Source organism: Serratia bockelmannii (assembly GCF_008011855.1).
Taxonomy (GTDB): Bacteria; Pseudomonadota; Gammaproteobacteria; order Enterobacterales; family Enterobacteriaceae; genus Serratia; species Serratia bockelmannii.
Genome location: NZ_VOUX01000033.1, coordinates 1,705,720 through 1,815,415, shown reverse-complemented (window position 1 = coordinate 1,815,415; position 109,696 = coordinate 1,705,720). Strand labels below are relative to the sequence as shown.

Annotated in this window: 121 protein-coding genes, 1 other RNA gene and 6 pseudogenes (2 of these 128 running past the window's edge); 71 read left to right on the top strand and 57 right to left on the bottom strand. The window is 53.5% G+C overall.

Features of this window, described 5'->3' with window-relative positions; genetic code table 11:
- From nrdE to FOT55_RS25200, 4 genes are all read right to left on the bottom strand, one after another.
- A protein-coding gene (gene nrdE / locus FOT55_RS25215; protein ID WP_147824211.1) for a class 1b ribonucleoside-diphosphate reductase subunit alpha crosses the window boundary here: on the bottom strand, positions 1–246 show its beginning. Its footprint begins 1,899 nt before the window's first position; 246 of the gene's 2,145 nt are visible here — the first part of the coding sequence; it begins with the start codon at positions 244–246; its stop codon lies beyond the left edge, outside the window.
- A complete protein-coding gene (gene nrdI, locus FOT55_RS25210; protein ID WP_004928930.1) occupies positions 228–632 on the bottom strand; it encodes a class Ib ribonucleoside-diphosphate reductase assembly flavoprotein NrdI in 405 nt (134 codons plus the stop codon). Before nrdI ends, nrdE begins: the two co-directional genes overlap by 19 nt.
- Positions 633–641: 9 nt before the next feature.
- Positions 642–872, bottom strand: coding sequence for a glutaredoxin-like protein NrdH (gene nrdH, locus FOT55_RS25205; RefSeq protein ID WP_004928934.1), 231 nt, complete (start codon positions 870–872; stop codon positions 642–644).
- Between the two features lie 272 nt (positions 873–1,144).
- Positions 1,145–1,576, bottom strand: a complete 432-nt coding sequence (locus tag FOT55_RS25200; protein WP_025303985.1) for a carboxymuconolactone decarboxylase family protein — start codon at positions 1,574–1,576, stop codon at positions 1,145–1,147.
- Between the two features lie 95 nt (positions 1,577–1,671).
- On the opposite strand from FOT55_RS25200, the gene pdxR reads away from it, so the two are divergent.
- A complete protein-coding gene (gene pdxR / locus FOT55_RS25195) occupies positions 1,672–3,105 on the top strand; it encodes a MocR-like pyridoxine biosynthesis transcription factor PdxR (RefSeq protein WP_147824210.1) in 1,434 nt (477 codons plus the stop codon).
- A 61-nt stretch (positions 3,106–3,166) separates the two neighbouring features.
- Here the strand turns inward: pdxR and FOT55_RS25190 are convergent, their stop codons facing one another.
- Entirely contained in the window at positions 3,167–3,475 is a 309-nt protein-coding gene (locus tag FOT55_RS25190) for an ElaB/YgaM/YqjD family protein (RefSeq protein WP_004928950.1), read from the bottom strand.
- A 229-nt stretch (positions 3,476–3,704) separates the two neighbouring features.
- Between FOT55_RS25190 and asr the strand changes: the two genes are divergently transcribed.
- Positions 3,705–4,055: an acid resistance repetitive basic protein Asr gene (gene asr / locus FOT55_RS25185; protein ID WP_004928953.1), complete on the top strand. Its 351-nt coding sequence runs from the start codon at positions 3,705–3,707 to the stop codon at positions 4,053–4,055.
- Between the two features lie 195 nt (positions 4,056–4,250).
- Here asr and FOT55_RS25180 read toward each other — a convergent pair whose 3' ends face one another.
- Positions 4,251–4,631, bottom strand: coding sequence for a DUF4440 domain-containing protein (locus tag FOT55_RS25180; RefSeq protein ID WP_043138374.1), 381 nt, complete (start codon positions 4,629–4,631; stop codon positions 4,251–4,253).
- A complete protein-coding gene (locus tag FOT55_RS25175) occupies positions 4,628–6,010 on the bottom strand; it encodes an MFS transporter (RefSeq protein WP_025303982.1) in 1,383 nt (460 codons plus the stop codon). The genes FOT55_RS25180 and FOT55_RS25175 overlap by 4 nt, the downstream gene beginning before the upstream one ends.
- Before the next feature lie 105 nt (positions 6,011–6,115).
- On the opposite strand from FOT55_RS25175, the gene FOT55_RS25170 reads away from it, so the two are divergent.
- The 3 genes from FOT55_RS25170 to FOT55_RS25160 all read left to right on the top strand — a co-directional run bounded on the left by FOT55_RS25170 (position 6,116) and on the right by FOT55_RS25160 (position 8,725).
- The gene (locus tag FOT55_RS25170) at positions 6,116–7,021 is read left to right on the top strand and encodes a LysR family transcriptional regulator (RefSeq protein ID WP_147824209.1); all 906 of its coding nucleotides are present in this window, start codon (positions 6,116–6,118) and stop codon (positions 7,019–7,021) included.
- A gap of 90 nt (positions 7,022–7,111) precedes the next feature.
- Positions 7,112–8,284 (top strand): MFS transporter, encoded by a 1,173-nt coding sequence (locus FOT55_RS25165; protein ID WP_089196196.1) that lies wholly within the window; start codon positions 7,112–7,114, stop codon positions 8,282–8,284.
- Between the two features lie 102 nt (positions 8,285–8,386).
- Entirely contained in the window at positions 8,387–8,725 is a 339-nt protein-coding gene (locus FOT55_RS25160; protein ID WP_025303979.1) for a DUF2002 family protein, read from the top strand.
- A 26-nt stretch (positions 8,726–8,751) separates the two neighbouring features.
- On the opposite strand, the gene FOT55_RS25155 is transcribed toward FOT55_RS25160, so the two are convergent.
- The gene (locus FOT55_RS25155) at positions 8,752–9,198 is read right to left on the bottom strand and encodes a DUF1198 family protein (protein WP_147824208.1); all 447 of its coding nucleotides are present in this window, start codon (positions 9,196–9,198) and stop codon (positions 8,752–8,754) included.
- A gap of 67 nt (positions 9,199–9,265) precedes the next feature.
- Entirely contained in the window at positions 9,266–9,601 is a 336-nt protein-coding gene (locus FOT55_RS25150; RefSeq protein ID WP_004928976.1) for an MbeD/MobD family mobilization/exclusion protein, read from the bottom strand.
- Between the two features lie 184 nt (positions 9,602–9,785).
- Between FOT55_RS25150 and smrA the strand changes: the two genes are divergently transcribed.
- The gene (gene smrA / locus FOT55_RS25145; protein ID WP_025303977.1) at positions 9,786–10,358 is read left to right on the top strand and encodes a DNA endonuclease SmrA; all 573 of its coding nucleotides are present in this window, start codon (positions 9,786–9,788) and stop codon (positions 10,356–10,358) included.
- 50 nt (positions 10,359–10,408) lie between these two features.
- Here smrA and FOT55_RS25140 read toward each other — a convergent pair whose 3' ends face one another.
- Positions 10,409–10,822, bottom strand: coding sequence for a DoxX family protein (locus tag FOT55_RS25140; protein ID WP_016929826.1), 414 nt, complete (start codon positions 10,820–10,822; stop codon positions 10,409–10,411).
- 192 nt (positions 10,823–11,014) lie between these two features.
- Between FOT55_RS25140 and FOT55_RS25135 the strand changes: the two genes are divergently transcribed.
- Both FOT55_RS25135 and FOT55_RS25130 read left to right on the top strand, forming a co-directional pair.
- Positions 11,015–11,245 carry a (4Fe-4S)-binding protein gene (locus tag FOT55_RS25135; RefSeq protein ID WP_025303975.1) on the top strand — a complete coding sequence of 77 codons (231 nt, stop codon included), beginning with the start codon at positions 11,015–11,017 and terminating at the stop codon, positions 11,243–11,245.
- A gap of 1 nt (position 11,246) precedes the next feature.
- Positions 11,247–11,525: a GNAT family N-acetyltransferase gene (locus tag FOT55_RS25130; protein ID WP_147824207.1), complete on the top strand. Its 279-nt coding sequence runs from the start codon at positions 11,247–11,249 to the stop codon at positions 11,523–11,525.
- A gap of 32 nt (positions 11,526–11,557) precedes the next feature.
- On the opposite strand, the gene FOT55_RS25125 is transcribed toward FOT55_RS25130, so the two are convergent.
- Positions 11,558–11,740 carry a YodC family protein gene (locus tag FOT55_RS25125; protein WP_025303973.1) on the bottom strand — a complete coding sequence of 61 codons (183 nt, stop codon included), beginning with the start codon at positions 11,738–11,740 and terminating at the stop codon, positions 11,558–11,560.
- 120 nt (positions 11,741–11,860) lie between these two features.
- Between FOT55_RS25125 and FOT55_RS25120 the strand changes: the two genes are divergently transcribed.
- Positions 11,861–12,376 (top strand): DUF1543 domain-containing protein, encoded by a 516-nt coding sequence (locus tag FOT55_RS25120; protein WP_147824206.1) that lies wholly within the window; start codon positions 11,861–11,863, stop codon positions 12,374–12,376.
- Here the strand turns inward: FOT55_RS25120 and FOT55_RS25115 are convergent.
- Positions 12,371–13,297: a LysR substrate-binding domain-containing protein gene (locus FOT55_RS25115; protein ID WP_147824205.1), complete on the bottom strand. Its 927-nt coding sequence runs from the start codon at positions 13,295–13,297 to the stop codon at positions 12,371–12,373. The two genes, FOT55_RS25120 and FOT55_RS25115, sit on opposite strands and share 6 nt — an antisense overlap.
- A gap of 85 nt (positions 13,298–13,382) precedes the next feature.
- Between FOT55_RS25115 and FOT55_RS25110 the strand changes: the two genes are divergently transcribed.
- Positions 13,383–13,883: a GNAT family N-acetyltransferase gene (locus FOT55_RS25110; RefSeq protein ID WP_025303970.1), complete on the top strand. Its 501-nt coding sequence runs from the start codon at positions 13,383–13,385 to the stop codon at positions 13,881–13,883.
- Positions 13,884–13,942: 59 nt separating this feature from the next.
- Here the strand turns inward: FOT55_RS25110 and FOT55_RS25105 are convergent, their stop codons facing one another.
- Positions 13,943–14,677, bottom strand: a complete 735-nt coding sequence (locus FOT55_RS25105; protein ID WP_147824204.1) for a class I SAM-dependent methyltransferase — start codon at positions 14,675–14,677, stop codon at positions 13,943–13,945.
- A gap of 98 nt (positions 14,678–14,775) precedes the next feature.
- Here FOT55_RS25105 and FOT55_RS25100 point away from each other — a divergent pair, with 98 nt between their 5' ends.
- From FOT55_RS25100 to FOT55_RS25085, 4 genes are all read left to right on the top strand, one after another.
- Complete coding sequence (locus FOT55_RS25100) at positions 14,776–15,228, top strand: GNAT family N-acetyltransferase (protein ID WP_147824203.1); 453 nt, start codon at positions 14,776–14,778, stop codon at positions 15,226–15,228.
- 112 nt (positions 15,229–15,340) lie between these two features.
- Positions 15,341–15,757 carry a DUF2946 domain-containing protein gene (locus FOT55_RS25095; protein WP_238476136.1) on the top strand — a complete coding sequence of 139 codons (417 nt, stop codon included), beginning with the start codon at positions 15,341–15,343 and terminating at the stop codon, positions 15,755–15,757.
- A gap of 71 nt (positions 15,758–15,828) precedes the next feature.
- Positions 15,829–17,490: a DUF2534 family protein gene (locus tag FOT55_RS25090; RefSeq protein WP_187181969.1), complete on the top strand. Its 1,662-nt coding sequence runs from the start codon at positions 15,829–15,831 to the stop codon at positions 17,488–17,490.
- 103 nt (positions 17,491–17,593) lie between these two features.
- On the top strand, positions 17,594–17,941 hold the full coding sequence (locus tag FOT55_RS25085) for a DUF6404 family protein (RefSeq protein ID WP_147824201.1): 348 nt from the start codon (positions 17,594–17,596) through the stop codon (positions 17,939–17,941).
- A gap of 217 nt (positions 17,942–18,158) precedes the next feature.
- Here the strand turns inward: FOT55_RS25085 and FOT55_RS25520 are convergent, their stop codons facing one another.
- Complete coding sequence (locus FOT55_RS25520) at positions 18,159–18,302, bottom strand: hypothetical protein (protein WP_187181968.1); 144 nt, start codon at positions 18,300–18,302, stop codon at positions 18,159–18,161.
- A 78-nt stretch (positions 18,303–18,380) separates the two neighbouring features.
- On the opposite strand from FOT55_RS25520, the pseudogene FOT55_RS25080 reads away from it, so the two are divergent.
- A pseudogene (locus FOT55_RS25080) lies at positions 18,381–19,311 on the top strand (integrase core domain-containing protein).
- Positions 19,312–20,146: 835 nt separating this feature from the next.
- Here the strand turns inward: FOT55_RS25080 and FOT55_RS25075 are convergent.
- Positions 20,147–20,501 (bottom strand): annotated as a pseudogene (locus tag FOT55_RS25075) (transposase); the annotation flags it as partial.
- Here FOT55_RS25075 and FOT55_RS25515 point away from each other — a divergent pair.
- Positions 20,454–20,699: a hypothetical protein gene (locus FOT55_RS25515; protein ID WP_187181977.1), complete on the top strand. Its 246-nt coding sequence runs from the start codon at positions 20,454–20,456 to the stop codon at positions 20,697–20,699. The pseudogene FOT55_RS25075 and the gene FOT55_RS25515 overlap by 48 nt on opposite strands.
- A gap of 37 nt (positions 20,700–20,736) precedes the next feature.
- Here FOT55_RS25515 and FOT55_RS25070 read toward each other — a convergent pair whose 3' ends face one another.
- From FOT55_RS25070 to FOT55_RS25035, 8 genes are all read right to left on the bottom strand, one after another.
- Entirely contained in the window at positions 20,737–21,909 is a 1,173-nt protein-coding gene (locus FOT55_RS25070) for an alpha/beta hydrolase (RefSeq protein WP_147824200.1), read from the bottom strand.
- Positions 21,903–22,349: a response regulator gene (locus FOT55_RS25065; RefSeq protein ID WP_065772069.1), complete on the bottom strand. Its 447-nt coding sequence runs from the start codon at positions 22,347–22,349 to the stop codon at positions 21,903–21,905. The genes FOT55_RS25070 and FOT55_RS25065 overlap by 7 nt, the downstream gene beginning before the upstream one ends.
- Positions 22,309–25,614 carry a hypothetical protein gene (locus FOT55_RS25060; protein ID WP_147824199.1) on the bottom strand — a complete coding sequence of 1,102 codons (3,306 nt, stop codon included), beginning with the start codon at positions 25,612–25,614 and terminating at the stop codon, positions 22,309–22,311. Before FOT55_RS25060 ends, FOT55_RS25065 begins: the two co-directional genes overlap by 41 nt.
- A 451-nt stretch (positions 25,615–26,065) precedes the next feature.
- Positions 26,066–28,063 (bottom strand): heparinase II/III domain-containing protein, encoded by a 1,998-nt coding sequence (locus tag FOT55_RS25055; RefSeq protein ID WP_147824198.1) that lies wholly within the window; start codon positions 28,061–28,063, stop codon positions 26,066–26,068.
- A gap of 20 nt (positions 28,064–28,083) precedes the next feature.
- On the bottom strand, positions 28,084–29,358 hold the full coding sequence (locus FOT55_RS25050; RefSeq protein ID WP_147824197.1) for an MFS transporter: 1,275 nt from the start codon (positions 29,356–29,358) through the stop codon (positions 28,084–28,086).
- Positions 29,359–29,693: 335 nt separating this feature from the next.
- A complete protein-coding gene (locus FOT55_RS25045; protein WP_147824196.1) occupies positions 29,694–30,677 on the bottom strand; it encodes a PTS glucitol/sorbitol transporter subunit IIB in 984 nt (327 codons plus the stop codon).
- Positions 30,668–30,889, bottom strand: coding sequence for a hypothetical protein (locus FOT55_RS25040; RefSeq protein WP_147824195.1), 222 nt, complete (start codon positions 30,887–30,889; stop codon positions 30,668–30,670). The genes FOT55_RS25045 and FOT55_RS25040 overlap by 10 nt, the downstream gene beginning before the upstream one ends.
- Positions 30,889–31,407 (bottom strand): PTS glucitol/sorbitol transporter subunit IIC, encoded by a 519-nt coding sequence (locus FOT55_RS25035; RefSeq protein WP_147824194.1) that lies wholly within the window; start codon positions 31,405–31,407, stop codon positions 30,889–30,891. The genes FOT55_RS25040 and FOT55_RS25035 overlap by 1 nt, the downstream gene beginning before the upstream one ends.
- A 326-nt stretch (positions 31,408–31,733) precedes the next feature.
- On the opposite strand from FOT55_RS25035, the gene FOT55_RS25030 reads away from it, so the two are divergent.
- Positions 31,734–32,138, top strand: coding sequence for a helix-turn-helix domain-containing protein (locus tag FOT55_RS25030; RefSeq protein WP_047734841.1), 405 nt, complete (start codon positions 31,734–31,736; stop codon positions 32,136–32,138).
- Between the two features lie 777 nt (positions 32,139–32,915).
- Here FOT55_RS25030 and FOT55_RS25020 read toward each other — a convergent pair.
- From FOT55_RS25020 to FOT55_RS25010, 3 genes and pseudogenes are all read right to left on the bottom strand, one after another.
- Positions 32,916–33,289: pseudogene (locus FOT55_RS25020) on the bottom strand (tyrosine-type recombinase/integrase); the annotation flags it as partial.
- 97 nt (positions 33,290–33,386) lie between these two features.
- A pseudogene (locus FOT55_RS25015) lies at positions 33,387–34,627 on the bottom strand (integrase domain-containing protein).
- A gap of 329 nt (positions 34,628–34,956) precedes the next feature.
- A complete protein-coding gene (locus FOT55_RS25010) occupies positions 34,957–35,652 on the bottom strand; it encodes a hypothetical protein (protein WP_238476135.1) in 696 nt (231 codons plus the stop codon).
- Between the two features lie 660 nt (positions 35,653–36,312).
- Between FOT55_RS25010 and FOT55_RS25660 the strand changes: the two are divergent.
- Positions 36,313–36,690: pseudogene (locus FOT55_RS25660) on the top strand (PIN domain-containing protein); the annotation flags it as partial.
- On the opposite strand, the gene FOT55_RS25000 reads toward FOT55_RS25660, so the two are convergent.
- Positions 36,667–40,485 (bottom strand): YobI family P-loop NTPase, encoded by a 3,819-nt coding sequence (locus FOT55_RS25000; RefSeq protein WP_147824193.1) that lies wholly within the window; start codon positions 40,483–40,485, stop codon positions 36,667–36,669. The pseudogene FOT55_RS25660 and the gene FOT55_RS25000 sit on opposite strands and share 24 nt — an antisense overlap.
- Positions 40,486–40,740: 255 nt before the next feature.
- Between FOT55_RS25000 and FOT55_RS24995 the strand changes: the two genes are divergently transcribed.
- A complete protein-coding gene (locus tag FOT55_RS24995) occupies positions 40,741–41,865 on the top strand; it encodes a conjugal transfer protein TraE (protein WP_238476134.1) in 1,125 nt (374 codons plus the stop codon).
- A gap of 347 nt (positions 41,866–42,212) precedes the next feature.
- Here FOT55_RS24995 and FOT55_RS24990 read toward each other — a convergent pair whose 3' ends face one another.
- On the bottom strand, positions 42,213–42,467 hold the full coding sequence (locus FOT55_RS24990; protein ID WP_204275850.1) for a hypothetical protein: 255 nt from the start codon (positions 42,465–42,467) through the stop codon (positions 42,213–42,215).
- Positions 42,468–42,495: 28 nt separating this feature from the next.
- Positions 42,496–42,909: an MchS3 family protein gene (gene mchS3, locus FOT55_RS24985; protein ID WP_147824192.1), complete on the bottom strand. Its 414-nt coding sequence runs from the start codon at positions 42,907–42,909 to the stop codon at positions 42,496–42,498.
- Between the two features lie 388 nt (positions 42,910–43,297).
- Between mchS3 and FOT55_RS24980 the strand changes: the two genes are divergently transcribed.
- The 3 genes from FOT55_RS24980 to FOT55_RS24970 are packed head-to-tail and all read left to right on the top strand — an operon-like array spanning position 43,298 to position 47,326.
- Positions 43,298–44,572 (top strand): HlyD family secretion protein, encoded by a 1,275-nt coding sequence (locus tag FOT55_RS24980; protein WP_084827850.1) that lies wholly within the window; start codon positions 43,298–43,300, stop codon positions 44,570–44,572.
- The gene (locus FOT55_RS24975) at positions 44,565–46,679 is read left to right on the top strand and encodes a peptidase domain-containing ABC transporter (protein WP_087763247.1); all 2,115 of its coding nucleotides are present in this window, start codon (positions 44,565–44,567) and stop codon (positions 46,677–46,679) included. The genes FOT55_RS24980 and FOT55_RS24975 overlap by 8 nt, the downstream gene beginning before the upstream one ends.
- Positions 46,676–47,326, top strand: a complete 651-nt coding sequence (locus FOT55_RS24970; protein ID WP_084827849.1) for a CPBP family intramembrane glutamic endopeptidase — start codon at positions 46,676–46,678, stop codon at positions 47,324–47,326. Before FOT55_RS24975 ends, FOT55_RS24970 begins: the two co-directional genes overlap by 4 nt.
- 30 nt (positions 47,327–47,356) lie before the next feature.
- Here the strand turns inward: FOT55_RS24970 and FOT55_RS24965 are convergent, their stop codons facing one another.
- Positions 47,357–47,929, bottom strand: a complete 573-nt coding sequence (locus FOT55_RS24965) for a hypothetical protein (RefSeq protein WP_147824191.1) — start codon at positions 47,927–47,929, stop codon at positions 47,357–47,359.
- A gap of 1,060 nt (positions 47,930–48,989) precedes the next feature.
- On the opposite strand from FOT55_RS24965, the gene FOT55_RS24960 reads away from it, so the two are divergent.
- Complete coding sequence (locus FOT55_RS24960; protein WP_147824190.1) at positions 48,990–50,396, top strand: RES family NAD+ phosphorylase; 1,407 nt, start codon at positions 48,990–48,992, stop codon at positions 50,394–50,396.
- 113 nt (positions 50,397–50,509) lie between these two features.
- On the opposite strand, the pseudogene tnpA reads toward FOT55_RS24960, so the two are convergent.
- The 7 genes and pseudogenes from tnpA to FOT55_RS24925 all read right to left on the bottom strand — a co-directional run.
- Positions 50,510–50,837, bottom strand: a pseudogene (tnpA, locus tag FOT55_RS24955) (IS200/IS605 family transposase); the annotation flags it as partial.
- Positions 50,838–51,187: 350 nt separating this feature from the next.
- Positions 51,188–53,521 carry a primase-helicase zinc-binding domain-containing protein gene (locus FOT55_RS24950; protein ID WP_147824189.1) on the bottom strand — a complete coding sequence of 778 codons (2,334 nt, stop codon included), beginning with the start codon at positions 53,519–53,521 and terminating at the stop codon, positions 51,188–51,190.
- A 10-nt stretch (positions 53,522–53,531) separates the two neighbouring features.
- Positions 53,532–53,867: a DUF5375 family protein gene (locus FOT55_RS24945; protein WP_033631431.1), complete on the bottom strand. Its 336-nt coding sequence runs from the start codon at positions 53,865–53,867 to the stop codon at positions 53,532–53,534.
- Positions 53,864–54,127, bottom strand: coding sequence for a hypothetical protein (locus FOT55_RS24940; RefSeq protein WP_117287185.1), 264 nt, complete (start codon positions 54,125–54,127; stop codon positions 53,864–53,866). Before FOT55_RS24940 ends, FOT55_RS24945 begins: the two co-directional genes overlap by 4 nt.
- Entirely contained in the window at positions 54,124–54,669 is a 546-nt protein-coding gene (locus FOT55_RS24935; RefSeq protein ID WP_147824188.1) for a host cell division inhibitor Icd-like protein, read from the bottom strand. The genes FOT55_RS24940 and FOT55_RS24935 overlap by 4 nt, the downstream gene beginning before the upstream one ends.
- A gap of 5 nt (positions 54,670–54,674) precedes the next feature.
- A complete protein-coding gene (locus FOT55_RS24930) occupies positions 54,675–54,920 on the bottom strand; it encodes a hypothetical protein (protein WP_147824187.1) in 246 nt (81 codons plus the stop codon).
- Positions 54,917–55,180: a helix-turn-helix transcriptional regulator gene (locus tag FOT55_RS24925; protein WP_147824186.1), complete on the bottom strand. Its 264-nt coding sequence runs from the start codon at positions 55,178–55,180 to the stop codon at positions 54,917–54,919. The genes FOT55_RS24930 and FOT55_RS24925 overlap by 4 nt, the downstream gene beginning before the upstream one ends.
- A 480-nt stretch (positions 55,181–55,660) precedes the next feature.
- Here FOT55_RS24925 and FOT55_RS24920 point away from each other — a divergent pair, with 480 nt between their 5' ends.
- The 3 genes from FOT55_RS24920 (at position 55,661) to FOT55_RS24910 (ending at position 57,868) form a co-directional block, all read left to right on the top strand.
- Entirely contained in the window at positions 55,661–56,449 is a 789-nt protein-coding gene (locus FOT55_RS24920) for an NAD-dependent aldehyde dehydrogenase (RefSeq protein ID WP_238476133.1), read from the top strand.
- On the top strand, positions 56,446–56,730 hold the full coding sequence (locus FOT55_RS25655) for an ogr/Delta-like zinc finger family protein (RefSeq protein WP_238476132.1): 285 nt from the start codon (positions 56,446–56,448) through the stop codon (positions 56,728–56,730). The genes FOT55_RS24920 and FOT55_RS25655 overlap by 4 nt, the downstream gene beginning before the upstream one ends.
- 274 nt (positions 56,731–57,004) lie before the next feature.
- Positions 57,005–57,868, top strand: a complete 864-nt coding sequence (locus FOT55_RS24910; protein WP_147824185.1) for a DUF3800 domain-containing protein — start codon at positions 57,005–57,007, stop codon at positions 57,866–57,868.
- 530 nt (positions 57,869–58,398) lie between these two features.
- Here FOT55_RS24910 and FOT55_RS24905 read toward each other — a convergent pair.
- The 3 genes from FOT55_RS24905 to smpB all read right to left on the bottom strand — a co-directional run bounded on the left by FOT55_RS24905 (position 58,399) and on the right by smpB (position 60,680).
- Complete coding sequence (locus FOT55_RS24905; RefSeq protein WP_147824184.1) at positions 58,399–59,592, bottom strand: integrase domain-containing protein; 1,194 nt, start codon at positions 59,590–59,592, stop codon at positions 58,399–58,401.
- Between the two features lie 192 nt (positions 59,593–59,784).
- Positions 59,785–60,148, bottom strand: a transfer-messenger RNA (tmRNA) gene (ssrA, locus tag FOT55_RS24900).
- 49 nt (positions 60,149–60,197) lie between these two features.
- A complete protein-coding gene (gene smpB, locus FOT55_RS24895) occupies positions 60,198–60,680 on the bottom strand; it encodes an SsrA-binding protein SmpB (protein ID WP_016929804.1) in 483 nt (160 codons plus the stop codon).
- 161 nt (positions 60,681–60,841) lie between these two features.
- Between smpB and FOT55_RS24890 the strand changes: the two genes are divergently transcribed.
- Together FOT55_RS24890 and FOT55_RS24885 are read left to right on the top strand one after the other, a co-directional pair.
- Positions 60,842–61,276, top strand: coding sequence for a type II toxin-antitoxin system RatA family toxin (locus FOT55_RS24890; protein ID WP_033648948.1), 435 nt, complete (start codon positions 60,842–60,844; stop codon positions 61,274–61,276).
- A complete protein-coding gene (locus FOT55_RS24885) occupies positions 61,269–61,553 on the top strand; it encodes an RnfH family protein (RefSeq protein ID WP_049204931.1) in 285 nt (94 codons plus the stop codon). Before FOT55_RS24890 ends, FOT55_RS24885 begins: the two co-directional genes overlap by 8 nt.
- A gap of 118 nt (positions 61,554–61,671) precedes the next feature.
- Here FOT55_RS24885 and bamE read toward each other — a convergent pair whose 3' ends face one another.
- The 3 genes from bamE to nadK form a co-directional block, all read right to left on the bottom strand.
- Positions 61,672–62,010 carry an outer membrane protein assembly factor BamE gene (gene bamE / locus FOT55_RS24880; protein ID WP_004929101.1) on the bottom strand — a complete coding sequence of 113 codons (339 nt, stop codon included), beginning with the start codon at positions 62,008–62,010 and terminating at the stop codon, positions 61,672–61,674.
- 240 nt (positions 62,011–62,250) lie between these two features.
- Positions 62,251–63,912: a DNA repair protein RecN gene (recN, locus tag FOT55_RS24875; protein WP_147824183.1), complete on the bottom strand. Its 1,662-nt coding sequence runs from the start codon at positions 63,910–63,912 to the stop codon at positions 62,251–62,253.
- An 86-nt stretch (positions 63,913–63,998) separates the two neighbouring features.
- Complete coding sequence (nadK, locus tag FOT55_RS24870; RefSeq protein WP_049209576.1) at positions 63,999–64,877, bottom strand: NAD(+) kinase; 879 nt, start codon at positions 64,875–64,877, stop codon at positions 63,999–64,001.
- A gap of 125 nt (positions 64,878–65,002) precedes the next feature.
- Between nadK and grpE the strand changes: the two genes are divergently transcribed.
- Positions 65,003–65,587 carry a nucleotide exchange factor GrpE gene (gene grpE / locus FOT55_RS24865; protein WP_025303955.1) on the top strand — a complete coding sequence of 195 codons (585 nt, stop codon included), beginning with the start codon at positions 65,003–65,005 and terminating at the stop codon, positions 65,585–65,587.
- A gap of 56 nt (positions 65,588–65,643) precedes the next feature.
- On the opposite strand, the gene ung is transcribed toward grpE, so the two are convergent.
- Positions 65,644–66,327 (bottom strand): uracil-DNA glycosylase, encoded by a 684-nt coding sequence (gene ung / locus FOT55_RS24860; protein WP_004929112.1) that lies wholly within the window; start codon positions 66,325–66,327, stop codon positions 65,644–65,646.
- A 346-nt stretch (positions 66,328–66,673) separates the two neighbouring features.
- Between ung and grcA the strand changes: the two genes are divergently transcribed.
- The 3 genes from grcA to FOT55_RS24845 all read left to right on the top strand — a co-directional run bounded on the left by grcA (position 66,674) and on the right by FOT55_RS24845 (position 68,951).
- On the top strand, positions 66,674–67,057 hold the full coding sequence (gene grcA / locus FOT55_RS24855) for an autonomous glycyl radical cofactor GrcA (RefSeq protein ID WP_004929114.1): 384 nt from the start codon (positions 66,674–66,676) through the stop codon (positions 67,055–67,057).
- Positions 67,058–67,240: 183 nt separating this feature from the next.
- Positions 67,241–68,203 (top strand): DUF2974 domain-containing protein, encoded by a 963-nt coding sequence (locus FOT55_RS24850; protein WP_147824182.1) that lies wholly within the window; start codon positions 67,241–67,243, stop codon positions 68,201–68,203.
- Positions 68,196–68,951, top strand: a complete 756-nt coding sequence (locus FOT55_RS24845; protein ID WP_147824181.1) for an ankyrin repeat domain-containing protein — start codon at positions 68,196–68,198, stop codon at positions 68,949–68,951. The genes FOT55_RS24850 and FOT55_RS24845 overlap by 8 nt, the downstream gene beginning before the upstream one ends.
- 52 nt (positions 68,952–69,003) lie before the next feature.
- Here the strand turns inward: FOT55_RS24845 and srmB are convergent, their stop codons facing one another.
- Positions 69,004–70,326 (bottom strand): ATP-dependent RNA helicase SrmB, encoded by a 1,323-nt coding sequence (gene srmB / locus FOT55_RS24840; RefSeq protein WP_025303951.1) that lies wholly within the window; start codon positions 70,324–70,326, stop codon positions 69,004–69,006.
- A gap of 99 nt (positions 70,327–70,425) precedes the next feature.
- Here srmB and trmN point away from each other — a divergent pair, with 99 nt between their 5' ends.
- Positions 70,426–71,205, top strand: coding sequence for a tRNA(1)(Val) (adenine(37)-N(6))-methyltransferase TrmN (gene trmN, locus FOT55_RS24835; RefSeq protein ID WP_025303950.1), 780 nt, complete (start codon positions 70,426–70,428; stop codon positions 71,203–71,205).
- Between the two features lie 38 nt (positions 71,206–71,243).
- Here the strand turns inward: trmN and nadB are convergent, their stop codons facing one another.
- Entirely contained in the window at positions 71,244–72,845 is a 1,602-nt protein-coding gene (gene nadB, locus FOT55_RS24830) for an L-aspartate oxidase (protein ID WP_025303949.1), read from the bottom strand.
- Between the two features lie 214 nt (positions 72,846–73,059).
- On the opposite strand from nadB, the gene rpoE reads away from it, so the two are divergent.
- From rpoE to rseC, 4 genes are read left to right on the top strand one after another with little or no spacing between them, the layout of a single operon-like run.
- Positions 73,060–73,635: an RNA polymerase sigma factor RpoE gene (gene rpoE, locus FOT55_RS24825; RefSeq protein ID WP_004929136.1), complete on the top strand. Its 576-nt coding sequence runs from the start codon at positions 73,060–73,062 to the stop codon at positions 73,633–73,635.
- 30 nt (positions 73,636–73,665) lie between these two features.
- Positions 73,666–74,319 (top strand): anti-sigma-E factor RseA, encoded by a 654-nt coding sequence (gene rseA / locus FOT55_RS24820; protein ID WP_016929795.1) that lies wholly within the window; start codon positions 73,666–73,668, stop codon positions 74,317–74,319.
- A complete protein-coding gene (gene rseB / locus FOT55_RS24815) occupies positions 74,319–75,275 on the top strand; it encodes a sigma-E factor regulatory protein RseB (RefSeq protein ID WP_141967088.1) in 957 nt (318 codons plus the stop codon). Before rseA ends, rseB begins: the two co-directional genes overlap by 1 nt.
- Positions 75,275–75,751, top strand: coding sequence for a SoxR-reducing system protein RseC (rseC, locus tag FOT55_RS24810; protein WP_025303947.1), 477 nt, complete (start codon positions 75,275–75,277; stop codon positions 75,749–75,751). The genes rseB and rseC overlap by 1 nt, the downstream gene beginning before the upstream one ends.
- Here rseC and FOT55_RS24805 read toward each other — a convergent pair.
- Positions 75,748–76,584, bottom strand: a complete 837-nt coding sequence (locus FOT55_RS24805) for a hypothetical protein (RefSeq protein WP_147824180.1) — start codon at positions 76,582–76,584, stop codon at positions 75,748–75,750. The genes rseC and FOT55_RS24805 overlap by 4 nt on opposite strands.
- Before the next feature lie 519 nt (positions 76,585–77,103).
- On the opposite strand from FOT55_RS24805, the gene lepA reads away from it, so the two are divergent.
- From lepA to acpS, 7 genes are all read left to right on the top strand, one after another.
- Positions 77,104–78,903, top strand: coding sequence for a translation elongation factor 4 (gene lepA / locus FOT55_RS24800; protein ID WP_025303945.1), 1,800 nt, complete (start codon positions 77,104–77,106; stop codon positions 78,901–78,903).
- Positions 78,904–78,935: 32 nt separating this feature from the next.
- Positions 78,936–79,913: a signal peptidase I gene (gene lepB / locus FOT55_RS24795; RefSeq protein ID WP_015378805.1), complete on the top strand. Its 978-nt coding sequence runs from the start codon at positions 78,936–78,938 to the stop codon at positions 79,911–79,913.
- A gap of 235 nt (positions 79,914–80,148) precedes the next feature.
- Entirely contained in the window at positions 80,149–80,829 is a 681-nt protein-coding gene (gene rnc / locus FOT55_RS24790) for a ribonuclease III (RefSeq protein WP_004929158.1), read from the top strand.
- Entirely contained in the window at positions 80,826–81,734 is a 909-nt protein-coding gene (era, locus tag FOT55_RS24785) for a GTPase Era (RefSeq protein ID WP_025303944.1), read from the top strand. The genes rnc and era overlap by 4 nt, the downstream gene beginning before the upstream one ends.
- A gap of 6 nt (positions 81,735–81,740) precedes the next feature.
- Positions 81,741–82,472 carry a DNA repair protein RecO gene (gene recO / locus FOT55_RS24780; protein WP_004929165.1) on the top strand — a complete coding sequence of 244 codons (732 nt, stop codon included), beginning with the start codon at positions 81,741–81,743 and terminating at the stop codon, positions 82,470–82,472.
- A gap of 71 nt (positions 82,473–82,543) precedes the next feature.
- A complete protein-coding gene (pdxJ, locus tag FOT55_RS24775) occupies positions 82,544–83,275 on the top strand; it encodes a pyridoxine 5'-phosphate synthase (RefSeq protein ID WP_025303943.1) in 732 nt (243 codons plus the stop codon).
- Entirely contained in the window at positions 83,275–83,655 is a 381-nt protein-coding gene (gene acpS / locus FOT55_RS24770) for a holo-ACP synthase (protein WP_004929169.1), read from the top strand. The genes pdxJ and acpS overlap by 1 nt, the downstream gene beginning before the upstream one ends.
- 44 nt (positions 83,656–83,699) lie before the next feature.
- Here acpS and FOT55_RS24765 read toward each other — a convergent pair whose 3' ends face one another.
- Positions 83,700–83,960 carry a YfhL family 4Fe-4S dicluster ferredoxin gene (locus tag FOT55_RS24765; RefSeq protein WP_043138299.1) on the bottom strand — a complete coding sequence of 87 codons (261 nt, stop codon included), beginning with the start codon at positions 83,958–83,960 and terminating at the stop codon, positions 83,700–83,702.
- Positions 83,961–84,175: 215 nt separating this feature from the next.
- Between FOT55_RS24765 and FOT55_RS24760 the strand changes: the two genes are divergently transcribed.
- Both FOT55_RS24760 and FOT55_RS24755 read left to right on the top strand, forming a co-directional pair.
- Positions 84,176–85,582 carry a tyrosine-type recombinase/integrase gene (locus FOT55_RS24760; RefSeq protein WP_147824179.1) on the top strand — a complete coding sequence of 469 codons (1,407 nt, stop codon included), beginning with the start codon at positions 84,176–84,178 and terminating at the stop codon, positions 85,580–85,582.
- Between the two features lies 1 nt (position 85,583).
- Complete coding sequence (locus FOT55_RS24755; protein WP_147824178.1) at positions 85,584–86,297, top strand: hypothetical protein; 714 nt, start codon at positions 85,584–85,586, stop codon at positions 86,295–86,297.
- A 4-nt stretch (positions 86,298–86,301) separates the two neighbouring features.
- Here FOT55_RS24755 and FOT55_RS24750 read toward each other — a convergent pair whose 3' ends face one another.
- The 6 genes from FOT55_RS24750 to FOT55_RS24720 all read right to left on the bottom strand — a co-directional run bounded on the left by FOT55_RS24750 (position 86,302) and on the right by FOT55_RS24720 (position 88,965).
- Positions 86,302–86,520, bottom strand: coding sequence for a helix-turn-helix domain-containing protein (locus tag FOT55_RS24750; RefSeq protein WP_147824177.1), 219 nt, complete (start codon positions 86,518–86,520; stop codon positions 86,302–86,304).
- Positions 86,521–86,536: 16 nt separating this feature from the next.
- On the bottom strand, positions 86,537–87,106 hold the full coding sequence (locus FOT55_RS24745; protein ID WP_147824176.1) for a 3'-5' exonuclease: 570 nt from the start codon (positions 87,104–87,106) through the stop codon (positions 86,537–86,539).
- A 60-nt stretch (positions 87,107–87,166) separates the two neighbouring features.
- Complete coding sequence (locus FOT55_RS24740; RefSeq protein ID WP_147824175.1) at positions 87,167–87,355, bottom strand: hypothetical protein; 189 nt, start codon at positions 87,353–87,355, stop codon at positions 87,167–87,169.
- A gap of 342 nt (positions 87,356–87,697) precedes the next feature.
- Complete coding sequence (locus FOT55_RS25745) at positions 87,698–87,907, bottom strand: Lar family restriction alleviation protein (protein ID WP_072270177.1); 210 nt, start codon at positions 87,905–87,907, stop codon at positions 87,698–87,700.
- A gap of 9 nt (positions 87,908–87,916) precedes the next feature.
- A complete protein-coding gene (locus FOT55_RS24725; RefSeq protein WP_147824174.1) occupies positions 87,917–88,135 on the bottom strand; it encodes a ParE family toxin-like protein in 219 nt (72 codons plus the stop codon).
- Entirely contained in the window at positions 88,132–88,965 is an 834-nt protein-coding gene (locus FOT55_RS24720; RefSeq protein WP_147824173.1) for a ParB/RepB/Spo0J family partition protein, read from the bottom strand. Before FOT55_RS24720 ends, FOT55_RS24725 begins: the two co-directional genes overlap by 4 nt.
- Positions 88,966–89,426: 461 nt before the next feature.
- Between FOT55_RS24720 and FOT55_RS24715 the strand changes: the two genes are divergently transcribed.
- Positions 89,427–89,876 (top strand): ECs1072 family phage-associated protein, encoded by a 450-nt coding sequence (locus tag FOT55_RS24715; protein ID WP_187181967.1) that lies wholly within the window; start codon positions 89,427–89,429, stop codon positions 89,874–89,876.
- A gap of 610 nt (positions 89,877–90,486) precedes the next feature.
- Here the strand turns inward: FOT55_RS24715 and FOT55_RS24710 are convergent.
- Both FOT55_RS24710 and FOT55_RS24705 read right to left on the bottom strand, forming a co-directional pair.
- Positions 90,487–91,257 (bottom strand): hypothetical protein, encoded by a 771-nt coding sequence (locus FOT55_RS24710; protein ID WP_147824171.1) that lies wholly within the window; start codon positions 91,255–91,257, stop codon positions 90,487–90,489.
- Positions 91,258–91,451: 194 nt separating this feature from the next.
- Entirely contained in the window at positions 91,452–92,162 is a 711-nt protein-coding gene (locus FOT55_RS24705; protein ID WP_147824240.1) for a LexA family protein, read from the bottom strand.
- 108 nt (positions 92,163–92,270) lie between these two features.
- Here FOT55_RS24705 and FOT55_RS24700 point away from each other — a divergent pair, with 108 nt between their 5' ends.
- The 16 genes from FOT55_RS24700 to FOT55_RS24620 all read left to right on the top strand — a co-directional run bounded on the left by FOT55_RS24700 (position 92,271) and on the right by FOT55_RS24620 (position 102,564).
- Positions 92,271–92,465 (top strand): Cro/CI family transcriptional regulator, encoded by a 195-nt coding sequence (locus FOT55_RS24700; protein WP_147824170.1) that lies wholly within the window; start codon positions 92,271–92,273, stop codon positions 92,463–92,465.
- Between the two features lie 76 nt (positions 92,466–92,541).
- Entirely contained in the window at positions 92,542–93,075 is a 534-nt protein-coding gene (locus FOT55_RS24695; RefSeq protein WP_147824169.1) for a YmfL family putative regulatory protein, read from the top strand.
- A 34-nt stretch (positions 93,076–93,109) separates the two neighbouring features.
- Positions 93,110–93,409 (top strand): hypothetical protein, encoded by a 300-nt coding sequence (locus FOT55_RS24690; protein ID WP_147824168.1) that lies wholly within the window; start codon positions 93,110–93,112, stop codon positions 93,407–93,409.
- Between the two features lie 186 nt (positions 93,410–93,595).
- Positions 93,596–95,125 carry a DEAD/DEAH box helicase gene (locus tag FOT55_RS24685; RefSeq protein ID WP_147824167.1) on the top strand — a complete coding sequence of 510 codons (1,530 nt, stop codon included), beginning with the start codon at positions 93,596–93,598 and terminating at the stop codon, positions 95,123–95,125.
- On the top strand, positions 95,122–96,084 hold the full coding sequence (locus FOT55_RS24680) for a toprim domain-containing protein (protein ID WP_147824166.1): 963 nt from the start codon (positions 95,122–95,124) through the stop codon (positions 96,082–96,084). Before FOT55_RS24685 ends, FOT55_RS24680 begins: the two co-directional genes overlap by 4 nt.
- 7 nt (positions 96,085–96,091) lie before the next feature.
- Positions 96,092–96,706: a recombination protein NinG gene (locus FOT55_RS24675; protein WP_147824165.1), complete on the top strand. Its 615-nt coding sequence runs from the start codon at positions 96,092–96,094 to the stop codon at positions 96,704–96,706.
- Positions 96,703–97,374, top strand: a complete 672-nt coding sequence (locus tag FOT55_RS24670) for a hypothetical protein (protein WP_147824164.1) — start codon at positions 96,703–96,705, stop codon at positions 97,372–97,374. The genes FOT55_RS24675 and FOT55_RS24670 overlap by 4 nt, the downstream gene beginning before the upstream one ends.
- 366 nt (positions 97,375–97,740) lie before the next feature.
- Positions 97,741–98,289: a Panacea domain-containing protein gene (locus FOT55_RS24665; protein ID WP_238476131.1), complete on the top strand. Its 549-nt coding sequence runs from the start codon at positions 97,741–97,743 to the stop codon at positions 98,287–98,289.
- A gap of 665 nt (positions 98,290–98,954) precedes the next feature.
- Complete coding sequence (locus tag FOT55_RS24655; protein WP_147824161.1) at positions 98,955–99,983, top strand: DNA-methyltransferase; 1,029 nt, start codon at positions 98,955–98,957, stop codon at positions 99,981–99,983.
- Positions 99,984–100,056: 73 nt separating this feature from the next.
- Positions 100,057–100,443: a putative holin gene (locus tag FOT55_RS24650; RefSeq protein ID WP_033655082.1), complete on the top strand. Its 387-nt coding sequence runs from the start codon at positions 100,057–100,059 to the stop codon at positions 100,441–100,443.
- The gene (locus tag FOT55_RS24645; protein ID WP_033655083.1) at positions 100,433–100,711 is read left to right on the top strand and encodes a phage holin family protein; all 279 of its coding nucleotides are present in this window, start codon (positions 100,433–100,435) and stop codon (positions 100,709–100,711) included. Before FOT55_RS24650 ends, FOT55_RS24645 begins: the two co-directional genes overlap by 11 nt.
- Before the next feature lie 4 nt (positions 100,712–100,715).
- Positions 100,716–101,342, top strand: a complete 627-nt coding sequence (locus FOT55_RS24640) for a glycoside hydrolase family 19 protein (protein WP_147824160.1) — start codon at positions 100,716–100,718, stop codon at positions 101,340–101,342.
- Complete coding sequence (locus FOT55_RS24635) at positions 101,339–101,758, top strand: DUF2570 domain-containing protein (RefSeq protein WP_147824159.1); 420 nt, start codon at positions 101,339–101,341, stop codon at positions 101,756–101,758. The genes FOT55_RS24640 and FOT55_RS24635 overlap by 4 nt, the downstream gene beginning before the upstream one ends.
- Positions 101,712–101,891, top strand: coding sequence for an Rz1-like lysis system protein LysC (gene lysC / locus FOT55_RS25770; RefSeq protein WP_074181246.1), 180 nt, complete (start codon positions 101,712–101,714; stop codon positions 101,889–101,891). Before FOT55_RS24635 ends, lysC begins: the two co-directional genes overlap by 47 nt.
- A gap of 62 nt (positions 101,892–101,953) precedes the next feature.
- On the top strand, positions 101,954–102,157 hold the full coding sequence (locus tag FOT55_RS24625; protein WP_147824239.1) for a hypothetical protein: 204 nt from the start codon (positions 101,954–101,956) through the stop codon (positions 102,155–102,157).
- A gap of 122 nt (positions 102,158–102,279) precedes the next feature.
- Complete coding sequence (locus FOT55_RS24620) at positions 102,280–102,564, top strand: Acb2/Tad1 domain-containing protein (RefSeq protein WP_147824158.1); 285 nt, start codon at positions 102,280–102,282, stop codon at positions 102,562–102,564.
- An 83-nt stretch (positions 102,565–102,647) separates the two neighbouring features.
- Here the strand turns inward: FOT55_RS24620 and FOT55_RS24615 are convergent, their stop codons facing one another.
- Positions 102,648–103,196 carry a YfbU family protein gene (locus FOT55_RS24615; protein WP_147824157.1) on the bottom strand — a complete coding sequence of 183 codons (549 nt, stop codon included), beginning with the start codon at positions 103,194–103,196 and terminating at the stop codon, positions 102,648–102,650.
- A gap of 189 nt (positions 103,197–103,385) precedes the next feature.
- Between FOT55_RS24615 and FOT55_RS24610 the strand changes: the two genes are divergently transcribed.
- From FOT55_RS24610 to FOT55_RS24575, 8 genes are all read left to right on the top strand, one after another.
- Positions 103,386–103,721, top strand: a complete 336-nt coding sequence (locus FOT55_RS24610) for an HNH endonuclease (RefSeq protein WP_147824238.1) — start codon at positions 103,386–103,388, stop codon at positions 103,719–103,721.
- A gap of 125 nt (positions 103,722–103,846) precedes the next feature.
- Positions 103,847–104,314, top strand: coding sequence for a phage terminase small subunit P27 family (locus FOT55_RS24605; protein ID WP_047574388.1), 468 nt, complete (start codon positions 103,847–103,849; stop codon positions 104,312–104,314).
- A complete protein-coding gene (locus FOT55_RS24600) occupies positions 104,265–106,010 on the top strand; it encodes a terminase large subunit (RefSeq protein ID WP_047574391.1) in 1,746 nt (581 codons plus the stop codon). Before FOT55_RS24605 ends, FOT55_RS24600 begins: the two co-directional genes overlap by 50 nt.
- Positions 106,010–107,314 (top strand): phage portal protein, encoded by a 1,305-nt coding sequence (locus FOT55_RS24595; protein WP_147824156.1) that lies wholly within the window; start codon positions 106,010–106,012, stop codon positions 107,312–107,314. Before FOT55_RS24600 ends, FOT55_RS24595 begins: the two co-directional genes overlap by 1 nt.
- A gap of 12 nt (positions 107,315–107,326) precedes the next feature.
- Positions 107,327–108,178, top strand: coding sequence for a head maturation protease, ClpP-related (locus FOT55_RS24590; RefSeq protein WP_033655091.1), 852 nt, complete (start codon positions 107,327–107,329; stop codon positions 108,176–108,178).
- A gap of 15 nt (positions 108,179–108,193) precedes the next feature.
- Positions 108,194–109,414 carry a phage major capsid protein gene (locus tag FOT55_RS24585; RefSeq protein ID WP_106046318.1) on the top strand — a complete coding sequence of 407 codons (1,221 nt, stop codon included), beginning with the start codon at positions 108,194–108,196 and terminating at the stop codon, positions 109,412–109,414.
- 48 nt (positions 109,415–109,462) lie between these two features.
- Entirely contained in the window at positions 109,463–109,684 is a 222-nt protein-coding gene (locus FOT55_RS24580; RefSeq protein WP_147824155.1) for a DUF7210 family protein, read from the top strand.
- Between the two features lie 8 nt (positions 109,685–109,692).
- Positions 109,693–109,696, top strand: partial view of a head-tail connector protein gene (locus tag FOT55_RS24575; protein ID WP_147824154.1) — the start only. Its footprint extends 323 nt past the window's final position; 4 of the gene's 327 nt are visible here — the first part of the coding sequence; the start codon lies at positions 109,693–109,695; its stop codon lies off the right edge, out of view.

Genomic DNA, 109,696 nt, shown 5'->3' with positions numbered 1-109,696 from the left:
GAATTCATACTGCGCCAGCACCTGCGGCTCGTAGTAGCCTTCCTCCACCAGATAGCGCAGCTTTTCCTCCAGGTTATGGAAGAACACGGTGTTTTGGTTGACGTGCTGCAGGAAGTAGTGCCGCGCCGCCAGCCGATCTTTATCGAACTGGATCCGGCCTTCCGCATCGTAAAGATTGAGCATCGCGTTGAGCGAATGGTAATCCAGCGCGCCCGTCTCGGGCCTGGTCAGTTCTGTCGTTGCCAAAATGCGGTTACTCCCTGTCTAACGTTTTCAACGTCTTGCGTCGTGCCGAGCAGCTCGAAGCGGTACAAAAAAGGCACCTGGCATTTTTTGGCGATGATGTCGCCGGCGATGCCGTACGCTGCGCCGAAGTTGGTGTTCCCAGCGGCGATGACGCCGCGCAGGTATGAACGGTTTTGCGGAACGTTGAGAAAGCGGATCACCTGGATCGGCACCGCGCCGACGGCGCTGCCGCCGCCATAGCTGGGTACGATCAAGATATAGGGTTGTTCCATCAGCAATTTGCTGCGGGCGCCGGCGATCGGAATGCGGATCGCCGGCAGGCCCAGTTTCTCAACGAACCGATGGGTGTTCTCCGAACTGCTGGAGAAATAGACCAGCGGATTCATCGTCGAGCCTCAGCAGGTGAGCGCCAGCGCGCCGATTTTGTCCGGCCGGAAACCGGACCAGTGGTCGTCACCGGCGATAATGACCGGAACTTGCTGATAACCTAAGGATTTAACGTGGTTCAGCGCCTGCTGATCCTGGGTGAGGTCGATCACCTGATAATCAATCCCCTGTTTATCAAATGCGCGATAAGTGGCGTTGCACTGGACACAGTCCGGTTTACTGTAAATAATAATGCTCATGATTCGCATTTACCTTTAGGCTGAAGGAAAGGCGGGCAAGTCAGATAACGGAGCATCGTTCCTGGCGTTTCTGACGGCGTTATCAACCGAACGACATTCCCTGCGGTTGACTCATAAAATACTATATGTAGATATTTGTTTTATCAACCACGCTATATATGGTGTTTTGTGGGATTGAGTGCGCAGGCCGCGCTGGGGCTGGAAAAGGCGAGGGAAAAATTTTTTGCGGGTGAGAAATTCCCCCTCTCAGCGAAGAGGGGGAGTCGAGCGCATTACTGACGCATGCTGACGGCCAGACGATTAAAGGCGTTCATGATGCTGATGGCGAAAGTCAGATCGGCGATCTCGGTATCGCTGAAGTGCGCTTTCAGCGCCTCGAAAGCGCTGTCCGGCGCGCCGGTGGCGGCGATCAGCGTCACTGACTCGGCCCATTCCAGCGCGACGCGCTCGCGCTCGCTGAATTCATGGCTGACGCGCCAGCCCGCCAGCGTATCCAGCTTGGCATGGCTGAAGCCGCTTTCACGTAGCGCTTTGCCGTGCATGTCCAGGCAGTAGGCGCAGCCGTTGATCTGCGAAACGCGCATAAACATCAACTCGATGGTCGCCTTGTCCAGGGCGCCTTTCTCCAGCGCCATCAGCGCGCCCACCATATTTTTGTACGGGGCGGGCGCCAGCTCGGCATAGTTCAAACGTTGCTTAATCATGGTCAACCTCAATCGGTAGTAACGAAATCATGGCGCTACTTTAGCGGCCTTATGGTCTATGCTATAGGGCCATAAAATGATTATTTAACCGGGCCATGATGCCAACTTTCCTGACCTCGCTGCGGCTGGACAGCCGGCTCGCCGAGCCGCTGTACCGGCAGATTTACCAGCGGATTAAAGACGCCATTACCCAGGGCAGCCTGGCGGCAGGCAGCCGGTTGCCCTCAGTGCGCGGGTTGGCGAGCGATCTGGGCGTGGCGCGCGCTACGGTGGAAAGCGCCTACGCGCAACTTATTGCCGAAGGTTTCTTGCAGAGCCGCGGGCAGGCGGGCACCTATGTCTCGCCACAGCTGCCACACATGCCGCCGGGCGCGGTCCCCGCTGCGCCACCGCTGGCGGCAATGGCGCCCGATCCGCTGCAGCCGCAAGGCATGCTGCAGCCTTTCCAGCTGGGGGTACCGGCGCTGGACGCGTTTCCACGGGCGCTGTGGCAGCGCATTGTCGCCCGCCAGCTGCGCGGTTCCACGGTGGCTTCTCTGGCACTGCCGCCGGCCGGCGGCCTGCCTGAACTGCGTGAGGCGATCGCCCATTACCTGCATTTGTCGCGCGGCATCAGCTGTCGGCCGGAGCAAATTTTCCTCTGTGCCGGTTATCCGGCGTTGTTGGACTGGGTGACGGAGACGCTGTTACATGCCGGCGACGCGGTATGGATCGAAGATCCCGGCTATCCGGTCACGCGTCCGCTGCTGCTGGCCGCCGGCGTCAGGCCGGTCGCCGTGCCGGTGGATGAACAGGGCATGGACGTGGCCGCGGGTATGCTGACGGCGCCTGAGGCGCGGCTGGCGGTGGTGACGCCGACCCATCAAAGCCCGCTCGGCGTCTCGCTCAGCCTGGCGCGGCGCATGGCGCTGCTCGACTGGGCGCAGCAGCGCGGGGCCTGGATCCTCGAGGATGACTACGACAGCGAGTTTCGCTATCACGGGCGGCCGCTGCCGCCGCTGAAAAGCCTCGATGTTCAGGGTCGGGTGCTGTACGCCGGCACCTTCAGCAAAACGCTGTTCCCGGCGCTGCGCATGGCTTATCTGGTGGTGCCCGTCGGTCTGACGGAAACATTCGCGCGCAGCAGCCGGCTGCGTGGCTGCGGTTGCCCGCCGCTGCTGCAGGCCGGCGTGGCGGATTTTATCCGGCAAGGGCATTTCTATCGCCACCTGAAACGCATGCGGCCGTTGTACCGCCAGCGGCGCGAGTGGCTGACGCAGGCGTTGGAGCGGCAGCTGGGGGCGTGGCTGACGACGGTGCCGCAACAGGGCGGCATTCAGCTGTTGGCCCGGCTGCGCGACGGCTTGGCGGATGCGCCGTTGGCGGCGCAAGCCTGGCAGCAGGGGCTGGCGGTGCAGGCGTTGTCTGACTGGCGAATCGACCATCCGGTGGGGCAAGGGTTACTGCTGGGGTTCGCCAATTTCAGCCGGCGAGAGGAGGCGGAGCGGGCGGTACAGGGGCTGGCACAGCTGTTTAAACACGCAAATTAAACGGCCCGCGATTTCCGCGGGCCAGACGCACATCTGTTTTATCTTTATGACTGCAGGGGTGTTAACGCCGGGCCAGCAGCACGCCGAGCACGATGCCGACGGCGGCACCGATCCCTACGCCCTGCCAAGGTTTGTCACGCACATAGCTGTCGGCTTGATCGACGGCGTCGCGCGCATGCTGTGTCAGACTGGTGGAGCCATTGAACCGCGCCCGAGCGTCGCGCAGCACGCCTTTCGCCTTGCTGTGCAGCTCTTTCAGTTCCTCTTTGGTCTTGTCACCGGACTCGCGCAACACTTCATCCAGCGTATCGGCCAACAGAGTGACGTCCTGATCGATATCGCGTTCTGTTCTTTCCGCTTTCTTAAACATTCAGCTCTCCATTTCGACACATGTCTTTTAAGTGTAGACCATGCCGAGATTTGTGTGGCCGATCACGGAAAAAAACCGCCGTCACGCAGGTGTTTGCCGGCGCGTGGGCTTTGTACATTTGGTTACTCGGCGAAACCAATCACTCACGGAAGCGGCGGTTTGATTCCACTAGTATCTGTTTCAACGGCTCCACCGGGGCTTACCGAAACAACACTCTGAGGATTTAAAGATGAAAAAAGTATTAGCGCTGATCGTTGCTGCCACTATGGGTCTGTCTTCTGTTGCTTTCGCTGCTGATACCGCAGCTACTGCTCCGGCTACCACCACCGCGCCAGCTGCGACCACCACTACCGCTGCGCCAGCGGCTGCTGCTGAAAAAGCGCCAGCTAAAGCAACGCATCACAAGAAAGCCAAGCACCACAAAAAAGCGCCAGCCCAGAAAGCTCAGGCCGCTAAAAAGCACCACAAAAAAGCGCCAGCTCAGAAAGCCCAGGCTGCTAAAAAACACCACAAAAAAGCGCCAGTGCAGAAAGCTCAGGCCGCTAAAAAACACCACAAAAAAGCCGGTAAAAAAGCTTAATTAAGTGATGGTTGCGGAACCGGAAGGTTCCGCACTCTCCAGCCCGTATTCCAGACACCCGGTTCTTCCGGGTGTCTTCTTTTGAGGCGACGCACGATGATCCATCGCTATCTGTTTGAAGTCATTTTCAGCGCGGTAACCCTGTGTGGGGTGATCGTCGGTTGGGAATTGTTTTTGGCCGGCAGCTTCCTGTGATCATTGCGCTGCGGCAGTTTCGTGCAAATGCCGCCAGCCGAGCGCGTCGGGCAGGCGTTCAAACACCACCGTGGAGTAGCGCAGCGTGGCGCTTTGTCCCGGCAGACTCTGTTTTTCCCGGTAGCTGACTACCGCGCCCGTCGGCCATTCGGCCACCAGCTTCATCTCTTCTATCTCGATTTCCAATCCCGGTTTGGCGGCGCGATGCGCGCGGAAAAAAGCGCACAGCGCGGTGAAATCCAGCGGCGCGCCGTTCAGCGCGATCATGCTGAATTCCGGCGTAAAGCGCGCCAGCAGCGCTTGCTCTTCTCCGGCGCCTTTGCCCAGCCAGCGTTCAATGGCGATGTGGGCGTCGATCACTTCGGTAAAATACGGGTTCATAAAGCATCCTGTTGAGCGTTGAGTTGGCGCACGATGGCGCGGTTGGCGAGGCGCAGGCACAGCAACAGCGGGATAAATACGCTGGCGCCCGCCAGAATGAAGCAGGTTCGGTAGGCCGCCGCGGGCGGCAACACGGTCAGCAGCAGATTCAGCAGCAGGCTGAGCAGCGCCACGCCGAGGCAAAAACTGAGCTGGCGGTTGATGTTCCACAGCGCGCTGGCGTCCGCCAATTGGCCGTCGGGGATCTGCAGGAACGCGCTGCTCTGTGCGGTGCTGCTGCACAGGCTGCCGCCAAACCCCATCAGGGCGAAGGCGGCAATCTGCAACGCGTGCTGCCCGGCCAGGTCGATCTGCGCCAGCGTCAGCATGCCGGCGCCTTGCAACAGACAGCCGGCGATCAGCAGCGGCCGCGGGCCGAGGCGGTTAAAGCTTTTGCCGGTCAGCGTGATGGCCAGGAACGACGCCAGCGCCCAGGGCAGCATCAGGCCGCCGACCTGTGCGGCGGGCATCCCCAGCTGGTTTTGCAAATACAGCATCGCCACCAGGCTGACGCCGATGAACAGGCCGGGAATGCACAAATAAACCGCCATGGCGTTGCGCAGCAGCGGATCGGCGACCAGCCGCAGGTTCAGCAGCGGCTGCGGGGTACGCAGGCTATGGCGCAGATAATAGGCCAGCACCAGCAGACCGGTGGCCAGCAGCGCCGCGCCGGAAGCTTGATGGCCGGCTTCGCTCAGCCGGGTCAGGCCGAGCAGCAGCAGCGTCAGCGCCGCGCAGGCGCTCAGTAATCCTGTCGCGTCGAGCGGTTTGCGCGCCGCCGTCGGCGTTTCCGCACGCAGCCACAGCGCCGCCAGCGCCAGTGCCAGGGCCGCCAGCGGCAGGTTGGCGAAAAACACCCAGCGCCAGTCCAACCGATCGACGAGCCAGCCGCCCAGCGCCGGTGACAGCGCCGGTGCCAGCAGCCCCACCAACATGATGGCGGCCGACAGCCCGGCGCGTTCATGGCTGCGGTACAGCTGATAGGTCAGCGTTTGGCCGATGGGGATCAGCAAGCCGCCGCCCATGCCCTGCAGGGTGCGCCAGCCGATCAGCGCGCCGATGCTGTCGGCGTTGCCCGCGCCGAGGGTGGCCAGCATGAACAACGCCAGCGACAGCAGAAACACCCGCCGTCCGCCGATGCGCTGCGCCAGCCAGGCGCTGAGCGGGATCACCAGCGTCAGGCCGAGAATATAGCCGTTGCTGACCCACGCCAGTTGGCTGACCGACGCCCGCATCACCTGGCCGATGGCGGGGTAGGCGACGTTGGCGATAAACATATTGATCAGATCGACGAAAAAGCCGAGCAGATAGACGATTGCCACTTTGCTGCGATAAGACATGGTGCCTCCGGTTGAAGGCGAGCAGTGTATCGGGGGGAAAAGTGCGGATAAATCGGCGGCGGGCAATTACACTGTCAAAATGATTTTGACAATAAGGGCGACGAAATGCTGAATTTGCAGCGTCTGGCGATCTTTGCGGCAGTGGTGGAAGCGGGCAGCTTTACCGCGGCGGCGGCGGCGCTGGGACAAACCAAGGCGGTGGTGAGCTTTAACGTCAAGCAGCTGGAGAACGAGCTGGGGGTGTCACTGCTGGCGCGCAGCACCCGGCGGCTGTCGCTGACCGATGCCGGCGAACGCTTCTACCAGCGCAGCCTGCAGCTGCTGCAGGAGGCGGAAAATGTGCTGGACGACGTGCGTCGCGATCATCACGGGCTGAGCGGCGTGCTGCGTATCACCAGCACGCCGGAGTACGGCGCCCAGGTGGTGGTGCCGGCGCTGGCGGCATTTTCGCGACAGCATCTGCGGCTGCGCATCCAGCATGTCTCTTCTTCTTATCATGCCGATCTGATCTCTGAGCGCTTCGACGTGGCGATCCGTCTGGGCCAACTGGCGGATTCCAGCCACCGCGCGGTGCTGATCGACAGCTTTGCCATTTTTCCGGTGGCGTCGCCGGGTTATCTGGCCGACCGGCCGATTCATTCGCTGACGGATCTGGCGCAGGCGCAGTGGATCGCCCACAGCCGGCTCAGTTCGCCGCTCAGCTGGCAGGTGGTCACGCCGCAGCGCGACGCGGTGCTGTTCAAGGTTGCGGACGCCGCCACGCTTACCGGCGACAGCGCTGCGGCATTGTTGGCGTTCGCCCTGCATGGCGCCGGGGTGGCGCTGCTGCCGGCGTGGCTGGCGCAGCCCGACATCGATGCCGGCAGGCTGCAGCGGTTACTGCCGGATCACCGTTTCCCTGAGCAGAGCATCTATGCGCTCTACCCGAATACCCGTCACGTGCCGGAGAAGGTGCGGGCGTTTATCGATTTTCTGCGCGCGCGGGTGGCGGCAAAATCGTTAGCGAAATAATAATTCGTTATAACTCTCTCATTTATCATCAAATCTCATCGGGGTATGCTGGAGGGCTTCGTCTACCCCGTCCGATGCGAGCCACCTTCGATGACCGCAGAAAATAACCTCCAGCTGAACCGACGTATTTTGTCCGTGGTGATGTTCACCTTCGTCTGCTACCTGACCATCGGCCTGCCGCTGGCGGTGTTGCCGGGATTTGTGCATGACCACCTGGGCTACAACTCGGTGTTGGCGGGCCTTATCATCAGCGCGCAATACTTCGCCACGCTGTTCAGCCGCCCGCACGCCGGGCGTTACGCCGATCAGCTGGGGCCGAAGAAGGTGGTGCTGTTCGGCCTGGCCTGCTGCGGTGCCAGCGGCCTGTTTTACGCGCTGGCGTTCGGCGTTGACGGTTACCCGTGGCTCAGCCTGCTGTTGCTGTGCGTGGGGCGGGTGTTTCTCGGCGTCGGCGAAAGCTTCGCCAGCACCGGTTCCACGCTATGGGGCATCGGCCGGGTCGGGGCGATGCACACCGCGCGGGTGATTTCCTGGAACGGCGTTGCCACCTACGGGGCGATGGCGGCCGGGGCGCCGCTTGGCGTGTACCTGAATCAGCAGTGGGGATTGGCCGGGGTGGCGGCGCTGATCGTGCTGGCGGTTGCGGTGGCGCTGCTGTTGGCGAGCGGCAAGCCGGACGTCTCGATCGCCGCCGGGCAGCGCATCGCCTTTAGCGCGGTGTTCGGCCGCATCTGGGCCTATGGTCTCGGTCTGGCGATGGGCACCGTCGGTTTCGGCGTGATCGCCACGTTCATCACACTTTACTATGCCGACAAAGGCTGGAGCGGCGCGGCGTTTTCGCTGACGCTGTTCAGCTGCGCCTTCGTCGGCATTCGCCTGATCTTCAGCAACGTCATTAACCGCCACGGCGGGTTGAAGGTGACGCTGGCGTCGTTTCTGGTCGAGATCGTCGGGCTGCTGTTGATCTGGCAGGCTGGTGAGCCCTGGATGGTGCAAACCGGCGCGTTGCTGGCCGGCGCCGGTTTCTCGCTGGTGTTCCCGGCGCTGGGCGTCGAGGCGGTGAAACAGGTGCCGCCGCAGAACCAGGGCACGGCGCTCGGCACCTATTCGGCGTTCCTCGACCTGGCGCTGGGCATCACCGGCCCGCTGGCCGGGCTATTGATCGGGCAGACGGGCGTGCCGTCGATCTATCTGGCGGCGGCGCTGCTGGTGGCGCTCGGGGTGTTGCTCACCCTGCGCCTGCTGCAACGCAGCCGGGCCTGATTCAGGAATAGTCCGAAACCCGGATTCCTTCCCAGAAAATCATTGTTTCGGTGAATGATTACGGTAAGGTCGCTCAGCGGTCCAGAATGAGAGGAGGAATCGATGTATTTACGGCCGGATGAAGTGGCTAAAGTGTTGGAGAATACCGGCTTTGAGCGTGATTATGTCACCGATCAGGCCTATGGTTACCGCAAGGGCGCACACTACGTGTATGTGAATCGCGAAGCGCGGATGGGCAGAACCGCGTTGGTGATCCACCCGGCGCTGAAAGAGAGAAGCGTGCATTTCGCCACGCCGACCTCCCCGGTGCGCTTCAGCGAGCAGTATCTGGAGTTTCCCCTGGATTTAAGCAGCGACACCCCGAACCAGCGCTACGGCATCGCACACGGCTTCAGCTCGCGCGAAGCGCTTTCGCGCTACCTTTACAGCATGTTCCTGTAATCGGTCCCCCGACCCGGGGGACGCTATCAGCCGTGGGCCAACGCTTCGCGGTTGAAACGCTCGTTGTAGGCGCGGCGGAATTGCGCCAGTTCAAACGCATCAATATCCAGATCGGCGAAGTAAAACAGCGCCGCTTCGGTGTGCTCGGCGTGTAGCTCCGGTGACAGCCCGGCGCGCAGCAGCACGTCACGCCACAGGGCAATCTGCTCGTCGTCCGCCTGTTTGATAAACGTCAGGTAGATGAACAGCAGATAAGCCGCCTGGTGCATCTCTTCGGTGTAGCCGTTGTTCAGCATGCGGATAAAGGTCTGGCTTTGGCGGCCGCCCATTTCCTGGATCATCGATTCGATCAGCATCGGCTTGACCCTCAGCAGATGGGCCAGCGAATCGATGGCTTTGCGGGTGTCGGACGTCAAGATGCGGTAACCGATAATGAATACGACGATCAGGGCGGCGAGGATGATCCAGGTCATTTAGGCTTTATTACACTCTCAATACGCCAGAAGAGGGGCGGGAGGCGCTGTGCGACAGCGCCCGCTATCAATGCTGTTCGCCGCTGAAATTACCGACCGCGCTCTGTTGGCGCAGGTGGTGATTGAAGGTGGCCGCGTCTTTGGCCAGCGCGTCCAGATGGGCGCCGAGCATTTTGATCTGCTTGACTAGCGCATGCTGTTCCGGCACCGAACTGGCGGTGCTCAGTTTGCGCGCCAGTTGTTCATTCTGCGCCCGCAGCGCGGCTTCGCGCTGTTTGGCTTCTTCCAGCAGTTGCTGCAGCGCCTGGTAGCTCTGCTGCCATTCGCGGTGTTGCCGTTCGAAGCTGCTCTGCAACTCATTCATCGCATTTTGAAACTGGATTTCCAGCTCGCGCATTGTCATGGGCTCGATCCTTTGCGGCACTCAATGATGGCTTAGCAGTATAGCGAAAACTGTTCGCAAGCTCACCCGTTGACGACAAATGAGACAAATGCCGCTGACAATTCCCGGCTTGCAACCGCGCCAAGGCGTCTTACAATCGACCCCATTCCCAGCCGTAAAGGCTGCCGTTCAAGAGAGGTGGAACATGAGCGAGCAGGAAAAAGACTTTTTTGAACAGGCGATGGCGGACGTGGTGCCGCTGGAGAGCGGACGGCAGACGCTGTACCTCAAGCCGCAGGCGGCGGTGGACAAAAGCGCGCGGCGCGAAGCGCAGCGGCTGCGGCAGGAAAACTTCCTCAGCACCGATTTTCTCGAGGTGATCCCCTGTGAACAGCCGCTGGAGTTCAAAGGGGAAGGCATTCAGCAGGGCGTGCTGGACAAACTGCGCAACGGGCGTTACCCGCCGCAGGCGTCGCTGAACCTGCTGCGTCAGCCGGTTGAAGCCAGCCGGCAGGCGCTGTTCCGTTTCATTATGCAGGCGGAGGCGCAAAATCTGCGTTCGCTGCTGATCGTGCACGGCCGCGGGCGGCAGAACGAAAGCCATCCGAATATCGTGCGCAGTTACGTCGCCAAATGGCTGGCGCAGTTTGAGCAGGTGCAGGCGTTTTGCCGCGCCTTACCGCGCGACGGCGGCGAGGGCGCTTGTTATGTCACGTTGCGTAAATCGGCGCAGGCCAAGGCAGAAAACTTTGAGCGCCACGCCAAGCGCAGTCGTTGAAAGGATAGCCGAAATAAAATGGCCGGCGAATATCGCCGGCCATCGATGAATTATTTATTAAATATTTTATAGTCCAGCGAATAACGGCCGGCGCCGGTTACCGCCAGCAACAGCAAACCACCAATGATGCTGATGTTTTTAAAGAAGTTAATTTCGTTGCCCATCATTTCCATGCCGGTCATTTTCCAGAACGGATGGCCGATAAACGCGGTGCCCAAAACATACAGGGCGAAAATGACCGCGATAGGCCGAGTAAACAGGCCGAGAATAAGCGCGATGCCGAAAATAAACTCCACCACCACGGCAACGATCGCCGCCAAATAAGGCATCGGCGTGCCGTAGCCTTCCATCGCCGTGACGGTTGCACCGAAGTTGACCAGTTTCATCCAGCCGAAAATGATAAACAGAACCATCAGTAGAATACGGGACAGCAGAATTACGCCGTCTTTTGAGCTATCACCCATTTCGAACTCCTTAGCCACTGTCGGAATTATGTTGTCTTACTGAATAAAGATTAGAACAATTTACGTTTTTTTCTAGCGGCGACGGGCGGTTGCGCCACTTTTTTCGTTGGGTGAGACGCGTGGTGAAGCCAACGGCATTGCCTATACTTGAGCCTGGAGCAAAAACAATAAAACAGGCAATGTGAGGCCAAGATGGATGAGGAATTGACCGCCGCCGGTTACCGTCGTTATTCCGGCGACAAGATTGACGTTTATTTTAACAGCGCGATATGCCGCCATTCCGCCAACTGCGTGCGAGGCAACGCGGCTATATTCACCTTGAACCGCCGGCCGTGGATTATGCCGGACAATGCCGAGCCGGCCGAGGTGAAACGCGTTATCGACACCTGCCCCAGCGGCGCACTGAAATATAGGGAGAAATAATATGGATCATAAAATACTGGCAGACGAGAAGCGTTTTTATATCAATGATGAGCAGGGCAAGCTGATCGCCGAGATCTCTTTCGTGCCGAGCGGCGACAAGCTGACCATAATCGATCACACCTGGGTGGATGAGTCATTGAAGGGGCTGGGCGTCGGCAAAAAGCTGGTGGCGTTGGTGGTGGAGAAAATGCGCGCGGAGCAGCGTAAAATCATTCCGCTATGCCCGTTCGCCAAGCATGAGTTCGATACCACCCCAGCCTATCAGGACATTCGCGCCTGAGGCGATAACGGGGCGCGGCGCGCCCCGGTCATTCAGCAGACGCCGAAATCGCCGTCTTCGTGGTACAGCGCCACGTCGCTGGCCTGCACTTCCGTGCGCTGCTCTTTACCCAGTTCATTCCAGCTGCAAACCAGGGTTTCGCCGTCGATCGCTACCACGGTCATCTTTGGGCCGCCGGTGGTGCGTTGTACAAAATCACCGATATTGAATGCCATGCGTTCCTCCACAACAGATTAAACCTCATCTATTGATAACACAGAATGGCGCCGCCGTTGGCAGGTGTTTCGTTATGTATTAAATTATACAGCGATTATCACCAGGGAGAGCAGACTAACATGCCGGGATTATTGATGTTTTATGTGGGCGGTACGGCGCCGGGCGCCAATATTGAGTTGCACGACGTGCAGTTTGCGGCGGCGGATGGGCCGGAAGAGGCGTATCCGCTGCTGCGTGAAAAATGGTTCGGCGATAAGCGCAAGGTGCATGTCGACGGCTATGCGCGCATCGACTGGGCGGACGGTTACGACGTGAGTCTGGAGCCCGCGCCGTTCACCGGTGAAGAGAAGCTGTTTTTCGTCAACGTGGGCGGCTACCGCAGCGATGAGCTGGCGGAATTGCACCAGTTCGGCCTGTTTGTGGCGCGCTCCGCCGACGAGGCGAAGGAGAAAGCCAAACGGGTACTGCTGACGGACAGCGCGCAGCAGCACAAGGATGACCTGGCCGACGTGGACGACTGCCTGCTGCTGCAGTCGCTGCAGGGCTACCACGTTCATTTGCGCGCCAACCCGCACGGCAAACCGGCCCGGCCGCTGTGGCAGGGGTATCTGCCAATCGGCGAACCCGCGTTATAACGCCGCCAGCGCCTGCAGCTGTTGCCGCAACCAGCGGCAGGCCTCCGGCCGGCCGTTCTTGCGGTGCAGGTAGATTTTGATCTGATACGGCGGCACCGGAAACGGCAGGGGATGGATATCCAGCGCCGCCGCCTGCCGCAATTTTTGCGCGGCGTAACGCGGCATGCTCATCACCAGTTCGCTGTCGGCGACGATGAACGGCGCGCCCAGCAGCGAAGGCGTGCGGATGGCGATATCGCGTTGCAGCCCCAGTTTGTCGAGCTGGTAGTCAATGACGCCACGCTGTTCGTTCCACGGTGTCACCACCAGATGACGCGCCTGCAGGTAGTTTTCCAGCGTCAGCTCGCCGTATTTTGCGCTGAGGGCGGGTGAACAAATCGCCACATACTCATCCTCCAGCCAGTTCACCTCGTCGATCTCCGGGTAGCTTTCGCCGTCGGTTTCGGTAAAGCCCAGCGCGAAGTCGATGCGCCCCGCCAGTAGATCGTTCAGCGCCACCTTGCGCTCGGAATAGCGCAGCTGAAACGACAGCCCAGGCGCCAGGCGCTGCATCTGCGCCATCAGTGCGGGAAACACCGCGAAAGCGGTGTAATCGGTAATGGCGAAGGTGAAGCTCTCCCGGCTTTCGGCGGGGACGAAGCGCGGGCGCGGATGCAGCCCTTTGGCCAGCAGCGCCAGACTTTCGCTGACGGTCGGGGCCAGGCTGTCGGCATACACCGTCGGGTGCATGTCGTTGCCGACCCGGTAGAACAGCTCGTCTGCCAGCGCCTTGCGCAGCCGGATCAGCGCGTGGCTCAACGCCGACGCACTGAGGGCCAGCTCTGCTGCGGCGCGCGTCACCGATCGCAGCCGATACACTGCTTCGAACACCAGTAGCAGGTTGAGATCGAGACGCTTCAAATCCAGATGCATGATATTCATTACCTGTTGATAAAAATGCAGTTCATACAGTATTTGAGGCGCGATATGCTGGCAAGCACAGTCATCAACACACTCAGGATTTGCCATGACCATTGAGATTTATCCGGCGCAAAAAAGCGACGCCAAACTGATTCTGGATATGATTATCGAGCTGGCAGTGTACGAAAAGGCGCGCGAACAGGTGCTGGCCAGCGTGGAAGACATCGAACGCAGCCTGTTTGGGCCGGGCGCCTGTTCCGAAGCGCTGATTTGTACGGTGAACGGCGAGCCGGCGGGTTATGCGGTGTTCTTTATGAGTTACTCCACCTGGCTGGGTAAAAATGGCATCTATCTGGAAGACCTGTACGTGGCGCCGAAGCATCGCGGCGCGGGCGCCGGTAAAAAGCTGCTGCGACACATCGCCCAGCTGGCGTGCGAACGGCAGTGCGGTCGCCTGGAATGGAGCGTGCTGGACTGGAACCAACCGGCCATCGATTTCTACCTCAGCATCGGCGCGCAGCCGCAGGGCGAGTGGGTGCGCTATCGTATGGAAGGCGAGGCGCTGACGCACTTCGCGGCGCACGGGGCGGCGTTGCCGGCACAATAGCCGTTGGGGGGAGGCGGCCTCCCCAACTGTGGTGATGTGAACGGTTTACTGCGGATCAATCAGGCGGGTTTGCGGGCGGCGAGAATGAAGATCATCGGGCGCTCCTGCTCTTCGCCCAGCGCCGAATTAGCGGCGATTTGCTGCGCGCTGGGGCTCCATTCGTTCAAATGCTGGATGATAAACCCTTGCTGCGCCAGCGGGTTGATATAGCCGCCAAGCGTGCGGTGCTGCTTGATGACGCCTTCCGCCAGCCAGTTGGAAACGCGCTGGCCTTCTCGCTGGTAACCGTTGACCGGCCAGGATTTCTGCCCGTTGCCGTCGGTCAGCCAGCCCTGCTGCGCCGGGGCGGTGTAGATCGGGTGTTCGGCGGTGAAGATGAACTGCCCGCCGGGTTTCAGTGCGGCGTACACCGTGGCGAACAGCGCGGGCAAATCCTCGAGGTAGTGCAGCGTCAGCGAGCTGTAGACCAGATCGTAACTTTCCGGCGGCAGCTGCAGCTGCGCCAAATCCTGCCGACGGTACTCGATGCCCGCGTCGGCGGTCATCTCCCGCGCCTTGGCCAGCATTTTTTCCGAGACGTCCAGTCCCAGCACGTCGGCGGCGCCCTGTTCGCGCGCGCTGCGGCAAAACCAGCCGTAGCCGCAGCCGAGATCGACCACGCTTTTGCCCTGCAAATCCGGCAGGATGCGGCGGATGGCGGGCCATTCCGGCGCGCCGTCCAGGCCGTGCTGCGAGCGGCTGAGCTGCGCATAGCCGTCGAAGAAGGCCTGATTGTCATAGATGTTTTGCGTCATGATGACTCCTTAGTGAATGACGGCGGCGGAATGCCGCTGCCATACCGTGCATATTGCTGCATAATTCTACGCTGACAACATGAATAACGGGAATGACGATGGACATGATTTCGGTGCGGCAAGCGCCCGAGCTGGCGCCGCGCGCCATTGCGTATTTTCAGCGGCACTGGGCCACGGCAGAGACGCTGATGATGTATGAAGACGCCATCAACCGCAGCCTCGGCGCCGCCAACCCGCTGCCGCAGTGGTACCTGCTGATGGAAAATGACCAGATCCTCGGCTGCGCGGGGCTCATCACCAACGACTTTATCAGCCGTGGCGAGCTGTATCCCTGGCTGTGCGCGCTCTATGTAGAGGAAGCGCAGCGCGGCCGGGGCTACGGCGCCAAACTGATTGAGCATGTGGCGGCGGAAACCCGCCGGCTGGGCTTCCCGCAGCTGCACCTGTGCACCGATCTGGAGGGGTACTACGAGCGCAGCGGCTTCGTTTACAACGGGCTCGGGTATCACCCCTGGGGCGAAGCCTCACGGGTCTATTCACGGGTGCTGTGATCGCCGCCGCCGGGGGCGAGCAAGACAAATCTGACTTTTCTTTCACCTCATCGCGCAACGCGGGTTACACTGGCCGCTTGTTCACCACCGACCGGGTTAATTCGCCGCTGCGATGAGAGTGCCACGTCAGCTACAGCAACGCTTTACCGCCTGTATCGCCATTATGGCGGTGCTGTTGCTGTTTGTTGCGCCGGTGGTGTCGAAATCGCTGATGCACCATCAGATGATGGGCGGCATGGCACAGCCGGCAGCCGCCATGCCGCATGACATGCACGGGATGGCGATGCCCGCCGCCGAGCATGCCGGCCACCATGGCATGGATCCGGCGGAGATGATTTTCTGCGGCTATTGTGAGCTGCTGATCCACGTGCCGCTGCTGCTGTGGGCATTCGTCCCGCTGCTGTGGCTGATGACGCGCATCGCGCGCCTGCCTTGCGCGCCGCGCATCGTTTCTCCGCCCATTCGGCGCCTTACTCTGCGGCCGAGCCCGCGCGGGCCACCCGGCCAACCGTTTTTCCCTATTGCTTGATCATGGGTAACGCCGTCCGTATCGCTGCGGATGGTTTGCCTGCGCGCACAGTTTGAAAAACGAGAAAGGCCATGTCTTCAATAACCAAAACTCCACCTGCAGCATCGCCGCGTGGCGCGATGCTGAACCTGATCAGACGGCTGCATTTTTATATCGGCCTGCTGGTCGCTCCTTTTATTCTGGTCGCTGCACTGACCGGCACGCTGTATGTGCTGACGCCGCAGCTTGAAGAGGCGCTGTATCGCGATGCGCTTTTCACCGAACCGCACGGGCAGGCGAGATCGCTGGCTGACCAGATCGCCGCCGCCCGCCGTGCGGCGGGTGACGAGGCGCGCATTTACGCCGTGCGTCCGGCTCCCGGCGCAATGGACACCACCCGCGTGCAGTTCGCGAGTGCCGATCTGGGCGCCTCCGAGTCGCGCGCGCTGTTTATCGATCCTTACACCCTGGCGATCAAGGGCGACATGACGGTGTACGGCACCTCTGGCGTGCTGCCGCTGCGCACCTGGCTGGACAAGCTGCACAGCAGCCTGCTGCTCGGCGACCTGGGCCGCAACTACAGCGAGCTGGCGGCCTCCTGGCTGTGGGTGGCCGCGCTGGGCGGCGTGGCGCTGTGGCTGGCGACGCGGCCGAAGCGCAAGCTGAAAAGGGCAAAAGGGGGCTTCGCCGCCAGCCGCCATTGGCATATCACGCTGGGCGTGGCGCTGCTGGCCGGGCTGTTGTTCTTCTCGGCTACCGGGCTGACCTGGTCGCAGTGGGCCGGCGGCAACATTGACGCGCTGCGGGCCAACCTGGGCTGGCTGACGCCGCAGGTCAACACCAGCCTGCAGGCCGATGCGCCGCAGACGCCGGCCGATCCGCACGCTGAGCACCGCGGGATGATGCCGGGCATGAAGATGGGCCCTGCCGCGCAGGCCAATGCGTTGAACGGTGATTGGGATCGGGCGCTGCACGCTGCGCGCGCCGCCGGGATCGACGCCGCCAAGGTCGAGCTGCGCCAGCCGAAAGGCGAGGGCAAAGCCTGGACGGTAACCGAAGTGGATCGCAGCTGGCCGACGCAGGTGGACGCGGTTGCCATCGCGCCGCAAAGCTTCGCCGTCATCGATCAGGTGCGGTTCGACACCTTCCCGCTCATCGCCAAGCTGACCCGCTGGGGCATCGACGCCCACATGGGCATTCTGTTCGGCTTGCCGAATCAGCTGCTGCTGGCGGCGTTCGGCCTCGGGCTGTGCCTGATGATTGCGCTGGGTTACCGCATGTGGTGGAGTCGCCGCCCGGCGGCGGGTGCGCAGCATCCGGTGCATACGCTGGTTGCCGCCTGGCTGGCGCTTTCCCTGCCGGCACGCGCCGTCACGCTGCTGGTAGCAGCGGCGCTGGGTTATTGCCTGCCGGTAATGGGCGTGAGCCTCGCGGCGTTGCTGCTGGTGGACGTATGGCGCTGGCGCGGGCAGCTGCAAGGCCTTCGGGACGAAACGCCGGAAGCGGCCGCCAGACGCGCCGAGGTGCGCAAGTTCCGCGCGGCGGTGGCGACAGTGGCGGTGGCGGTCGGTTGCGTGATGGGCCGGGCGATCCTCGGCGGCACCGTCGAACAGTTTCAACTGCCGATCGGTGACTGGAGCGCACAGATGGTGATCATGCAGAGCCTGATGGTGCTGCTGTATACGCTGGTGTTCACCCTGCTGCTTTCCATTCCGCTGTGGTATTTCTTCCTGGGGGAGAAAGAGGGGCGGTGAGGTAGCGTCCGGCATGCCTGCGGGCATGCCGGATATTTGGGAATAGGGCTTAAGCGCGTATCATCTCACCAGATAGGCAATTTCCACTGAAAGGAAGCGAACGATGACGTTTGAACAACGAAGGGACAAGGCGATAGCGCTGATGGAGGAAAAGAAGATGTGGCGGAGCAACTATGCGCCGCCAATCTTGCGCCTGCTGTGGCGAATGGATGTGAATATGCCACCGCCGCCGTTTGCGCCTTTCTGGCTGAATATGCTGTTCTTCGGCATTTGGTTTGGCCCGCTGTGGGGCGTGCTGATGTGGTTCATGGTATGGAAAAATCAGGGATATACCGGTGAAGAGGCCCTGACATTAAGCCTCGCCGCCGGCCTGTTGTTTGGCTTTTTTATGGCGCTTTTCCACTACAGGCGGAAAAAGGCGAACAGGCTGCCGGACTGGAACGATCTTTGACACGTTGGTGACGAACAGACACAAAAAAGCCCGCAACCGAAGTTGCGGGCTTTTTCGCTATTATCGCCGGGTCTATCTGGGCTGGCGGGAGTTGAATTTATTATTTATCACTTTGATTATTTATCATATTAATAATTTTATTTTTTCTTCGTGGGCCTAAATACGGGCCTAAAAATGTTGGCAATACTGGGTGAGTTAGGCATTAATATTCGATTTTTTAAGACAGCTCTTTGATTTTTAAAAAATATTGCATAATTTTTGCGTGGTGGGCTACCACCAAACGAATCAGAAAACCGATTCTGGAAAATTTTAAAGCGGTGGCAAGTTCAGGTGTAAGCACACCTGTTTTAGTTCCATTCACTTTTAGAGATCTTCCGACATACTGATTATATCCCCTGAGGAGATCGCTATGCGTAAGATCTGATTCACTGAACACCAGATCCTCGCCGTTCTGAAGTTCGTCGAAGCCGGACGTACCGTCAAGGATGTGTGCCGTGAGGCCGCTATTACAACTGGAAGGTAAAGTATGGCGGGATGGAAGCGGCCGATATTAAAAAAATCAAAGACCTTGAGGATGAGAATCGACGTTTGAAACAAATGTTTGCCGACCTGAGTCTGGATAATCGTGCGTTAAAAGACGTCATCGAAAAAAAGCTTTAAAACCAGCGATAAAGCGTGAACTTGTCAGCTATCTGACGGCACAATTTGCCATGAGTTTACGCCAGGCCTGCAGGACGTTATCGCTGAGCAGGACGGTGTATTTTTATCAGCCTGATACCCGGCGTGATGAACCTGTGATCCATGCGCTGACAGAATGCTATCCGCGCTACGGTTTCAAGAAGCAGTTTCAGCTGCTGCGCAGGCAGGGAAATACCCGGAACCATAAACGCGTTCATCGGATTTATTGCCTGCTGAAACTGAATTTTCGTCGCAAGGGAAAACAGCGGCTGCCAGTGCGTAATCCAGCACCACTGGCGATAGAAATCGACCTGAATATTCCGGCTCAGCGAGTCGTCCGGGGGCTGGACAGGATCGTGGTAAACCGCGGATACCCGCTGAAGATGCGGATGGACAACGGGCCAGAACTGGTCTCGCTGGCGCTGGCACAATGGGCCGAAGAACATGGCGTGCAGCACGAATTTATCAAGCCGGGCAAACCTACACAAAATGCTTTTATCGAACGGTTCAACCGGACAGAAATTCTGGATTTTTACCTGTTCAGAACACTGAATGAAGCACGGGAAATTACCGGGCGCTGGCTGATGGAATATAACAACGAGCGGCCTCATGAATCCCTGAATAACCTGACGCCGGAAGAGTACCGGCTGATGGCTGAAAACCCGGAACTCTCAAAACGTGCGTGGAACTAAAGCTAGGATGCTTACAGCACCAGACCGGAATGGCTGCTTACCGGGCATATTAACGCTGTCATTAGCATCACTTACTGGTGTCTTGGCAGTGGCTGGGGAAAGTTGGTTGAGGAAGTGCTTATAACCGATTTTATTGAGAACCGTGAGCAAGGCCGGGAATCCTTTCCGGGATTGTGAGGGGTTGAGCAAGCCTACCGGCGCGGTAGTGTTTTGCACACCTCAGAAGCGATGCTTCTTGGCTTCTCCTGGCCGGACAAAGACCGGATGCTGCCTTGGTGTGATCAATTCACCAGCAGGTATACCGGCTGGAAATAGTGTTTATTGGCAGCATGAAGATCAGCAGGGGTTGGCACAGTGACCGGAAGGGTAGGGCGTCGCTAAAGATAGATGCTCAGGTGGGAATCCAGAGGTAAAGCAGCGACATTAGCAGTCAAAACGACCAGAAATCTCCCAGAACCCCAGAGAGCAAAAAAACGCCATAGGCGGTTTTTTCTAAATAGTGGTGCCGGATTCGGAATCATATCTACGATTAACACAATGTTTCTTATCGTTTTTGTTGGTATTTATCGCAAGAGGAGCCCCCACAAAAGCCCCCGTAAAGGATCGCTTTGGTTTTGTGATGGTTATCACGTTAAAGCGTGGTTAAGGAGTAGGGGCATTATGTGTCTAAGTTCGTGTATAACGCTGGAATGGATTGGTTTAAATTTCTACCAAAAATTACTATCTGAATGGTCAGATAGTAATTTTAAACCAGTCTACACTTAGCCCTGAAAGCAGACCCTGCTAACCACCGTACTAGAGGTGATAATGTCTCAAATCTGTGAATTTCCCCCTATCTTTTTTCTTTCCACTCACCTTCACCGAAGATTTTCAGCCCGGTGGAATTAATCACCAGATGCGCTATTTCACCCTGGGTGGGCGTTTTAAAGCGGACATTAACCGGCTTCGCCCACTTGATGACACTGGTGTAATCCGGACAGCGCAACGGAACGTCCATCAGGGCAAAAATGGAATCAATAAAACCCTGTGCAGCCCCGCAGGGTTAGCTGGAAAATGTGCTTAACAACTAGGACGGTGGTGATGGTAAGGTCAGAATAACTCGATGTCTTCCCCGGGATGAGGGGGGCTGAGTCGTACCAGGCATGAATGCCCTCATCGTAGAGCCAGAAAGTGATGGCACCATGGTTAATGAAGGCTTTGTTGTAGGTTTACCTGTTAGTGATTTTGAACTTCTGCTTTGCCACGGTACTGCCTGCGCTATCAGGATGAGACGTGATCTGAACCTGCCATGGGCAAAAGTCCAATTTATTCAACAAAACTACGATAACGGTCAGATCTTAGCGTATTATCACTTTATGTTTGGTATTAATAACGCTTTAACAAGCTAACGGTGTTATTAGTTTAATTTTAGCTTTTGATTTTCTGTTAATACAAAAAATATAGCAAAAGCAAAAAACTAGCAATGTAAGTAAAGGGCTTTATATGATAAGCAAATTTAGATAGGATATGTAGTAGGTCTTCCCCTATGTAATTCTTACGCTCATCGACCATTATAGGTGGTGCGGATGAAATAATAAGAGGAAGCCAGTATTTTGATGAGAATGAAACTTCATTTGGTTTTTCTTTAGTGTAGAGGTCATGGCCGCCATTGAAATATCTATTTAAAAATTTTGCTGAGTTATCATAGTAAAACCCACTTTTACCTGCATCTCCTAAACCTAGAACTAAGCACTTTGATGCTACTAAGATATAGTCTTTTGTGCCGCATTCATTCACTGTTAGTTTTGCTGATGATATAAAATGCTCTATGTTAAATGATGAAGTAAGTGGGCTTCCACAAAGTATTATATTCTCAATTTTACAATCATGTTCTAGTTCTTTTAGAGCATCAGATAAAATAATTGTACCATAGCTGTGCGCAATGATAGTGATATCTTTGTCTTTATTGGTGATGATATTTTTCTTTAATCGTTTTGCGATCTGCTTAGTTTTTCTGTTTCTTAGTGGTGGGAAAATAAATGATACCAAATCGAAAAAACCATATTTTATTTCTATGAAATCGAACGATTTTGAATAGGATTTTATTTCATTTGCTAAGTTTCCCTGCCATTTACCAAACGTTCTTATTCCATGTATTGTAATTAATACTTTATCATGAGTTAATTGAGATGCCTTTTTCTTAGATTCTAAAGCTGTTCTTATTTGCTTAATAATGGCATTCAACCAATCATGGTTGCTAAGGCTCCCATCAAGGACTATAGATGCATTTTCATAAAAGGTATTTCTATAGTTCCCAAGTTCAGCCGTGTCCGCTGTCAATCCAATAATTAAGTTTGGCCTAATGTATTTTTTTTGTGAATTTGATATGTCAGTTAACAAGTTAAAGCTGTGAACCGCCTGAGGGATGCCTTTTAACTTCTTAGGTATAAGAACATCGAGTATTAAAATATCGGAAACCTCAAGCAGGCACTGCCTAGCTTTATCTGCAGTTTCTACATAACTTAAATCGAGTTGAGTAAAGAATTCACATCCAGAAAGAGTCTTTTTGATGAGATCGACTCTTTTTTCTGAGTCATCGACTACAATTATCTTTAGCAACTTAAATTCCCTATGATTTCTTTAAGATTTTCCTGCCATAAAGTTTCTGATGAATTGAACAGAATACATCCTTTATAGTTATCACCAAAGGTGGAAAGTAAGTCATGTATTTGTTCAAGGCTTAGATTTTCTGTGTTAACGCTAAAGTCTTTATAGCCAGTAAGAACAACAAAAGATGGCAATTGTCCAAGTTTATTCAATTTTGTAGCAATTTCTTTTCCAGCAATAGAACGAAATCTACCTCCTTGCGTAGTTTCACTTCTGTCAAAAGTGGGCATGCTCATGTCTAAAATTAAAAAATCGAATGTTGAATCACGCGCTGCCGAAAGGCCACTATTGTACGATGCTGCTTCAACTATATTAGCCGTATAGAATTCATTTAGGAAGTTAACGATTTTTTCACGCTTTAATAGATTGTCTTCTATGATTAAAATATTCATTTTTCAACCTAAATAGTGATATGAAATAATTGTCGCTTGTTTCAATATCGAAACAGTAACCATCTGAAGAGTTTTTTAACGTGCTATATATTTTATATAATCCACTCCCACCTTCTTTTGTGCTTAGGCTAGAATATTTTTCATTCCATTTGCTTTTCTCTCTGACTATGAGTTGTTGGGCTTCATCCTGGGATATTATATTTAGATTGTTAATAATTTTTATAGTATTGACTCCTCCACTGTTATCGTGAGACACATAGACTTTAGTATTGGGATGAGCATATTTACAGGCATTTTCTAGTGCGGTAAAAAGAGATATAAATAAAGAACGTGATTCTCTGTAATTTAAGGTTAAGTCGTTCTTGACGAATTCATATATGGGGGACTGATATTTATGCCCATAAATTTCTTCAAATGAAGACATTGTTGCTTCAAGAACAACTGAAAGTTTTTCATAATTATTTATATCATCAGATCCTACAAAGCGGAACCAGTTTAACACTAATTCTATTTCTTTTTTGAACAAAGTTCTTGCATTTTTTATTTCCTGCGTAAGTTCAATAATAGCTGCGTCTCTTTTAACTGAGTTAATACCTTCTTCAAGCAGGTCTAGAGCAATTAATATTTCAGGTGCAAGGTAATCATTGAGTTTATCTTGTGCTGAGCGAGCGTTCTCAGCAGTTATTTCCCACATATAATCAATAAGATCACTAAAGAATTCTTCATAATCCGAGGCGTTAGTTATTATTTCTGAAACTCTTACCAACCGATGATGATATGCTATATAGTTAAAAACATGTTTAGATTTCAGATCGGATATTTCTACACGGAAATTCTCGTTAACCTCATGTAATAAGTTATCAATTTTTTCTGAGAAATGGCCGAGTAATTCATCAAATTTGCTGACAATATGATTGTTTACATAGGAATATTTATCAGTCCAATAGACATTGGATAAATATTCCCCTTCCTTTTTTATCGTGACAAGATGGGTTTTCTCGAAACATGATCTAATTTGTGTCGTAAATACAATATGTCTAATTTCAGCACTTAAATACTTATCTAAACCATAATTCTCATCAAGTGCAAAATCGGCGACTATGTTTCTAAAAATTGTAAAGAGCATTTCCATTTTTTTACTTGAAGCAACTGCATTTCCCTCAGCAATCTCGAATAAATCTTCGGAGTTAATTCCTTTGGACTCATCGAGTGGAGAAAGCAAAATTCCCCCTTTGGTTTCGATAGCCTGCTCGAATAAATTCTGATAAATATGCTTTCTTTTATTTACTAAGGAGTGGACATCAACATATAATTTCCCTGACTCAATTTTTGCTCTAAGTTTCTCAGAGAAAAGATTTTCAAGTACACTATCTTTCTCCTTTTTTATCTGTTCCTCATTAATACTTTTTGCATTTATTAGTAAATCTAATATTGCAATCCTCTCATGCACTACATCATCATTTGAAACATAATCTGTAAAGTTATCTAATTGTGATGGAATGCATATATATTTTAAAAAGTATTCTTCTTTGGCACTGAATTGATTAGTTTCGAATATTTTGGAAGGTCTATGGGTTTTATTGAAATCCATAAATTCTTCGAATAAATCTGTTTTAGTATCTTCATAGTTATTATTTATTACTCTAGCCATAATATCGTAGATGACTAATGAGCTGATAAATATATCATTATCATTTTTATCGATACCAGTTACCAATCTACATAATGTTGCTATTGGCAGGTAGAGCGATGTAAAAGTATTAGATAAATATTTATCAATACAAAAGTCTATAGCTTCTGTAAATTTATTGTTTTCTATAAAATAGCGGCATTGAGTCTTTATAAAATCAGATTTTATTGGAATGATAGAGCTATCTACCAGAACCTCGCTGGTGTCATTTTTTCCATATTTTAAAGCACGATATTCTGGCAGTTGTCCACCCACTGAAAAACTTGGTTTAGGGGAGAAGTTTTTTATCCTTGCTTTTGAAGTGTTTAATTCTCCAAGAATACGAGTTTGTTTTCTTGCTGATTCTACATCATCTAAGTCAACAATCTCCTCTAGTGTTGATAGCAGATGAAATGTAAGGGATTTGGCCCAACTTTCTAATTTGAATTTAAAACAAATGCTCTTTAAAAAATCTAAACTGTCTAAAGTATTCTTGTCACATTGTAAGATTCGTGAGAAATTGGTGGTTATTTTATTAAGTAGGGTATCTTCTGAAGATGTTTCATTCAAGTATATTTTTGTTCTTGTTAATATTTCAATAAGTCCATAGTATTCATCGTTAGTATTTGTTATTAGACTGTCAATGTTTTTCTTCGCATCTTCATAGCAGCCCATTGTGTACAAATCTGTTATTTCTTGAATATTTTCCTTTGTCGTGCTGTCATCATTTACAAGTATTCTTAATTCATTATCTTCAACTAATTCCGATAATTCTAATAGGAGTGATTTTAAATCAATAGATATTGAATCAAGAACTTTATCTTCCAAAATTATTTCTTTTAGAAAGATATATTGATCAATCAATGATTCATAGTTTTCGAGTTTTATTAAATCTAAAGATAATGTTCTCTTGCTATCCATATAGGGAGGGAGATATTTTAACGACTCTACTGCACCTGCATCAATAGCTGATTGAACGCATGAGCTTCTATACTCATCCATTCGTAATAAGAATTCTCTTGTAAATATCTCATATGAACTACTTTCTGAGATCAATAGTAATTCACTTATTTTATTTTTGATGTTAGCCCTAGGAAACATTGTGGGCAATTTTTCAAGGTAATCTCGTGTGTCTCCCAAGTTAAATTCTTTGAGAATATGAAGCTTGAACTGTACAGCCCACCAGCTTTTACATCTAATATTTAAATCGTCAATTAATGTTAATGCTTTTTCAGGAGTACCGTTTAAAATACTGCTATTTATCTTTTTTCTTGTATTGTTGAATGTTTTTAACAAATCGGCATTGCCGAAAAAAAGGCCAATTATCCAATATATATAGTTTTTTGTGGTGAGTAACCCACTTGCATTACTAACATCATAGTGCTCTGTATTGGAGTCATAAATTGGTATGAAAAGTTTGGGTAGTAAATTGCTTGAAGCTAATTGGAATATTGGTATGGTTGCATTATAGACATTGAATTTCTTTATTTCTTCAATGATTCTATTATTCAGCTCTGTTGTTGAGGTCCATCTGTTTACATTAAAAATTTTTGGATCATAAAATAATTTGCTTGATCGTATTGTGTTTCTGCGCACATGTTCACCTTTGCTGCGATTATTTTTTATAACAAATATGAACGCTACCGCCCTCAGTTGTAACACTGATATGGCTTACTCCATATGTTTTAACCTTATGTTACAGCATGCTAATTGTATCTGGAAGTTTTACGCATATACAAATTTTGATGATTTTAATAAAAATACATAATTATCAATGAAATACATGTTTTTTTGTGAATGGTTTTCCCTATGGCTTTTAACTAGAAGCATACTCGATTTGTTGTAGATTGGGTTGTTTCCAAATTGCAGCCCCTTTTATTGTAAGTATCCAGGCAAAACGAGCCATTCACTTTTAAAAATCTACCGGAGTCTCAGAAAACCAAAAAAAGCCCTAAGGCTGGTTCTCCTGAAGTCAGGCCGTTCGGTGTCCGAACGGCCTGACTGTGGGTGCTAGAGTGTCGTCTGGTACAATAACCATTATAAGACTTCAGATAGGGGGGGTGATAATCTCCCGCTGTAAATCCGAGGCGATATTGACGGTGTTTTGCCGCAGCGAGATAACCCCGTTACGCATCAGGTCCTCTTCCGCGTGCAAGTCGATCACGTGAACGCTGATGAACACCGGTGCCCGTGAGCGGGTTTTCAGGTAGCTCAGTGACGTCAGGGGTGGGTTTGCCGGGCCCAGCAACTGGTGAAGCTCTGCCTTCGGGTCACTGCAGGCGCAGTGGATCTGGAATTTTTTTCCCATCAGGGTGCGGAACGGCACCGCGAATGTCCGCCCCATCGGACTGACGAAGCATTCGCTGAAGTAGAACATCGGGTCGCTTTTATCATAGTCACACAGGGGCAGGTAGCTTCCGGTGGTCGCCAGCCGTTCGCCGTCAATGTGCAGGATGTTATCCACTTGACGGCGGTTGGGGTTGGTCACGCGGGTGATATCCACCACTATGTGTTCATACACAATCACCTTGCGACGATAAACAATGTCCCGGTAGGCGTGGGTGTTCCACTCTATATGGGTCAGGCTGGGCACATCGGGTGGGGGCTCACGCCAGTCTACCTCGACCGTCACCTCGGCGTACTTTTCCGTCTCTGTAAAGCTCAGTGTCTGCGGACTGGCGGGCGGCTGGTTGGACTCTTCTGCACACAGGACGTTATGGGTAAGCGTGTTCTTGTAGTAGCTGTAGTGCATCGGAGCCCCGTAACCAGTGGTGCCCATATCAGGAAGAATAGCCACGTTCTGGTCGTAAATAATGAGCCCGGGCTTATCGTAGTGATCGTGCTCGCCCCCGTAGGGGGTGTGCTTGACGACCACCGCCCGACCCTGATCGGGATTGCGGAAGATAGTGATACCGTTATCCGGGTCGTGATAATTGCCCGTCTCCCGGACCGGCTCCGTGATGCGCAGCCGCGGATCACCGTACAGGAAGGCACCGAGGCTGGTCCGGGGCTCCTTGTCATAGATGATGGAGAGCATGCGCGCATAGTTGTCTTCCCCGTAGCAGGCGTAGGCAAACTCATAAAGGTCAGGGTAGGTCACCGTGTCTTTCATCGGGATGCAGTCATTGAATGCGGGCTCGGTGCCATCCGGCATCAGCAGCTTAATGGGCAGGTCGAGCATTTGCCTGTAGTACGGCTGCGCCATCAGGCTGTAGTCCTGATGGGCGTAGCGGACCATGCGCTCAAATTCGAAGAAGCCCTGCAGGGCATAATGGTGATAGTGCAGGGACCCTTCAAACCACAGGCCGCCTTTGAGGACCCCACACCTGAGCTGGTCGTGCAGACCCCAGACGGCATTGACGCCGGTCTGCAGATAGCAGGGATCATCCAGCACCGCACCGGTCATGGCCAGCGCACTGTTGATCCGTACTTCATGGTTATGCAGCTGCTTCCAGCGTTTGCTGATGAGAAATTCGGCGCAGGCCCGGAGTAAATCACGCTCGATGGTGGTTCGTTCTGCCGGGGCCAGTGCGTCATAAATGAGATCGTAGCCCTTCACAAACCCGGACAGACACAGGGCTTCACAGAGCGTCTGGGCATTCATTTTTCCGGGGCCGTTATAGGGGATCCCCCCGTGTTCGGCATAGCCGGGGTAGTAGCGCGCGTACGCCATGAGAATATCCCGCACCCGCGTGAAATAGACCTGCTTTCCGGTGAGCATCCAGGCGATACCCAGTTCATAACAGGCCCGGGCGTTCAGGTCGTTGAGTTTTCGCCACCAGGCTCCCCGGTACGGTTCCCCGGTCAGAACTTCGTTATCGACCGGGCAATGGTAGGCTTCCGGCGAAAGCCGGTCCCAGATAAGCGGGACGCCATGTTTCGGGCAGTAGTAGAAGAGCTCCCAACTGGCACATCCTGTTTCGGGGACCAGAACGGGGTGGTTAAGCACGACCTCATTGTCCTCGCGTATTTTTTTAAGGATGCGTGGATCGTCGTGGCTGGCCTGTCTCAGGCGCTGGATATCGGACGGACTGAACTGTTTCATGATGATTTCTCCCGGTGGGGTCAGAGACCCGGGTTAAGGACAGTGTCGCGGACGGGATCGGCGCGGGGAATGCTGAGTAGCGTCCAGAGCAGGGCAGCCCCGATAAGATCGAGGAAGCCCAGCACGTCGAAGACCAGGCTATAGCCGATACTGGCCACGGCGGCCCCGATCAGCAGCGTCCCGAGAAATCCCCCCACACCGCCGACCAGCCCGGCAAAGCCGGTGACGGTGCCGACCTCATCCTCGTTAAAGAATTCAGCCGACATGCTGATCACCGTGATGGAGGCACACTGGTGGGCGAACCCGGCGACGCAGAAGAGAGTGATGGCCATCCCGGTGGTGGTGACAAAGTTAAGCAGCGGGATAAGCATCATCAGGCAGGCCGCCAGGGTGAAGGTGATGCGTTTGGCATTAATGAGGGCGATCCCGCGACGGTTAAGCCACTGGGCAAACAGGCCTGCAAAGAGACAGCCTGCGTCGGCGGTGAGGAACGGCAGCCAGGCGAAGAGGGCTATTTGTTTCAGATCCAGATGGCGGACGGTCACCAGATAGAGGGGCATCCAGAAGCCCAGCGCGGCCCAGGTGGGGTCCGCAAACAAACGGGGCAGGGAGATAGCCCAGAGGTTACGCCGGGGCAACAGTGATTTCAGCGAGACACGGCGTGTGGCCCTGATATGCGTCGCTTCGCGGCCAATCAGAGCGAGCTCTTCTTCTGTCATAAGGGCATGCTTTTCCGGGGCGCGGTAGGCAATCAGCCAGAGCACGGACCAGACAATCCCGAAGACGCTCGCCACGACGAAGGCGATGCGCCAGTTGTAATGGATGATGGACCAGGCGACCACGGGTGGCGCGAGCATGGCCCCGGCTGAAGTGCCGATGCTGTAGATCCCACAGGCCAGGCCGCGCTCCCGGGGCGGAAACCACTGGGCGGAGACTTTCATTCCGGCAGGATTGAAGGTGGACTCGGTGAGGCCAATGCCCGTCCGGAGTATCATCATGGGGATCCAGGAGCTGAAGAAACCGGTCAGCGCGTTAAAGACGGACCAGAGGATGGCCATCATGGCGAAGACCCAGCGTACGCCGAACCGGTCCATGATATAGCCGGCACAGACCCCGCCCACCGGGTAAGCAAGGTTAAAGGCGGCGGTGATCCAGGCGTACTGCTGTTCGGTGAAGCCGATGTCCTTCAGCATGGTCGGAGCAGCGATACCGAGAGTATTGCGGGACAGGTAGTTAGTGATGGTGCCCATCATAACCAGGACAATAATGTACCATCGTAGATTCTTAATTTTCATTTCCAGGGCATCCTTTTCTATCCGTTAATGCGTTAGCTTTGGCGTCCTGCCTGAATAACGCGTGAGCGAAGCCGTTGCCCGTATGCGAAATAAAGGCCAGAGACGAAATCAGGTAGTACTGTCAGTCAGGTTATGTGTGGGTTCAGATACCTCCCCGTGCATGGGTATTGGTCAGTTTCAGGCAACAGTTATCCCCACCCGGTAAGGGTGTGATGAACCGTTTACTGTTATCCTTTCGGCCCGATACGGTGAACCCGTCAGCCGTCAGCGCCCTCCTGGGGGCGTTATCCCCTGTGGTCGGCTATCCGCATATCGCCCTCCTCATCAGCCGTGCGTCAGGTAAACAGTCCGGTGGCACAGAGCCAGCCGATGATGACGGCCAGCGGTCCCGTCAACTGGCGGGAGAGTAAAAAAGCAGGTACCCCGGCGGCGATAGTGGCCCGGCGGGCTCCCTGAATAGCGAGCCCCACGGGAATGAAATCGCATCCGACCTGCACGTTGATGGCGAACAGGGCGGGCAGAGCCAGGGCGGGAGGCAGAGTCCCGGCCCCAATCTGCGTTCCGATAATCACGCCAGCCACCTGTGTGAAGGCCGCCCCCGGCCCGAGCAGCGGGGAAAGGAACGGGAAGCTGCAGATGACCGAGAGCAGCAGGAGTCCCCATACCGAGCCTACTAGTGGGGTCAGCAGGTGTTCCATGGCGGCCCCCAGGGTTGAGTTTTCAGCGAGTGCCATCAGCAGGGCGATCAGGGCCATAAAGGGCAGGATGTCGCGCAGTGATACCTGAATAGCCTCCCGTGCTGCATCGCGTAACAGGGGAAGCACTTCCCCCGCCCACAGGGCCAGACGAACCTCCCCGGCGGCAAGGCACTTAATCCCGCGTGGCGCGGGGGGCGAGTGGCGAATCACTGGCCCGGACTCCCGTATGGGCGATGAGACTGGATCGGGCACGGTGTGTATGTCCGCCCGGGCAACTTCGGAGAGGGTCACCCCGGAGACATAGGTGGCATCGGTGATGAAGTTTGCGAGATGGCCGTTGTAGCGACCCGGCCGGACGTTGATCACCGGAATGTGCTTCTGAGAGTAAAGGCCGCAGAGCAGGGAGCTCGTGTCATCGAGCACCACGCAGAGCAGCCGTTCGTCGGGGGGCAGGGTGGAATAGCCGTTGACCAGCTCGGACTCGGTCAGGGCCGCCAATTCGATGGCGACGGGATGAAAATCCCCGCCTGTAAGGCACAGGATAACCCGGCCGCTGCGCAATGGAAGCCAGAAGCCAGTGCCGCTGCCCCCGGGGCCGGGGGTGATGTGAATCAACTCCATGGATAACCCTCCTCGATGATGAACGCGCTACACCGATCGGCAAGCTCTGACATCGGATCGCCCGGATGCTCGACCCCGTCGTGGAGAGGCACATGTGCATGGTCGAAGAACATGACCAGGATGCCGTTCCCGGACAGAGACCCCCGCGCCCGTGAGCGGCCGTTTTTCACATGGGTTCCCGGCTTGCAGATGAGGGTGTGGTAGCGTTGCATCAGCGTTTCCCTCGTGAGGTGATCCGCAGAAAGATCCACTCTGTGACTATGCCCCGGATAAGGCTGATCAGCACGGCAGTCAGGAGATAGCGCCAAGCCAACTGGATCACGGGCAGACCATGGATCCGAAGTCCGGCTGTAATGCTTAACCAGGCGACCAGTTCAGGGGTCACCACCACCGGGAAGGCAGTGGACAGAGGATGGGCAAGGGTGGTGAGCGCATCCTCGAAGCCGGGCTTACTTTTCTCCGGCAACACGAACCCGAGGGCCAGTGCCCCTGGAGCCCGGAGCAGCAACCAGCCAATGACTGGCAGGAGCCCGTAGGTGAGCACCCGGGAACGGCCACAAAGCCGGGCGAGGGCCTCCGTTTGCGCAGTACCTACAAGGCGCAGGGTCACGGTGAGCAGGATCCGCATGAACAGAAATACGGGCAGTATGGTGACGGCCAGCGTGAGAAAATGGCCGCTGGCGCTCTGGATAAAGGTAAGGATGCCGTCGTTCAGGCTAAGCAGTTCCATGTCCAGTCCTCTGTCTGGAGAAAAAAACGTGGCCCTGGCAAACCGACTAGGAGGAGCCAGCATGGCTGATACAACAATCAGGGGCCCCGGACACAGTGGTGGTACAGATTCAAGCACCTGCTTAGTTTTTTTCAGGGCGAGCGCAGGCGTGGCATTTCAGCCCTGTTTATGCGATCCTCAAAAGTTAGATTTGCAAAGCCATTGCTTGCAAAACATACATTTAGCTTATCGCAAGATCTTGTTAATTTAAAGGTGTTTATTTAGCGATTTATTGTGATTTATGTGTGTTCATTTAATTCAATAAGTTGAAAGTCGCTGGCGCAAAAATGTCTAAATCAGAAAAAGATCTACTCGAAGATATGAATGCTTTCGAATTCGGCCGGAGGCTGACTGATGCTATGTCTGCGACAGATGACACAGTTAGCTCACTTGTTGTCAAAACAGGTATACCTAACTCGACTATCAGGAGTTATCTGAAGGGAGACTCAGTTCCTGGGATTTTACAGCTTAAAAAATTAGCTTCTGGGATGGGCATCAAAGCGGGATGGCTATTGGGCGACGAGGATGGTCAACCCGCATTGCGGTCGGATGCTGATGCGCTTGAAAAAGATCTCGAGTTACTTAACAGTATGTTCAGATATATGACGCCAGGACAGAGAGCCAGAATCTTAAAGCGAGTGCTTAACAGTATTTCTGGCCAACTGGATAAGGATTTTGACGGAAGTAGGTAAGGGGAGTAGTACAGTTGTTATCGAGGAAATCATGAGCTTGATTATTCGGTTAAATGACTGACGTCCAGTTAAAGTAAACCCCAAAAAACAGAGAGCTTATTTAAGCTCAATGAGCCTTACTTGCCATTCGCCCCATGACATCGCCCAGCCATTACGCCCCACGGTGTTGGGCGATGTCATGGGGCGATAGCCAGGTCGCGCTGCGGCAAAGTGCCGTAAAGCTGTGCTTCCCGGCACAACATCCCGAACGCCTGTAAATGCGGGCTGGACGCCCTTATTTCCAGTCTCATAGGGGTAATGTCGCGTCTGGACGCCGCGCCAAAACCCCCAGGGTCAAAAGCGGCACACCGTCACGCGCAACGCTACCGGCTTCTGGCCGGAGACTTAGCGGCGACGGTGTGCGGGGCAAGCCCCCCAAATAAACCGACGCGTGGGCGCGTCTTTTTGCTCGCTGGGGCGGCAAAATTTATTCGGCTCCCCCCGGCCTGCCCGGTTCCCCCGGGGTGAACGCTCGCAGGTGGGTTCGGGCGACGCAAATTAGCCATTTCTTCGAAATGGAATTTACTCACCTCACGCCACTTTTTAATTTCTGCTGTTCGCATCCATTAAAAAGCCATACAAGCGCAGCCTGCCATATCGATTGTCCCTGAAGCACGGGTAATGACGATGGTGAATAATCCCGCTGTTTTATCAGGGCTCAGTGCTCGCTCTGTTGCAATCCACCTCAGTCATTTGTTTGCACAGAAGAGGCTTATTCCTTCGGTGCATAAGTCTGGCTCAGGCAACCTTAATCGATTTCTCAAAGCGATAAGCTAGGATGAATTGATGCTGACAGGCACCAAGATAATCCGACCACCATTGCATCATCTGAGTCCGTTCGTCGAGGTGTTCCGCTTTGTGAATATACGCGGCGCGAACGTGATTGCGCTCCTGATGGCTCATCTGCCGCTCCACAGCATCTTTTGACCAGCGACCTGATTCGATCAACGCGCTACACGCTATCGTACGGAAGCCATGTCCACCTGTGTGTCATAACCCATTGTGCGCAGCGCCTTGTTGATGGTGTTCTCACTCATTGGCTTATGAGCATCGTGAGCGCCGGGAAAGAGTAAATCCCCGTTGCCGGATAATAGTTTTAGCTTTGAACAGACCTTGTCGTGAGGACTGTATTTTTCTACTTGGAGGAAGCCCAATTTCACACCATATATTATTTGTGGTATGAAATCGGAGAAATATGGCTTCACATAATCAATTAATCGCTTTCAGCCCCCGGATCCCGCCCTCCAGTAGGCTGCCATTATCCGCTGCTTTCACAAAGTCGGCCCACCATTGCATCATGGGACGGCGTTGCTCCAGATAGTCGCTACGGTTATAAGCACGGCGTACTTCATTTTTATCCACATGAGCGAGAGCGGCTTCGATGACATCGGGCGGAAAGCCTTGCTCATTGAGTGCGGTGCTGGCGATTGACCGCATGCCATGTGATACCAGGATACCACCCAATCCGGCGCGTTTTAGTGCGGCATTGACCGTCTGGCTACTCATTGGTTGTAACGGTTTAATGCGGCTGGAGAAAACATATTCCCGTTGGCTGCTTAAGGGCCTCATAAGTTCCAGAACAGCTAATGCCTGAACGGACAGTGGAACTATATGTGCACGCTTCATTTTCATGCGCTCCGCCGGGATACGCCATTCTCTGGCGTCTAGATCGATTTCCTGCCAGCGTGTATCAGAAGCCTCGGAAGGACGGGTGAGGGTGAGAAGCTGCCACATGAATAAACATCGAGTTGGTAATTCAATGCTTGCCAGTCGCATCGTCTGCATCAGTTGTGGTAGTTGATCAGGGCGGATGCTGGGCATATGTTTTTTTTGCGGTTTCTCGAATGCCTTGCTGATGTTAATGCTCGGAGCGGTATCGATCAGGCCAGCATTCATGGCATAAATCATTACCTCATTAATCCGCTGACATAAGCGCCTGACTGTTTCCAGAGCGCCTCTGGATTGTACTGGCTGGATAGCCTGTACCAGCGTGGGGGCTTTAATGTCTGTAATACTTATTTCTCCGATGGCAGGGAAAATATCTTTTTCGAGGGAACGCCAGATGTCTGAGGCATAGTCGGCAGTTATGCTGCTCTTTTTTAACTGTAGCCACTGTCCGGCAACGATCTTAAAGGTATTGGATTGAGCTTCCAGCGCCTGCCTGCGTAGGGATTGTTGGTGTGTGTAAGGATCGATATCTTTGGTCAGAAGGTTCCGGGCTTCGTGGCGGCGTTGTCGGGCATCGGCTAGGGTGACTTCGGGATAGGCCCAAAAGTCAGTTTTGCCCGTTTTTGGTTAAAAGGCTGAGAATAACGATATTGCCAGACTTTTTTCCCGCTGGTCTTGATCAGTAGTTGTAGGCCATCACCATCATGTAGCGTGTATTCCGCTTCTTTAGGCCTGGCGTTTTTTATCTCTGTATCCGTAAGCGGTTTTGTCAGACGAGCCATATGTACCTCACGATTTAGGTACCCGATAGTTAGGTACCTGACGACTGGGTACCTAACAAGGCACCTAAAGGCAGCGGAAGTCACAACACCCTGTAATATGTACGGAGATACAAAAAAGCCCGCAAGGCTTGCGCCGTGCGGGCTTTCAGGATTTCACCGGACACATCCGGATCATTATTTGGTGGGCTGGGGGAATCTGAATAATTTTATTAACTCATTGTAAAATTAGTAAAAATATGAATTCAGATTTGTTTGGTATACCTAAGCGTATACCAATGCAGAAAAGTAAGACCGATTTAGAGGGCGATTCTAGAATCTGGCATCACCAGTTAATGCCTTTTTTCCCATGCTTGTTTGATGAGTTGCATATCAGGTTTGAAGCGCGACATGTGGCGGATACCAACCACAGGCACATCTAATTGCTTAAACCGTGCTGTAAAGCAGAACGTAGAGTAGTAGCGGTTTCGGCTTATGTACTCGGGCTCATGGCCATCGCCGAATGCTTTTAAAAGCAAGTGAGCTGCTGAGTGAGAGTTCATTCCGTTACTGTAAGCAATAATTAGCTCAGGTTTGCATAGGGGGACGGTAACGTTTTCAAAGAAACCCATCGATTTTTCAATCAGTCGATCCAAACTGCCAATCGCGCGCTCTTGAGCCCTTTTTTTGAGCGACAGGGCATCTTTAGAACACAAGAGTAGTGCATTGGTATAGACAGTATCTTGCCATCTAAAGCCTAGCTGTTCAGGGACGGATTGCAGGCGGCTTGCCAAATGTTTGATGCCCCATTCACCTTCGGCACCAGCCTGAACATTAGAGAAACAAAGTGAATTAAAACCGTTTATCACTGCTTCAGCATTTGTAAAACCGCCATCCGCTGATGAGCCGTTGAACCCGACCATGATTAAGCGCTTTCTTGCTGGTTTAGCTGCTAACAATTCGAAGGAACAATCATAAGGACGGCCGGGTAGTTCGCTTAAATCATGCCGTCCTAAACCTTCCAAAATTATTTTCTTGGTCGTTTCCATCTTAACGGTTACCCCATCAAAGAGTCTTTTTTGGCTCTGCCACATGATAGAGCCAATCTGCCATTTTGCTCAGAAAAAAAAGATTTATAGGAAAACTGTTCACCCTAAACACCTTTTTATTTTATCCTTTTATTTCAATGCATTGATAGGTGCATAGCTACCTTCTTGGTGTACACCCCTGTTCACCTACAGGGTGAACAGTCTGAATCGCAGGCACAAAAAAACCGGCCTGAGCCGGTTTTGGGAGCGCTTGTCGTTATGATATTGGCCGTTCAGCGGCCGATAGGATGCCCTGGTGTTGCTGCATGTATTCGGGTCATTGCCACTATAGGCGGCGCGGCGATTGAGCGTCCAATGGGTTCGGCAGATCAATAATGGCCTATTGATCGGCTCGGCCGATCGACCCGCTCATCGTCACACCGCCCCGCACTTAGGCAGCCAGTCCGCTTCGCACTCTTCGCTCTGTCAACGCCACGATCTTTAGGGACTTATATCACTGGCGCTGACAGCTCAATATCAGGTTGGTTTGTATTCCCTGCTTGGTGCGGCGTTTCAGCAGCGTATGCTCATACTCTTTCAGCGTCTGCGGCACCGTCTAGTGCAAAATGGCATCTGGATAGATCATGATTTGGCGTGCATCTCCGATGCGTGGTTTAGGTTATCACCTACTCGGAAATACGTTTCGGTGTCATCGAGAAGAAAACCTGATCGCGTCACTCGCAGCTGGTCGACGCGTTCTGCGTCCGCCCTGATGCCGTGCTGACCTTGAAGAGCTGGGCGGCGGTGGACGCCACCTCGAAAATTTAGGCGATTCTGGTCGTGGTCGGGATGCCGATCGGTCCCAACGACACGGCGATCACCGGGCATGCCGCTGCATCCGGTGTCGTGTTGGTGACGAATGGTGTAAGAGAATTTGAGCAGGTACCGGGCCTAACGCTGGAGGATTGGGAAAGATTGCGGAGTAAAGTAAGGCCGTCATCTGGGCGGCCTTACTCCCTTTCACCTACGTTCGGCTTAATCTTTTTCAGCGTTAGTTAATGGCTCTATACGGATACGTGTACTTTCGTGAGTGGTTTTTGGTGGCCTGATAAATTCACTTTTTCCCAACTGGGTGGCCAAATGCCACATCGAGTCTGAATACACAATGCTGCGGTGACTCCTCTCAATGAGAAAAGCGGCATAATCCGAATGCCCGAAAGTCCTCAACACTGACCTGATAAATGTACGCGGCGCCCTGTCATCTTTCAAACATTGTATCAGCAGTGCGTGCTTCTGTCGGTCGCTGGTCAGTTTTACTGAGAGCCGGCTCAGGGTTTGCAGGCTGAGAAGCGGTCCATCAGAGAACAGTGCCTCATCTTTATCCCAGAGCCAGTTCAGGATACTAATACAGAGTTCATCAGATATCTTACCGCCATTCAGAAGTAACCGGGTAATGCGTCGGTCAAATTCTTCATCAGTATACAAAACAAGCTCGTAGTTCCCATTCAACAAGGCGGGACGGATACAAATCAGATCATAAAGAAGCGGGGTCAATCCGTCACCCTCTTCGTAAAATGCCTGATAAAGTTGTTCAAAGACACTAGCGGTTGGAGCTAACCATTTCTGATCCACCAGTACTGCCGCATTGTTCAGCGGCAAGCTGTCAGGCAACTTAATAAGAGATAACCTGAATGTCTTGGTTACCACTACAAGTGCATCTTTACTGATGTTTTCTGAAGATACTACTTTTATAAGTAACTGCGAGAGCTGAACCTCAGTCAAAGGTAATGTTTCATTTGGCAATAAAGCGTAATTAATATTGAGCCATTCACAAAATGTATCAGCGGCAACTGACGCATCTTCATCAAGTAAAAAAATTGCATTGTTCCATAAAGGGGTAATGTGATTATGATGCGTCAGAAGTGAATAAAGGTTTCCATCATGATTAGTTTCTGTTGCTTCGTTATTTTCTTTGTTTAGGATAACTGTTATGTCTTCCAGCATAAACTTCATGCTGACTATTAGGCACTCTGCATCATCCCAGTCAACCAATGCCGAATTAAGGAGGTCAGGAATGAGCTCTCTTTCTTCGGAGTGAATAAAAATATCACGGATAAACGATGATATGTTTTCATAAACATAGGCTTCAAGGTTCGTAATACGAAGCGATTTTATTGTTTTTAAAGGTTTTTTACGTAAGGGTTCATTGTTGTTTTCTATCTCATGGATGAGTGAAAAACAGAGGTTTTGCAGGTTGGATGTGGAATAGACCCACAGTTTTTCCTGTGCCACCGAATGCAGAACTTTCTTGAAGGAGTTGCTCTGAATCAAAGGGATATTAGTCAGGCGACAGTCTGAATTCCGCAGGTTTTCACAGAAAGTCTGAGCACAGTCCTCAGATATGGCTGTTAGGATATTAACGTGAGAATCAATGAGTCGCTGTAGCTCTTCCCGATCTCTCTTAGAGACGACGTTCCAAGACAGTGCCGGTAAGGACAGTAACAACGGGAGCAGAGTGTGTTGAGCTTCGATATCATTCAAGCTCCCAATCTGGTGGATAATTGTGGACAAGTTGCCATCCCCGTCGACCAATAACCTGATATATTTCAGCTGCAGAGTGAGTTCCCAGCGAGGGAAGATCTCATTGGCTAGTCTTACCATCCGCTCTGGTGCCCCAGGTTCCACCTGCATTCCCAATATAGTCTTCAAGGAAACCTTATCATTGTACATAAGGTGCCTGAGAATCTGAGGATGCCAAGCATTGTCACGCATCAGCATGCCCAGTCCGCTTAATTTTACCACAGTGTTAGCAATGTTGCTGAGGGGCATATTTGTCGTTTCATCAGGTGATCTTCCTGCTGTCACAGCCCTAATAAAGTTATTGTCTTCCGTGCTCAGGCTACCCGGCATAAATACGGAACGATAGGCCATATAGTCAGTCGAAAGATAGCCATGAGATAGAAGGAAATACAAGAAATCGATTTGTCCAGCGTTATCAGGTAAGACTACTCCGTCGTCATGCCTCGGTGATACACATGCTATGGCCCACTTAATGAAGCCTGAACTGCCCATCTTGTTGATGAAAAAAGCAAGATCATATGAGAAGGTATTCTGAATATCATATCTGAGAGTTTTGATATTCTCCTCTAAACGAGCGATGCCACCATCTGATTTTTTCAGGATAATAGAACACCTTTCCTCGTATTCGGTTTTCATACTCTCAATTGTTGTTTTTTCGACTACAGCAACATCTATGCCATACACCCTTGTGCGGATATGAAAAGCATTACCACTTAAAATTGAGAGGAATGTATCTTCATCTTCAATAACGTTTTCGAGATAAAATTGAGAGCCATTGTTACGAATGATATACAAAGTAGATTCTGTTTTCTCATTAATATATTGGTAAAGTATTTCTCTTCTTAACTCTTTTTCTGATACTATTTTATCATTCTGTAAAATGGAAAGTTCTGTATGATACTTTTTCATCCTTGTGTTAAGTGTAGTACAGTATTCCTCTCTTAATTTACCAGATGTATACTCGGTAACAATGCTGTAAAGCACCCCTTTTTTCTGATCTATTCCGTGATAATCTTCGGCGCAAAGGTTTTTGTAGGCGATGAGTGCAATCAGTCTTTTAAGATCCTCTCCGTTATTCACAATATTCCTGTAAAGCCGGAATTCGTTGGCAATATTGTGCATCACCCTCATGTCTGGAATAAACAGAGCCAGTCTGGCAATACAGTCTCTGAAGCCATCCTGTTTAAGCTCATCATGTTTAAATTTTCCAAAGAAATGCTCAGAGGCATTCTCACTGTCCATTACCGGGATCACCGGCATGACAAAATCAAAAAATTTTGTCCGTGATTCTGGCGTGCTGAAGAGATTATCTCTGACAGCGTAGATAAATCTCACCGGTTTATCAGCGGGAAGGCAGTTATTGATGAGCTGATTTATCTCACGGAGCTTGATGAAGATAGCGCCGTCGTTATGGCGGTCAAGATCCTCAAATATAACCACATTGTATTGCGTCTGTTCGAAGAAGTAGACGATTTCATCAATGTACACATTGAGCAGAGAGGGGGCTGTAGGGCGTGTAGAAATTGCTCCTTTCAGGACGTCAACTTTATCAATACTGACGCGGCGGTCAAATACCCCTGTACGGTGCAGTTTCTTCAGCGCAAGGAATAAGGTAAAGAAAAGAAATATCCCTGCGCCACCAACCCTGGCGAGTATAGGCAAAGCTAGGAGAAACTGACTCAGCTCTTTCGGCAGAGAAAGCTTCGCACTGATGTAATCAGGGAATAGAAAAAGCAGGCCTGTTGCCGTCAATGCCAGTATGAGTAACAGGCTGGCGGCCATCATGGTAATCTGAGGCGCGCTAACGTCAGAAATGCGCTCCAGACGGGAATATGGCAACACGCTTTTTTTTTCTTTGTATAACAGCTGTTGCAGGATGCTGTACTCGATTGTTTTTTCTTCAGCTTTAGCCGCTTTTTTATCAGCTTTATCACCGTCGGTTTTGTCATCCCCCACACTGGTATCTCCGGATGACGCCAGTTGCATTTCAAAATCAGCCAGAGACACGGTCATCATCCGGAAGTCATTGTTTTCTGCTTTTTCCCACGTCAGTAATACAGAGCTTTTACCTGCACCATACGGGCCAGTGACAGCAATGTTTCTGATATCCGGGCGGGAACAAGCAAAATTCAGTGCTTCGATATAGCTTTGCGCTTTTTCATCCTCAATCACTGAAGGGGTCAGAGGTTCATAAGCGATATGTATCTGTTCTTCCTGAGCATCATCAGCACTGAGTATCGGCATCAGCGCTTCCGTTCGGGATAGTCCTTGCATGTTGTTCACCCAACATTGTTTGTTTAATAGGCATTATATCGCCTGAAAACAGAAAAGATAACAAAGCCAAAGGTATACAGAAGGAGGCTGTCTAGGCACATGTAATGATGAGAGCCGGCTTCCGGTTTTCAGTTCTCGCTACCGAGATCAACCAACAAAACCAATAAAGTAATCGAATGTATTGAGTTTATTCGATTGATAGGTTATCTTTCTTATTAATGTGAAAAATGAAATACGATAGATTACAAGGGGCGAATGATGCACTCACTGAGCAAGCTGGTCCAAGCGCTTATCGCGTTTGGCAACAAAACGGCACAAGCGCAAAGCAAGGAAATGGATGACGGTCGTAAAGAGATCACGTCTATTCGGCTTAAACCCCAGACACGGGCGTATCTCCAGGTTCAGAGCGAAAACTTAGGTATCTCCGTCTCACAGCTGATCAACATCATGGTGGATGGTGTGGTATCGGTTGAAACCACACCGCAGAAAAATGTCATCGACACAATGTACGATCGATTGATGATGTTGTTTGAAAGTCACAACCTCACACCATTGGAGATTAGCCGGTTGCTGAAGCACCGGGGGGTAACTCTCTCTAAGCTCAAGTCCCGCGATGCCTTGCTCGACCTCATTACTCCAGAAATGCTGGCCGAGATTAGCGAATGGTTTGGTGTGAGGCTCACCTGGCTCAATGGACGGGGAGATGAAATTTACGAAAATAACAGCCTTACCTGGTATAAAAACACCGAGCAAATGGCGGTGTCGCTTATTCAGCGTCGGATTGAACACGGCAAACTTGACATTTACGTCATAAAGCGCGCAGGAGTCAGTTTTGCGGCGGCGGAAGAACACGACGATCATAAGCATAACCTGCGAATGGGATTCTTGCTGAAATACCCCCACAAAGTGGGTGATGTGGAATTCGACAAATATGAGCTGTGTGAATTCCAGCGCTGGAATTACAACAGATGCCGTGAGCAACTTAAACTGGTGTTCAAATTTATCAACGAGCTGGCTCAACGCACCACCGGGGTATATATGCATGGCGTTACGGTCGATGATAACCACATGGAGAAAATCTCATTGGGTCGGGTATTTCCTTCCCAGGTAAAAAATGTGTTTTCCAAACAGGGGGAATGGTATCCCGAAGAACACACCAAAGACAATTTGTCGGGATACAGCGACAAGAAGTTCCGCCAGTACATCGATACTTACTGCGGCAATCCATCGAAATCATTTATAAAAAAACGCGACGCAAATAATAATCACATCTGGGAAGTAAAGGTGTGGGGAGACAATCAGGAAACACAAGAGTACTTGTATCTCCGCAAGGCGCTGGAAGACACCTACGAGAAATATCCCCCTCCCGCAAAGAGATAAATTAATCGTTGTCCTCTCTCCGGTTGGGGAGGGGATAACAAAGCTCTTGTCGCCGTATCTCCCCTTGTTTCCGAACACCCCAATAGAGTCCTCATTCTCACAGTTATGTATCATTCTCCTTATACTGATCTTCTCCGCAAACAACGTGTGCGGCCGTCGTTCGGTATCGGACTGAGCACAAACATGATAACGCAGGGATTTTACACAATGCAGAGTGTCTAATTACAGTGGGGTTGTGTCGAAAATAAAATACAAACTGGCCGTTGATGCGCTGACTGAAAAAGCTAAAGGAAGTGGGAATAGCCGCCTCGGCAAGGCGGCTGTGATATTCAGGGAATGATTAACTATCAGAAATGACCATTGCAATCTGCTGATAAGCCTTTATTTAGGCAAAAATCAACCATACTCCCCCAAGAAGGCCCACCGCCATTAGGATACATTACACTTGATGGCGTTCCTGGGGCCCAACATGTCCCGTTTGCATCGATATAAGTCCCGTTATCAACACCGCGTTGATCGACTACATTTGTGGATTCACGGTGACCATCAGTTACAAATCCGCCGCTTACTGATGCTAACATGTTACCTGTTAACTCTTTCATTAATAATTTCCTTATAAAAAATATTTTATTACTCACATCCATGCTTCAATACTGACGTGTATTCATCGTAAAATGAAACACGTCTTAATATATCACCTTTGAGTAAGGTGATTTTGTTTTTCTTGTATGGAAGAAAAAGAGTGTCCATTTCGCGATAAGATAACTTGATTAGGCCGCAAGCAGCATATAGCTTGGCTTCTGGAGTGGCTTTTTCATCTTTTGCCAACCTAATGAAAATGTCTTTTGAGTTATTCTTATTCAGAATGGCGTTATATGCCATTTCACCGTCACTTATTTTACCAGCAAAGCCATTCATTCCAAGCGAAAAAAAAGATGCCTTTTTCAGTATTTCATACTCTGTGTTTTCAGCTGCCTTCAGAAAAGAAGAGTGTAATATCAAGAATGGAATAAGAAGTTTTAAAATTCGCATAGTAAGTTCCATTACCCTCGAGTTCCCTTTATTCATTACCTTAGCACTATAAACAAATCGGGTTCAAGAGGCAATGTCGAAAATATCATGCAGAGATAGGGTAATGCCTTAGTTGAACAGAGGGAGCAGCGTATGAATCCCTCTAAGGCGATTTTTCTGCATAACATCGTCCTGTGAGAGGTACACTGGCACTGCAAATGTGGCATTCAGTTAACGTGAGCTGCAGGAGACGCTGGCTGAACATAGCTTGAATGCCGAACACTCCACGATAGAGTTTTATCCCGTATATTGCTCAATAATCTAGTGACACCAGCTCACCACAATGCTGGTGTTTAACGAATTGTTGACGGCATAATAGGGCAGGACTAAATTCCCCCTCTCTTTATAAGGAAGCAACAAGGTGTTTCGCCAGGAAGCGATCGATAATCAGAAAATGAAATGGCGTGGCCGGGCGCTCCTACTTCCTGGCATTCCCTTTTGGCTCACGGCAGGGCTCTGCCTGTTTTTTCTCATTGCTTTTCTCACCTTCGTGGTCGCCGGTACCTATACCCGGCGGATCAATGTGACCGGCGAGATCAGCACCTATCCCCGCGCGGCCAACGTTTACTCCACGGTTCAAGGGGTAGTGGTCAAACAATTTGTCACCGAAGGGCAGGTGATCACCGCCGGAGCGCCCATTTACCAGATTGACGTCAGCAAAAGCACACGTAGTGGTGTAGTCAGCGATAACCAGCAACGGGATATCGATGGCCAGTTGGCACGCATTGCGCAAATTATCAGCCGACTGGAAAGCAGCAAGCAGGCCACGCTCACTATGCTGGAAAAACAGAAGGCGCAATATACCGCCGCGTTCTCACGCTCAACCGACATCCTTCGGCGTGCTCAGGAAGGGATACGCATCATGAAGGAGAACATGGAGAACTACCGACACTATCAGACCAAGGGACTGATCAACAAGGATCAGCTCACCAACCAGGTGGCGCTGTATTACCAGCAGCAGAACAACTTGCTGGGCCTATCCGGCCAGAACGAACAGAATGCACTGCAGATCACCGCGCTGGAAAGCCAGATCCATACCCAGGCCGCCAACTTCGACAACCAGATCTACCAGATGGAGCTGCAGCGCTACGAGCTGCAGAAGGAGCGGCTCAACATCGATGCCGGTGGAGCGATCATCGTTCGTGCGCTGGCCGATGGCCGCATCGATTCTCTGAGCGTCACGGTTGGCCAGATGGTCAACGTGGGGGACAGTCTGCTGCAAGTGATCCCCCACGACATCGATCACTACGCCCTGGTGCTGTGGGTACCTAACGATGCCATCCCCTACATTGCTGCCGGTGACAAGGTCAATGTACGTTATGACGCCTTCCCGGCGGAAAAGTTCGGCCAGTTTGCCGGTACGGTGTCCGTCATCTCCAAAGCCCCGGCCTCACCGCAGGAAATGCTGACCTATCAGGGGGCGCCCAAAGCGGCGCTGACCGCCGCCGTGCCGTACTACAAGGTGATTGTCATTCCGGAAAAACAGGCCATTGCCTATGACGGTAAACGTCTGAGCCTGGAAAACGGCATGAAAGCGCAAAGCACCCTGTTTCTGGAAAAAAGGAGGATTTATCAATGGATGCTGTCGCCGTTCTACGACATGAAACACAGCGCGACGGGGCCGGTCAATGAGTAAGCCTGCATTCAAACAGCTGGTCAGCCAACTGGATCTGCGGCTACGTCACCGGGTTCCCATGGTGCACCAGACCGAGTCGTCGGAATGCGGGCTGGCCTGTCTGGCGATGATATGCGGTTACTACGGAAAAAACATCGACCTGATCGCGCTGCGCCAGCAGTTCAACCTGTCAACCCGCGGTGCAACACTGGTTGGACTGACCGGTATCGCCGAGCAACTAGGGTTGAGCACCCGTCCCCTGTCTCTGGATCTGGACGAACTCAACGCGCTGAAACTGCCCTGCATTCTGCACTGGGAATTCAACCATTTCGTGGTGCTGGTCAGCGTCAACGGTCACCGCGCGGTGCTGCATGATCCGGCGCGCGGACGCCGGGTCATAAGCCTGACGGAACTGTCGCACAGTTTCACCGGCGTAGCGCTTGAGGCCTGGCCCGGCAGCGAATTCACCGCCGACAGCATTCGCCACCGCATTCATCTTCGCACGCTGATTGGCAGCGTACACGGGCTCAAGGGGGCGCTCGGCAAAATCTTTTGCCTGTCTCTGGTGTTCGAAACCATCAACCTGGTGATGCCCATCGGCACGCAGCTGGTGATGGATCACGCTATTCCTGCCGGGGATCGCGGGTTACTGACGCTCATCTGCGTGGGGCTGATGCTGTTCATCCTGTTGCGAGCTGCCATTGGCATGGTGCGCGCCTGGTCCGGACTGGTCATGTCGACGCTCATCAACGTGCAGTGGCAATCCGGTCTGTTTACCCACCTGTTGCGCCTGCCGCTCGGTTACTTTGAACGGCGTAAGCTGGGTGACATTCAGTCACGCTTCAGTTCACTGGATACGCTGCGCAGCACTTTCACCACCAGTATTGTCGGCGCCATCATGGACGGTATCATGGTGATTGGCGTGCTGGTGATGATGGTGCTATATGGTGGCTGGTTGACCTGGGTGGTGATCGCGTTCACCGCGCTTTATGTGCTGATGCGCCTGCTGACTTACGGGTATTATCGCCAGCTGTCCGAAGAGGCGCTGGTGAGAAATGCCCGCGCAGGTTCCTATTTTATGGAGACGCTGTACGGTATCGCCACCGTCAAGATGCAGGGCATGGCGGAACGCCGCATCGCTCACTGGCTAAATCTTGAAATCGACAGCATCAATACCGGTATCCGGATCACCCGGATGGACATGCTGTTTGGCGGGATCAACACCTTCGTGGCGGCCTGTGACCAGGTTGTTATTCTGTGGTTGGGAGCCAGTCTGGTTATTGATAATCAAATGACTATCGGCATGTTCGTCGCGTTCGGTGCTTTTCGGGGCCAGTTCTCCGATCGTATCGGGTCTCTGACGGCGTTTCTACTGCAGCTGCGCATGATGAGCCTTCATAACGAACGAATTGCCGATATTGCCCTGCATCCACGGGAAGATCGCAAGCCTGACCTCCCATATATCTCGGGAATGCAACCGATGGGGTTGTCTACCCATGCCCTGAGCTACCGGTACGACAGCCAGTCACCGGCGGTCTTTGATGCCTTGGACATCAACGTTGCACCGGGAGAAAGCGTGGCCATCGTGGGCCCGTCCGGGGCAGGCAAGACCACGCTGATGAAGGTGTTGTGCGGGCTGTTTCCTCCTGATTCAGGGAAGGTTGAGGTGAACGGCGTCGATATTCGGCAGCTCGGCATCAACAACTACCACAAGATGATCGCCTGCGTGATGCAGGACGACAAACTGTTCTCTGGCTCAATCCGGGAAAATATTTGCGGGTTCGTGGACGAGGTAGATGACGCCTGGATGGAAACCTGTGCTCGTGCCAGCTATCTGCATGAAGTGATCATGAAAATGCCTATGGGGTATGAAACCCTGATCGGCGAACTGGGGGAAGGATTATCCGGCGGACAGAAGCAACGCCTGTTTATTGCCCGGGCTATTTATAAGAAACCGGCGATTTTGTTCCTGGACGAGGCGACCAGTGCGCTGGACAAGGACAGTGAAGCGAAGGTGAATCAGGCGATTAAGGCACTCAGCATTACACGGGTGATTATTGCCCACCGCGAAACCACCATTGCCTCGGCCGATCGCGTCATCGTTCTGACCCACAAGGCGGATCAATGAATAAATCACGCTTTGCATTTACGCTGGCCTGTTTTGCGCTGGTTCTTCTCATGGTGGGCCTGACCTTTTACCCCTGGTTTCTGAGCGATAACGCCGCGTTTGTGCAAACAGGTCTGGTGTTACCCGTTCTATATCTCCTCGAGTTCGGCCTCATCGTCCCGTTATATGTGGCCTTTTTTAGCAAAGAGCATGGTATGGGCATGGGAAAAATTAACGGGCGGTTAATGATTGCGTTCACGGTATTCATTCTGCTGCTCCAATACCTAGGCGCCTATATTTTGGGGATTAGGAAAGCAGAAAGCTGGATGACCGAACAAGAAGCGGTAAGGGGGGGCGTATTTTGGGCGAACACCATCCTGTTGGTCTTTCTCGTTCCCATTTACGAGGAAATGGTATTCAGAGGGTGCCTTTTCAGTGGGTTGTTGCAGGTATTCAAAGGCAGTATCTATTGGTCTGCGCTCACGACGTCAGTTGTTTTTGCCATTCTGCATACTCAGTATTCGGATATACGCACGCTAGTGATCCTGACGCTGGTGTCACTACTTTTGATTGCTGCACGCATTTTATCGAGGGGAGTGGCTATGCCGGTATTGCTGCATATGCTGATGAATGGTTTCATCATGGCGACCAGCTATTACTTTTCATAGCGTCAGCATCGAAAACAAGGCCTCCACCCATCAGTCTTTCCTGAGTTTCAGCACATTTTTTTTCCACCATTCACTGGTCACAAAGACATAGCCTAGCGCTATAACGACAGAGTAGCACAGGTTTTTTATCACTAAAAGCCCTTTAAGTTCAGCGCTTTGAATAACATTGACCACGGTAAGACAAAATAGAAAAAGAAAAAAAACTCGGATAAATTTCTTCATAGCGAAATGAGCTCCTCCTTCGAGTGGCCGGGAGATATCCCCGGCCATCACCGCATTACCAGTGGCACTGTCCATTAACACTGTTTTTGTTGCTGTCACCGCCAAAGGCACCACGGTCGTTACCACCGTTGTTGCTGTGAGTGGCATTCCATGCGGCATCAAAACCGGCTCCGCCAAGAACACCACCGACAACGGTACCCACAATAGCGCCCAATGGTGCCCCCGGTCCAGTGAGCATCCCTCCGATAACGCCTCCGGTCGCCGCAGCTGCCGCTTGGGCTGCATCACGCCCAGAATCGTGACCACGATTGCTGCCACCATTGTTGTTGACTCGGCCGCCACCATCACGGTTATCCCCAAAATTTCCTGCACCAGAAACATGGTAGAGCATAGATGGATCAATAACTTTCATAAACAACTCCTTTTGATGATGAAACCACAGCGTGTAAAGTTATGTAAAGCGACTAATTATTAACCCACACAACGTGAGGTTTCAAGGGGAAATTGTTAGGAAAGTTTAAGTTTTTCATCAAGAGATTATCATTCGCTGGGCTGGTTGCACTCCGGCGACGCTCGGTTCAAAACGACAGGGTAGCAATACTGACGTTACCCGGCACACGCTTTATGCATAGGATATTTGATCTGAGTATTGTCTTTTTAGGCTCTGCGCATGAAAAGAGATAAGGTGTATTTAAGTTATTGATTATATGTGATATTAGTATTCGTTGTTCCAGCAGTATGATGAACTCAACTCGCCCACGATCGGAGCGCACCCGCACCATAACCCCACTCTTCCAGGTTAAGCGGGCATTTAGGGCTCGCCAGCGAGGGAGGGAGGTCGCTGAGTGGTATCAGTCGGTATATGACGCGTGTCTGCCGGTGAGAATGCAGGTGAATGAAAGAAAGGGAAGATGAACAAATAACTCAAGATTTCAAATGACCTCTCCATGCATTCCACAAAGCCCTGGTGCTTGCTGCTGACATCAGGTCACACGAATGTTTCGATGGGTTACTGGCAGAAACTGAACGATTTCCCGTACGGTTGCTGAGGTCTGGCCAGCAGGCTCCTTGCTCACTATATACGAGACTCGGACACGATGCTGCAGCTCCTAATTATCCATATGCAGGCAGTCCAGAGTGATCGGGAGGACAAAGAACCCACTGTTCATTCACATGTTATGGTGGAGTTAGGCAAAGGGTAAATTACCTGACCTATAGCCGCCGAGTGATCATTGAGGACAAGTATGGCACGCTGGTTACTATGTTACATGAGATACAACAGTTCGGGGAACCGTAACGTGCTGGGAGATCAACATTGACTCCGCGATGGAAGAAGGTAAAGCGTTGTATGATTGGTTGCGAAACATTGCTGAACTCATCCTGGTGACGTCTTGACTCCTGCAACAACAACCAGCATGAATAAATACAGGTGGGTGAAATTATGCTAGAAGAAAGATTTATATGTTATCGATGTGTGCCGGATAAACATGTCAAGGCCAGAATAAAAAATGAAGGAAATCGAAAGAAAAATTGCAGTTATTGCCAAAGAAAGTTGATAAACGTCAGTATCGAACAAATCGGCGAATGGATCGACACTATGTTCGACACCTATTATGAACAGGGTGGGTATGATTATGTAGGCAATGCTAGGGGGGAAGAGGCACCATTTATAATAGAGGAAGAGTTGGGTGTCGATTTTAATATCGCTGCCGATATTTATGAGTCCATGCAGAGCAATCCGTTAATCGATAGTTATTATTATGATAACGAAGCAAAATATGAATGTGATAGTACTTTTGTTCCCATCAAAAGTATACGCGGTAATTATGATGCCAAATGGGAAGAGATCACGCGGTCATTAAAGCACGAGTCTCGTTTTTTTAATAAAGATGCGAAAATCTTTCTTGATGAGTTGTTTAAAGATATTCATACAATGCGCACAGATGAGAGCGGTTCGGCAATAAAATCCTATACGCATGTAAATGTTTTTTATCGTGCACGGTCATTTACAGAAATCAGTGAGGTAGAAAAGGCGCTGGCTCAGCCAGAACGTTACCTAGGACCACCACCACCCGATAGCGCAAAATCTGGGCGTATGAATGCCCTAGGTGTACCTGTCTTTTATGGCTCCCTATCGCCTGAAACGGCGATGGCAGAGATCCGACCGGTAGTTGGCAGCTGGGTCATCGTCGCCCAGTTTCGCCCCTTGCGTGATTTAAGGATACTTGATCTTTCATCAATGAATTTTATCCCCCCTGCAGGGGTCAGTAAATTTGACCCGAAACATCTTCAGGTCAGGGAAAAAATCCGATTTTTAAAAACGTTAGCGCATAAACTGACGATCCCTGTGTTGAATGGCGCTAATGGCCATGAGTACCTCATGACGCAAGCGGTGGCGGAATACCTTGGATTATACGAGGGATTTGACCTTGATGGCATAACGTTTAAATCGACTCAGGTAAATGATAACGATGAAGACATTGATAAAACCAATATTGTGTTGTTCAATAAATCCGCAAAAATAAAAAACTCAGACTCTGGGGGTAAAGACTCACAATATGCTGTAACCCTGTTTGAATATGAAGGTGAGGATGATAATGATGTTCCTTATTATGGATTTAACCCAAAAATCAGGAGGGTAATAAAGACAATAGAAAACAACACCTTTAGCTCAAGACAGATCGCGACCAATGAATCAAAATTTGTATTGGCACTGGATCTGGAGAACATCATGGTTAAGCGCCTGAAAGGGATAAAGTTTTCCGTAGATGATTATCAAGTAAAACTGGGAAGCGATATCGAACCACGGCGTGGTTATTCATCAGAAAATGATGAGCGGGAATTCTGATAGTCGTTGATAATGGAACACGACGCCCCCATACCAGGGGGCCATATTCGAGTTAATCCTGTAACAACTCTATCTGCTGTTCGAACTATTGGACCTTCTTATCCTGATGCTTCACGTATCACCTGATAATTTCTTACCATATCGACAAAGTATCCTCTTGCCCAAAAATGGTTACCCCACAGCTTATTTCGTATATGTGGGAAACGATTGTAAAGGCGGATTGCACTGAGTCCTTTTAAGTCTCCCATAAACGTCCAAATCGAAGGCTTCGGTGGGACTATCGTGACCAGTGCATATGATCTGGCTGAATATTTAGATCGAGAACTTCACAGTCCTTCATGCTGTAGAGGATTGAAATCGTTCGATAAAGCTCTTTTCCTACCTTGTCGCGGAGTATTTTAAATCTTACTTCGACGTCCAGAATTGGCGGTATTTGCAACGTCAGAACACATGTGATTAACTCCCGTATAAACTCATGTTGGTGATTTCTTTCTTACTTGTGGTGAGTAAGCGGGAATATTACGGCATGTGTTTCCTTTAGGCTAGAGCCTCATAAGGTTAATCACCACTTCCTTAGGAGGTGATTTAAGGCTGACAACAAAAACTGGCCTGCGCCGGTTTAGTTATTACTGTTGTAATAATGTCAGCCAGAGTATGGCCTATGTGATGTCCTTGTATTGTTGCGTGTATTTTTTTCTGCCACTACAGGCGGCGCGGCGATTGAGCGTCCAATGGGTTCGGCAGATCAATAATGGCCTATTGATCGGCTCGGCCGATCGACCCGCTCATCGTCACACCGCCCCGCACTTAGGCAGCCAGTCCGCTTCGCACTCGTCACTCAATATCAGATTGGTTTGTATTCCCTGCTTGGTGCGGCGTTTCAGCAGCGTATGCTCATACTCTTTCAGCGTCTGCGGCACCGCCTGGCCGAACGCCGTCAGGTTCATCACGTGCTGATAGCCCCGCGCCGCCATAAACGACAGGTAGGCGTGGTACAGGTAGCGGCGCGGATTGGGCGGAGTGATGTTGGCGTTGCCTATCATCATACCCTCCGGGGTACCCAGCACCGTCAGGTAACCACAAAAATCGACCAGCGGATCGGCATGCCGTTTGATTTCAAGGGCTTCCGCCGAACTCTGCTGCACCTGGAGCAATGTGCGGGCCTCGTTCGGGTTGGCGAAGCGCTGCATCAGGTGACGTACAATCACCGCCAGCTCCTGGGTGATTTTGTCCAGCAGCTGCGGGTCGCGCTCGGCCAGCGGTATCGCGTCCGGGAAGGTGATAATCACCCGCCGACGGGATACCCCACCGCTGCGGTCGCTGAACTGCATCGGGTTGTTATTGACCGCCAGTATCACCGCCGGGATGTAAGCGGCGTAGGCGTCGCGGTATTTCGGGTCGATGGCGACCGCATCGCCGCCGGTGATGGCCTTGATGCCCGCCCCGTCACCGCTCCACTTCTCCTGGTCGGGCAGGATAATCAGCGAGAAGCCGACCACGCTGGCCCGTTCGCGCGCCGACTCCAGGTTGTCGATGGTGGCAGAAGTGGTGTTATCACTACCTGCCAACAGCCGGGCAATGGCCGCCATCACACTCTTGCCGCTGCCGCCGGGGCCGGTCACTTCAAGGAACAGCTGCCAGTCGTAGCGGTTGGCCAGCACCATAAAGAGTGCCGCGAGAATACGCTCCTGCTTGTCGTGATTGCCCCCGGCAGCCCGGGTCAGCCACTGCCAGAAGTGCGGCGCATGGTCGGCCAGGTTCTCCCCGGCGCGCGGCGGCGTGTAGTCCACGCTGTTGACGGTGCGCAGCCAGTGCGCTTGCCGGTGGGCGCTGAACTGGCCGCTGACGGTATCAAACACCCCGTTACGAAAGCCTATCAACCGGCGGGCCGGGTCGCCCATCTGCGGCACCATCAGCTTGAGGGTGTCCAGGATGCTGTTGATACCGGCAGCGGAGAACGGCGCACGCACCTTCTGGAACAGCGCAGCAATCTCCCGGCTCAGCTGCCGGTGCGGCAGCACCTGCCAGGCGCCGCGCGTATAGCGGCACAGCTCTTCCCCCACCGGCGGCACCGCCAGGGTGTTGCCGTAGTGTTCGGCCAGCAGTTCGGCCTTCTCGCTGGCGCTCATGGCTTTCAGGTCGGCATCGCTCAGCGTGTCGAACGGGCTCGGCTGCGGCGGCTGGCTGAACGCCTGGAGCTGCCCACGCGTGGCCTCAGCGCCTTGCTGGCAGTAAATATCGTTCCAGTCGCCCTCAGTGGGCGGTAGCGCTGGGACACCGCCGGTGAGTGTGGCCGCCTCGGCGGCGCGGGTCTGTCCGGTGCCGCTGCGGTCATTATCGGCCGCCAGCAGCAGCCGCGCATTCGGGTAGTGGCTGCGCAACTGCTCTGCCACCGCCGCCAGGTTGTTGGCGCTGAGCGCCACGCACACCGTCTCACCGGTCAGGCGGTGCACGGTAAGGCCGGTGGCGTAGCCTTCGGTGAGCCAGATAACCGTGTTGTCCGGGCCACTGAGGGTGTGGCAGGCGGCTTTCACCTGCCCGCCCGCCAGCATGCGCTTGTCACCGTGGGCGTTAATCAGCTGCACGTTGACCACCTCACCCCCGGCATTATGCAGCGGCAACAGCAGGTCGCCGGGCTGGAAGGTGATACCGCCAACGCGCAGCGGCTGGCCCTGCAAGGTCAGGGTTTCTGCCTCCGGCCAGCCCTTGGCGCTCAGATAGGCGTTGCCGGTCTGGGGCTGCGCGGCATCCACTAAAGCCTGTGCCTGTCGCGCGGCCTTGCGCTGAGCCTCGGCCTTGTCTTGTGGTGAATGACCAGTCTCAGCGGCCGGTGGCAAGGCGTTGGTGTTTTCCCCCATCACGGCAGCCACCTGTTCGGCGGCAGCCCGGGCAGACAGTGACAGGGCCTTTTCCACCAGGTTGAGGCCGTCACCGGCCCCGCACTGATTGCAGAACCAGGTGCCGCGCCCGTCCTGGTTATCGAAGCGGAAGCGGTCTTTACCGCCGCAGGTCGGGCACGGCTGCGGCTTGCCGTTCGGCTGTAAAGTAATACCGAGGGCCGGGAGTATCACCGGCCACTGGCCGGTGGCGGTGCGTACGGTCTGAGATACGAAGTGGGCGCTCATGCTCTTCTCCTCAGTGTACGGTGGCGTTCTGTGCCGCCGACAGGCGCTCGCAGCACAGTTCGTCCATCATCTTCTGCCCCAGCGCGGTCAGGCGCGGCGCAGCCACCAGAACGTCCGGCTGTACCATGTCGCTTAGCATGGTGCACGCCATGTCCATGCCGTCTTCTGCGCCATACTGACGCACAAAGTGCCCCTCCAGGCGCAGGGCAATCGTCATCTGCAGCTCATCCAGCGTGTACCCGAGGCTCACCCGGTAAAAGGCGCAGGTGTCCAGATAGGCTTGCGCCACGGCGCGGCGGAAAACGGCGGTACGGACTTCAATCGGTAAACAGGATGAGGTGTTCATGCGGCGGTGGCCTCCATGCGGGCAAGGATTTGGGATTCACAGGTGTTGACGACGTGGCCGAGCTGGTCGGTCAGCAAGGCAATGACCGAGGCAAACGATGCCTGTTGCACGGCATCGGGGCGTTGCCCGCCGAGGTCAAGGGTATCCAGCAGGTCGAGGAACAGCACACCGGTGGCGTGCGCATGCTGGAGACGCAGAAAATCGGCGTGCGGAATAGGGTAATGGGTGTCGCGGTGGTAGCGGTCGGCCAGGGTGTTCATGCTGCCGCCTTAACCGGCAGACGACCGGCAAAGGACAACACGTAGTCACGGGAAAGCCTACGGCGGGCGTTGTGCTCAGAATCCGCCACGGTGCGTACGATGCGCGGTGAAGCCGTCAGCGCAGACCGGCGTACGGCCGCAAACAAAAAGCAGAATGTCGGGTGAGTCGGGGTGAGGATCGTAGCCATGGTGGCAGCCTCCATAGTTAGCTGATAACAGCTACCACCGAAGTTTCCACGCTTATGGGTGGTAGCCCAGACGGGGGTGGAAATACCGGTAACTATGTAAACCGGCCTGACCGAAGTCAGCCCCGCCTGAGCCGCCATTGATTGACTGCTGCGGTAGCATAACATGCACCGCGCAAAAAATGAGCGCGCTAAGGCTGCGACATAAAAAAACACGCGTGGCGCGTGTTGTGTCGCCATAGTTAAACACGGGTTTCCACGCCCGGCTGCCGATTTTGCGGCAGCGGGAGGACTATAGCGCAGGGCCGGACGTGGGGGCAAGCCGTAAGACGCCCCCGGACGTTCAATCGGCTGCATAGTGATCAACAGTCGGTCAACTGGTCGTTGCGGGTATCGGCAACTGCGCATGTCAGCGGCACCGGCCCGGCACAGAACAGGCGCGGCTGCGCCTGGCGACTCGCCAGACGAATAACGCCGTGTTTTTCGCTGCGGTGCTCCGGCAAGACGACGCCAGGCTCTTTACGCTGCAACAGGATGGCTTCCGCGATAAACAGTGCGTCGTTGTCGCTCAGGGTAAAGTGCTGGCGACCCAAGGTTAACTGCATCATGCGGCGGCCCCCTGGTGACGGTTGGCGATACGTTCGTCCATCCACTGCTCGACCTCGGAGGCCAGCCAGGCGACGTTTTTACCGCCGAGGGAGACCTGAGCCGGGAACTGCTTACGGCTCATCATCTCGTACACGGTGGAGCGGGACAGGCCGGTGGTGTAGAGCACTTCCGGCAGACGAATAAAGCGCTCGCGTGGGGTGTAACCGCCAGGAATAACCGGCAACGGGGTGGATGGAGTGGGAGTGGAAACGGTCAACATAAAAACGCTACCTCTTTGTGTCCGGCCAACGCTGGCCGGGACTGTGTGAACTTCGGTAGCGCCCTATTATGTGAATATTTACCGGGGTGGCAACAAGGTGTTGTTGTGTGGTGGAACAGATTTTATGCTTATTTTTCAATCAAATGGACGACGTTGGCCGATATTGGCCTTTATTGGCATTTATTGACCTTTGTTGGCAAACCGGCCGAAAAGCCTGAGCGATGAATGGGCGGTTGATTAATAGGGAAAAACCGCCAAACACCGCTAGCCAGGGAAAAGGGGGTTTTGGGCCGGGTGAACAGTGGTGAACACCGGGTGAAGAGTTTATAGAAAACTGTTCACCACCTTATTTACTGATTTATCTGTATTTTTTATTTAGGTGAACAGTAGTGAATAGTTATAGGTAAAACTAAAAATGGCTTGATGGTTTTCTCATCAGTGCTCAAGGCTGTTGTCCTGGGGACAGTCCAACCGGGATGAATGGCGATGTTGTACGGCGGTCAGCAGAATAGCTTCACATTGACTGACACCGAAGACACGACCATGAGCAGCACCGCCTTACCGAAATACATCACCGATAAACTGCAAGCCCTGCGTGACGCTCGCGCCGCCCACGACAAAAACTATCAAGCGTTGACCGACGTCGTGACAGGCATTGCCCGCTGCCACCAACAGAAGAAAGACACCGAAGTGCAGAGCCAGGAGGCAGAAAGCCAGTGGCGCATCCTGTTTCGCAAACTGCGCGGAGAAATGACACCGGAACGGCAAGCGCAGCACCACAGTCGGATTTCCAAGCGGGAGCAGGCGAAAGAGTTCGACGGCCTGATTGAGGAGATGGAGCTGGACAAAATGCAGCTTCACCTCAACTGCGGCGGCACAGCCCCGAAGGTGGTGAGCGCGCACAAAGACGCCCTCACGACCTTTGCAGCTCACGCGATGCATCAGGCCCTGGATGCGCTGAGCAAGGCGCTAATCAGCCCTGATGTTATCAAGGCGTGTGCACTGGCTTCACGGGCTTACGGCGTCTATGCGGACAATCCGATGAAAATGATTGAGCAACAGGTACTGGGAACGCTACAAGGCCGCATTCGCGCTACCATGGCTACACAAAATATCGACCACCCGGTGCTGAATGAGATTGGCCTGACAATACCGGAACAAACCGGCGTATTGCAGGAGCTGCAAAGAAGTCCAATGCGCCAGATGCAAGTGGCAAGAGAACTGGCGGAAAAACGCCGTCTGCTGCAAGAGAACGGAGCCCAATCATGATGCGCTGCCCGTTGTGCACCCATGCGTCCTATACCCGCACCAGTCGCTATATCACGGAGCGGACGAAAGAGGCGTATTACCAATGTCAGAGCCTGACCTGTTCTTGCACATTCAAGACGGTGGAAAGCGTCGATAAAATCCTGTGCCAGCCGATACAAGCGCAACCGGTCGATGAGAACGCCCCACCGCTCTCGATAGCATCGCGGGGCATTCCCCCTCCGCCTCGCCCAAAACAGCCTTTTTCCTGGCTAGCCAGTCTCAAATTGCGCGTGCATGCATAGGGTGCATGATTTTGCATGCAGGACAATGTGCTTTTCATCCCCTGCCGCACCAGTACTGGCGCGGCCTGCGGCCGTTCATGCAACTGCATGAAAAGCGACACATGAAGCGCGCAGGCGAGGCGGGGGAAGTATTGCGCGCGCAGGGGAAGACGCTATGAGGTAGATAAAAATCAAGTAATACGATCTCCTGTACCCATTTTTGTAAAAACTTGCGCATGTTCGTTTTGTGATCAATTATTTTATTAGAATGAACACTTCAAATGTGAGATAGCCAATGCCTGAAGAAAATGATAATGCTACTCAATTAGATTTGGATCCTCCTTTAAATGTGAAAAGATGGCTGATTGCATGCGATGAATCTGGCATTGATGGACAGAAATATTATGGTTTTGGGAGCCTATGGATGTTATGGCAAAGGCGAGGTGATTTTCGTCGTGAGTTTGAGGCTATACTCGCAAATAAAGGTTTTCGCAATGAAGTAAAATGGAAAAAAGCTCATAGCGAGAGCATGTATAGAGTGTCAGAGGATTTAATTGATTTCTTTTTTAGAAAACAATGGCTTGCATTTCATTGTGTTGTTGTGAAGAAATCTTTAGTAAATAAAAACTATCATGATGGTGACTATGATTTAGCTCGAAGAAAACATTTTACAATGCTCCTTACAAGAAAAATGAAATATGTTATTAATGCGCACCCTAATTATGATCATGAGTTTAGATTTTGGGTTGATCCAATAGCCTCAAGATACAAAAAAGCTGATGAAGAGGCTGAGAAAATATCAGTTAATATTCTTAATAAGGAGATTATAGGTAAGAGTTTTCAGGGAAAGGTAGTAATAACAGAGCATGATTCAAAATCGCAACCTGCAATTCAGTTATGCGATTTCCTTTTGGGGGGCGTCATGAGTGCTTTCCAAGAAAAAGCGGAGAACGAAAGAAAAGTTAGCACTCAAAAGAACATTGCTAAATATTTAGGGTGGGATGATTTAGCATCAGATACCTTCCCACGTGAAAGGAAATTTAATATTTGGCACTTTGATGATGCTGAATTGTTAAACAATGGAGTAAGGCACTTTTCAAAAACAAGAAAAGTTAATTTATTACATCCATTACAGGATAGGAACTTACAGAAAAAATGACCAACACAAAGTGATTAGCAGTTTTTTAATTTATTTCTTATTTCTTGATACATAATGCGCCAGTGTATATATTAAGTTTAAAATGAAATAGGGATTGAAAAGATGTTAATTAATTTTATTTCCATGTTTGCTCAAAAATAAATATATACATCATTTTCCCGCCATCATTAAAACTGGCGTCTGTAAAGGAATGATTAAATTGGAGTGTACTGGGGGAGGGTAACTGGCATTGGAAATAATAGCTGCCTATTTTTAATAATTTATTTTTTTTTGCAATTCCTTGTTAATGCTAAAACAATTTTGTCATTTTCTAAAAATGAGATATTAAGAGATTTTTGGATTTACATTTGTAATTAATCTCCCTAATTATAGTAATGTGAAATAATTATAAATATATACTGGTATTTATCTGGATTCATGATATTAAAATGAGAGAACATCACTTCTATCGCTTGTTTTTTAATGGGGTTAATTTTTAATCCCATGCCAGTAGTGGACACGGGATTAAATCAGAGGAGGTGTTTTGATTGCTATTTTCTTGAGTAAACCTCCAATCCCCACCATTGCATTAATTCCCGCCTTTTATCTAAATATATAGAGCGATTATAGGCACGTCTGACCTCGTTCTTGTCATTATGTGCCAATGCTGCCTCAATCACATCAGCATTAAACTCAGCCTCATTCATAGCTGTGCTCGCGATAGATCGTAACCCATGAGCTACAAGCTTGCCGCCATAGCCAATACGCTTTAACGCAGCATTTGCCGTCTGGCTGTTCATCGGTTTACGTGGGTCATTACGGCTAGGAAAAACATGCTCACGCCTACCGCTGATAGGGTGCATGATTTCGAGTATCTCTAATGCCTGATCTGAGAGTGGAACGACATGATCACGCTTAGCCTTCATCCGTTCCGCCGGGATACGCCACTCACGTTTCTCTATATCGATCTCAGCCCATGCGGTTGCGGAGGCTTCTGCAGGACGTATCAGCGTCAGCAACTGCCATTCAAGCAAGCAACGGGTGGGTATCGATAGATTGCTCATCGAGATTGTACGCATCAGTTTAGGCAGCTCTTCGGGCCGTATGGTCGGCATATGCTGCTTCTTAGGGCGCTCGAATGCATTACCAATACCAGAGGCCGAATTAGCATCAATCAAGCCAGTGTTGACGGCGTAGATCATGATTTCGTTAATACGCTGCACTAAACGTCGAACTGTCTCTAATGAGCCACGGGCCTTGATAGGTTCCAGCACTTGGATCAGTAAACGCGCTTTGATGTCCTGAACCGGGACATTCTTGATAGATGGCAGTATGTCTTTTTCAAGAGAACGCCAGATGTCCTCCGCATGCTTAGCGCTAACGCTGGCCTGCTTCAACGCGAACCATTGCTTTGCCACATTCAGGAAAATACTTTCTTGCGCTATCTGCTGTTGTTCCGCTTCTGCTGCCTCTTTAGCCTGTGGGTCAATGCCCCTCGCCAGTATCACGAGCTTTTCGGCACGTATTTGTCGGGCATCGGCAAGTGACAGGGCAGGGTAGGCACCGAGGCTAACCATTGTTCGTGAACTGGTTCCGGGGCGGAGGTAGCGGAAACGCCACAACTTCTTGCCGGTGGTTTTAACTAACAGGAACAGGCCGTCACCATCATGCAGGGTGAGGTCTTTCTCTATGGCTTTGGCTTTTTGTACTTCGGTATGTGTGAGGGGGCGTGTAGTCCGCGCCATGTAAGGGTTCTTCCATAATTGGTATACGTTTATGGCATACATTTTAACGTATACCTAAACGTATACCAATAAATCCCGGATTTAGCTGGATATACTCGGACTACTACAGACACAAAAAAGCCCGCAAACCTAGGTGGGATGCGGGCTTTCCGTACTTCTCCGGACTTATCTGGTAATACCCGGATCATCATTTGGTGGAGCTGGGGGGATTTGAACCCCCGTCCGAAATTACTACACCGTCGGCACTACATGCTTAGTCCAATCTTTACATTCGCCGGCCAGCTGCGGATGGACACGCTACTGACAGACTAGCCTGATTGAGTTTAACGCTTCAGCCCCAGGCAGGACATCCACGCGATCTCTTTTGGGTTTGACCTCTCTTGATCCCCGTCCTAAGAGCGGAGGCTAGGGAGAGAGGGCTCTAAGCAGGGTATTAAGCTGCTAAAGCGTAGTTTTCGTCGTTTGCGACTATTTTTTTGCGGCTTTTTACGAGGCCAACCGCCCCTCGGCATGCTCCTAGGGCTTCGCAAATCCCGTCGAATCCAGAATCAGCCCCAAGTAACTTTGTGCAGTATACCAGAAGTTTACCTCGATAAGCCAGCGGCTTAACGATTGGCGTGCTTCATGATACGGGCTTTCGCCGTCTGCCATTCGCGATCTTTGATATCATCGCGTTTGTCGTGCTCTTTCTTGCCTTTGGCTACGCCGATCTTGATCTTGCTCCAGGCATTTTTCCAATACAGGGACAAGGCCACCACGGTGTAACCGTCGCGGTTGACGCGGCCGAGCAGGGTGTCCAGCTCGCGTCGGTTCAGCAGCAGTTTACGGGTACGCGTCGGATCGCACACCACATGCGACGAAGCCACGTTGAGCGGGGTGATGGTGGCGCCAAACAGATAGGCTTCACCGTCACGGAACGTCACGTAGCTGTCGCTGAGGTTGGCTTTGCCTGCACGCAGCGATTTGACTTCCCACCCTTGCAGCGACAGGCCCGCCTCGAACTCTTCTTCAATGAAGTATTCGAAACGCGCGCGCTTGTTTTGAGCAATGGTGGCGGAACCGGGTTTGTGTGCTTTTTTCTTTGTCATAGTGCGTTCATTATACTGGATGCTTCAGCGAAAGAAATCCTTTCCCGTTCAGCACCTGCGCAATTTTTCGCATTTTTGGTGCCCTCATCCCTTAGCAGATTTTTTGTTTGCCGCCAGATAAATGGTATTATCTGTACGTTTTATGTCTCACAGGAAATGATATGCCCCAGATCAGTCGGTCTGCATTAGTGCCGTTCAGCGCCGAGCAGATGTATCAGTTGGTTAATGATGTTCATTCTTACCCCGATTTTCTGCCAGGCTGCACCGGCAGCCGGGTGCTTAACGCTACCTCCAACGAAATGACCGCCGCGGTGGACGTCGCCAAGGCCGGTATCAGCAAGACTTTCACCACGCGCAATACGCTGCTGGATAACCAGAGCATCAATATGCAGCTGGTCGATGGTCCGTTCCGCAAGCTGATGGGCGGCTGGCAGTTCACGCCGCTGAGCGAAGAGGCCTGCAAGGTGGAGCTGCACCTGGACTTCGAGTTCACCAACAAACTGATTGAGTTGGCGTTCGGCAAGGTATTCAAAGAGCTGGCGGGCAACATGGTGCAGGCATTCACCCAGCGGGCGAAAGAGGTCTACAGTGTCTGACATCCAGGTTGAGGTGGTGTACGCCTTGCCGGAGCGGCAGTACCTGCGCAAGGTGAAGCTGGCCGAAGGCAGCAGCGTCGAGCAGGCGATCCAGGCTTCGGGCCTGCTGGAGCTGCGCCAGGATATCGATCTTAAAAGCAATAAAATCGGCATCTACAGCCGCCCGGCCAAGCTGGGCGATAGGCTGAACGATGGCGACCGGGTGGAGATTTACCGGCCGCTGATTGCCGATCCGAAAGAGCTGCGCCGGCAACGGGCAGAAAAGGCAAAAAAATAAGGCGCTTATAGCGCCTTATTTTTTTATCTGAAACTGATTTTCTCTTCCGCGTTGCAGCCTGCGACTGTCATGAGGAACACCATGCCCCCTCATGGGCCGGAAGAGCGGGCGGCGCCGATTACTTGGTCAGCGCCGGTTTGTTCTGGATATCGGTCAACACGCCTGCGCTGTCGAAGGTCAGCGTCAGCGTCTGCTGGGTGATGTCTTCATGGCCAGGCTGCTGGCGGAACACATAGAACCACGTCTGAGTTCCGAACGGGTCTTGCAGCATTGGGGTGCCCAATGTGTAAGCGACCTGTTGTTGGGTCATCCCTTTCTGAATTTTCGCCACGTCGGTCGACGTCAGGTAGTTCCCCTGGTTGATGTCAGGACGATAAACCACCTTTTCAAAAGTAGAACAGCCTGCAGTCAGCATCACAAGAACTACAGCGGCGGCAGTCAGCGTTTTACAGCGCATAGTAATCACATTCCTTTAGGGCATAGGATGCCGATGATAATAGACCTTGCGGCAGTTGGAAACCTTTATACCCTTCATCTTTCACGTTGCGACGCGTTGGCTTTCCTTTAGCACCTCAAGCGCTTGACCTGTTTCGGGCCGTTGAGGAGGCTTAAGATCACCGCCGCGCCGCACTTTAGATATATTTCGGGTCAACAGCGTCACTGTCAGACCGCAGGAAAGTGAAAAAGTTGAGCTTTTTTATGCCGCCAGCAGTTCTTTGGCGTTCGCCAACGTATTGCGGGTGACTTCGCTGCCACCGAGCAGGCGCGCCAGCTCCTGCAGCCGGGCGCGTTTATCCAGCGGCGCCATCTGGGTTTCGGTGACCGTGCCGTCGGTCTGCTTGCTGACGAACAGGTGCTGATGCCCGCATCCGGCCACCTGCGGCAGGTGAGTCACGCACATCACCTGGGTGGATTCGCCGAGCTGGCGCAGCAGACGGCCGACGATGGCGGCGGTCGGGCCGCTGATGCCCACGTCCACCTCATCGAAGATCAGCGCCGGGGTTTCCATCTTGCGGGCGGTGATCACCTGAATGGCCAGCGCGATGCGCGACAGCTCACCGCCGGAGGCGACCTTCGCCAGCGGTTGCAGCGGCTGCCCCGGGTTGGTGGAGACGCAGAACTCGGTGCGGCTGGCCCCTTCGGCGCTAAGGTGCTGCGGTTCGAAGCGCACGTCGATGTTGAATTTGCCGTGCGGCATGGAGAGCGCTTGCATGCTGTCGGTGATGAGCGTGGTCAGCTCGGCGGCGTAGTGCAGGCGTTTCTGGTGCAGCTCTTCCGCCAGCGCCAGCGCCTGCTGGTGATGCAGGATGACCGCCTCGTTCAGGTGCTCATGGTCGCTTTCCTGCTGCGACAGCAACTGCTGTTCATCCAGCAACTGCTGATGCAGCTGCGGCAGCTCTTCCGGCGCGACCTGGTGTTTGCGCGCCAGGCTGATTTGACGCGACAGGCGCTGTTCCAGCTCGTGCAGGCGGTTGGGATCGAGATCCATGCGATCGGCGTAGTGGCGCAGCTCGTCGCTGGCTTCGCTGATCTGGATAGAAGCCTCTTCCAGCATGTCCAGCAGGCCGCTGAGCTTGTCGTCCAGCCCGGCCAGTTCAAGCAGCAGGTGCTTGGCGCTGTAGAGCTGGCTGAGCATGTTGTTCTCGTCGCTGTCGGCGAGCAGATGCAGCGTCTGCTGGCTGAGGGTCAGCAGCTGGCCGCTGTTGGCCAGGCGCTTGTACTCGGCGTCAGTCTGCTCGAACTCGCCGGCCTGCGGCGCGAATTCGTTCAGCTCTTTCAACTGGTATTGCAGCAGCTGCTTGCGCGCTTCGCGCTCGATGGACTGCTGCTGATGATGCGCCAGCTCGCGGCAGCTCTGGTGCCAGCGTTGGTAGGCCTGGCTCATCGCCGCCAGCAGGGCGGGTTCGTCGGCATAGGCGTCGAGCAGCGCTTTTTGGTGCTCCGGCTTGAGCAGCAGCTGATGGGCGTGTTGACCGTGGATTTGAATCAGGCGTTGCCCCAGCTCGCGCAGCTGCGACAGCGGCACGGCGGTGCCGTTGATAAAGCCGCGCGAACGGCCGTCGGCGTTGATCACTCGCCGCAGCAGGCATTCGTTGCTGTCATCCAGCTGGTTCTGCTCCAGCCATTCGCGCGCGGACGGAGTGTCCGCCAGCGAGAAGCGGGCGCAGATGTCGGCGCGGGCGGCTCCCAGGCGCACCACGTTGCCGTCGGCGCGGTTGCCGAGGCACAGCCCCAGCGCATCGATAGCGATGGATTTGCCGGCGCCGGTTTCACCGGTGATCGCCGTCATGCCCGGTTGAAAATCGATTTCCAACTCACGAACGATAGCAAAGTTGCTGATGGTTAATTGCGCCAGCATGGGAACCTTCCTGTGTATAAACACATAGCTGTAGTTTCATACAGTATAAACTGGTTTTATATACAGTAAAGTGGCTGGCACAGATTTTAGAACAATTTTTTCGACCAGCCCAGCTTGGTGCTTAACGTGTTGAAATAGCTGTAGTCCTTCGGGTGAATCAGATTCAGGTGGAAATCGCTGCGGCGGATCAGCACTTCTTCGCCTTCCTGGATAGGCAGCGCGATCTGGCTGTCGCAGCTGATCTCCAGATCGCTGCCGATCTGCGAGAATTTCAGGCGGATGGTGCTGTCGCCGTTGATCACCAGCGGCCGGGCGGAAAGGGTGTGCGGGAACATCGGCACCAGCGCGATCGCCTCCAGCGACGGGGTGAGGATCGGCCCGCCGGCGGAGAGCGAGTAGGCGGTGGAGCCGGTCGGCGTGGCGATGATCAGGCCGTCGGAGCGCTGCGAGAAGGCGAAGCGATCGTCGATGTACACCTCGAATTCGATCATGTGTGCCACTTTGCCAGGGTGCAGCACCACTTCGTTGATGGCGGTGCTGATGCGGCACTGCTGGTGCTCTTTATGCACGATGGTTTCCAGCAGGAAACGCTGTTCGTCGATGTATTCGCCTTCCAGCACGTCCGCCAACTGCTGCAGGGCGTTGTCGGGATCGAGATCGGTGAGGAAGCCGAGGTTGCCGCGGTTGACCCCGATCACCTTGATGTCGTAGCGCGCCAGCACGCGCGCGGCGCCGAGCATGTTGCCGTCGCCGCCAACCACCACCGCCAGATCGGCCCGCTGGCCGATATCCGCCAGGCTGCCGGTCACGGCGTCTTTCAGCCCCAAATCATGGGCGATTTGGCGTTCGATCATCACCGAATAGCCGCGGGCGACTAGCCAGTGGAACAACATCTCGTGGGTTGCCAGCGCTGAAGGGTGACGCGGGTGGCCAACAATGCCAATACAGGCGAATTTTTTATTCATTTGTTGTGATTTTCCTCACCGGGACCCGTTTATGCCCCACATTGTGACCGGTTGACTTGAAACCCCGGTTTTGATCCCCATAATAAGCCAAGTTGCGAGATTAATGCTAAAACGCGGAGATATTCATGAGTAGTAAAGAACAGAAGACGCCAAACGAGCAAGTCTCGGAAGAAATGGAACAACACGCTCATCACGATGATACGCTGCCGGAAGCGGCGGAAGGCGTCGATCTGCGCGATGCGCGTATCGCCGAACTGGAAGCCCAACTGGCGGAAGCGCAGCAGCACGAGCGCGACAGCCTGCTGCGCGCCAAAGCGGAAGCGGAAAACATCCGCCGCCGCGCCGAACTGGACGTCGAGAAAGCGCACAAATTCGCCCTGGAGAAATTCTCCGGCGATCTGCTGCCGGTGATCGACAACCTGGAGCGCGCGCTGGATCTGGCGGATAAAAACAACCCGGAACTGGCCGCGATGATCGAAGGCATCGAGCTGACGCTGAAATCGCTGCTGGACGTGGTGCGCAAGTATGGCATCGAAATCGTCGGCGACGTCAACGTGCCGTTCAACCCGGAAGTGCATCAGGCGATGAGCATGATGGAATCCGCCGATCACCAGCCGAACCACGTGATGATGGTGATGCAGAAAGGTTATACGCTGAACGGCCGCCTGCTGCGTCCGGCGATGGTCGCGGTCTCCAAAGCCAAGGCGTAATCGCCCCGGCAACGGCATAAAGAAAGGCACCCGAGGGTGCCTTTTTTGTCTCTGGACTATGCCTGCGGCAGGCGCGGCATCCAGTCGATCGGCGTGAGCCCTTGCTGCTCCAGCAGCTGATTGGCCTGCGAGAAGTGGCGGCAGCCGAGGAAACCGCGGTGCGCGGAGAGCGGTGACGGGTGCGGCGCCTTCAGCACATGGTGGCGGTTGCGGTCGATAAAGTTGCCTTTCTTCTGCGCGTGCGAGCCCCACAGCAGGAACACCACGCCTTCGCGGTTCTCATTCAGGGCGGCGATCACCTTATCGGTAAAGGTTTCCCAGCCCAGGTTGGCGTGCGAGTGCGCGCGGCCGCCTTCCACCGTCAGCACGGTGTTGAGCAGCAGCACCCCCTGTTCAGCCCAGCTTTGCAGGTAGCCGTGATCCGGGCGTTCGAAGCCGGGAATGTCGGTCGCCAGCTCTTTATACATGTTCACCAGCGACGGCGGCGCCGGCACGCCGGGGCGCACCGAGAAAGAGAGGCCGTGTGCCTGATTGGGGCCGTGGTAGGGATCCTGGCCGAGGATGACGACCTTGACGTCCGCCAGCTCGGTAAAGCGGAAAGCGTTGAACACGTCCTTCTGCGGTGGATAAATGGTCTTACCGGCTTGACGCTCAGCGGCAACAAAGGCGAGCGTTTCAACAAAATAGGGCTGCTCTTTCTCTTTGCCGATCACGTCATGCCAGGTGAGGGAGGTGGCCATAAACGCTCTCCTTTGTTTTCTTTAGCAATTCATGGGCTATAGCTTACCGTTTCGGCACGCGCAGTGAAACCCGCTTTTCATTTCTCGCCGCCGTGTCTTATGCAATTATTTTTGAAAATTTACAAAAATAATTGGTTTTTGCCGCGGTGGGAAAATTGATATAAAACATAAATTTGCCCCTTCATGCCCTGTGCCTACCCGGTAAAAATTGACTTTAATCAAGGAACTGGCCCGGTCAGGCTGGTATACAGAACAACAAGACAACAATGGTTTTACCAAATGGCCGAAACCAGAATTGGGTTTTCTCACGACGTGAATTTTTACGCCCTTGTACGGAGGCAACATAATGATTACCGGTATTCAAATTACCAAAGCGAACGACCAGGCGCTGGTGAATTCTTTCTGGCTGCTGGATGATGAAAAAGCGGAAGCTCGCTGCGTGTGCGCCAAGGCCAACTACGCGGAAGATCAGGTTGTCGCAGTGAGCGACCTGGGCCAGATCGAATACCGTGAAGTGCCGCTGGAAATGCAGCCGACCGTGCGCGTGGAAGGCGGTCAGCACCTGAACGTCAACGTGCTGCGTCGCGAAACCCTGGAAGACGCGGTCAAACACCCGGAAAAATACCCGCAGCTGACCATCCGCGTGTCCGGTTATGCGGTACGCTTCAACTCTCTGACGCCGGAACAGCAGCGCGACGTTATCGCCCGCACCTTTACCGAAAGCCTGTAATTTGCGGCGCAGTCAATCAGGGAGCTTCGGCTCCCTTTTCTGCGTTTGGTGGCCGAAAACCGAACGCGGATCACATTCTGTACAAAGATAAGCATTTCTAATACAGAACTCATCCGACCTGCCGATAGCTAAATCAGCACCTATTCAGGTGCTCAATAAAAAGTCTATCGACAAGGAGTCGGCATGAGTATGCCTTTAAGTTTTACCTCTGCAGTATCCCCGGTGGCCGCGATCCCTACACCTCGCGCCGCTGCCGAGACGGCGACGGCGGCGCAGCCTGCGGCAGCGCCGGCAAATCCAGCGCCGGTGGCCACCCCTTCGCAGAACACGCTCAATGCGCAGAACCTGTTGAATACGCTGGTCGGCGATATCTCCGCGGCGGCCCCGACGGCGGCGGCAGCGCCGGGCGTGACACGGGGGCAACAATCGCAGGAAGGTGATTATACGTTAGCGCTGTTGGCCAAGGACGTTTATTCACTGAACGGCCAGGGCGCTGCCGGGTTCAATCGCCTGAGCGACAGCGCACTGCTCGGTTTTGGCATCGATCCCGCCAGCCTGCACGACGCGGGCAGCGGTTTCCAGGCCGGGGTTTACAGCAACGACAAGCAGTATGTGTTGGCGTTCGCCGGCACCAACGACTGGCGCGACTGGCTGAGCAACGTGCGGCAGGCGACGGGCTATGACGATGTGCAGTACAATCAGGCGGTTGCCGCTGCCAAAAGCGCCAAGGCGGCCTTTGGCGATGCGCTGGTGATCGCCGGTCATTCGCTTGGCGGTGGCCTGGCGGCCACGGCTGCGCTGGCGACCGGTACCGTCGCGGTCACCTTCAACGCGGCTGGGGTTTCGGATTACACCCTGAATCGCCTGGGTATCGATCCGGCGGCGGCGAAGAAAGATGCCGAAGCCGGCGGCATTCGCCGCTACAGCGAACAATATGACATGCTGACCAGCACCCAGGAGTCGACTTCGCTGATCCCGGACGCCATCGGCCATAACATCACCTTGGCCAACAACGATACCCTGACCGGCATCGATGACTGGCGGCCGAGCAAGCATCTGGATCGCAGCCTGACGGCGCACGGCATCGACAAGGTGATAAGCTCGATGGCGGAACAAAAGCCGTGGGAGGCGAAGGCCAATGCCTGAAGGGCGTCGCTTGCGGCGGGCGCTGGCGATAGCCTTACTGGCGCTGGTCGCGGTGACCGGTTTACTGATGATGGCTAAGGAGCAACAGATGGGGCAGGAGATTTCGCCGTTTGACGGTCGCAGCAATCTGGCGCTGGCTCAGGCGGTGGCGCGTGGCGATACGCAGGGTATCCGTGCACAGGCCACGCAGGATCGCTTGCGCGAACGGGGCGATCGGCAGGTCACGCTGTTGCAGTGGGCGGTGCTTTCGCAGCAGCCGGCCAGCGTGCAGGCGTTGCTGGCGCTCGGGGCAGACCCGGCGGCAGCGGGGCTGGACGGCAACAGCGCGCTGCACACCGCGGCGATGTTGCAAGATGCGCAGTACCTGCGGCTGTTGCTGGCCGAAGGGGCACAGGTGAACGTGCGTAATGCCGTTACCGGCGCCACGCCGCTTGCGGCGGCGGTGCTGGCCGGGCGCGAAGAGCAACTGCGGCTGTTGCTGGCGGCCGGAGCGGACACCACCTTGAGCGATCGGCTGGGGGATACTCCGCTGCATCTGGCGGCGAAGATTAACGCGCCGCACCTGGCGCTGCTGCTGTTGCAGGCCGGGGCCGATGCCCGGGCACGCAACCAGCAGGGCGTCGTGTTCCAGTTTTACTTCTCGCAAACGCCGGCGCATTTGCAGAATGACGAGCTGAAGGCGCAGTTCCGCGAACTGGATAAATGGCTGCAGGGGCACCGTCTGGCCACGCACTACGCGCAGCAGTAAACGCCCATAAAAAAACCGCCTGTACAGGCGGTTTTTTCTTAGGCAGCGGTGGTTATTCCGCGTCGCCGGCCGGTTTGGCCTTCGCCTGACGGCGTTTGCCGACGTTTTTGGCGTCGCGATGGCGCACTTTCACCTTGGCCTTTTCTTTGTTCTTCGCCTTGTCTTCCGCGCGCTTGGCCAGCACTTTCTTCGACGGTTTACCGTTGCTCTTCTCGTTCGGCACCTTGGTTTTCGGCCGCAGTTCGTCGATCACGCGCGCTTTCAGCGGCTCGTTCAGGTAACGGCCCACTTTGCCCAGCAGCAGATGGTCGTGTGCTTCCACCAGCGAAATGGCGGTGCCTTTGCGCCCGGCGCGGCCGGTACGCCCGATGCGGTGCAGGTAGGTGTCCGCCGTGCGCGGCATGTCGAAGTTGAACACGTGGGTGATATCGAGGATATCCAGGCCACGTGCGGCAACGTCGGTGGCGACCAGCACGTTAACCCGGCCATCCATCATGCGTTTGACCGCCTCGTTGCGTTTGGCCTGCACCATTTCGCCTTCGAGATAGCAGGTGTTGATGCCCGCTTCGCGCAGCCAGGTGGCCAGCTCATGCACGCGCTCGCGCTTGCGCACGAAGATCACCGATTTCTGCACGTCTGGCTGCTGCAGCAGGTGGATTAGCAGCGCGGTTTTGTGCTGCACGTCATCGGCGCGGTAGTACCACTGCAGGATCTTTTTGCGTTCGCGGCGCGACGGATCGGCCTCCACTTCCACCGGCTCTTTCAGGATGCGCTCGGCGAATTCGCGGATCGCTTCGCCTTCCAGCGTGGCGGAGAACAGCAGCGTTTGGTTGCGCCAGCGGGTTTCGGCGGAGATGGTTTCGATGTCCTGCGCGAAGCCCATGTCGAGCATGCGGTCGGCTTCGTCGAGGATCAGGGTTTCCACCGCGCGGCAGTCGAAGTTCTCTTCTTTAATGTATTGCAGCAAGCGGCCGGTGGTGGCGACCACCACGTCCTGGTTTTCGCTGAACACTTCCGCGTGGTTCATGTAAGCGACGCCGCCGGTGATGGTGGCGATATCCAGCGAGGTATGAGCAGCCAATTCACGCGCCTGGTCGGCGACCTGCATCGCCAGTTCACGCGTTGGCGTCAGGATCAGCACGCGCGGCGGGCCGGATTTTTTGCGTGGAAAGTCCAGCAGGTGCTGCAAAACGGGCAGCAGAAAGGCGGCGGTTTTGCCGGTGCCGGTCGGAGCCGAACCTAAGACGTCGCGCCCGTCCATCGCCGGCGGGATCGCTGCGGCCTGAATGGCGGTGGGGCGATCGTAGCCTTTGTCGCGCAGCGCGTCGATCAGGCGGTCATCGAGTTCGAGTTCGGAAAAAGTGGTTGCTGTCATGGTCTACCTCTACTTGGGGCGCCGATTATAGACGGGTTGGCCGCGATCTTCACCTATTTAAGCGGAAAGCCGCTCTTTTCCCGCCGATCAGATTGCCTTATGCTACGCCAGTTTTATAGCCAGGTGGTGAGTGTGAGCAAGCGATCGAAAGCCGATTTTACCCCGCGCCGCGGGGGTTTTACCTTTAAACAATTCTTTGTCGCCCACGATCGTTGCGCCATGAAAGTGGGCACCGACGGGGTGCTGCTCGGCGCCTGGGCACCGCTGGGGCAGGCGCGCCGGGTGCTGGACATCGGCTGCGGCAGCGGGCTGATCGCGTTGATGCTGGCGCAGCGCAGCGGCGACGAAGTGACCATCGACGCGGTGGAACTGGATGAAGCCGCCGCCGGCCAGGCGCGCGAAAACGCGGCGGAATCGCCGTGGCCACAGCGCATCCGCGTGCATGCGCAGGATATTCATCATTATGCGCAGCGGCATGCCGCTGAGTATGATCTGATCGTCAGTAATCCGCCGTATTTCGAGCCGGCGGTGGCCTGCCGCGACCAGGCGCGCCACAACGCGCGCTACACCGAAACCCTGACGCACGGCGCGCTGTTGGCCTGCGCGGCGCAGCTGCTGGCGGAACAGGGGACGTTCTGCGTGGTGCTGCCGCACGACGTGGGCGCCGAATTCGAACGCCTGGCGCTGCAAAGCGGCTGGCATACGGCGGTGAAAGTGAACGTCAGCGACCGGGCCGATACGCCGCTGCACCGGGTGTTGCTGGCGCTGACACGGCGGGAAACGCCGCTGCAGGCGCAGGCGCTGGCGATCAAACAGGCCGATGGCAGCTACACCGACGATTTCCGCCGATTGATCACCGACTTCTACCTGTTCTACTGAAAAGAAAAGGGCGCCGATAAGGCGCCCTGTCGCAGAGTTTAAGGCTGCAAAATGGTCGGCAGCGCTTCCGGCAGCAGATCCGGATAGTCCAGCGTGTAGTGCAGGCCGCGGCTCTCTTTGCGCGCCATGGCGCTGCGCACGATAAGCTCGGCCACCTGCACCAGATTGCGCAGCTCCAGCAGGTTGTTGGAGATGCGGAAGTGCGCGTAGTACTCGTCGATTTCCGCCTGCAGCGTGTTGATGCGGCGCAGGGCGCGCTCCAGCCGCTTGGTGGTGCGCACGATGCCGACGTAATCCCACATGAACAGCCGCAGCTCGTGCCAGTTGTGCTGAATCACCACCCGTTCGTCCGCATCGTCCACCCGGCTTTCATCCCAGTGCGGCACCTGTTTGGCCTGCTGGATGAACGGCAGGCGCTGCAGAATGTCTTCCGCCGCCGACCAACCGTAAACTAGGCATTCCAACAGCGAGTTCGACGCCATGCGGTTGGCACCGTGCAGGCCGGTGTAGCTGACTTCGCCGATGGCGTACAGCCCGTCGAGATCGGTGCGGCCGTGCTGATCGACCATCACGCCGCCGCAGGTGTAGTGCGCCGCCGGGACGATGGGGATCGGTTGCCGAGTCAGATCGAAGCCCAGCGTCAGCAGCTTTTCGTGGATCATCGGGAAGTGCTGGGTGATGAACTCCGCCGGCTTGTGGCTGATGTCCAGGTACATGCAGTCGGCGCCCAGGCGCTTCATTTCATGGTCGATGGCGCGGGCGACGATATCGCGCGGGGCCAGTTCGCCGCGTGGGTCGACATCCGGCATAAAGCGGCTGCCGTCCGGGCGCTTCAGGTAAGCACCTTCGCCGCGCAGCGCTTCGGTCAGTAGGAAGTTGCGCGCCTGCGGGTGGAACAGGCAGGTCGGGTGGAACTGGTTGAACTCCAGGTTGGCGACCCGGCAGCCGGCGCGCCAGGCCATGGCGATGCCGTCGCCGGAGGAGATATCGGGGTTGGTGGTGTATTGGTACACCTTGGCCGCGCCGCCGGTCGCCAACACCACCGTTTTGGCGCGGTAGGTTTCCACCTGCTCCAGCTCGCGGTTCCAGACGTAAGCGCCCACGACTCGGCGGGTGCCCGGCAGGCCGATTTTATTCGAGGTGATAAGGTCAACCGCGTTGCGGCGCTCCATCACGCAAATATTGGGGTGAGCGCTTGCTTTCCCCACCAGCGTGGTCTCTACTTCCTTACCGGTCGCGTCCGCGGCGTGCAGGATGCGGCGATGGCTGTGGCCGCCTTCGCGCGTGAGGTGATAATGCGCCTCGCCCTGCGCGTTGATCTCGGTGTCGAACAGCACGCCCTGATCGATCAGCCACTGCACGCAGTGGCGCGCGTTGCCGGCGATGAATTCGACGGCCTCTTTGTCGCACAGGCCGGCACCGGCAATCAAAGTGTCATCAACGTGTGAGGCAATGCTGTCCGTCTCATCGAACACCGCGGCGATCCCGCCCTGGGCGTAAAAGGTGGCCCCCTCGCTGAGCGGCCCCTTGCTGAGAACGGTAACCTTACAATGCTGCGCCAGGCGCAGCGCCAGTGACAGGCCCGCAGCGCCGCTGCCGACGATCAGGACATCGCTAACATGTTCAGATGATGGTTGCATAACGTATGATGTGTGCAGAAGAAGAGTGAATTTCATGTTAGCCTAACTGTCCGGGCAAAAGCCACGGATAGGGTGACATCAACAGAAAAAACAATGGCGATATGGAACTTCGTGTTCTATATGAACTCCAAGCGAGTGCTTGCTCAGGAAAATAATGTATGGCTGGCAGTACAATTTTACGCGTGGAGACGGATTTGGGGAGAGTTTACCTCGGATGAGCGAGCAGTTAACGGATCAAGTTCTGGTCGAGCGGGTCCAAAAGGGCGATCAGAAGTCGTTTAACCTACTGGTAGTGCGCTATCAGCATAAGGTGGCGAGTCTCGTTTCCCGCTATGTGCCGCAGGGCGATGTGCCCGATGTGGTGCAGGAGTCGTTTATCAAGGCCTATCGCGCACTGGAATCGTTCCGTGGCGACAGCGCTTTTTATACCTGGTTGTATCGAATCGCCGTGAACACGGCAAAGAATTATCTGGTTGCTCAGGGGCGCCGTCCGCCATCCAGTGATGTGGACGCCAACGATGCGGAAAATTACGAAAGTGCGGGCGCACTGAAAGAAATTTCGAACCCTGAGAACTTAATGTTGTCAGAAGAGCTGAGACAGATAGTTTTCCGTACCATTGAGTCTCTCCCTGAGGATCTTCGCATGGCGATTACCTTGCGGGAGTTGGATGGTCTAAGCTACGAAGAGATAGCCGCCATCATGGATTGCCCGGTCGGAACAGTACGTTCGCGTATTTTCCGCGCCCGGGAAGCTATCGATAATAAAGTTCAACCGCTGATCCAGCGTTAGCAATGGCGGGCACAGGAAGGGTACTTAGGCATGCAGAAAGAAAAGCTTTCCGCTCTGATGGATGGTGAATCGTTCGACAGCGAGCTGTTGAGTTCTCTGTCGCAAGATCGAACGCTTCAACAAAGCTGGCAGAGCTATCACCTGATACGTGACACACTGCGAGGTGATGTCGGACAAGTGATGCATCTCGACATCGCCGATCGCGTAGCCGCTGCACTTGAGAAAGAACCCGCCCGGCTGGTACCTTCCGCCGTTCAGGAATCTCAGCCGCAGCCTCACACCTGGCAGAAAATGCCGTTCTGGGACAAAGTGCGTCCTTGGGCGAGCCAGATTACGCAAATCGGTATGGCGGCCTGCGTGTCTCTGGCGGTGATCGTCGGCGTGCAGCAGTACAACCAGCCTTCTGCGCCATCGAACGCGTCCGAATCGCCGGCCTTCACCACGCTGCCGATCATGGGCCAGGCCTCGCCGGTCAGCCTGGGCGTGCCTGCCGACAGTTTCTCTACCGGCAGCGGTCAACAGCAGCAGGTGCAGGAACAGCGTAAGCGTATCAACGCCATGCTGCAGGACTATGAGCTGCAACGTCGCCTACATTCGGATCAGCTGCAGCTTGAGCAAGGCAACCCACAACAGGCTGCCATTCAGGTTCCCGGAACTCAGTCTTTAGGAATGCAACAGCAGTAATGAAGCCAATCTGGTTCTCCGTTTGTTTATTGACGGGCAGCCTGCTCTATTCCAGCATCGCCCCGGCGCAGCCAACTGCGTCCGGGGCGTTATTGCAACAGATGAGCAGCGCCAGCCGTTCTCTCAATTACGAGCTCGCCTACATCAGCATCAGCAAGCAGGGAATCGAGTCGTTGCGCTATCGCCATGCGGTGATCGGCAACGTGCCGCTCGGCCAGCTGCTGCATATGGATGGCCCGCGTCGCGAAGTGTTGCAGCGCGGTGGCGGGATCAGCTACTTCGAACCCGGTCTGGAACCGTTCACGCTCACCGGCGATCACATCGTCGATGCGCTGCCGGCGATCGTCTATGCCGATTTCACTCGTCTGGCCAAGTATTACGACTTCATCTCCGTGGGCAGCACCCGCATCGCCGATCGGCCGTGTGAAGTGCTGCGCGTAGTGGCGCGCGACGGTTCCCGCTACAGTTACATCGTCTGGATGGACGAAGACACCAAGCTGCCGCTGCGGGTGGATTTGCTCGATCGCGACGGCGAAACGCTGGAGCAATATCGGGTGATCTCCTTCGCGGTCGGCGCCGACGTGCAGGGCGCGATGCAGGGGCTGCTCAAAGCCAACCTGCCGCCGCTGCTGTCGCTGCCGGCGGTGGAAAACGTCCAGCTGAGCTGGAGCACCGGCTGGTTGCCGGCCGGCGTGGACGAGGTGGCGCGCAATCGCCGCAAATTGCCGAATGTCGCCGTGCCGGTTGAATCCCGGCTCTACAGCGACGGCCTGTTCAGCTTCTCGGTCAACGTCAGCCCAGCGGGCAGCGGAGCCGGGCAGCAGTACTACCGTCAGGGGCGCCGCACCATTCAGACCGAAGTGCGCGCGGGCAACGAAATCACGATTGTGGGCGAATTGCCGCCGGCGACGGCCAAGCGCATCGCCGACAGCATTTCTTTCAAGGTATCGCCGTAATGATGAAAGAGTGGGCCACGGTGGTGTCGTGGCAACAGGGCGTAGCGCTGCTGCGCTGTGAACCCAAGGCCGGCTGCGGCAGCTGCACCGCGCGCTCCGGCTGTGGCGCGCGTGCGCTGAACGAGCTGGTGCCGGAAACCGAGCATCAGCTGCAGGTGCATATCGAGCAGCCGCTCGAACCGGGGCAGCGCGTCGAGGTCGGCATCGCGGAAGGCAGCCTGCTGCGCTCCGCCATGCTGGTTTACCTGACGCCGCTGCTGGGCATGATGTTGGGCGGCACGTTGCTGCAATATTGTTTCGGCAGCGACGCCTCGGCGGCAGTCGGCGCCGTACTGGGCGGCGGGGCGGCCTTTATGCTGGCTCGCCGCTTGGCTCGACGTCTGGGTGAGCAGGCCGATTACCAGCCGGTGGTGCTGCAGATTGGGTTGCCGCCTACCGCGATGCGCATGCAGGCGGAAAACTCCCCGCTGATTTAAACCGACGGTCGCGTCATCGCCGGGTTGTGATAGGCGGTGATGCGGTTGTGGATCATATGCTCCAACAGCGCGATGAACAGATCGGCGCTGAGCAGCGAATCGTAGTTAATCGCGAACAGCAGATTTCCCTGGCCGTCGAGCAAGCGGATGCCGCGCTGCGGATGGTTTTCCAAGGTGCGGATCTGCTCGATCGGCACGTTTCCCCGTTCAGTCGTCAGCAAGGTGGCGCTCAGCCGCAGCGTTTCGGTCGGCGTGCCTTGCCGCTTGCCGAGCAGCAGCTGCCACAGCCAGCGCGCGTCGCCCTCAACGGTGTGAAACGACACCGTCTCCCCTTGATAGAGCGCATTCAACGCCAGCGGCCCGCGCTGCTGCAGCTGTTGGTCGACGATCACGTCCGCCAACCGCCACGAATGGGCGATATTGCTGAAAACCGTGCACCAGGGCTGATCCGCACCGGTGCGAAACGCCGTGACGTCAAACAGCCCGCCAAAAGCCTTGCCGCCGCGAAAGCGATAGATATCACCGATCTTCTCAAACGGGATGAAACGCTCTTTGTGATGGTGGTCGTCAAAGACCCGCACGCCGTGCTCGTACAGGCGATAGGTTAGCGCTGGGCGCAGATAATGCCGCAGCGCCAGCAGCGTACAGCCGAGTAAAATCGTGCCCGCGCCGGCCTGCAACAGCGTGATGACCTCGCTCTCGTCAATGCTGCTCAGCAGCGGCAGCACCAACAGCGCCGCCCCCACGCTAAACAGCAGCGCCGCCGCTGCCAGAATGCCCCAGTTGACCTTCGAAAAATCGTGCCGGCTCAGCATTTGCCCTTTATCGATCATAATGCACCTTCCAATCAACGTACGCAGATATGCTGGTGAACCCCGGTGGGCTGCCGATGTTGTGCCCTGAATAATGTTTTGTCGCGGAGTTCATGTCCTTTCTATCCGAGGCGAGGTGGTGGCGTATATGGGGTTTTTCCTAAAGGAAGTGAGGCAAAATTGAATTCTAAGAGGTTGATCCAAATATTCTTTTTCGATAATTTCAGAAGGGGTTTATTGCGCTGCGGCCGGTTATGTATTAGCACCGGAGTTTGATGGCCACGGAGCACCGGCAAGCCTCGGGTTCAGGCTGTATTGTCCGCGTTAACATCTGTTTTCACCCGCCGGGGCGACCTGTAACATTTAGCGGCGCATAATAGAATGCCTTCACTGCACCGATCGCTAGGTTTTCAGTGGTGTGGCATGTAGAATGCAGCGATTCAGGTGCAAGACGGCCTCACCCATTCACTGTCGCTTTAGGTCCATGCGGGTTTCTATAGGCGAGTAATTCAGAAATACCAAGGCAGAAAAACTTTTATAATGAAGCATATACGAAATTTCTCCATTATTGCCCATATTGACCACGGTAAGTCGACGCTGTCTGACCGCATTATCCAAATCTGCGGTGGCTTGTCCGACCGTGAAATGGCTGCGCAGGTGCTCGATTCCATGGATCTGGAGCGCGAGCGCGGCATCACCATCAAGGCGCAGAGCGTAACGCTGGATTATAAAGCGCTGGATGGGCAGACCTATCAGCTTAACTTTATCGACACCCCTGGCCACGTTGACTTCTCCTATGAAGTCTCCCGCTCGCTGGCGGCCTGCGAAGGCGCGCTGCTGGTGGTGGACGCCGGTCAGGGCGTAGAAGCCCAGACGCTGGCCAACTGCTACACCGCGATCGAAATGGATCTGGAAGTGGTGCCGGTGTTGAACAAAATCGACCTGCCGGCCGCCGATCCGGATCGCGCCGCGCAGGAAATTGAAGACATCGTCGGCATCGACGCTACCGATGCGGTGCGCTGCTCGGCCAAAACCGGCGTCGGTGTGCCTGAGGTACTGGAGCGTCTGGTGCGCGACATTCCTGCGCCGCAGGGCGATCCGGATGCGCCGCTGCAGGCGTTGATCATCGACTCCTGGTTCGATAACTACCTGGGCGTCGTGTCTCTGGTGCGCGTCAAGAACGGCACGCTGCGCAAGGGCGACAAGATCAAGGTCATGAGCACCGGCCAGGTGTATAACGCCGATCGTTTGGGTATCTTCACGCCGAAGCAGGTCGATCGCGACGTGCTGAACTGCGGCGAAGTGGGCTGGCTGGTCTGTGCGATCAAAGACATCCTCGGCGCGCCGGTGGGCGATACCCTGACGCAGGCGCGTCAGCCGGCGGATAAAGCGCTGCCGGGCTTCAAGAAAGTGAAGCCGCAGGTGTACGCCGGTCTGTTCCCAATCAGCTCCGACGACTATGAATCTTTCCGTGATGCGCTGGGCAAGCTGAGCCTTAACGACGCGTCCCTGTTCTACGAGCCGGAAAGCTCCACCGCGTTGGGCTTCGGCTTCCGCTGCGGCTTCCTCGGTCTGCTGCACATGGAGATCATTCAGGAACGACTGGAGCGTGAATACGATCTGGATCTGATCACCACCGCGCCGACGGTAGTCTACGAAGTGGAAACCACCGGCAAAGAAGTGATCTACGTCGACAGCCCGTCCAAGCTGCCGCCGCTGAACAACATCCAGGAACTGCGCGAGCCGATCGCCGAATGTCACATGCTGATGCCGCAGGAATACCTGGGCAACGTCATCACCCTGTGCGTTGAGAAACGCGGCGTGCAGACCAACATGGTTTACCACGGCAACCAAGTGGCGTTGACCTATGAAATCCCGATGGCGGAAGTGGTGCTCGACTTCTTCGACCGCCTGAAGTCCACGTCGCGCGGTTATGCGTCGCTGGATTACAACTTCAAGCGTTTCCAGGCCTCCGACATGGTGCGCGTGGACGTGCTGATCAACAACGAGCGCGTGGATGCGCTGGCGCTGATCACCCACCGCGACAACTCGCAGTACCGCGGCCGTGAACTGGTGGAGAAGATGAAAGAGTTGATCCCGCGTCAGCAGTTCGACATTGCGATTCAGGCGGCGATCGGCACGCACATCATCGCGCGCTCCACCGTGAAGCAGCTGCGTAAAAACGTGCTGGCGAAATGCTACGGCGGTGACGTCAGCCGTAAGAAAAAGCTGCTGCAGAAACAGAAAGACGGTAAGAAGCGCATGAAGCAGGTCGGCAACGTCGAGCTGCCGCAGGAAGCGTTCCTGGCCATTCTGCACGTCGGTAAAGACGGCAAGTAACCGCGACGAGTTCGCGAAACGAGGGAGTTTGCATGGCGAATATGTTTGCCCTGATCCTGGCGTTGGCCACCCTGGTCACTGGGATCATCTGGTGCTTCGAGCGCTTTAAATGGGCGCCGGCCCGCCGCGCGAAGATTGCGGCGGTCAACGAGCAGACCGCGGGCGCAGTAGACGATAAAACGCTGGCGAAAGTGGCGAAGCAGCCAGGCTGGGTAGAGACCGGGGCATCGGTCTTCCCGGTGTTGCTGCTGGTCTTTGTGGTGCGCTCGTTTATTTACGAACCGTTCCAGATCCCGTCCGGATCAATGATGCCGACGCTGTTGATTGGCGATTTCATTCTGGTGGAGAAATATGCCTACGGCATTAAAGATCCGATTACCCAGACTACGCTCATTGAAACCGGCCATCCGAAGCGTGGCGATATTGCGGTATTTAAATATCCGCTGGATCCGAAGCTGGATTATATCAAGCGCGTGATTGGCCTGCCGGGCGACCGTATTACTTACGATCCGGTGAATAAGCGCGTCACGGTGCAGCCGTCCTGCAACAGCGGGCAGTCCTGCGATACCGCGCTGGCCGTGACCTACGCCGATGCGCAGCCGAGCGACTTCGTGCAGCTGTTCAGCCGCAGCGGCATGGGCGAGGCCAGCAACGGCTTCTATCAGATCCCGCTGAACGATAACGTGCCGTCGGGCGGCATTCGCATGCGTGAGCGCCAGGAAAGCCTCGGCAACGTCACGCATCGCATCCTGACCGTGCCGGACGCGCAGGATCGGGTGGGCGCTTACTACCAACAGCCGGGTAAACCGCTGGCGGAGTGGGTGGTGCCGGCCGGGCATTACTTCATGATGGGCGACAACCGCGATAACAGCGCGGACAGCCGTTACTGGGGCTTTGTGCCGGAGAAGAATCTGGTGGGTAAAGCCACGGCCATCTGGATGAGCTTTGAAAAACAGGAAGGTGAGTGGCCTACCGGCGTGCGTTTCAGCCGGATCGGCGGTATTCATTAATCGCTGACTGATTCCCTGTTAATTTCACGCCGCAGCCTGCTGCGGCGTGAAAGATTAAGGGGATATAAACACAGCATTATGTTTCCACTCGTTGTAGAATACTTTCTCGAGCGATAAAAAGTTGGCCCCTGCTGGGAGCCACTGCAAACGAAACAGCTTTGGATCGGCTTTCGGCGAAGCAGGCCTGTTCCGTATGCTGCAAGTTTTTGACGCATTCTTGATCTATTGGTAACTCATGAACCCCATCGTAATAAACAGGCTGCAGCGGAAGCTGGGCTACACTTTTCAACAGCAGGAGCTTTTACTGCAGGCTTTGACTCACCGCAGCGCCAGCAGTAAACACAATGAACGTCTTGAGTTTCTGGGTGACTCGATTCTGAGCTTTGTCATCGCCAATGCGCTCTATCATCGCTTTCCTCGCGTAGACGAGGGCGACATGAGCCGCATGCGCGCCACGCTGGTGCGCGGCAATACGCTGGCGGAGATGGCACGCGAGTTTGACCTGGGCGAATGTCTGCGGCTTGGGCCGGGCGAATTGAAAAGTGGTGGGTTCCGCCGCGAGTCAATCCTGGCGGATACGGTGGAGGCATTGATCGGCGGCGTGTTCCTGGACAGCGACATCCAGACCGTCGAGCGCCTGATTTTGGACTGGTATCGCAGCCGGTTGGACGAAATCAGCCCCGGTGATAAGCAGAAAGACCCGAAAACCCGTTTGCAGGAATTTTTGCAGGGGCGTCATCTGCCGTTGCCTTCTTATTTGGTGGTGCAGGTTCGCGGTGAAGCGCACGACCAAGAGTTTACCATCCACTGCCAGGTGAGTGGTTTGAGCGAGCCCGTGGTGGGCACCGGCTCAAGCCGCCGTAAAGCCGAGCAGGCGGCAGCGGAACAAGCGCTGAAAAAGCTGGAGCTTGAATGAGTGAAGTAAAACAACACTGCGGTTTTATCGCCATCGTCGGCCGCCCGAACGTGGGCAAATCGACGTTGCTGAACCAACTGCTGGGGCAGAAGGTTTCCATTACGTCGCGTAAGCCGCAGACGACCCGTCACCGCATCATGGGCATCGACACCGATGGCGCCTATCAGGCGATCTACGTCGATACCCCTGGGCTGCACATCGAAGAAAAACGCGCCATCAACCGTTTGATGAACCGCGCGGCCAGCAGCTCGATCGGCGACGTCGAACTGGTGATTTTCGTGGTCGAAGGCACCAACTGGACCGCCGACGACGAAATGGTGGTCAACAAGCTGCGCAGCCTGCGCTGCCCGGTATTGCTGGCGATCAACAAGGTCGATAACGTCACTGACAAATCCAAGCTGTTGCCGCACATCGCCTTCCTCAGCCAGCAGATGAATTTCCTCGACGTGGTGCCTATCTCCGCCGAGAAAGGGATGAACGTCGACACCATCGCCGGCATCGTGCGCAAGCTGCTGCCGGAAGCGGAACACCACTTCCCGGAAGACTACATCACCGATCGCTCCCAGCGCTTTATGGCGTCCGAGATCATCCGTGAGAAGCTGATGCGTTTCCTGGGCGAAGAGCTGCCCTATTCGGTGACGGTAGAAATCGAACAGTTCGTGGCCAACGATCGCGGCGGTTACGATGTGCACGGCCTGATCCTGGTCGAGCGCGAAGGCCAGAAGAAAATGGTCATCGGCAATAAAGGCGCCAAGATCAAAACCATCGGCATCGAAGCGCGCCAGGACATGGAAAAGATGTTCGACGCCAAAGTGCATCTGGAGCTGTGGGTGAAAGTGAAATCCGGTTGGGCGGACGACGAACGTGCGCTGCGCAGCCTGGGCTATGTTGACGATCTGAAGTAACGACCCGTGGACGGCTGGGAGCGCGCTTTCGTCCTGCATGGGCGGCCGTACAGTGAAACCAGTCTGATGCTGGATCTGTTTACCGAAGGTCATGGGCGGGTGCGCTTGCTGGCGAAAGGCGCGCGCAGCCGCCGCTCCAATCTGAAGGGTTGCCTGCAGCCCTTTACCCCCCTGTTAGTGCGCTGGGGCGGGCGTGGCGAAGTGAAAACGCTGCGCAACGCCGAAGCGGTCTCCCTTGGTTTACCCCTCAGCGGCATGATGCTCTACAGCGGCCTGTATGTGAACGAGCTGCTGGCGCGCGTGCTGGAGCAGGAAACCAACTACTCGGTGCTGTTCTTCGACTACCTGCAATGCCTGCAGGCGCTGGCGGCGGAAGACAGTTCGCCGGAACAGGCGCTGCGTCAGTTCGAGCTGGCCTTGTTGCACCACCTGGGTTACGGCCTCGATTTCCTGCACTGCGCCGGCAGCGGCCTGCCGGTGGATGATGCCATGACCTACCGCTACCGCGAAGAGAAGGGCTTTATCGCCAGCCTGGTGGTGGATCACTACAGCTTCACCGGGCGCGAACTGCGCGCGCTGGCGGAGCGTCAGTTTCCCGATGCCGAAACGCTGCGCGCCGCCAAGCGTTTCACCCGCATGGCGCTGAAACCCTACCTCGGCGGCAAACCGTTGAAGAGCCGCGAACTGTTCCGCCAGTTTGTGCGCAAACAGCCGAATACGCCGGTCGACGACGCCTGACCTTTTCCCCTTTTGCCGCCCTGCGCCCGCGTGTAAACTGCTGACACTGAAAATCGTATTTAGAGGTTGTCATGGCTGATTTGCTGCTGGGCGTCAATATCGATCACATCGCCACGTTACGTAACGCGCGCGGAACCCAATACCCGGATCCGGTTCAGGCGGCATTCATTGCCGAACAGGCGGGGGCCGACGGCATTACCGTGCATCTGCGCGAAGACCGCCGCCACATCACCGACCGCGACGTGCGCTTGCTGCGCCAGACCATCCAGACGCGCATGAATCTGGAGATGGCGGTGACCGACGAGATGCTGGATATCGCCATTGAGCTGAAGCCGCATTTCTGCTGCCTGGTGCCGGAAAAACGCGAAGAAGTGACCACCGAAGGCGGCCTGGACGTCGCCGGTCAGCTGGACAAAATGAGCGTGGCGGTTGAGCGCCTGGCGCAGGCGGGCATTTTGGTCTCGCTGTTCATCGATCCCGATCATCGCCAAATCGACGCGGCGGTGGCGGTGGGCGCCCCGTATATCGAAATCCACACCGGTGCCTACGCCGAAGCGCAGGGCGAGCTGGCGGTACAGGCCGAGCTGCGCCGCATCGCGGTCGCCGCCGCCTACGCGGCCGAGAAGGGGCTGAAGGTCAACGCCGGCCACGGCCTGACCTATCACAACGTGCAGCCGATCGCCGCGCTGCCGGAAATGCACGAGCTGAACATCGGCCATGCGATTATCGGCCAGGCGGTGATGAGCGGGCTGCCGGCCGCGGTTGCCGACATGAAAGTGCTGATGCGGGAAGCGCGCCGGTAATGGCGGTGCTCGGGCTGGGTACCGACATCGTCGAGATGGCGCGTATCGAAGCGGTGGTGGAGCGCAGCGGCGATCGTCTGGCGCGCCGCGTGCTGAGCGACGCCGAGTGGGCGCTGTATCAGCAGCACCAGCAGCCGATTCGCTTTCTGGCCAAACGTTTCGCCGTGAAAGAGGCCGCTGCCAAGGCGTTCGGTACCGGCATTCGCAACGGCCTGGCGTTCAATCAATTCGAAGTGTTCAACGATGCGCTGGGCAAGCCGAATATTCGTTTGCACGGCCGCGCCGCCGAGCTGGCGGGGGAGATGGGGGTCACCGCGATCCACGTTTCGCTGGCCGACGAGCGGCGTTATGCCTGCGCGACGGTGATCGTCGAAAGCTGAAAAGAGAAAGGGCGCCTATGGCGCCCTTGTCAGTCCTGCGGCGATTAAATGCGATCGGCGTGGTGCAACACCACGAACTTGTCCCACAGCTGTTCGTTGCTCTCGCGGTGCTGCGGATCGGTAATGATGGTGTTGTCGATCGGGCAGACCTGCTGACAGGTCGGCGTATCGTAATGGCCGACGCACTCGGTGCAGCGGTCGGTATCTATCTGATAAATTTCATCGCCCATCGAAATTGCCTGGTTCGGGCATTCCGGCTCGCACATGTCGCAGTTGATACACCGCTTTGTTATTAATAATGCCATATCAATTACTTACGAGTTTAATCTATTTAAATCATGCATTTGTAGGCTTTAGTTATTGCGCACGATTCCACACTATGTGTATATTTATACAGTGTTTGAAACATTGAAAAACCATGTTCAGCAACACAGAATGGCAACACATGCCTTTTTTAGCCCCCAGATTTAACCTCATGTGTGAGCTTAGTGCTGGTGGCCTCTGATACAAGGAAATATCAATGCCGCGCACTGTAACACAGATGCAGGATATCCCCAAAAATGATGGGTTCTTGGCCGCATCTGCGCGTTGGGAAGACTGCAAGCCACCTTATGCAAGTTCACACATGAGAATCTGTGTTGCTGCCGCCAAAATCATTTTGGCGCACCTCGGCCAACCTCGGCGATCGAAGTACGAAAAAGACAACTACCTGCGCATAGATTTTAGCAAAGCAGGAAAGGTTACGTTCTACGCTGAGTTTCCAAAGAAGATGGGGCTTAAGGGTAAAAAACTTGGGGAGTGGCCAGAAATGGCTATTCAGATCGCCAGGGAGAAAGCTAAGGACATCGCCGATAATGGTTTGAAAGCTGAGTCGGTACAACAGGCAATCAGAGAGTATGAAGAGGACTTATACGCTAAGGTTCAGCGTAAAAAGCTGGGGGAGGAAAGCTTTAAAACATACTGCACACGAACGAAACAAATAGCCGCCGCGTTCGGTGAACGTGAGGTTTTCAGCGATGTAACGTATAACCGCCTGCTTGAAGTTTTCGACCTCTGGATAGAAACCAAATCCAATAATCAGGCGTTGGAGCTATCAGCAGAACTGCGACGGCTATGGAAGTTCGGCGCGCCGCGTTACTGCAATGGTCGTAATGTTGCCGCAAGCCTACCAAGTGATTATATCTCGTCCCGAGTCCAGAAACCGACGCCAACCCGTCTGTATACTGATATTGAGTCGATTGCTGGTCTATGGTTGAATATAGCCGCCGCCAGCTCGGTACATCAAAAAAACGCCATGAGGTACATGATCCTAACGGGGGTGCGCCCGATCAACGTTAGTAATTTACGATGGAGTTTTATAAACGAAACTGTTGGTGAGATTGTCTACCCTGCAGGGGTGATTGGTATGAGAGGGGCGATGAAAACGCAGAAGGAATTCCGCCTCCCGATCACGCCTGGCATCAGACAAATTCTGGAAGAACAGAAGAAATGGAGGGATTCTGTCGAAAGGAGCAATAAGGATTATGTATTCCTTCAGCCGCGTGATCCAGCGAAGCCATTCGCCAAACGTTCTCTGGACAAGCTTATCAAAACATACAGCCCAGAGAACGCCGTGAAGGGGGTTAGACACGATGGCACAGTGAAGGGAAAGGAAGGTGCATTTAATACAATGTGCCGTAAATTCCTCAAGAGCAATATTATTGCCCAGATGCGGTCCAAAGGGTACTCTCGTTCAGATGCGAAAGATGTAAGCCAACTTTGCATGCATCATTCGGATAAAAGCTCTGATCCAATGGGTGAGTTTTATGATTTTTCTGACGAAATAATGAATGAAGAAATGGCATTGAAGCGTGTAGCATTTGAGTCTCATGAAGTGCAGGTGTTAGCGCAGGTGTCTTTAATTAGAAAAAAATTAAAAAGGCATTAAGATGGATGATAAAAATAAAAGAAGCTTAAAGCATGACTATATATATATTTTCTTCCCTTTCATTTTGGGATGTCTGTCTCTGATTCTTCTAGTTTGCGATAAGTTTTCTGGGGCTGAATTTGTAAGCTTTATTGTTGTCATTGCAATCATCACTTTAATAATTAAACTATTGCCTTCTATAGTCGAGTTCACTATTGCGGGTAATTCCGTAAGGCTTAGAGAGAAAATTGATGAAGCAGATAGGCTCACAAAAGAATTGAGTTTGTTGAGAGTTTTTGCATTATCTGGTGTATTTAACGATGTGAAGTATAGTCATGCACCTGTTAATCAATGGTTTTCAAGGGTGGCAAATATTGTTGATATATATAATATGACTTGTGATAATGATGAGTTGCAAACCTTGTTTAAGGGGAGGATGATAGATTCATTAAGACGCGCATATAAAATATTTACATATAATCTTAAGGATAGAGCAAGAGAATACAACATTACTGATGAGTATGGGGGTGATATTACCATTGAGCAGTTAAGAATCCTTAAGTGCAAACTAAATGATAATGGTAATGATAACTTTCATGAAAAACAGTTAATATTAGAAGATATGGATGTAATTAATGTAGCACTTCTTTCATCTACGATTATTAATCACTTGGAATTGGGGGAAAATAAGATTGAAAAAATGGTTGATTTAATTTCTGGTCCCCCTGTGTTGTAGTTTATTAATATTTCTCCTTGCATTTATTAATAAACTCAATTATATTTTTTCGCTCGTAACGCACAACTTTATGAGTAAATCGGATGGGGGATAGTGTTTTTTTGTATCGGTGATTGATATTCCATTCTCTCAATGTCTTCTGAGTTATCCCTCCTAGTATTTTGCATACCTCTTGGGGGGTTAGCAAATCTAGCTGCTCTGCAGCTTCGGTTTTTTTATTCATAGAATATCCCTTCTATTTAATCTTGCTGGTGGCCTGCAAACAGGCGCTGATAAATTGCGGAAACATACTTCGCCTGGTGGATAGCATCGGCTAAGGCGTTGTGGCGCTCGCCGTCAAACGGCATGTCACGCTTAGGATCAAAGCCAACCACGCGGCCAAGCTCAACGATAGTGCGCACGTCCCTGTCGTTGTACCACTCCCACGGCAACGGAACGCATTCACGCTGGTAAGACTCACGCAGGATCACGTTATCGAATACAGCGCCGTTCCCCCATACGCGCAGGCTACGAGGATTGGAGACATTGGCACGGATAAACTTATTCAGGTCATACAACGCAGACAGCAACGACGGCGCACCGTCAACGCAGATAGCTGCGCGGGCTTCGCTGCTTTGCTTCATCCACCAAATAATCGTATCGGCGTCAGGAGTCGCCTTACCGGCCATGACGCTTTGCAGGTCTACGGCGGTGTAGAACTGCTCGCCAAGCTCACCGGTGCGCGGATCAAAAAGCACAGCGCCGATAGTCAAGATAGGGGCGCTGGGCTTCGTACCCAGTGTTTCCAGGTCAAGCATTAGGTGGTTCATCAACTATTCTCCAGGTAATAAAAAACCGCCCGTAGGCGGTCGTATAATCATGAGTGAACTTTACGTTTCTCTGACTCTAATAAGGGTGGGATGACATGTGCTTTCATAAATAGGCCCAGAGACAATATCGACAATGTATTTTTTACTCACACCATCACGAATAAGCGTTATTGCTTGTCCCGCACGAACCTCAAAGTCAATCTCATGTTCTTCCTCAATGCCGGTATCGTTAAAAATAACTTTCGCCATCACTTTTTTTCCTACGTTGGGTGAAATACTGGGTTAAGGAACAGCTTGATAACATCGTGATAGCCAGTCTTAAGGTTGCCACCCCATGCCATAGTTGCCTGTTTCATGTAACCATTTATGCCCGCACTCAGTACAAACATAGTAACTTTCCTTAGTGCCACGACCATGCAGGCTTATGTATTCTCCCTGTTCTTCAGGGATGTATCTCATACAATCTAAAGGCGGTTGACGCCGCGCTCTTGGCTGTTTTTCACATACTCGACATGTCATAAGGACCTCACATAAAACAGTGAAGCGTATACGATAGCACGACATTTTTAATTTATCATAGTGTGGTTTTGATTAACTGCTCTCCACCACGTTAGTGCTTGCACCGATGCGGTGATTCCAACGTTCTATAGCATCGTCATGGTCGCCAATCGGGCCACGGGATCCGCACGATAAGCAGAGGACTTGCCATCCGAGAAGGCTGGAGCGGTGCTGCAACTGCACGTTTCCATGTCCGTGCACACCGCAGAAAGGACACGGCTTCAGTTCATTTGCTGGTATCACTACCTCCCCCTATTTATCGATCACGCAGTTGTAATCATTATGGGTAAGCAACTGCCAATTATGGCCGTCGTTTTTTGAAAGTAAGCGCCAGCGTTTATTTACACGAAAGGTCAGGTATTTTTTGCCATAGGTTCTCTTGGGGAATAATCGACCGGCGCGGAACTGTTTTAATTTTTCCAGCGCCTTCGCAGTAATCCACAAAGGCGCATTATTCAGGTTGATGCTCATTGATCTTCACCACTCGCAACCTGGGGATGTTGCTGGCGGTATTCGTTGAGAATGGTGTTGATTTCTTCTCGGGTTCCAGGAAGGAGCAGTAGGACGTCACCCTCTTCACGAACCATTGGCGCAGCATCATAGAGCAGTTCACAGAGTCGGCGGGCGCGGGTAGCATTGAATTGTGGCTGGGCGACGCTCTTAGTGATTTTTTTCTTGCCGGACTCTTCGGCCTTTTTCATTAAGCGCGCGGCTTCACGGTCGGCATATACGCCATGCTCGCGGTTAATTTGAATAGCCAGGGCATAGTTAATGGAACCCGCACGCACCAGGCTCTTGATGTAAGGGCTGCATTCCTGCAATTGCAGGTGCTGGAGGATATCGGACTCAGAACGCTTAACTTTTTTTGCGATCTCTGCGTTAGTCCACCCTTGATTTACCAGCCGTTGGTAGGCCGCGCCGCGCTCGATAGGGGTAAGTGCCAGACCTTGCGAACTGGTGACCATGAAGGCGATTTTATCGGCCTCAGTACCCACGAAATCCTTACACTCAAGACGCGCCACCTCATGCCCGGCTTCACTTGCCAACAGCGCACCGTGGAAGCGGTGGTGACCATCGATAACCTTCACGCCTTGCTCAGTCACTTCAACTGCCAGCGGTGGTATATATTCCCCCGCAATAAACGCATCCCTAAACTCTTCAACGTGCGCCTGATTTAATTCGCGAACGTTATAGCCATCTTCAGCATAAATTTCATTGAGGGGGACTAAAAACGTTTTGCGGGTAGTGATATCTGAGCCAATTTTTTCCTTCGCAGAATAGCGCTGACTTAAAGTTGCCATAAACACCTCTTAATCTATTAATTGTTATCACAGAGAGAAGAACTCGGGCCGGGTGACGCCCTCCACGGTTAAATGGATGCCTGAATTCTTCTCTCTATGAAAAAGGGCGGCTCGCCTACGAACATTATCTTCATCCTCCTTTGGGTTGGTTGAAGCTCGGCGGCCGCTAAAGACTACACACGGCAAATATTTAGAGCGGGTGGCCTTTCTGGCAGAGGATTTTGCGCAGACGAGCAACGAAGGTGAGGCGAACGGCCTGCACGGATGGGACAACGCGCATACCGTCTACAACGATTGTGTTAGCATTGTGGTTGATCATGTTGAATCTCCGTTCTACTGGTCATGCCCCGGCAAAGATTGGCGTCTGCAGCCGGGGCTTTTTAATGTGTGCCTGGTCACTTCACCACCTCAGGCGGCAGTGGTATCTTGGGAGTTCTCACACAGCCAAGAAGGGAATAATTATGCTTAAAGGATTCGCACACCTATTTGAAAGGACGAAAGAACACGTCGCTGAAATTCGGAATATAAAAACGACCGGCTTCGTTGATACTGTTGGTCTATCTTGTGTTTACAACCGTGCTGTTCAGCTATGCGCCCTTGATGCCGTTCTTGCCCAGCATCGGGTCGATTTTGGAACCCGATATAACGATCTGAAAGGCGTCGCGGCGCTACATCACAAGCTACTGATGAAGTACAAGTGGCCTTTAAGCGAGATACGTTCGTTAACGCTTTCCGATGCAGTGCTTGCGTTGCATGATGAGCTTAAAATTGAATCGTTACCCGCTGAAGCCTCCCGTATGCTTACCGCTATTTCGCTGAATCATGACCTTGTGGTGTTTCCTGATCTGCTGGATGCAGAATGGGACCCGAGTTTTGCCGACAAACTTCTATACAACTCTGAAGGCCGATAACCCTTATTTCTTCGGTGATCTCAGCAAGCCTCAGCTCCATTGAGGCTTTTTCTGCCTGTAATGCTTCCAGTTGGCGCATGGCAGATATTTTTTTCTGCATCCAGGCATGCAGTTCGTCGTTCGTATAATCAGTGACGATAATAACTGGCTCTCGCTTTTCCATATTGAACCCTCTGCTGTAGTGGTTTTATGCCTGTCCGCCGGATGCTTTCGACGGCAGGGTAAATCCACTTCTTCCCTAAAGAACGTTACCGGTCGATCCCTCTCGGGGCCGGGGAGTGATTGCATCGCTCACCCCTTGGCGTGTTGCCTGTTGGCTTCCTGCCGTTCCCGTAACGTTTGCGGCGGTGTTTTGCTGGTGGCGTTCCGGTGCTGATGGGCTAAGAGTACTCAAGGTATTTATTTTTGTAAATACTCAAAGTATTTATTTTTGATGATATCATCCTATCCAAATGAATCTCTTAGGTATTTATTTTTTATGAAGATAGCGGTTTGGGGAGGGAGGTGAAGGTGGGATTGAGGGATAGTATAAAGCTACTTTCGAAGGGCGTTATGCTGCGTGCATAAAAAAACCGGCAGTTAGCCGGTTTTTTTTATAAACCAAAAATTGTTACTTCTTCGATTCATCTTTCCTGATGCTGTCGATAGCTGCATCAAGGCGTGCGATGGATTTAGTGTCCCAAACAACGGCCTTGCCACCAGTAGGTGCACAAGGAGTAATGCCACCGTTCGCGATAAGCTGGCGAATATGAGCAACTTCTTGCTCAGTGATCGGTACTGGTTGGCTTAATGGGTTGTTAGTATCCATGATCATCCCCTTTTGCAAGAGAGCTTCGGCAACATCGGATATAAGATGTTTTTCACTCTCGATGTCTTGTTGTCCGCTATTAAAGTCAACGTACCTAACGTTTCCGCCGGTACAGATGTCACCAACTTTAGCAGCTTCAATTGCTGTCCGCGCACAACCTGTTTTTAACCATACACCACCGGCATGAATTGCACCTGAACCTGCAAAAACAGCGTTGATGATCTTGTTGCCATCATCGTCTACGTTTTGCGCGGCAAGTTTTTCGCCGATTTCAAAAATTATTGAATTAGTGGATATTTTTACGATATGTAGGCTAATAGCCTCTTCACCGTTAATCAAAATCGGAGGTCTGGGCACACCAAGATCTCCAGCCCACCACTCTTTCCAATGTTGTATGAGTAGGCCATTTCCAGCTAACGTTAAAACATGATCGTCACGGGTAGCCATTTTGCCAAAACCAGAGTCATCAACATATGCGACGTGTCCTAAATAGCCGAACTCGTCAAGATTTCTGGACCAGCGCGAGTCAGTTGCAATCAACCGATTCACCCTGTCGTAAACTGTCGTAGTCATCCACTATCCTTGCACAAGGAAAACCGTTTTTCAGGTGCAAAAAAATCCCGTTACTCACGCAACGAGACATAATCATTATTCTGACACTACTATAGGATCCGCCCGGCCTGTCGACAAGTAAAAATTTGTTGCAAGGCACGGAATGCAAGTAAAAAGTGTTTTTCAGTGTGGCTTTGCTGTTTTTTTAACCAGCCTTATACTAATCGCATCATTGTTTGGACCGCGACACCGATAATTTTGCAGTTACCGTTGATTTCTTTCATCGGCCAGGCAGGGTTTAGACCCTTAAGATACTTCTGTCCGCCGTCGATGATGAGTTTTTTGAAAGTAGCTTCATTTGCATCGACCATCTTGGCGATTACTAAGCTGCCATTTATTGCATCACGACCGGTATCAACCAAAACCAAAGTTCCCTCAGGAACGCTGACTCCAGTAGGTGCAGTCATCGAATCACCTTCAACTCTGAGCCAGAAAGCCTTACCAAAAATCTTTACATCGGATTCGTACCATTCATCGACCTCATCGAGAGTATACGGCTCTATTGCCTCAGCCCAAGCGCCAGCTTGAACCCAACTGATCAGCGGATACTCCCTGCTTTTGTTGTAAGGCCCTATGTATTTAATGTTTGAGGGCTCACGCGAAAGCATCTTTTGGGCCTCATTCCCGATAGAAGGACTGAAATCGGCAATCGACACCTGGAGTATCTTTGCAAATGCAGCCGCTACAGAGAGGTTCAGTGCATTTCTCCCGTTAAGGTAATGACCAACAGCACCTTGTGTAATCCCCAATTCGTCTGCGATTGTGTACTGCGTGACGCCCAGTGATTTCTTTTTCGACTCATACAAAGCTTTGAGACGCGCGGCATCTTCAAGCTGTTCTGTCGTCAGGCTCTTTTTGAATTCCATAACAGCCATTCTAATACCGTCACTATTAAAATTAAAAATACCTGTAATATTGACACCGATAAATACCCAAAGTATTCTTTTGGCGTGATAACTAAACAGAGCGTACCTATGAGTCGGATAACATTAGCCGATTACGCCAAGATTCATGGCCAGGCCAAAACTGCCAGCGACTTTGGAGTAATCCAGTGTGCAATCAGCAAAGCCATTCGTAGTGGTCGTAATATTTTTGTGACCATTCAACAAGATGGAAGCGTTAAAGGGGAAGAGATTCGTACTTTTCCCAGTCATAAAAAAGCCTCTTAACACGCCTTTAGTAGCAGAGATAAGCATTATCCAACAGCGATGATTTAAAAGTAACCACAGCCCGAGGAGTACAACTGTGTCACAGCAAAAAGCGCCGGAATGGCAGGCAGAAAAACAGCCTGAATGGGTGGTAAGTGCCGCCCGCAAAATTATCGCTGGCCTTCCTGGTGGCTATGCTGAGGCTGCGCAGTGGCTGGGGGTTACGGAAGACGCGCTGTTTAACCGTCTTCGCCCAAACAGCAACCAAATTTTCCCGATCGGCTGGTTCATGGTTTTACAGCGGGCTGGTGGCAATACCCACTTTGCCGACGCTGTATCCCGCCAGTCTCGTAGCGTGAACGTGCGTCTGCCCGAAGTTGAAGACGTCGATCGAGACGACATCAACGCCAAGCTGATGGAAGCGATTGAGTACATCGGCAAGCACTCCGAACTTGTCCGCAAATTTACCGAAGACGGCGAGATAGACGCCGCTGAGCGTAAAGCGCTGGACGCCAATACCTACCGCCTGATGGCGACATTCCAGGAGCACATCCTGTTGCTCTATAGCGTGTTCTGCCCGGAGGAAGTAGCCCCAATCCACACAGCGAAGTGGCGCGCCCCTATGCCGTAGGAACTGCTGTATTTCACAACCGGAGGGTAAGCGTATGCAGCCTGCATCGTTTGTTCGAACCGCCATGCCTGCGGTGTATTGCCGCGAGGATGCCGCATGGATTCAAGACCAGCTCGGTAAGTTACCGCCCGCGCAGCGCGGGAAGATTTCGCACGCCTACGAGGAGGCTTACCGCACAGCGTTTGACGCCGAGGAGGTTTCCTACCGGCAGGAGAACGCAGGCCGCAAAGCGGCTAACACGCGCCTGCGGCTGTACGTCGAGCGGTATTCGCGAGCAGGCCAGGGCATGACAACCGCGCCACCGCTGGTGGGGCAAAACAGGGTAGCGGCATGAATTTTTTAGCAGGTGTTTTTTTAAACGGGGGAGAGGGGAAGGGTAAGAGGGGGGAAAGGGGGGTGATCGGGTTGGGGTGTGGGGGGAGGAACGGGCTTTACCAGAGAGAAGATCTTTAAGGGAGCGAGTGTTTAAAAACGCCAAACGGACATTTAGACGGCTAGACGATTAAACGAGGAGATAACGATGACGCTTACAATCCAGCCACGCGAAAAACAGATAGTTGCACTGAACATGCTGCGCGCGGCGTGGAAGCAATACGCCTCGTTCATGATGTACGCCCCGGTCGGGTTCGGCAAAACCGCAATCGCGGCGCTGATCGCCAGCGGGTTCATCAGCCGCAACATGCGCATAATGTTTGTGGCCCCGTATACCGTCCTGCTCGACCAGACCGCAACGCGTTTTATTGAGTACGGGTTGCCAGCCGAGGAAATCGGCTACATCTGGCGCGACCATCCGGCCTATGACCCGAGCCGCCTTATTCAAATCGCATCAGCAGACACGCTGATCCGCCGCGACTTCCCCGACAACATCGATCTGCTGATCATCGATGAGGCGCACCTGAAGCGCAAAAAAATGCTGGAATTCATCGACGAGCTGACCGCTAAAGGCGTGAAAGTGATCGGGTTGTCCGGTACTCCGTTCTCGGCCTGGCTGGGGACGTATTACCAGAAGCTGATCAAGCCGACGACGATGAAAGAGCTGATCGCTATCGGCGCGCTGAGCAAATACGAGTTTTACGCCCCATCGCATCCTGACCTGAGCAAAGTAGAAACGTCAGAGCAAGCAGGCTATGGCCGCGACTACAAAGAACAGCAGGCTGCAGATGTGATGAGCGACCCGACGCTGGTGGGCGATATCGTTAAGAACTGGCTGGAGAACGGGGAAGATCGCCCGACCATCTGTTTTTGCGTCAACGTGGCCCACGCAAATTACGTGACCGTTGAATTTAGCAAAGCGGGTGTAACCGTTGAAGTGATGACGGCGGCGACGCCACACGAAGACCGCCAGATGACGATCCGCCGCTTCGAGCAGGGCATCACGAAGATCATCATCAACGTCGGCGTGCTGGTGGCCGGTTTTGACAGCGATGTCCGCTGCATCATCTTCGCGCGTCCGACCAAATCGGAAATGCGTTGGATTCAGATTCTTGGCCGTGGCCTGCGACCTGCGCCTGGTAAAGACCACTGCCTCATCTTCGATCACACTGGCACCGTGCATAAGCTCGGCTATCCCGACGATATCGAATACGACTACCTGCCCGCCAGTTCTGACGGGATGGAGAAAACGCCCGCGCGCGTGGTTAAGACTGACCAGCCGGAGCGCCTGCCGAAAGAATGCACACAATGCCACTACGTTAAGCCGGTCGGCATCTACATCTGCCCGAAATGTGGCTTCAAGCCGATCGCCGGCGAGGACGTAGAAACCGACAAATCACGTGGCCTGAAAAAAGTGAAGCAAGCCAAGGAGGTTGTCACCAAAGAAGTGAAACAAGCCTGGTGGAGTCAAATCATCTACTACCAACGCATGCGCGCTGCCCAGGGCAAACCGGTAAGTGACGGCTGGTGCTCGCATGTCTACCGCAAAAAATTCGGGGTATGGCCGCAAGGGCTGTATCACGCACCGATGGCCATCACACCAGTGGTGAGCAATTTCATCAAATCAACGCAGATCGCCTACGCAAAATCTAAGCAAAACGAAGGGAAAGCCGCATGAATACCAAACAGGCAGCTATCGGCCATTGGCCGAAAATATTCGAGTTTTACGGCCTCCCTCCGGTAACTGGGAAAAAACATTTTAAGGGTGAATGCCCGCTGTGTGGCCGCAAGGGCAAATATCGTTGCGACGACAAGAACGGCACCGGCTCTTACATCTGCGCATGCGGCGCGGGTGACGGTTGGGCGCTGCTGACCGGGGCAACCGGCAAGGACTTTAAAACGCTGGCGGCAGAGGTCGATAAGCTGATTGGCCGCGTCTACTCGCCTGAGGAGGGTTATCAAGCTGGTGGCCCTTCATCTGGCATAGCCTCGCAACGCCAGCGCGTGAGCTGCAAGTTTGCATCGCTGACCAGCCTGAAAGGCACCGGCGCAGACCGTTACCTGAAGCTGCGCGGCATCACCAGTCTGCCACAAGACAACGTGCGCTACTGCGACCGGCAACGCGCAGCGGGTGGCGAATACCAATCCATCTATGCGCTGGCAACGGACGACAAAGGCGAACTGTGCTACCTGCACCGCACCCTGCTCGACGGGGACAAAAAAGCCACGGTAGCTGGCGCGCCGAAAAAAATGATGAAGCTGCAAGAGGACAGCTATCTGGAGCACGCCAGCTCGGTCGCTATCCGCATGTTCCCACCGTCCACCACGCTGGGCATCGCTGAGGGCATCGAAACCGCGCTGTCCTGCCATCAAATCACGCAATGCAACACCTGGGCGACGCTGAACACCACGTTCATGAAGAAGTTCCGCGTACCGCGTGGAGTGCAACGCCTGATCATCTTTGCCGACGCAGACAAGAACGCATCCGGCCACGCTGCGGCGTTTGAGTGCGCCCGCGCCAATCTGCTGGCAAAGAACGATCTGCAACAAGTCTCAGTGCGCTGGCCGAAATCCGGCGACTTTAACGATCTGCTGCTTAACGGCTCAGAGGTCTACGAGTGGGTATTCCACCGCTAGGAAAACAATGAAAAAACCAACTAAGCCGAAGCAGTACAAGGCGAAAAAGTGCGCCCAATGCGGTGAAACGTTCACGCCGGTGAAGTACCTGCAAAAGGTCTGTGGCCCGCTCTGCGCTATCGCATACCAGCGTGACGCACGTAATCGCCAGGCGGAAAGGGAACGGAAGGACAAGCTGAAGGTTCGCAAAAAAGCGCTGCTGACCAGGGGGGATTATCTCAAGAAGGCGCAGACCGCATTCAATGCGTTTATCCGCGAGCGCGACGAAGGAAAACCATGTCCGTCATGCGGCAACTATCACCCACCGATGATATTTGGCGGGCAATGGGATTGCGGCCATTTCTTGGGGGTAGGTGCTCGTCCTGAATTGCGCTTTGAAGAGAAAAACGCATACCGGCAGTGCAAAGCCTGTAACGGTGGTTCAGGTCGATTCGCCGCTAAGAATGCGACCGTCCACGCCCGCTATCGGGAAACACTGATCGAGTGGTATGGGCTGTCGTTAGTGGAATGGCTGGAAGGCCCGCACGAAGCAAAGCATTACACCAAAGAAGACCTGGAAAACATAGCGGCTAAGTATCGCCGTAAAACCCGCGAACTTAAAAAACAGAAGGCCGCAGCATGATGACACCAAAACAGAAACGAGAAATCAAACACAACGCCTGGGCGACTGTTGCCGGTGTTCCTCGCAAGAAATACCTGGGTAAATACCAGCGCCTGACCCGACTGCAAACATTGTGGATCACTTCGCTGCTGAACGCCTGGGGCGATATGTACGGCGGCAACACAGATGGGAAATTGAAGTGCAGCGGCGGCAGCGGTGTATGGGGGCAAATCATGCCTGAGCAGTGGGACGACGAAAGCGCGGCGCGAATTGTGAAGGTGCTGGGCGACCTGCGCAAACTTGGGTATCGCGGGGAAGAGCAGTTGAAGAAGGCGACCACAATTCTTTGGCCGCACCGCTCGCTTGAGTCGATGCTGGTGGCTGCTGACGCTGGCGAGGAATGCGACTTCATGGAAAAAGCGGTGCTGGCGTCGATGAAGCATGATAACCCGGTCTACATCATCGGCAAGCTGTTCTACACGGGCCGAAACAATACGGTCTCGGTGCTGGGGCGGTACATGCAAAATCATTACGCGCCCTGGCTAACGCGCGATCAGGTTGATGACCGGGTGCGCTGGTGCATTGAAATATTCAATTCTGCGGTGTTCGTCGCCGTTCGTGAGGCTATCTGCATCGAAAATGAAGAAAAATGCAAAAATAGCTTGAAAATAGCCAAAGGAACTGCATAATACAGGTATGCTTTCGCGAAGCTGTACCATCAAGCGATGCAACAAAATGACCCGCCACTGAGCGGGTTTTTTCTTGAGTAAAGGAAAGTGCTTGTTTAGCTGTGTCCCACACAAAAACGCACGATTATGCACCGAACATGCCGGGTACTTGCATTACCTTAATGGTAATATGCGGTAAACGTGCTGATATCTCCGCTTAAACGTAATGTAAATGGCAGGAACTGGACGCTAAAATGAACCGGTTAGTCTTGCCTAACCATCGGCCGGCCTATTACAATACGTATAGGTAGCTAAACCAACATAAGCAGCTGCCTAGTCAAACTGAGATTGGAGGTAAGTATGTTTTGCGAAAAGAAAGTAGCCCAAATGGCTGCCTACCTGCTGCTGAAAAGCGGTGGGCGCATGGCTTATCTCAAATTGATGAAGCTTCTCTATCTATCTGATCGAGAATACCTCATCAAGTATGGCGATCTGATGAGTGGCGATAAATTTTACTCAATGAAACTTGGCCCGATACTATCTGAAACGTTAAACCTGATGCGTAATGTAAACAAGGTTGGCGGGAATGATTGGGCGAAGTTTATCTCCAGAAAAGGCAGTGACGTTCTGCTGCAACCTGGATTTGGTAAGTGCTTTGAATGGGAAGAAGAACTTGGCGAATTGAGTCGAGCTGACGTGAAAACGCTCGATAGCGTATTTGACAAATACGGGCATTACTACAAGTTCGACTTGGCAAACCTTACTCATCTTAAGGAAGTCTGTCCTGAATGGAGAGACCCAGGGGAGTCGCGCCTCCCGATCTATACAAAAGATATCCTTCTGTACTCAGGAAAAAGTGAGCTAGAGGCTGAAAATATTCTCAAGAATATGAGAGAATCAGAGCTTCTTAAAGGATTTAGCGCTCAACTGACATGACAGATGATTATCAGCCTTACCGGAGAGGCACAGTCTTAGCTGTTTCAGGGCCTTGCAGACACCTTCATGTTGTTTGTAATGACCCTGTTCATTATCCGATCAATGGCTGTCATTGCGTCTTAGTAGTAAATGTATCCAGTGTAAAATTTGGCGTTCCATACGATGACACTTGTATTCTAAATGTAGGTGATCACTCGTTCATAAAGCATGAAAGCTACATCGTCTATAAAGCAGCTGCTATCTGGCGATTAGATAACATTGATAGAAAGTTAAATGAAGGTACGCTCAAAGCGTACAAAGATGATGTAAATGACCCCATTTTTCAGAGAATCCTCGATGGTTTCGACATTTCTGACCATGTGTCAATGGATAATCATCGATTCTGGAGAAAATATTGCAGATAGAGTCAATCAGCTGAAGATACCCGCCTAGCGCGGGTTTTTTTATGGAAAAATTAAAGCGAAGCCTCATCCAACATTAACCGGTGTCCCAACTGAGGGGTTGTGTCGGCAGCGGGGTGATGGGGCTTCGCCTTAATGTTTGTGAAGTGGGCGGCGGAGAGGGTGAGGTAACACCCCGTCCGCCAGGTGCTCATGTCAATGGTCACAAGCGAACCTTTGCCCGTGCTGCGAACAGCAGGACGAGCGTATCAACTAAGGGCGCTTATGATTTCAGAAACACGTCTTATCAACGCTGACACAACAGCGTTTATCAAAACCCTGCCGGACAACTCCGTAGACCTGATAGCGACCGACCCGCCGTACTTCCGGGTTAAATCCTGCGATTGGGATAATCAGTGGAAGAACGAGACCGAGTATCTCGCCTGGCTGGATGCGTTGCTGGTGGAATTCTGGCGGGTGCTGAAACCGAACGGTAGCCTTTACATGTTCTGCGGTAGCCGGTTGGCGTCCGATACTGAGTTGCTGGTGCGCCAACGTTTCGACGTACTGAGCCATATCGTGTGGGCTAAACCCTCAGGGGCTTGGAAGCGACAGCACAAAGAAGGGCTACGGGCTTTTTTCCCATCGACTGAGCGGATCATTTTCGCCGGTCACTATTCCGGGCCTCTACAACCGAAGGTAGACGGATTCGCCGCGAAGTGTGGAGAGCTGAAGCAAAACGTCTTTAAACCGCTGATCGATTATTTCAGAACGGCCCGGCAATCCCTCGGCGTGTCAGCGAAGGAAATCAACGCGGCAACAAAAACGCAGATGTGCAGCCACTGGTTCTCTGAGAGCCAATGGCAGTTGCCAAGCGAAAAGCAGTATCAGGTGCTCCAGGCGTTATTTGACCGCATAGCAAAAGAGCGGCAGCAGGCTGGTGGATTGAATCGGCCCCATCATGAGCTGGTGCGAGAATACCGGACGCTGAACCGCGAATATTTGGAATTGTGCCAGGAATACCGATCGCTCCGCCGCCCTTTCACGGTAACGGCAGCGGTTCCCTACACTGACGTTTGGCACTATCCGCCGGTTGCCTTCTACCCTGGCAAGCACCCCTGTGAAAAGCCCGCCGAAATGATGGAGCACATCATCAGCGCCAGTAGCCGCCCCGGTGACGTGGTGGCCGACTTCTTCATGGGTTCTGGCTCAACCATCAAGGCAGCTATCAAGCTGGGCCGTATCGGTCTTGGTGTAGAGATGGAGTCTGAACGGTTCGAACAAACACAACGGGAGATATTCCCGGAAAACTGAACTGCCTCGGCATCTGCTGGGGCTTTTTGCATCTAACGCCCGGCATCGGCTGAGCTAACACAGGAGATAACTCATGTCCGAACCGGTAACCAGTACCGCCGCAGGGACTTACATGATTGGCGGTATCACTATTGCTGGGCTGGTGGCTGGAGCAGATACGGGCGTAATCATCGGGGCTTTCGCTGGTGCTGTGATTTATGTCCTGTCGGCAGCTGATCTTTCAATATGGCATCGTCTGGCGTCGTTCCTGGCATCGTTCATGATTGGCACGTTGGCGGCTGGATTCGTCACTGACGCGATCAACTACCTGACCCCGGACGCTATTCACGCAGAAAGGCCGCTGGGTGCTGTAGTTGCTGCTGCTGTGGCGGTTCGCATCTTTATGTACATCAGCAAGCAGTCGGAAAATCCGGGGCAGTGGTTTAAGCGGCTGCGGGGAGGTAGTGGTGATGGCCAGTGAAATTATCTTGATTGTGAATGCGGTGGCCTGCACGGCTATCGCGTTGCGTCTGATGACATTTCGCAGGGCTGGTGGCACTCATCGGCCATTAGCCGCATGGGCGGCTTATTTCCTCATTATCGCGGCGGCGTCCGTACCAATCCGCATCCTGACCGGTGAGTACGTTTGTGCAGATTGGTCGGAGACATTTATCAATATCGCGTTTTGCGTCACGGTGCTGGCGGCACGCGGGAATGTCATGCACCTGGCTAAACCTTTCTTGAGATAGACCTATGACACAAAACGACTTTCAACGGGCGGCAGGTATCAGCGCCGGGTTAGCTGCGCGCTGGTATCCGCACCTGCTCGTAACGTTTGCAGAATTCGGCATCAACAAGCCGTTAGAGCAGGCGATGTTTATCGCTCAAGTCGGCCATGAGTCGAACGGCTTCACGGCCAAGGTCGAATCATTCAACTACAGCGTTGATGGCTTGATTGCTACATTCGGCCCCAAATCGAAAGCCAAGCGGCTGACTGACTATCAGTGCCGGATGTTGGGGCGCACAGCCCAGCAGCCAGCCAAGCAGGAGGCTATTGCCAACCTGGTCTACGGTGGCCGAATGGGTAACAGCGCCAGCGGTGATGGTTGGAAATATCGCGGACGTGGGCCGATGCAAACGACCGGCCTGAAAAATTACATGGCTTGCGGCCCGGCGCTGAAGCTTGACCTTGTTGGTCATCCTGAGCTGTTGGAAGAAGACCTGAACGGCATGCGTTCGGCTGGCTGGTACTGGAAAGCTAACGACTGTGGTCGCAACGCTGGTGATGTTGAGTTGACCACGCGGCGTATTAACGGCGGGACTAACGGCCTGCAGGACAGACGCGAACGCTTCGAACGTGCTTGCAAGGTGCTGTTATGAGCTGGCGCTGGTGGTGGGATGTAATCATCAAAGCGTGGCCTCTGCTGGTGGCGCTGCTGGCCGCAGTGCTGGTGCTCTACACGCTTTCTCTGCGCGATGACCTGGATAAATCCAAAAGGGACAACGGCGCGCTGGTAGAAAAGCTGGATACCAAAGACGCTGCGCTGGTGGCGATGAAACAGGCTTCCGACGCTGACAGGCAAGCGAGCGCCGCGCAGTTGGAAAGAGAGCGGAAACTGAGGGGAAAGGCTGATGCAGAAAACAAAGCGTTGCGCGAGGCTCTGGACGCGAGCGGCTGTAGCAACAAGCCTCTGCCTGGTGCTGCTCTCAACATCCTGCGCGGACAGGCCAAAGCCGCAGAGCACGCAGATGATTTACGTCCTGCCGCCAGCGGTGCTGTTGCAACAGTGCGATGACGCGCCGTTTACCGGTACAACGTTCGGTGATGCAGTGACAGCGCTGCACGCCAAACAAGGCGAAATGAAGGTGTGCGCCTCACGCATGGAGGCGTTAATCAAGTGGGCGCAGAGCGCCGGGAGAGAGCAATGAGCAAGCAGTTTTACGAGCGCCGTAAGCGCTATTTCGAAGAGAAGCGCCGCCGCATGGAAGAGATGGAGGTCAGCAAGATTGTGCTGACTCAAGAGCAGATTAAAGAACTGGCACGGTTTGCTGCTGAAGATGGCCAGCCGTCGTACACCATCACGCATGGGGCCATTGAAGCATTCGAAGCCGATGATGGTCAGCATGTGCCGGAGTACAGTGGTCTGATCGCCTACTCGGAGTCGGAAGAGCACGGCGTCCTACAGCTGGCCTAATTTATAGAATTCTGCAAAAGGCATTCACTGAGTGCCTTTGACAGAATAAACGCACTGAATTCTCGCGTGGTGTTCAACTGCATCGCCGGGGTTATATCCATCGAACCAGCAGGAAATTCTATATGAGCGAAGCTAAGCCGCAAGATGGCAGCACCGTGAAGGGGTACCGTACCTTGGCCGCCGACGATATCGCGCAAATGAACGATCTGAAAGACATCAGCCGTAATTTTTGCGAACAACTCGACCTTGAACGCACGCACCTCATGCTGGAGACGGTAGAGGCTGGCTCCCCGGAGGAGATCAATCGCATGGAGGCCATGCGCTGTCTGGCTATCGCCCGCACCAAGATGCAGGAAGCCTGCATGTGGGCCTGCCGTGCGGTGGGCCGACCGGACGCGGATTGCTAACACCATCGGCATTACAGGTGGCATCCAGTGAATGCCACCTATAGTGTTATTAATAATTTTTTAACTAAAATTTATTATTAATATTATTCATAAAAAGTTGGGCACAGGGACAATATTTCATCCAGGTGACTCTTATCCAATTTATTTACGTCATGCCCGGCTTTTTTTAGAACTTCAAGAGCAGAAGTCAACTTGAGGTATTTGCCCGCATTTTCCTCATGCGAGTTCTTATCGATCTCTTGTTGTTCAGCGTATAAGCCTAGCGTACCAAGCATTGAGGTCACGCTTAAATATTCCGATTCATTGTTACCATCGTAACCTGGGAACTGAATCGCGTGTTCATGAGTTTTAATATTGTGCTTGTTTTTTAGCTCGTTTGATTCGTCAGATGTAAGTTTACGAAGTGAATTGCTTAAGTTGCGATATGCAGATAATGCTGCATCAACTCTTTTCTGAACGTCTTTTGATACATCCTCTGCAGACAACAGCATGGGGTATTTGCGTTCAATAGCCCAGACATTGCCACTAATCACAGCTTCACGAACTATCGAAGAATCAATCTCTCCATTCACCTCTAAATGATCAAATAGGTCGCACATCATGAGCAAGGTTAGTTTTTCTGTGGGGGTCATATCATGTCCTTTCGTGTGATTTTAAATGTACTTGGCCCATAGGATATGGGGTTATTAATTAATAAAACAATAGTGGAAATAGATATATGGGAATTTCATCACAGAGCAGCTTTTTGAGGCTGCTGCGTGATGAACTACACCGAAATCAATCAACCAGCTTCAGCGGGCTGGTGGTCTTTTATCTGGGGAATGAACATGAGTAACAAGAAACCCTACGGCAGCAAATGGCAAGCCGAACGGCTTGTGTTCCTGCGGGAGAATCCTCTGTGTGCCATGTGTCAGCAGATGGGGCGTATTGAGCCAGCAACGGTGGTGGATCACATCGTGCCGCACCGCATGAAAGAAGCGAAGACGCCCGATGAAATGAAGAAGGCTCAGCACCTTTTCTGGAGCCGCAAAAACTGGCAGGGCTTATGTAAGCCACACCACGACTCCACAAAGCAACGTATGGAGAAGACCGGCAAGGTAATAGGGTGCTCGCCCGACGGCCTGCCGCTTGACCCTGCGTCGCACTGGAACCGCTGACAGCGGCGTTTGAACGCGGTGGGGAGGGGCGGGGTAAGAGTTCACCCCCTCTCGCCCTTAAAGACCGCCGCTTGTCATTTGTGCGCACAACCGCGAAATGAAAAGTTTTTTTCTGGGAGGTTCCGATGGCAGGACGACGCCCGAAACCGTCCCACCTCAAGGTGGTCACCGGCAATCCGGGCAAACGTAAACTTAATGATAAAGAGCCGCAACCGGCGAGAGAAATTCCCAGCCCACCTTCGCACCTGACAGACTGGGGGAAAACGGCCTGGGGAAAAATGACTGTGCTGCTCGACGGCATGGGCGTTCTGACCGTTGCCGATACTTTTGCGCTTGAGCGGCTCTGCGATATTTACGCCGACATATTGCAACTGCGCAACACGATCGCCGACGAGGGCCGAACTTATACAGTTCAAACGGAAGGGGGCTTTTTGATTAAGGCTAACCCTGCTGTTGCCATGCTGGCAGATGCCGATCGCCGCTTCAAAAGTTATTTGGTGGAGTTTGGTCTGACGCCTGCCGCCAGGTCAAAGGTGAAAGTAAATGGTGGAGAGAAAGAAGAAGACCCGCTCGCCGAATTCTTCGGCACCTGATCCAGCCACGCAATATGCGCTGGACGTTACCGAAGGGCGAATTATTGCCGGGCCTGATATCCGAAACGCCTGCAAACGTCACCTTAATGATTTAGCCGAAGGTGAAAGCCGGGGGCTGTATTGGGATGTTGATGCTGTTGGCCGCGTGGTTGACTTCTTTGCCAAGGTGCTGAAGTTGAACGGCGGTGAACATGAAGGTGCGCCTTTCGTCCTTCTTGGATGGCAGGCATTTGTTGTTGGCTCACTGTTTGGCTGGAAAAAAGCAAACGGCACGCGTCGATTCAGAACAGCATATATCGAATCAGGCAAAGGCTCTGGCAAGTCGCCATTATCCGCAGGGATTGGCCTCTACTGTCTGGTTGCAGACAAAGAGCCGCGCGCTGAAGTCTATGCAGCCGCCACGAAGAAAGACCAGGCGATGATCTTGTTTCGTGATGCGGTGGCGATGGTGAACCAGTCCCCGGCGCTGGCCCAACGTATCGACCCCTCCGGCGGGGCCGGTAAAGAATGGAACCTGGCATTTTTGCAAACGGGTTCTTTTTTCCGCCCGATCAGTTCTGATGATGGGCAATCAGGGCCGCGTCCGCACTGTTGCCTCATTGATGAGGTGCATGAACACAAAGACAACAAAGTGGTTGAGATGATGCGCGCCGGGACAAAAGGCCGCAGGCAAGCGCTCATCTTCATGATCACAAACAGCGGTCACGATAAAACCAGCGTTTGCTACGAGTACCACCAGTACGGCAAACAACTTGCCGCCGGTCAGAAAGTTAACGATGCCTTCTTTGCGTTCATCTGCTCTTTGGATGAGGGTGATGATCCTTTCAAGGATGAGTCCTGCTGGGCAAAAGCCAACCCCTCAATGGGGCACACGTTCCAACCTGAATATTTACGCGAGCAGGTGGAAGATGCGCGGGGCATGCCGTCGAAAGAAAGCCTGGTCAGACGCCTTAACTTCTGCGAATGGGTGGATGCTGAAAACCCGTGGATCGGTGGCGATATCTGGATGGCATGTGAAAAAACATTCGATATCGAGAGCCTTAAAGGGGAAGAGTGTTTTGGCGGTCTGGACTTGTCCGGCAAACGTGACCTGACAGCGCTGGGGCTATATTTCCCGCGCATTAAGACGGCGCTGGTGGAGTTCTGGACGCCGCGCGACACGCTGCACGACAGGGCCAGAAATGACCGCGTTCCGTATGATTCCTGGGTGCGTGAAAAGTACCTGCACGCGCCAAAGGGCAGCGCTATCGATTACGGCTTCGTTTCTAAACGAATCGCCGAGCTGGCGGCACTCTTTGATATTCGGTCGATCGCTTTCGACCGTTATCACATGGATTATCTCGAGCCTGAATTGCTGGATGAAGGGGTGACCGTACCGTTGGTTCCTCATGGGCAAGGCTTCGGCAAATCGGCGGAGTCTGGCTTGTGGATGCCGCATTCAATCGAGCTGCTCGAACAACTCATCACCGAGAAAGAAATCACCATTCTGTTTAATCCTTGTCTGCGCTGGAACGCGGCAAACGCTGTTATTGAAGAAGATAAAAGCGGTAACCGGGTATTCAGCAAACGGCGCAGTAATGGCCGCATAGATGGCGTAGTAGGGCTGGCGATGGCCGTCGGTGCTGCTGACGGCATTGTTGAGGATGACGGCGACATTGATGGCTTTTTCGATGATCCGATCATGGTAGGTATCTGATGGGCAAAAACAAGCAACCTGGGCGCGTTAAAAGCGCCCTTTTAAATTGGCTGGGTGTTCCTATCAGTCTCACTACCGGGACATTCTGGCAAGAATGGTTCGGCACCAGCAGCAGCGGCAAGGTGGTTACTGCCGACAAGGCTATGCAGCTTTCCGCTGTATGGGCTTGCATTCGGTTACTCAGCGAATCGGTTTCCACTTTACCGATGAAAGTCTATCGTCGTGAGGCCGATGGTTCTCGTAAGCTGGCGCAGGATCACCCGGCATACCAGGTGTTGTGCCGCCGTCCTAACCTCGAAATGACGCCGTCCAGGTTCATGTTGATGGTGGTGGCCAGCATCTGTTTGCGGGGAAACGCCTTCATTGAGAAAAAAATGATTGGCAGAAAGCTGGTGGCGCTTAATCCGCTGTTGCCTCAAAACATGGTGGTTAAACGTCTGGATACCGGGCAGTTGCAGTACACCTACACCGAGGATGGCAAAAAGCGCGTGATACCGGTCGACCGGATGATGCACATTCGCGGCTTTGGTCTGGATGGTGTCTGCGGCATGATGCCGCTGAGTTCGGGCCGTGACGTGTTTGGGGCGGCGATGGCTGTTGATGAGTCGGCGGCAAAAATCTTTGAAAACGGTCTGCAAACGTCAGGATACATCAGTTCGAAAGTTGCTCTGAATAAAGAGCAGCGAGAGCGTCTGCGCACATACTTAGCCGCGTTCGCCGGTTCAAAAAACGCCGGTAAAATGATGGTGCTGGAAGGGGATTTATCGTACCAGAATGTCACGATGAATCCTGAAGACGCGCAGATGTTGGAGAGCCGAGCCTTTAGCATTGAGGAAATTTGCCGCTGGTTCCGGGTTCCGCCTTTCATGGTGGGGCATGTGACGAAGCAGAGTAGCTGGGCATCGAGTGTTGAAGGGATGAACCTGATTTTCCTGACCAACACGCTACGCCCACTGCTGGTGAACATCGAGCAAGAAATCTCACGTTGCCTGCTCGATAGCGATGAAGATTACTTTGCAGAGTTCTCGGTGGAAGGTTTGTTGCGTGCCGACAGTGTTGGCCGCGCGGCGTACTACACCACCGCTCTGCAGAATGGCTGGATGAGTCGCAACGATGTACGCCGACTTGAAAACCTGCCGCCGATTCCTGGCGGTGAAATCTATACCGTGCAGCTTAACTTGACCCCGCTTGAGGACTTGAAACAGAACAATCTCGGCGCTCAGGCTGGCGCTATCACCCGGCTGCATAATTATCTTTTCCCCGATATTCCTGAAGACCAGTCACCGCTGAAAAAAGCGGCGTAGGAGCAATCCCCCATGACAAAAAAACGACTTCCGGTCGCACCGGCGGGACGTCCCTGCGCGGGCGTTACCTGTGAGCCGCTGCCTTCGGCGCTCGAAAGATGGAATGGCGGTCTAAAGGCCGCTGCCTCTGACGACAATTCTATCTCGGTGTTCGACGTTATCGGCCAGGATTACTGGGGCGAAGGCGTTACAGCGAAACGGATCGCCGGTGCGCTGCGCTCAATGAATGGCGCTGACGTTACCGTAAACATTAACTCGCCGGGCGGGGACATGTTTGAGGGGCTGGCGATTTACAACCTGCTGCGAGAGTACCAGGGCAAAGTAACCGTAAAAGTGTTGGGGCTGGCTGCAAGCGCAGCCTCAATCATTGCGATGGCCGGTGACGAGATTCAAATTGGCCGCGGTGCTTTCCTGATGATCCATAACTGCTGGGTGGTGGCGATCGGTAATCGTCATGACTTTGCTGCAATGGTTGAGTACCTCGAACCTTTCGATAACGCAATGGCGGATATTTACTCCGCCCGCTCCGGACTCGATAGCGACACCGTCAAGCAGTTGATGGACGGCGAAAGCTACATCGGCGGCAGTGATGCCATCGAGAAAGGGCTGGCCGATAGCCTGTTGTCATCCGATGCGGTAAGCAGTGATGAAGACTCACCGGCGGCAGCATTGCGCAAGCTGGATTCCATACTGGCCAAGGCTAATACCCCTCGGTCAGAACGCCGAAAACTTTTGAAAGCCTTAACAGGTAGCACGCCGAGCGCTGTTACCGATCCTACGGGTACGCCGAGCGCTACCGAACCATCCCCTGAAATCCTTGCCAAGCTGAACGCCGCATTAAGCGGGCTGTGCGCGGCGTGCTAATTATTTGGAGAAATTATGTCTGAAGTTAATGAGATTCTGAAAAAAGTCACCGCATCTATCGAAGATGCAACCAGCAAATTTAACGCCAAGGCAGAGGACGCCCTGAAAGAGGCGAAAAAATCAGGCGAGTTGTCCGCAGAGACTAAGGACGCCGTAGATAAAATGGCGACCGAACTGAACGCCATGAAGGCAGCAGAGAAAACGCTGAAGGCCGCGCTGGGTGAGCTGGAGCAGCACGTGGCGCAAATGCCATTGAACCGCGCGGCTGAAGTGGTTCAATCGGTCGGGCAGCAGGTGATTTCTGCGGAAGCGCTGAAAGACTTTGCATCCGGTATTCAGGCCTCACAACGGCTGAGCATTCCGGTTAACGCGACGCTGATCTCTACCGATGTTCCAGGGCAGATTGTGGCCCCACAACGCCTGCCGGGTATCGATACCGCGCCGAAACAACGCCTGTTTATTCGCGACTTGATCGCACCAGGCACCACCGGCTCCAACACGATTTATTGGGTGCAACAAACCGGCTTCACCAACAAGGCTGCTGCCGTGCCTGAAAACACGCCTAAGCCGTACAGCGATATCCAGTTTGCTGAAAAAATCACGCCGGTTCGCACGTTGGCGCATCTGTTCAAAGCCTCCAAGCAGATTCTGGATGACTTTCCGCAGCTGCAATCGACCGTTGATGCAGAAATGCGTTACGGCCTGAAGTATGTCGAAGAGCAGGAAATTCTGTTCGGTGACGGCACTGGCGCACACCTGGAAGGCATCATGCCGCAGGCGTCGAAGTATAAGGCGGCGTTTGAAGTCGCTATGCAAAACGGCATTGACGATCTGCGCTTAGCAATGTTGCAGGCACAACTGGCACGTTTCCCTGCCACCGGCCATGTGTTGCACTTCATCGACTGGGCCAAGATTGAGCTGATCAAGGATACGCTGGGGCGTTATATCCTCGCCAATCCAGCCGCGCTAACCGGCCCGACTCTCTGGGGCTTGCCTGTTGTCGCGACGGAGTCTTCGGCGTTCCTGGGCAAATTCCTGACCGGTGCTTTCAGCGCGGGCGCACAGCTCTTTGACCGTGAAGAGGCAAACGTTGTGATCAGTACCGAGAACGCCGACGACTTCGAGAAGAACATGATCTCGATTCGTTGCGAAGAGCGTGTGGCGCTGGCGGTCAAACGACCTGAAGCGTTTGTTACCGGTGCCTTCACCGTGCCAACCCCACCAACCGGCGGTTAATTATCCGCACCGCATAGCGGCCTTCGGGCCGCTTTCAAGGAGATACCCATGAAAGTTAAAGCACTTGTACCAATCTTGTTCGGTAGCCGGGTGGTGAATGACGGCGAGTTGTTCGAAACGCAGGAGCTTCACGGGCGCGAGCTGATCAAAAAAGGCTATGCCGAGCAGGTGAGTGATGACAATCCTGCAGAGCAGCCAGAGCAGCCAGAGCAGCCAGAGCAGCCAGAGCAGCCAGAGCAGCCAGAGCCAATCAAGAAATCCAAAAAGTAAGGTGAGCCATGT

What these genes read in the sequence shown, in the direction of transcription:
- FOT55_RS24990 (WP_204275850.1), bottom strand. Translation starts at nt 42,467, where the DNA reads ATGAAAGAGTTAACAGGTAACATGTTAGCATCAGTAAGCGGCGGATTT.
- FOT55_RS25140 (WP_016929826.1), bottom strand. Translation starts at nt 10,822, where the DNA reads ATGGGTGATAGCTCAAAAGACGGCGTAATTCTGCTGTCCCGTATTCTA.
- FOT55_RS24940 (WP_117287185.1), bottom strand. Translation starts at nt 54,127, where the DNA reads ATGAACACCCTGGCCGACCGCTACCACCGCGACACCCATTACCCTATT.
- FOT55_RS25150 (WP_004928976.1), bottom strand. Translation starts at nt 9,601, where the DNA reads ATGACAATGCGCGAGCTGGAAATCCAGTTTCAAAATGCGATGAATGAG.
- FOT55_RS24970 (WP_084827849.1), top strand. Translation starts at nt 46,676, where the DNA reads ATGAATAAATCACGCTTTGCATTTACGCTGGCCTGTTTTGCGCTGGTT.
- grcA (WP_004929114.1), top strand. Translation starts at nt 66,674, where the DNA reads ATGATTACCGGTATTCAAATTACCAAAGCGAACGACCAGGCGCTGGTG.
- FOT55_RS24635 (WP_147824159.1), top strand. Translation starts at nt 101,339, where the DNA reads ATGAGCTGGCGCTGGTGGTGGGATGTAATCATCAAAGCGTGGCCTCTG.
- FOT55_RS24595 (WP_147824156.1), top strand. Translation starts at nt 106,010, where the DNA reads ATGGGCAAAAACAAGCAACCTGGGCGCGTTAAAAGCGCCCTTTTAAAT.
- FOT55_RS24590 (WP_033655091.1), top strand. Translation starts at nt 107,327, where the DNA reads ATGACAAAAAAACGACTTCCGGTCGCACCGGCGGGACGTCCCTGCGCG.
- FOT55_RS25160 (WP_025303979.1), top strand. Translation starts at nt 8,387, where the DNA reads ATGTATTTACGGCCGGATGAAGTGGCTAAAGTGTTGGAGAATACCGGC.
- FOT55_RS24935 (WP_147824188.1), bottom strand. Translation starts at nt 54,669, where the DNA reads ATGCAGCCGATTGAACGTCCGGGGGCGTCTTACGGCTTGCCCCCACGT.
- FOT55_RS24715 (WP_187181967.1), top strand. Translation starts at nt 89,427, where the DNA reads ATGCTTAAAGGATTCGCACACCTATTTGAAAGGACGAAAGAACACGTC.
- FOT55_RS24950 (WP_147824189.1), bottom strand. Translation starts at nt 53,521, where the DNA reads ATGAGCGCCCACTTCGTATCTCAGACCGTACGCACCGCCACCGGCCAG.
- smrA (WP_025303977.1), top strand. Translation starts at nt 9,786, where the DNA reads ATGAGCGAGCAGGAAAAAGACTTTTTTGAACAGGCGATGGCGGACGTG.
- FOT55_RS25200 (WP_025303985.1), bottom strand. Translation starts at nt 1,576, where the DNA reads ATGATTAAGCAACGTTTGAACTATGCCGAGCTGGCGCCCGCCCCGTAC.
- rseC (WP_025303947.1), top strand. Translation starts at nt 75,275, where the DNA reads ATGATGAAAGAGTGGGCCACGGTGGTGTCGTGGCAACAGGGCGTAGCG.
- FOT55_RS24700 (WP_147824170.1), top strand. Translation starts at nt 92,271, where the DNA reads ATGAGTCGGATAACATTAGCCGATTACGCCAAGATTCATGGCCAGGCC.
- FOT55_RS24615 (WP_147824157.1), bottom strand. Translation starts at nt 103,196, where the DNA reads ATGACCCCCACAGAAAAACTAACCTTGCTCATGATGTGCGACCTATTT.
- FOT55_RS24925 (WP_147824186.1), bottom strand. Translation starts at nt 55,180, where the DNA reads ATGTTGACCGTTTCCACTCCCACTCCATCCACCCCGTTGCCGGTTATT.
- ung (WP_004929112.1), bottom strand. Translation starts at nt 66,327, where the DNA reads ATGGCCACCTCCCTCACCTGGCATGACGTGATCGGCAAAGAGAAAGAG.
- era (WP_025303944.1), top strand. Translation starts at nt 80,826, where the DNA reads ATGAGTGAAGTAAAACAACACTGCGGTTTTATCGCCATCGTCGGCCGC.
- FOT55_RS24755 (WP_147824178.1), top strand. Translation starts at nt 85,584, where the DNA reads ATGGATGATAAAAATAAAAGAAGCTTAAAGCATGACTATATATATATT.
- FOT55_RS25115 (WP_147824205.1), bottom strand. Translation starts at nt 13,297, where the DNA reads ATGAATATCATGCATCTGGATTTGAAGCGTCTCGATCTCAACCTGCTA.
- FOT55_RS25180 (WP_043138374.1), bottom strand. Translation starts at nt 4,631, where the DNA reads ATGAACCCGTATTTTACCGAAGTGATCGACGCCCACATCGCCATTGAA.
- pdxJ (WP_025303943.1), top strand. Translation starts at nt 82,544, where the DNA reads ATGGCTGATTTGCTGCTGGGCGTCAATATCGATCACATCGCCACGTTA.
- FOT55_RS25100 (WP_147824203.1), top strand. Translation starts at nt 14,776, where the DNA reads ATGGACATGATTTCGGTGCGGCAAGCGCCCGAGCTGGCGCCGCGCGCC.
- FOT55_RS25120 (WP_147824206.1), top strand. Translation starts at nt 11,861, where the DNA reads ATGCCGGGATTATTGATGTTTTATGTGGGCGGTACGGCGCCGGGCGCC.
- FOT55_RS25105 (WP_147824204.1), bottom strand. Translation starts at nt 14,677, where the DNA reads ATGACGCAAAACATCTATGACAATCAGGCCTTCTTCGACGGCTATGCG.
- nrdI (WP_004928930.1), bottom strand. Translation starts at nt 632, where the DNA reads ATGAATCCGCTGGTCTATTTCTCCAGCAGTTCGGAGAACACCCATCGG.
- FOT55_RS24740 (WP_147824175.1), bottom strand. Translation starts at nt 87,355, where the DNA reads ATGGCGAAAGTTATTTTTAACGATACCGGCATTGAGGAAGAACATGAG.
- FOT55_RS25110 (WP_025303970.1), top strand. Translation starts at nt 13,383, where the DNA reads ATGACCATTGAGATTTATCCGGCGCAAAAAAGCGACGCCAAACTGATT.
- FOT55_RS24910 (WP_147824185.1), top strand. Translation starts at nt 57,005, where the DNA reads ATGCCTGAAGAAAATGATAATGCTACTCAATTAGATTTGGATCCTCCT.
- FOT55_RS24610 (WP_147824238.1), top strand. Translation starts at nt 103,386, where the DNA reads ATGAACATGAGTAACAAGAAACCCTACGGCAGCAAATGGCAAGCCGAA.
- FOT55_RS25035 (WP_147824194.1), bottom strand. Translation starts at nt 31,407, where the DNA reads ATGGAACTGCTTAGCCTGAACGACGGCATCCTTACCTTTATCCAGAGC.
- FOT55_RS24905 (WP_147824184.1), bottom strand. Translation starts at nt 59,592, where the DNA reads ATGGCGCGGACTACACGCCCCCTCACACATACCGAAGTACAAAAAGCC.
- FOT55_RS25090 (WP_187181969.1), top strand. Translation starts at nt 15,829, where the DNA reads ATGTCTTCAATAACCAAAACTCCACCTGCAGCATCGCCGCGTGGCGCG.
- FOT55_RS24705 (WP_147824240.1), bottom strand. Translation starts at nt 92,162, where the DNA reads ATGGAATTCAAAAAGAGCCTGACGACAGAACAGCTTGAAGATGCCGCG.
- FOT55_RS25655 (WP_238476132.1), top strand. Translation starts at nt 56,446, where the DNA reads ATGATGCGCTGCCCGTTGTGCACCCATGCGTCCTATACCCGCACCAGT.
- FOT55_RS24710 (WP_147824171.1), bottom strand. Translation starts at nt 91,257, where the DNA reads ATGACTACGACAGTTTACGACAGGGTGAATCGGTTGATTGCAACTGAC.
- FOT55_RS25040 (WP_147824195.1), bottom strand. Translation starts at nt 30,889, where the DNA reads ATGCAACGCTACCACACCCTCATCTGCAAGCCGGGAACCCATGTGAAA.
- FOT55_RS24945 (WP_033631431.1), bottom strand. Translation starts at nt 53,867, where the DNA reads ATGAACACCTCATCCTGTTTACCGATTGAAGTCCGTACCGCCGTTTTC.
- FOT55_RS24620 (WP_147824158.1), top strand. Translation starts at nt 102,280, where the DNA reads ATGAGCGAAGCTAAGCCGCAAGATGGCAGCACCGTGAAGGGGTACCGT.
- FOT55_RS24745 (WP_147824176.1), bottom strand. Translation starts at nt 87,106, where the DNA reads ATGAACCACCTAATGCTTGACCTGGAAACACTGGGTACGAAGCCCAGC.
- FOT55_RS24655 (WP_147824161.1), top strand. Translation starts at nt 98,955, where the DNA reads ATGATTTCAGAAACACGTCTTATCAACGCTGACACAACAGCGTTTATC.
- rseA (WP_016929795.1), top strand. Translation starts at nt 73,666, where the DNA reads ATGCAGAAAGAAAAGCTTTCCGCTCTGATGGATGGTGAATCGTTCGAC.
- FOT55_RS24750 (WP_147824177.1), bottom strand. Translation starts at nt 86,520, where the DNA reads ATGAATAAAAAAACCGAAGCTGCAGAGCAGCTAGATTTGCTAACCCCC.
- FOT55_RS24930 (WP_147824187.1), bottom strand. Translation starts at nt 54,920, where the DNA reads ATGATGCAGTTAACCTTGGGTCGCCAGCACTTTACCCTGAGCGACAAC.
- FOT55_RS25030 (WP_047734841.1), top strand. Translation starts at nt 31,734, where the DNA reads ATGTCTAAATCAGAAAAAGATCTACTCGAAGATATGAATGCTTTCGAA.
- FOT55_RS25065 (WP_065772069.1), bottom strand. Translation starts at nt 22,349, where the DNA reads ATGAATATTTTAATCATAGAAGACAATCTATTAAAGCGTGAAAAAATC.
- rpoE (WP_004929136.1), top strand. Translation starts at nt 73,060, where the DNA reads ATGAGCGAGCAGTTAACGGATCAAGTTCTGGTCGAGCGGGTCCAAAAG.
- FOT55_RS24995 (WP_238476134.1), top strand. Translation starts at nt 40,741, where the DNA reads ATGATGCACTCACTGAGCAAGCTGGTCCAAGCGCTTATCGCGTTTGGC.
- FOT55_RS25000 (WP_147824193.1), bottom strand. Translation starts at nt 40,485, where the DNA reads ATGCAAGGACTATCCCGAACGGAAGCGCTGATGCCGATACTCAGTGCT.
- FOT55_RS24605 (WP_047574388.1), top strand. Translation starts at nt 103,847, where the DNA reads ATGGCAGGACGACGCCCGAAACCGTCCCACCTCAAGGTGGTCACCGGC.
- FOT55_RS24645 (WP_033655083.1), top strand. Translation starts at nt 100,433, where the DNA reads ATGGCCAGTGAAATTATCTTGATTGTGAATGCGGTGGCCTGCACGGCT.
- rnc (WP_004929158.1), top strand. Translation starts at nt 80,149, where the DNA reads ATGAACCCCATCGTAATAAACAGGCTGCAGCGGAAGCTGGGCTACACT.
- pdxR (WP_147824210.1), top strand. Translation starts at nt 1,672, where the DNA reads ATGATGCCAACTTTCCTGACCTCGCTGCGGCTGGACAGCCGGCTCGCC.
- acpS (WP_004929169.1), top strand. Translation starts at nt 83,275, where the DNA reads ATGGCGGTGCTCGGGCTGGGTACCGACATCGTCGAGATGGCGCGTATC.
- FOT55_RS25515 (WP_187181977.1), top strand. Translation starts at nt 20,454, where the DNA reads ATGAATGCCCTCATCGTAGAGCCAGAAAGTGATGGCACCATGGTTAAT.
- asr (WP_004928953.1), top strand. Translation starts at nt 3,705, where the DNA reads ATGAAAAAAGTATTAGCGCTGATCGTTGCTGCCACTATGGGTCTGTCT.
- srmB (WP_025303951.1), bottom strand. Translation starts at nt 70,326, where the DNA reads ATGACAGCAACCACTTTTTCCGAACTCGAACTCGATGACCGCCTGATC.
- FOT55_RS24975 (WP_087763247.1), top strand. Translation starts at nt 44,565, where the DNA reads ATGAGTAAGCCTGCATTCAAACAGCTGGTCAGCCAACTGGATCTGCGG.
- nadK (WP_049209576.1), bottom strand. Translation starts at nt 64,877, where the DNA reads ATGAATAAAAAATTCGCCTGTATTGGCATTGTTGGCCACCCGCGTCAC.
- FOT55_RS25130 (WP_147824207.1), top strand. Translation starts at nt 11,247, where the DNA reads ATGGATCATAAAATACTGGCAGACGAGAAGCGTTTTTATATCAATGAT.
- FOT55_RS25045 (WP_147824196.1), bottom strand. Translation starts at nt 30,677, where the DNA reads ATGGAGTTGATTCACATCACCCCCGGCCCCGGGGGCAGCGGCACTGGC.
- FOT55_RS24920 (WP_238476133.1), top strand. Translation starts at nt 55,661, where the DNA reads ATGGCGATGTTGTACGGCGGTCAGCAGAATAGCTTCACATTGACTGAC.
- FOT55_RS24725 (WP_147824174.1), bottom strand. Translation starts at nt 88,135, where the DNA reads ATGAGCATCAACCTGAATAATGCGCCTTTGTGGATTACTGCGAAGGCG.
- mchS3 (WP_147824192.1), bottom strand. Translation starts at nt 42,909, where the DNA reads ATGGAACTTACTATGCGAATTTTAAAACTTCTTATTCCATTCTTGATA.
- FOT55_RS25155 (WP_147824208.1), bottom strand. Translation starts at nt 9,198, where the DNA reads ATGACCTGGATCATCCTCGCCGCCCTGATCGTCGTATTCATTATCGGT.
- trmN (WP_025303950.1), top strand. Translation starts at nt 70,426, where the DNA reads ATGCTACGCCAGTTTTATAGCCAGGTGGTGAGTGTGAGCAAGCGATCG.
- nadB (WP_025303949.1), bottom strand. Translation starts at nt 72,845, where the DNA reads ATGCAACCATCATCTGAACATGTTAGCGATGTCCTGATCGTCGGCAGC.
- FOT55_RS24670 (WP_147824164.1), top strand. Translation starts at nt 96,703, where the DNA reads ATGATGACACCAAAACAGAAACGAGAAATCAAACACAACGCCTGGGCG.
- lepB (WP_015378805.1), top strand. Translation starts at nt 78,936, where the DNA reads ATGGCGAATATGTTTGCCCTGATCCTGGCGTTGGCCACCCTGGTCACT.
- FOT55_RS24690 (WP_147824168.1), top strand. Translation starts at nt 93,110, where the DNA reads ATGCAGCCTGCATCGTTTGTTCGAACCGCCATGCCTGCGGTGTATTGC.
- FOT55_RS24675 (WP_147824165.1), top strand. Translation starts at nt 96,092, where the DNA reads ATGAAAAAACCAACTAAGCCGAAGCAGTACAAGGCGAAAAAGTGCGCC.
- FOT55_RS24680 (WP_147824166.1), top strand. Translation starts at nt 95,122, where the DNA reads ATGAATACCAAACAGGCAGCTATCGGCCATTGGCCGAAAATATTCGAG.
- FOT55_RS25010 (WP_238476135.1), bottom strand. Translation starts at nt 35,652, where the DNA reads ATGGAAACGACCAAGAAAATAATTTTGGAAGGTTTAGGACGGCATGAT.
- FOT55_RS24585 (WP_106046318.1), top strand. Translation starts at nt 108,194, where the DNA reads ATGTCTGAAGTTAATGAGATTCTGAAAAAAGTCACCGCATCTATCGAA.
- FOT55_RS25135 (WP_025303975.1), top strand. Translation starts at nt 11,015, where the DNA reads ATGGATGAGGAATTGACCGCCGCCGGTTACCGTCGTTATTCCGGCGAC.
- FOT55_RS25175 (WP_025303982.1), bottom strand. Translation starts at nt 6,010, where the DNA reads ATGTCTTATCGCAGCAAAGTGGCAATCGTCTATCTGCTCGGCTTTTTC.
- FOT55_RS24805 (WP_147824180.1), bottom strand. Translation starts at nt 76,584, where the DNA reads ATGATCGATAAAGGGCAAATGCTGAGCCGGCACGATTTTTCGAAGGTC.
- FOT55_RS24960 (WP_147824190.1), top strand. Translation starts at nt 48,990, where the DNA reads ATGCTAGAAGAAAGATTTATATGTTATCGATGTGTGCCGGATAAACAT.
- FOT55_RS24765 (WP_043138299.1), bottom strand. Translation starts at nt 83,960, where the DNA reads ATGGCATTATTAATAACAAAGCGGTGTATCAACTGCGACATGTGCGAG.
- recN (WP_147824183.1), bottom strand. Translation starts at nt 63,912, where the DNA reads ATGCTGGCGCAATTAACCATCAGCAACTTTGCTATCGTTCGTGAGTTG.
- lepA (WP_025303945.1), top strand. Translation starts at nt 77,104, where the DNA reads ATGAAGCATATACGAAATTTCTCCATTATTGCCCATATTGACCACGGT.
- lysC (WP_074181246.1), top strand. Translation starts at nt 101,712, where the DNA reads ATGATTTACGTCCTGCCGCCAGCGGTGCTGTTGCAACAGTGCGATGAC.
- FOT55_RS24685 (WP_147824167.1), top strand. Translation starts at nt 93,596, where the DNA reads ATGACGCTTACAATCCAGCCACGCGAAAAACAGATAGTTGCACTGAAC.
- FOT55_RS25190 (WP_004928950.1), bottom strand. Translation starts at nt 3,475, where the DNA reads ATGTTTAAGAAAGCGGAAAGAACAGAACGCGATATCGATCAGGACGTC.
- FOT55_RS24650 (WP_033655082.1), top strand. Translation starts at nt 100,057, where the DNA reads ATGTCCGAACCGGTAACCAGTACCGCCGCAGGGACTTACATGATTGGC.
- smpB (WP_016929804.1), bottom strand. Translation starts at nt 60,680, where the DNA reads ATGACAAAGAAAAAAGCACACAAACCCGGTTCCGCCACCATTGCTCAA.
- rseB (WP_141967088.1), top strand. Translation starts at nt 74,319, where the DNA reads ATGAAGCCAATCTGGTTCTCCGTTTGTTTATTGACGGGCAGCCTGCTC.
- FOT55_RS24625 (WP_147824239.1), top strand. Translation starts at nt 101,954, where the DNA reads ATGGAGGTCAGCAAGATTGTGCTGACTCAAGAGCAGATTAAAGAACTG.
- FOT55_RS25095 (WP_238476136.1), top strand. Translation starts at nt 15,341, where the DNA reads ATGAGAGTGCCACGTCAGCTACAGCAACGCTTTACCGCCTGTATCGCC.
- FOT55_RS25170 (WP_147824209.1), top strand. Translation starts at nt 6,116, where the DNA reads ATGCTGAATTTGCAGCGTCTGGCGATCTTTGCGGCAGTGGTGGAAGCG.
- FOT55_RS25125 (WP_025303973.1), bottom strand. Translation starts at nt 11,740, where the DNA reads ATGGCATTCAATATCGGTGATTTTGTACAACGCACCACCGGCGGCCCA.
- bamE (WP_004929101.1), bottom strand. Translation starts at nt 62,010, where the DNA reads ATGCGCTGTAAAACGCTGACTGCCGCCGCTGTAGTTCTTGTGATGCTG.
- FOT55_RS24600 (WP_047574391.1), top strand. Translation starts at nt 104,265, where the DNA reads ATGGTGGAGAGAAAGAAGAAGACCCGCTCGCCGAATTCTTCGGCACCT.
- grpE (WP_025303955.1), top strand. Translation starts at nt 65,003, where the DNA reads ATGAGTAGTAAAGAACAGAAGACGCCAAACGAGCAAGTCTCGGAAGAA.
- FOT55_RS24720 (WP_147824173.1), bottom strand. Translation starts at nt 88,965, where the DNA reads ATGGCAACTTTAAGTCAGCGCTATTCTGCGAAGGAAAAAATTGGCTCA.
- FOT55_RS24760 (WP_147824179.1), top strand. Translation starts at nt 84,176, where the DNA reads ATGCCGCGCACTGTAACACAGATGCAGGATATCCCCAAAAATGATGGG.
- FOT55_RS24580 (WP_147824155.1), top strand. Translation starts at nt 109,463, where the DNA reads ATGAAAGTTAAAGCACTTGTACCAATCTTGTTCGGTAGCCGGGTGGTG.
- FOT55_RS24640 (WP_147824160.1), top strand. Translation starts at nt 100,716, where the DNA reads ATGACACAAAACGACTTTCAACGGGCGGCAGGTATCAGCGCCGGGTTA.
- FOT55_RS24890 (WP_033648948.1), top strand. Translation starts at nt 60,842, where the DNA reads ATGCCCCAGATCAGTCGGTCTGCATTAGTGCCGTTCAGCGCCGAGCAG.
- FOT55_RS24665 (WP_238476131.1), top strand. Translation starts at nt 97,741, where the DNA reads ATGGCTGCCTACCTGCTGCTGAAAAGCGGTGGGCGCATGGCTTATCTC.
- nrdH (WP_004928934.1), bottom strand. Translation starts at nt 872, where the DNA reads ATGAGCATTATTATTTACAGTAAACCGGACTGTGTCCAGTGCAACGCC.
- FOT55_RS25050 (WP_147824197.1), bottom strand. Translation starts at nt 29,358, where the DNA reads ATGAAAATTAAGAATCTACGATGGTACATTATTGTCCTGGTTATGATG.
- FOT55_RS25165 (WP_089196196.1), top strand. Translation starts at nt 7,112, where the DNA reads ATGACCGCAGAAAATAACCTCCAGCTGAACCGACGTATTTTGTCCGTG.
- FOT55_RS24845 (WP_147824181.1), top strand. Translation starts at nt 68,196, where the DNA reads ATGCCTGAAGGGCGTCGCTTGCGGCGGGCGCTGGCGATAGCCTTACTG.
- FOT55_RS24850 (WP_147824182.1), top strand. Translation starts at nt 67,241, where the DNA reads ATGAGTATGCCTTTAAGTTTTACCTCTGCAGTATCCCCGGTGGCCGCG.
- FOT55_RS25085 (WP_147824201.1), top strand. Translation starts at nt 17,594, where the DNA reads ATGACGTTTGAACAACGAAGGGACAAGGCGATAGCGCTGATGGAGGAA.
- FOT55_RS24965 (WP_147824191.1), bottom strand. Translation starts at nt 47,929, where the DNA reads ATGTTTCTGGTGCAGGAAATTTTGGGGATAACCGTGATGGTGGCGGCC.
- FOT55_RS25055 (WP_147824198.1), bottom strand. Translation starts at nt 28,063, where the DNA reads ATGAAACAGTTCAGTCCGTCCGATATCCAGCGCCTGAGACAGGCCAGC.